A 111218-nucleotide genomic window follows, 5' to 3' on the forward strand; every position below is an offset into this window, starting at 1 on the left:
GGTGACCAGCTCATCCACATGTACAGCGCCGCGAGCGCCTGGACGGGCAAGATGACCACCGGCCTCCCGGGCGACGCCACAGGCGTCACCGTCAAGCCCGGCACGGCGACCCATGCCCTCGTGACGTACGCCACCGTCTCGGGCACGGACATCCAGAAGTACGTCGGCCTGCTCGACCTGACCACCAACGCGATCACGGAGTCGTACGCGGTCCCCCCGGCCTCCGACACCGGCAAGAGCAACTTCGCCGTCTCCGCCACGCACCTCGCGTGGGCCGAGTACGAAGCGGACGGCGCCGTCACACTCATGGCCGTCGACCGTGCCACCAAGAACGTCCAGGAGTTCAAGGTCGGCACGGCCTGGCGCAAGGACATCGAGGTCGGCCTGGTCGGCGACTGGGTCACGTACGGCACCCGCAGCGGCCTCTCGGCCGACATCGAGCCCGAGCCGCTGGCCGCCCTGACCGCGCGCAGCCTGAAGGACGGGACCACCACCGTCAAGCTCCTCGACCACACCCTCACCGCCGCCGTCGCGCCCGACGGCGCCCAGACGGTGCGTGGCGGCACGGTCGAGCAGGGGGAGGGCGTCTACCGGATCGCGCCGGGCGCCGACGGCACCCCGGCCGCCACGCTCGTCGCGAGCAGCGGCGAGTCCACCAAGGTCGCCCTGCTCGGCAGCAAGGTCCCCGGCACGATCGACCTCGACGCCAACGGCGGCAGGACGCCGGTGGAGTTCACCCTCTCCCGGTACAACGTGACGGGCACGGTGACCCTCCGGCACACGGCGACCGGCAAGGCGTACGTCACGGGCTTCGTCCAGCCCGAGAACGGCGTCGTGCGCTTCGACTGGACGGCCGACGTCAAGAACGAGGTCTACGGCGTCGAGAGCGCCCTCCCCGGCGCGTACACCTGGGAGATCAGCGCCCAGCCGATGAACGGCATCGGGCCGGCGCTGAAGGAGACGGGGGCGTTCACGGCCACCCGCAAGGCCGCCCCGCACGACTTCGACGACAACGGCTCCCCGGACGTGCTCGTGCGCGACAGCGCGGGCAAGCTGTGGCGTACCGACACCCACTACGACGCCACCAACAAGCAGCTGCGCCCGGCGGAGCAGACGCTCGTCGGCTCCGGCTGGAACATGTTCAACCAGATCGAGGCCGCGGGGAACATCGCCGGCAGCCCGGCCGGTGACCTGGTCGCCCGCGACACCACCGGTGTCCTCTACCACTACCTCGGCAAGGGCGACGGCACCTTCGCGAGCCGCGTGAAGATCGGCCCCGGCTGGCAGATCTACAACAAGATCGCCGCCGGCTCCGACCTCAACGGCGACGGCCGCCCCGACCTCCTCGCCACCGACACCAGCGGCGCCCTCTACCTCTACAAGGGCACCGGCAGCGCCACGGCGCCGTACTCCGCCCGCGTGAAGGTCGGCACCGGCTGGGGCATCTTCAACCAGCTCACCGCCGTCGGCAACATCGCCGGCACCGCCGCGGGCGATCTGATCGCCCGCGACACCTCCGGTGTCCTCTGGCTCTACCAGGGCCGGGGCGACGGCACCTTCGCGCCCCGTACGCGGATCGGCTCCGGCTGGAACGCGTACACCCACCTCGTCGGCATCGGCGACGCGAACCGCGACGGCCGCAACGACCTGTTCGCGTACGGCCCCAACGGCACGTACCTGTACAAGGGCACCGGAAGCGCGACCGCTCCCTTCGGCGCGAAGGAGTACGCCGACGTGCCGTACGACATGCCGCTGACGCACACCTCGGTCGTGTGACGAGAGCAAATCCGCACCACTGACGAACAGTTGTACAACCCTCCCCCGCGATCATGAGTCTGACCGGGCGTGGCGCACAGTGCGCCCGGTCTCTCTGGGGGAGGACCTCTCTTGTTCCACGTACGAGTCGCCGCTCGTCATCGCCTCGCCGCCGCCGTGACCACGGTCCTGGCGGTCACCGCGGGTACGGCCCTGACCACGGCCGCCCACGCGAACGCAGCACCCACGGCACCCGCCGGCGTCGTCCGGGCGGCCTCGGCCGCGCCCGCCGACGCGCAGGACGCCGCCATCTCCATCCCCGCGACCACCCGGATCGTCGGCGCCGGCCAGAGCGGTTTCCTGGCCGCCGAGGCCACCGACACGGGGACCAACTTCCGCTGGACGAGCACCGCGACCGGCACGACCACGGAGCTGCCCAGGCGCTACAGCGGGTACTACGTCGGCGGTACCGACACCATCGCGACCAACGAAGACGCCAAGACCAGCTACCTGCTTCATGACATGGCGTCGCCGGGCAGCGCGCCGAAGGTCATCGAGCAGCCGGACACCCGCCTGCGGTGGCGCGGGCTCGTCGGCCGTCAGCTCGTGTTCTCGTCCTGGGACTCGAACACCGAACTGGGCGGGCTCCGCCTCGTCGGCGAGGGCATCGGCGAGGGCTCCGACCGGAAGGTGACGGGTCTCCCGGCGAACTTCCAGTACCAGAACATGGAGACGGTCTCGGCCACCACCATGTTCGTCCGCTACACCGTGGACGATGCCGACGCCACCCGCTTCTACCTCGCCGTCGTGGACGTCGACACCGCCTCCGTCGTGGAGAAGCGCGAGGTCGGCCCGGCCACCCACGTCGTCGACTCGGCGGTCTCCGCGGGCCGTCTGGCCTGGGTGGAGGGCGTCTCGACGGCGAAGAACGAGCTGAAGTACGCCGACCGCGGTGGGGAGGGCAGCCCGGCCGTGAAGGCAGTCGACCTGGGCAACGGCCTCCGCGCCCACGTCAGCATCCTGGGCGACTGGCTGGCCTACACCCCGCTGCCGTACGCACAGAACGAGCAGTTCCCGTCCGACCGCTTCGGGTTCACCGCGCTCAACGTCGTCGACAAGCGGACGGTGAAGCTGCTCGACCACGCCACGTCCGCCGTCCCCACCCCCGACGGCGCGCTCCTGGTGCGCGGCGGAACCCTGGCCCAGGGCGAGGGGATCTACCGGGTCGCCCTCGGGGCGGACGGCACGCCCACGGCCACGCTCGTCGCGAGCACCGGCATGCCCACGGCGCTCAAGCTGGTCAAGACGGACGTTCCCGCGGTCGTCGACCTGGACGCGAACGACGGCACGGCGAAGCTGAGCTGGACCCTCTCCCGCCACAACGCCAATGGCACCGTGACGATCCGTCACAACCGTACGGGGAAGACCGCGCAGCGCACGTTCACCGGCGCGCCCACCAGCGGCACCCGGGTCGTCGACCTCGCCTGGAACGGGCTCCTCTCCAGCCCCGGGGACACCTCGTCCTTCGCGCCGGCCGGCGACTACACCTGGGAGTTCGACGCCACGCCGCAGAACGGCCTCGGCCCGGACCTCAAGGAGTCCGGCACCTTCAAGGTCACCCGCACGACGGGCCTGCACGACTACACGGACAACAGCAGCCCCGACCTCCTCTCCCGCGACGCCTCGGGCGTCCTGTGGCGCGACGACTCGGTCAAGGTGCCGTCCGCGCAGTATCCGTACTCGACGGGCCGGGTGAAGGTCGGCAGCGGCTGGCAGATCTACGACCAGCTGGAGGCCGTCGGCAACATCGCCGGCACCACCACCGGCGACCTCGTGGCCCGCGACACGGCCGGCGTCCTCTGGCTCTACCAGGGCAGGGGCGACGGCGGCTTCGCCGCCCGTACGAAGATCGGCGCCGGCTGGAACACGTACAACAAGATCACCGGCGGCAGCGACCTCGACGGTGACGGCAGGTCCGACCTGCTCGCCACCGACACGACGGGCGCCCTGTGGTTCTACAAGGGCACGGGCAACGCGGCCTCGCCGTTCGGCGCGCGGGTGAAGGTCGGCAGCGGCTGGGGCATCTTCAACCAGCTCACCGCCGTCGGCAACATCGCCGGCACCACCGCCGGTGACCTCGTCGCCCGCGACACGGCCGGTGTCCTGTGGCTGTACGAGGGCCGGGGCAACGGCACCTTCGCCCCGCGTACGAAGATCGGCGCGGGCTGGGGTTCCTTCACCCACCTCGTCGGCATCGGCGACGCGGACCGCGACGGCCGCAACGACCTCTACGCGGTCGGCGGCTCGGTCTCCAAGTTCTACGCGGGCACCGGCAACACGACGTCCCCGTTCAAGCCCGCCGTGACCGGCGGTCTGCTCTGGGACTCGGCGCCGGTCAACCAGGTGTTCTAGCCGCCCGAGCGGGGCCCGCACGGCACGGTCGCCCAGACCGTCTTGCCGACGCAGCGGTCCTTCACGCCCCAGGCACTGGCGAGGGCGGATACGAGCAGCAGCCCGTATCCGCCCTCGTCGGGCATGGCCACCGGCCGTGGTGCGCGTTCGCCCCGCGCGTCCGAGACCTCGATCCGTACGTGGTCGTCCTCCCGCTCCATCCGCACCTCGAAGTCCCTGCCGGACACGCGCCCGTGGGTCGCGGCGTTGTTGGCGAGCTCGGCGACGACAAGCTCCGCGGCGGAGGGATCGGGTACGCCCCAGTCCCGTAACTGCTGCACGGCGAAGAGACGGGCGAGCCGGGCGCCGCGGCGGGTCGCCGACAGGCGCAGGACGAATTCACTGGTGGGAGTGGCGTTTTCGGACTTCATGGGGCCGAGCCTCGCGCCCCGGACCTACCCTGACCAGCAGCGACGGTACGACGCTGAGTGACGGTACGGGTACGCCAAGAAGGCGGTACGGATGTCGGGGAACCAGGAGGAACGGCCGGAGCGGCCGTCCGAGATCGACGGTACGGCGCACCTGTTCCGTGCGCTCGGGAAGATCATCAAGGTGCTGCGGAGAAACGCCGGCCTGAGCCAGGCGGAGCTGGCGGCGGCCACGCACTGCAGCGAGGACCTGGTCTCGTCGGTGGAGCGCGGAGTACGGACGCCCCAGCCGGACTTCCTGCTGCGGGCGGACCCCGTCCTGACGGCCGGCGGGGTACTGCTGGCGGCGGTGGACGACGTCCGCGAGGCGCTGGCGCGGGCGCGGACGCGGCATCCGGACTGGTTCCGGCGATTCGCCGACGCGGAGGCGCAGGCGGTTGCCATGCACTACTACGAGGTGCAGGCAGTCCCAGGCCTCCTGCAGACCGAGGCATACGCGAGGGCGGTGTTCCGCCACCGCCGCCCGGTGTGGGACGAGGAGACGATCGAGAAGTGGGTGGCGGACCGCCTGGCCCGCCAGGCGATCTTCGACAAGTGGCCACCGACGACGATCAGCTTCGTCCTGGAGGAAGCGATCCTGCTCCGACCGACGGGCAGCACGGAGGTCCTGCGCGAGCAACTGCGCCGGCTCCTTGACATCGGCAGGCGGCGGACTGTTCACCTCCAGGTGATGCCACTCCAGAGGGAAGAGCACCCCTCACTCGACGGCTCGTTCACCCTGCTGACTCCCAAGGGGCGACGCGAGGTCGCCTACACCGAGATCTACGGGCACGCCCGACTGATCACCGATCCGGAAGAGGTGCGCCAGTACGCCGAGCGCTATGGGATCATCCGGGCGCAGGCACTCACGCCCCACGAGTCCCTCGCGCACATCGAGAAGAGGCTGGGAGAGCTATGAGCAGCACGGAACTTGCTTGGTTCAAGAGCAGCTATAGCAGCGGCGAAGGCGGCAACTGTATTGAAGTCGCCTACGACTGGCGCCAGCCCGCCCACAACGGCGCCGAAGGCGCCCCCGCCGCAATCCACGTGCGCGACTCCAAGGTCCCGCACGGGCCCCAGCTCGCCGTCGCTCCGACGGCCTGGGCGTCGTTCGTCACGTACGCGGGGATGTGAGCGTCAGAACGCGAAGACGGTGCCCGTCTTCGCGTTCAGCTCGCACGCGTTCCCGAACTCCCTCTTCCAGCCCACCGGGACGTTGTCGTACGTGCCCTGCGCCTCCGCCACCACCGGTTCGTAGATCATCGGGCACACCATGTCGGACTGGCCCTCCAGCCTGTCGAAGTCGCCGCCCGCCTCGTCCAGTGCGACGCACGCGGACTCGGCACGCGGGTGGTTGCCGCCGGTGGGGCCGCAGCCGAGGTAGACCTCCTTCACGTCCCCGGTCGCGCCGGAGGTGATCGTGAGGAAGATCCGGGTGGGCGGGGTCGGCGCGGCGTCCGCCGCGCTCGCGAGGCCGAGGCCCGCGACGGTGGCCGTGGCCACGGCGAGGGGAAGGGTGCTCTTCATGCCACGGGCAACGAGGCGCGCCCGACCCCGGTCACTAAGCTCCACCCACATGACCGGGAAGTTCATCCTCTTCGACGTCGACGGCACGCTCATGGACGCCGTCGCCAACCAGCGGCGCGTCTGGCACACCTGGGCCGCCCGTCACGGGCTCGACGGGGAGGAGGTGTACGCGGTCGCGCTCCGCACCCGGCCCGTCGAGACCTTCGCCGCCGTCGCGCCAGGCCTCGACCCCGAGGCGTGCCTGGCGCTGCTGCACGAGCTGGAGGACGCGGACGTGCGGACCGGTACGTACTCCGCCTTCGCGGGCGCGGCCGAGCTTCTCGCCGCCCTCCCTCCCGGCTCCTGGGCGCTCGTCACCTCCAACTACGAGCACCGGGTCCGGGGCCGCTTCGAGCGGACCGGCCTTCCGCTCCCCCGCCTCGTGGTGGACGCCGCTTCCGTCGCCGAGGGCAAGCCGTCCCCGGCGCCCTACCTGCTGGCGGCCGAGAGGCTGGGCGCCTCGCCCGCCGACTGTCTGGTGATCGAGGACGCGCCCTCCGGTGTCCGCTCTGGCCTCGACGCCGGCATGACGGTCTGGACGGTCAACGCCCCCGGGCCGACCGCCGGTGCGCACCGCCACTTCGCCACCCTGGCCGAGGCGGCTCCCGAGATCCTGGCCGTCTCCCTCCACGCGACGGTCTCTTGATCGTCTTCGGGGGCGCACCCTAGGCTCTCGTGCCCATGGAACGGGGAGAGCGGGGCCAGGCGCGGCGGGGACGGTTCCGCAGGGCCGTCGGACATCGTGCGACCGGAGCCGTGGCGGCGGGCCTGGCGGTGCCGGCCGTTCTGGTCTCGGTCTTCGTCGTCCTGCCGGGTGTGGTGGTCGACCACGATCTGGCCGGGGCGAGCGTCGCCGCGCAGGACCGGCTGAAGGCGGTGAACGATGTCCGTACGACGCTGCTCCAGGTGATCGGCGGCCTCGTCCTGCTCTTCGGGGCCTACGCCACGTGGCGCCAGCTGCGGGTGAGCCAGGACGGTCTGCGTGCCACCCAGGAGGGGTACGTGACCGACCGGTTCAGCCGGGCGGTGGACCAGCTCGGCAGCGACAAGCCGGATGTCCGTATCGGCGGACTGCACGCCCTGTGGCGGATCGCGGAGCAGTCCCCCCGCGACCGGGAGGCCGTCATCTCGATCCAGGCCGCCTATCTCCGTACCCGCCTGCCCTGGCCGCCCTCCGCACCGGAGTCGCCGGCGCCGGACGTGCACATCAACGACATGGCCCCGCTGGAGACCCGCACGGCCGACGCGCAGGTGGCGCTGACGGCGCTCGGGGTCCTGTGCCAGAACCGGGAGCAGTCCTGGGTCAATCTCAGCAACACCGATCTGCGCCGGGCGGACTGCGACGGGCTGTGGTTTCCCGAGGTCAACCTCGACCGCGCCGTCATGGAGGCGGCGAGTCTCTACCGCGTCAACCTGACCCAGGCGTCCCTGGTCTCGGTCAACCTGAGGCACGCCGATCTCACGACCGGGATCCTCCGGCGTGCTCGCTGCGTCCTGGCCGACATGCGGGGCGCGAAGCTGGTCGAGACCGATCTGGGGGACGCCGACTTCACGGAGACCGATCTGCGCGAGGCGAACCTGCGGAAGGCCGATGCCCGCGGCGCGGTCTTCTCCCGGGCCGACCTCCGGCTGGCGGATCTGCGCGGCGCCGACCTGAGCTCCGCCGACCTCGCGGAGGCCCGGCTGACCGGCGCCCTCGCCAGCGAGCGGACCCGCTGGCCGGCCGGCTTCGACCACGCGGCCGCCGGAGTCGTCGACGTCGAGGATCCCGGCCCCGAGCCCTCGCCCCTGCTCCAGCCGCCGGGGGTGACGTGGCAGGCCCCGCCGCTGCGGTCCATGGCGTGACCGGATCCGCCAACTGCGCCATGTGTCACGCGACTTGACGGAGCGTAGGGTTCCTTGGATAGCTCGGCTATCCTGCTGGCCATGCAGGGGGAGCTGGAAGACAACTCGTTCATGACCGGTAGCGGAGCCACACCGTTGGAGTCGGGGGATCCCCGGCGGATCGGCGCGTTCAGGCTGCTCGGGGTCCTGGGGTCCGGCGGCATGGGGCGGGTCTATCTCGGCGCCGTGCCGGGGAGGTTCGCGGCGGTCAAGCGGGTGCTTCCCGTCCTGGCCGAGGACCCGGACTTCCTGAACCACTTCGGGCACGAGTTGGACAACCTGGCCCGGCTGCCGGGCGGGGCGAGCGTGAAGCTGCTGGCGAGCGACCGTACGGCCGGGCCGCCGTGGTTCGCGACCGAGTACATCCCCGGGATCACCCTCGCCGAGGCGCTCAGGCTCCACGGCGGGCCACTGCCCGTCCCCGCCCTGTGGCGGCTGCTCCGGGAGGCGGCGGCCGGGCTGAAGGCCGTGCACGCCGCCGACATGGTGCACCGCGACCTCAAGCCGTCCAACATCATGCTGACGCCGGACGGTCTGTCGCTCATCGACTTCGGCGTGGCGCGCGCGGCCGACCAGAGCCGGCTGACCCGCACCGGCATGGTCATCGGCACGCCCGCGTACATGGCACCCGAACAGGCCGTCGCCGAGCGCGAGCTGACGGGCGCGGCGGACGTCTTCGGGCTCGGGAGCCTGCTGCTGTACGCGGCGACCGGCCGTCCGCCGTTCGGAGACGGGTCCGGGCCCGGCCTGCTCTACCGCGTCGTCCATGGGGAGCCCGACTTCGGGCGGCTCGTGGAGAGCGCCCCCGCCCTGGCCCATCTCGTACGGGCCTGCCTCGCCAAGGACCCCACGGCCCGGCCGACCGCCGCGCAGGTGGTCGAGCTCGCGGACGGGTACGTGGAGGACGCCCCATGGCCGGCGGCCGTCATGGCGCAGGTCGAGGCGCGGGCCGCGTTCGCCGCGGCGGCGCCGACGGCCGAGCAGCTCGCGGACCCGGAGGAGGAGGAGGAGCCCGCGGAGAACGGGCAGGCCGTGGACATCGGGACGGTGGCGCTCGTCCCGCGGGGGTCCGAGGAGCCCGTGACGGCGGGACCCGACCCGGCCGCCGCCACCGGCCCCCATGCCACGGGCAGGCCACGGGAGCGGCGGAATCGGTTCTTCATGCTCGCCGTACCCGTCGTCGTGACCACCGGCACCACCCTCACCTTCGCTCTCGGTCCGTACGAGATCGGCCGCCAGGGCGCGGGGACCGACTCCTCGGCGGCACGCCCCTCCGCCGTCTCGTCGCAGCCCGCGCCCGGCGGTCCCGCGCCGGCGACCGCGGCCCCGTCCACCTCCGCCCCGCCCTCTTCCGCCTCCCCCTCGTCCACGTCGGGATCGCCCTCGGGCCCACCGTCCGGCCCCGGTGCGGCCGGCGGTGCGGCGGCCGGGGGCGGCGGCGCCGTGCCCGGCGGCGGGGGCTCGGCGTCCGGGGGCGGTTCGGGGGGTGCGGGCGGTTCGGGTGGTTCCAGCTCCTCGGGAGGCGGCGGGGGCTCCGCCCCCTCGACGCCGAGAACCACACGGCCGGCGCCCCCGCCCTCGGGCGGCGGCAGCGGGCCCTCGGGGACGTACTCCCTGGAGAACGCCTCCAACGGCCAGTGCGTGGGTGAGTACAACCCGGGGTACGGCATCTTCGCCAACACCTACGAGTGCGGTTCCGTGCCCAACAACAGCGGCACCATGTCGTACTCCTGGACCTATTCGGCGGGCGCGAACGGCACGTTCCGGCTGGTCAACAAGAAGACCGGGCGCTGCCTCCAGGCGGGCGGGAACCCCGGCGGCGTCGGTGTCGGCGACTGCAACGGCTCCAGCAGGCAGGCGTGGAGGTTCCACGCCACGACGTCCTCCGGCCGCACGATCATGAACGTGAGCAACGAGGAGTGCATGACGGTCGGGCCGCCGTTCCTGACCACGTACGCCTGCGACTCGGGCAGCCGCGCTCAGCTCTGGCGGAACATCTCAGCCCTGTAGACCTCTTCGGGCAACAAGGGCAGGCAGCCGTACAACCAAAACCCGCAGTCGGGTGTCTGATCACGGATGGCGCGTCCCGCGCCCCGGCTTTCCCCTGCCGAAGGAACAGATTTGCGTCACGCACACCGCTCCCGCCGGCGGCTCGCCGCAGCGGTCACCGCCGTCCTGGCAGTGACCGCCGGCGCCCTCGTCTCCACCCCGGCCGTCGCCACCCCCATCGCCGTACGGGCGGACGCGACCGTGGTGGGCACCGAGGCCGGGCGGCAGGACGTCATCGCGTACCCGCGCGGCGCCGAGACCTACGCGGCCGGTTCGACGGGATTCCTGTCCAGCGAGCGCAACCCGGAGGGCTCCCCCACCACCTACACCTACCGCTGGACCCGCCTCGCGGACGGTGTCACGACCGTGCTTCCGGGGTCGTACTACCTGGGCAGCGCGTCCGACGTCATCGTGATGGTGCGGGGGCGGGGCGCCTACACGGTGTACGACATGGCCACGGGCGCCGGCCCGGTGGAGATCGACACCAGTGGCCTGGGCACCACCCAGAGCCTGAAGAGGGTCTCGGGTTCCACCCTGGCCATGACCGTCGCCAACACGAACGGTGGCACCGACCTCCGCCTCGTCAGCAAGCCCAACGGGACGTTGCTCGATCTCAAGGTGGCGGGTCTGCCCGGGAACGCGAGGATCACCCGCGTCGACAGCAGCATGCCCGGCACGCTCGTCGTCCTGCACTCCGGCACGGTGGACGGGGTGTACAAGAACCGTATCGCTCTGGTGGACCTGGCCACCCACAAGGTCGTCGAGGACCGCGAGACCCTCCGTGTGGAAGAACTGTCGGACGCCTTCGTGTCGTCGACGCACACGGCCTGGATCGAGAAGCCCACCGACGGCACCGCAACCCTGGCCGTGGCTCCGCGAGGCACCGGGGAGACCGAGCGTTTCCCGCTGGGCGTCGCGCGGTACCCCAGCGTGGGGCTGGTGGGCGACTGGGTGACGTACGCGGTACAGCACGGCGATGGGGCCACCACTCCAGACCCTCTCCATCCACTGACGGCGCGTTCCTTGAAGACCGGTGCCACGGTCAGGCTCCTGGAACACATGTCGTCCGCCGCTCTCACGCCCGACGGCAGCATGCTGGTGCGGGGTGGCACGCTGGAGCACGGCGAAGGCCTCTACCGGATCTCCGTCGGCGCCGACGGCAATCCCGTCACGACACTCGTGGCGACCACGGGCGAACCCACGCTGACCACGCTGCTGGGCCAGGACATGCCCAGCGTGGTCGACTTCGACCGGAACGGCGGCACCGAGCCTCTGACGTTCTCGTTCAGTAAGGGCAATGTGCGGGTCTCCGTCGAGCTGACGCATACCGCGTCCGGCAAGAAGTCGTCGGCAGGCGGGCTCACTCCCCCCGGGGACGGCGGACCCGCCACCTTCCAGTGGGACGGCAGGTTCACGGACTCCCCCGCGTACAACGGCGACTACAGCTGGACGATGAAGGCGACGCCCGCGAACGGCATCGGGCCCGCGATGGAGTCGTCCGGCACGCTCACCGTCGTCCGCAAGGCCGTCGCCCGCGACTTCTCGAACAACGGCAACTCCGATCTCCTCGTCCGTGACGGCGCGGGCAAGCTCGTCCGTTACGACAGCGGCCAGGTCGTTCTCGGCTCCATGCTCGGGCCGCTGGAGGTCTCGCCGATCGGCGGCGGCTGGAACATCTACGACCAGATCATCCCCACCGGCAACCTGAGCGGCGCGCCCCACGCCGACCTGGTGGCCCGGGACAGGAGCGGCGGGCTCTGGCTGTACGAGGGCACCGGCGCCACCCCGGGTGCGCCGCTCTCCCCGCGGAAGTTCGTCGGCGGAGGCTGGCAGATCTACGACAAGGTCGTCAGCGGTAGTGAACTGACCGGCGACGGGAAGGCCGATCTGCTGGCCACCGACAGGGCGGGGGTGCTGTGGCTCTACGCGGGCACGGGGAACACGAGCGCGCCCTTCTCGCCGCGCAAGAAGATCGGCGGTGGCTGGGGCGTCTACAACCACCTCATCGCGGCCGGCAATCTCGGCGGAGCCTCAGGCGGCGACCTGCTGGCCCGCGACAGGGAGGGCGTCCTCTGGCTCTACCTCGGCAAAGGCGACGGCTCCTTCGCGAGCCGTACCAAGGTCGGTGGCGGCTGGAACGCGTACTCCCAGCTCGTCGGGATCGGTGACGTCGACAGGGACGGTCGCGCGGACCTGCTGACGCACACTCCCAGCAAGGACTACTGGAAGAGCCTGCGGTTCTACGCGGGCACCGGTGACTGGCGTGCGCCCTTCACGTCCCGCACCTCGGTCTACGACCCGGGCCTCGGTCAGGCTCCGCTCTCCCTGTACTGACGGAACACCGGCACCCGCAGCTCACCCTCCGCCCGGAACGTGACCTCCAGATCCATCCCGATCCGGAGGTCCGCCTCCGTCACGCCCACGATCTCGGTCATCATCCGGGGGCCCTCCGCCAGGTCGACCACGGCCGCCACGTAGGGCACGCGCTCGCCGAAGGGCGGGAGGTCGTTGCGGTGGACGACGGACCAGGTGTAGAGCGTGGCCCGGCCGCTCGCCCGCTCCCACGTCACGTCCTCGCTCCAGCAGTGCGGGCAGAACTCGCGGGGGTAGTGGTGCGCCCGGCCGCACGCGGCACAGCGCCTGAGCAGCAGACGGCCCTCCCCCGCCGCCTGCCAGTACGGGCGGGTGAAGGCGTCGACGTCGGGGTCGGCGGCCGTCATCAGAAGAGTCCGATCGCGTGGTCGAGGGACCAGGTCTGCCAGGACATGGCGAAGAGGGCGACGAGCGAGACGAGCGCCATCATGGCGTTCTGTCCCTGCTCGGCCCAGTCGTGGATCATCAGGCCGAGGTAGAGCAGGTTGAGGAGCAGGCCGCCGGCCAGGGCGATCGGGGTGAGGAAGCCGAGGGTCAGGCCGAGGCCCAGGGCCAGTTCGGCGTAGACGACGACGTACGCCATCAGCTTGGGGCGGGGGGCGACGACCGACTCGAAGCCCCTCTTCACGAAGGGCCACCGGTGCTTTCCGGCGACATCGGCCGCCCAGGCTATGCCCGTGCCGCGCTCGAACCAGCCCTTCTTGTCCTTGTGACGCCAGCTCTCCAGCCACCAGAGGCCGAGGCCGATGCGGAGGACGGCGAGCCATTCGGCGCCGGTGAGCCAGACGGTCTGCATCGGTCGGTACCTGCCCCTCCTCGATCCTGATCTGACGGTACGTCAGTTCAGCGGATCGGCCGCCGTCTGCGCAAGACCCCCGCACGCCCCCGCAGATCCCACCCACGCGTGACCGTTTCGCAACCGATTCCCCTCTTGACCGAGACCCAACAAGTGAGCGCGCCGTTACGCTGAGCACTCATGGCCAACACCCCCCATTCCAGACCAGCTCCACCCGAACGGCCCGATCACCCGGTCTACGTCATCGGAGGCGGGCCCGGCGGACTCGCCGTCGCCGCCGCGCTGCGCGCGAAGGGCGTCCGGGCCGTCGTCCTGGAGAAGTCCGACGCCGTGGGCGCCTCGTGGCGCTCCCACTACGACCGGCTGCGGCTGCACACCACCCGGCGCCTCTCCGCGCTCCCCGGCCTGCCGATGCCCCGCTCCTTCGGGCGGTGGGTCGCCCGCGCGGACGTGGTGCGGTACCTGGAGAAGTACGCCGAGGTCCACGAGCTGGAGATCGTGACCGGCGTCGAGGTCACGCGGGTCGAGCGGGCCGGCGAGGACTGGCTGCTGCACGCGACGGGCGGGCGCCGGCTGACCGGGCGCGCCGTCGTCGTCGCCACCGGGTTCAACCACACCCCGCGCATACCTCGGTGGCCGGGCCTGGACGCGTACGGCGGGGAACTCGCGCACGCGAGCGCGTACCGCAACCCCGCGCCGTACGCGGGGCGGGACGTCCTCGTCGTGGGCGCCGGGAACACGGGCGCCGAGATCGCCGCCGACCTCGTCGACGGCGGGGCGGCGCGGGTGCGGCTCGCGGTGCGCACGGTGCCGCACATCGTGCGCCGCTCGACGGCCGGGTGGCCGGCCCAGCGCACGGGCATCCTGGTACGGCGACTGCCGGTCCGCCTGGTCGACAGGGCCGGCGGGCTGGTGGCCCGCCTCTCCGTGCCGGACCTCTCGGAGCACGGCCTGCCGCGGCCGGACACGGGGCTGTACTCCCGGGTGCGGGAGGGGGCGGTCCCGGTGCAGGACGTCGGTCTGATCGACGCCGTGCGGCAGGGGAAGGTGGAGATCGTGGGCGCGGTCGCGTCCTTCGACGGCGACAAGGTCGTGCTGGCCGACGGGTCGGCGATCACCCCGGACGCCGTGATCGCGGCGACGGGCTACCACCGGGGCCTGGAGCCCCTCCTCGGTCACCTGGGCGTCCTGGACGACCGCGGCCGGCCGGTGGCGCGGGGGCGGCGCACGCCGCACGAGGCGCCGGGGCTCTACTTCACGGGGTTCACGAACCCGATCAGCGGGATGTTCCGCGAGATGGCGATCGACGCCGAGAAGATCGCGCGGGCGATCGCGCGACAGCCCCGCCGATGACCCGAGGGGCACTCGCGCGACGGCCCCGCCGGTGATCCGCGTCGCGGGCGATCGTCCCGCCGGGCGGAACGATCGCCCTGACGGGGCACGCGTCGTTCTGGATCGGTCCGGTCACGACCATTCCTGACTTGCCGTCAGATCTGTAATCTGACTGTGCGTCAGGTTCATCGTCATAGGCGGAAGGGTGGAGCGGAACGATGCTCGGATCGACTCACGGCACCTTCACCACCGATCTCCGCGCCCGCGTGGTCGCCTGCGGCGAGCACTCCGGGGCGCCCGGGAACGCCGTGCACGGCTTCACCGCCGTCGAGGGCGACCTGGACGTCAGCGGGCGGCCGCTGCACGCTCCCGTGCCGGACCTGGACCGGTTCTTCCGGCCCGGGTCCGTCGCCGTCGTCGGGGCCTCCGACGCCGAGGGGCGGCCCAACACCGGGATCACGCGCCAGCTGATCGCCTGGGCCGAGCGGGTCGGCGCCCGGCTCGTGCCCGTGCACCCGACCCGTACGACCGTCTTCGGCATCGACTGCGTGCCCTCCGTCGGCGCGCTCGCCGAGCCCGTCGACCTCGCCGTCCTGCTCGTGGCCGACCCGCTCCCCGTGATCGAGGAACTCAGCCAGGCCAAGGTGCGGTTCGCCGTCGCGTTCGCCTCCGGGTTCGCCGAGACCGGCGGCGAGGGCGCCGCCGCGCAGGAACGTCTCGCCGACGCCGTGCGCCGCTCCGGGATGCGCCTCCTCGGCCCGAACACCAACCTCAACGCCTTCGAGCGCTTCCGCGACGACCTCGACGGGCCCGCGATCGCGCTCATCACCCAGTCCGGCCACCAGGGACGGCCCGTCCACACCCTCCAGGAGCTGGGGGTACGGCTCTCCCACTGGGCGCCGACGGGCAACGAGGCCGACCTGGAGACCGCCGACTTCATCTCGTACTTCGCGACCCGCCCCGAGGTGGGGGCCATCGCCTGTTACGTCGAAGGCCTCAAGGACGGCCGCTCGTTCCTCCTCGCCGCCGACCGCGCCGCCCGCCAGGGGGTGCCCGTCGTCGCGGTCAAGGTCGGGCGGACGGAGACCGGCGCGCGGATGGCCGCCTCGCACACGGGCAAGCTGACGGGCGCGGACCAGGTCGTGGACGCGGCGATGCGGCAGTTCGGGGTGATCCGGGTCGACGGTCTGGACGAACTCCAGGACACCGCCGCCCTGCTGGCGCGGGCGCGCAAGCCGGTCGCGGACGGGGTGGTCGTGTACTCGATCTCCGGCGGGACCGGCGCGCACTTCTCCGACCTCGCCACCGCCGCCGGGCTGAGGCTGCCGCCCCTGCCCCAGGCCAAGCAGGACGAGCTCCACCAGTGGATACCGCCGTACCTGAACGTCGCCAACCCCGTCGACAACGGCGGGCACCCGGTGGGCGACTGGCGCGGACGGAAGATCATCGACGCGATCCTCGCCGACCCGTCGGTCGGCGTCCTCATCTGCCCCATCACCGGCCCCTTCCCGCCCATGAGCGACAAGCTCGCGCAGGACCTGGTGGAGGCGGCCGAGGCCACCGACAAGCTGGTGTGCGTGGTGTGGGGTTCGCCGGTCGGGACGGAGGCGGCCTACCGCGAGACCTTGCTCGGCTCGTCGCGCGTCGCCACCTTCCGGACGTTCTCCAACTGCATCGGCGCCGTGAAGGCCTATCTCGACCACCACCGCTTCAGCACCGCCTACCGCTCCCCCTTCGACGAGGCACCGCGCACGCCCTCCCCCTCCTTCCGCAAGGCCCAGGCGCTGATGCGGCCGGGCCGGCAGCTCAGCGAGCACGCGGCGAAGCAGCTGCTGCGGGCGTACGGGATCAGGGTGCCGCGCGAGCAGCTGGTGACGAGCGCGGCGGCGGCGGTCCGGGCGGCGGCGCTCGTCGGCTATCCGGTGGTGATGAAGGCGTCGGGCGCGCAGCTCGCCCACAAGACGGAGCTGGGGCTCGTGAAGGTCGGGCTGACGTCGGCGAGCCAGGTGCGGGACGCGTACCGGGAGCTCACCGACATCGCCCGCTACGAGGGCGTCGACCTCGACGGGATCCTGGTCTGCCAGATGGTGGGGCGCGGGGTGGAGATGGTGGTGGGCGTGACCCGCGACCCGCTCTTCGGGCCGACGGTCACGGTGGGGCTGGGGGGCGTCCTCGTCGAGGTCCTGAACGACGCGGCGGTGCGCGTGCCGCCGTTCGGCGAGGACCAGGCCCGGGACATGCTCGGCGAACTGCGGGGGCAGGCCCTGCTGAAGGGCGTACGGGGGGCTCCGCCGGCGGACGTGGACGCGCTGGTGGAGGTCGTGCTGCGGGTGCAGCGGATGGCCCTGGAGCTGGACGGCGATCTCGCCGAACTCGACATCAACCCGCTGATGGTGCTGCCACGGGGGCAGGGCGCGGTGGCGCTCGACGCGCTCGCGGTCTGCCGACAGGAGCCCTGAGCCGTGACGGATGACCTGCTGCACGCGGTCGAGAACGGCGTCTCGTGGATCACGCTCGACCGGCCCGAGGCGATGAACGCGGTCACCTGGGACCAGCGCGAGCGGATCATCGCGCTGCTCGGGGAGGCGTCCGCCGACCCGGACGTACGGGCGGTGGTGGTGACGGCCACCGGGCGGGGCTTCTGCGCGGGCGCGGACCTGCGGGGCGGGCCGCCGGCGGGCGAACGTGTACCGGGTGACGTGGCGCGGACGATCCGGCAGGGCGCGCAGCGCTTCATCGGGGCCGTCCTGGACTGCGAGAAGCCGGTGATCGCGGCGGTGAACGGGACGGCGGCCGGGATCGGGGCGCATCTGGCGTTCGCGTGCGATCTGGTGCTTGCGGCCGAGTCGGCGAAGTTCATCGAGGTGTTCGTGCGCCGGGGCCTGGTGCCGGACGGCGGCGGGGCGTATCTGCTCCCGCGGCTGATCGGGCCGCAGCGGGCGAAGGAGCTGATGTTCTTCGGCGACGCGGTCTCGGCACGGGAGGCGCGGGAGCTGGGCCTGGTGAACCGGGTCGTCCCGGCGGAGGAGCTGGAGAAGACCGCGCGGGAGTGGGCTGAGCGCCTGGCCCAGGGCCCGACACGGGCGCTGGCGCTCACCAAGCAGCTGGTGAACGCCTCGCTCGACGTGGACCGCGCCACGGCCTTCGCGGCGGAGGCGGCGGCGCAGGAGATCAACATGACGACCCGGGACGCGAACGAGGGCGTGCGGAGCTTCGTGGAACGCCGGACGCCTCGGTACGAGGGGCGCTGAAGCGGGCACAGGGGTTCTCATCTGACGATCCGTCAGCTTCAATGGGTGATGTGATGGGACACGCTGGGATGGCGGCCACCGCCGTCCGATACCTCAGGTCGGCCGGATCACCGACGGCCGTCGAACCGCATCCACGACCGCTGCTGCGGGCGGTACGGGAGGACGAGCGGCTGCCCGTCGACCCGGCCGAGTTCCGGCGCGTGCTGGGGCACTTCGCGAGCGGGGTCACCGTCATGACGGCCCTCGATCCGGACGGCCCGGCCGGCTTCGCCTGCCAGTCCTTCGCCTCGCTCTCCCTGGACCCGCCCCTGGTGGCCTTCATGGTCGCCCGTACGTCGACGACCTGGCCCCGGCTCGCCCGGGCCGGCGTCTTCTGCGTCAACGTCCTGGGCGCGGACCAGCGGGACCTCTGCCTGGGGTTCGCCAGGAGCGGCGCGGACAAGTTCGCGGGAGTGGCCTACGACGCCGCCCCGGCGACCGGCTCCCCCCGCCTGACCGGCGCCCCGGCCTGGATCGACTGCACGATCGCCCAGGTCCACACGGGCGGCGACCACCTGATCGTGGTCGGCCGGGTGGAGGCCCTGGGCACCCCGGCCGAGGACGACGGCGAACCGCTGCTCTTCCACCGGGGCCGGTTCGGCCGCTTCGGCGGCTAGGAACCGCAGGCCGAGGGGCGTCAGGCCGCTGTCGCCAGGGGGCTTGCGGAGGGGCTGCGGCGGCGGATGACCAGGGCCATCAGGGCCGCCGCCGCGCACAGGGCGCCCGAGGCGTACCAGACCACGTCGTACGAGCCGAAGGCGTCCCGCGCCACTCCGCCCGCGAAGGCGACGACAGCCGCGCCCACCTGGTGGGAGGCGAGCACCCAGCCGAAGACGATCGCGCTGTCCTCTCCGTAGTGCTCGCGGCACAGGGCGATCGTCGGCGGGACCGTGGCCACCCAGTCCAGGCCGTAGAAGACGATGAAGAAGAGCATCGGCGGGTGGACGGAGGGCGCGAGGAGCATCGGGAGGAAGAGCAGGGACACCCCGCGCAGGGCGTAGTAGACCGCCAGCAGGCGCCGCGCCTCGAAGCGGTCCGTGAACCAGCCCGAGGCGATCGTGCCGACGACGTCGAAGACGCCGATCACGGCGAGGAGCGAGGCCGCCGCGGTGATCGGCATGCCGTGGTCGTGGGCGGCGGGCACGAAGTGGGTCTTGACCAGACCGTTCGTCGAAGCGCCGCAGATCGCGAAGGTGCCGGCCAGGAGCCAGAAGGGGCCGGTTCGGGCCGCCTTGAGGAGGACGGTCACGGCCCGGCGGGCCGCGCCGGTGACCGGGGCGGGCTTCGGGACGAACTCGCCGCCGTACGGGGCGAGGCCCACGTCCGCCGGGTGGTCGCGCAGCAGCAGCCAGACGAACGGGACGACCGCGAGCGCCGAGAGCGCGACGGTGACCGCGGCCGGCCGCCAGCCCTCGTTCTCGACCAGCCAGGACAGCAGCGGCAGGAAGACCAGTTGGCCCGAGGCGCCGGCCGCCGTGAGGATGCCGGTGACGAGCCCGCGCCGGGCCGTGAACCAGCGGTTCGTCACCGTCGCCGCGAACGCCAGCGCCATCGAGCCGCTGCCGAGGCCGACGAGGATGCCCCAGTACAGGACGAGCTGCCAGGAGGCGGTCATCCACACGGTCAGCAGCGAGCCGAGCGCGATGACGCTCAGCGCGACGGCGACGACCCGGCGGATGCCGAAGCGGTCCATCAGCGCGGCGGCGAACGGCGCCGTCAGGCCGTAGAGCGCGAGGTTCACGGATACCGCGAAGCCGATCGTCCCGCGTGACCAGTCGAACTCTCCGTGCAGCGGTTCGATCAGCAGACCCGGCAGTGAGGCGAAGGCCGCGGCGCCGATGATCGTGACGAAGGTGACGACCGCGACGAACCAGGCGCGGTGGACACGGGGCTTACGGGCGGAGACGGGCGACGCGGGGGTCTCGGTTGTCTGGGTCACGTCACTCAGCTTCATGGCCGGGAGTCGCCCGCACCATTGGCCCGAATGACAGCTTTCGCAAGGATCGGGACATGGGTTCACGGCCGTACCGCCCCGGTCGAGGCGGAGCCCGTACCGCCCGCGGGACGGGCGCCCCCCACCGGTCCGGGAATGCCCTCCCGGACCGCGGACTTGTACGGGGTGCGCCGAGCAGTGGCGCTCCGCCTGCCTGCCGGCCTCGGCGAGTGGTCTGGATCACAAAGGATTCTCTCGTGCCTCACCGTATCGCCGTCCTCGCCCTGCCCGGCCTCCTCCCCTTCGAGCTGGGCATCGCCCACCGGATCTTCGGCCGTGCCAAGGACGCCGAGGGCAGGCCGCTGTACACGATCGTCACCTGCGCCCCGGCCGCGGGACCGGTCCGGACGGACGCGGATTTCGCGATCCACGTGGAACACGGACCGGAGGCGCTCGCCACGGCGGACACGGTCGTCGTCCCCGCCTCGTACGAACTCGGACCCGTCTACGACGAGGGCCGGCTGACCGACGAGCTGGCGGCGGCGCTCGGGCACATCCGGCCCGGGACGCGGCTCGTGTCCATCTGCACGGGCGGGTACGTGCTGGCCGCCGCCGGCTACCTCGACGGGCGGCCGGCCACCACGCACTGGGCCTCCGCCGCGCACTTCCAGCGGCTCTTCCCGAAGGTGCGGGTCGACGCGGACGTGCTCTTCGTCGACGACGGGGACGTGCTGACCTCGGCGGGCGTCGCCGCCGGGATCGATCTGTGCCTGCACATCGTGCGCCGGGACCACGGGAGCGCCGTCGCCAACGACGTGGCCCGCAGGACCGTCGTACCGCCGCACCGGCACGGCGGGCAGGCCCAGTACATCGAGCGGCCGCTCCCGGAGGCGGGGACGGCGACCACGACGTCGGCGCGGGCCTGGGCGCTCGCCCATCTGCACGAGCCGATCCAGCTGCGGGACCTGGCGGCACGGGAGTCCATGAGCGTACGGACGTTCACGCGCCGCTTCCGGGAGGAGGTCGGCATCAGCCCCGGCCAGTGGCTGACCCAGCAGCGGGTGGAACGCGCCCGCCACCTCCTGGAGTCCACGGACCTGGCGGTCGACCAGGTGGCCCGGGACGCGGGCTTCGGCACGCCCCAGTCCCTGCGCTCGCACCTCCAGGCGGCGATCGGCGTGACCCCGACGACGTACCGCCGCACCTTCCGGACGGGGGCCGCTTCGGGCGGGTGAGCGCGCGGTCAGTCGGTCCGGGCGCGGTCGCGGCTCTCCGCGCCCGCCCCGGTGACCGGCGACGCGCCCGCCGGATCCGCCGGGGAGCGCGGCGCGGCGGCGCGCACACGGCGCCACTCGCCCGCCGCGCCGACCGCCGTGAGCAGCAGGGTCAGGGCGACGCCCCACAGGATCGCCGACGAAGGCGGCACCACCTGCAGCAGCCCGCCGGCCAGGGAGCCGCTCGCCGCGTAACCGGCGCCCACGGCCGCGTACATCACCGAGTACCCGGCGGCCAGGGCGTTCGGCGGCAGGATCTGGCGGAGCGCCAGGTTGCGGCTGAGCATGGCGGGAGCCTGGAGCAGCCCGGCGAGGACGAGGGCCAGGGCCATCGCGCCCGCCCACGGCAGGACGGCGACCAGCACGACGCCCGCCGAGACGCCGAGGATGAGGACCAGGCTCTGCACCGGCAGCGGGCCCGGCCAGCCGCCGCGGAGCCCGTACACGAACGCGCCGACCGCCGAGCCGATCGAGAGCCCGGCGAGCAGCGGACCGGCCCAGCCGATCGCGACACCGCGCTGTTCGAGGAGGGCGGGGAGGATCAGCTCGGCGAGGGCCAGCAGGGTCAGGCTCGCCGCGCCCGTCACGTACACCGGCCAGGCCCGGACGAGAACGCGGCGCATCGGCTCGCCGGGCCCGTCGGAGTCGCCCGCCGTCTTCCAGCCGACGGGGAGCAACCACAGGCCGGCGACGGACGCCCCCATCAGGCCGCCCGCGAGCAGCAGGGGGACGCCGGGGCCGGCACCGAGGGCCAGGCCGGTCGCGAGGGCCGGGGCGGCGGCCCAGATGGCGAAGGTCAGGACGGACTCCATGGAGAGCGCCTGGGTGACCGCCTTCTCCGGGACCATGCCGGTCAGGAGCGCCCGCATCCCGCCGGGCGCGGCGCCGGGACCGGCGCCCGCGAGGAAGGCGAGGGCGCCGAGGAGTGCGGGGTGACCCGTCCCGGCGGGCCCGAGGCCGAGACCGGCGAAGGCGAGGGCGCCCACCGCGAGCCCGGCGGCGAGGTGCGGCCGGGCCCGCTCGGCGTTCATGCGGATGCCGAGGACGGGCGCGGCGACGATCTCGCCGAGGACGTACGCGGCGGCGAGTACGGCTCCGAGGGTGTACCCGCCGGGCCGCTCACGCACCAGGAACACCAGGGCCAGCGGCGCCATGGCCACGGGCATCCGGGCCGCGACGGCGACGGCCGACCAGGCGAGGACGGGGCGGGTGACGAGGTCGCGGTAGGCCATGGCCATGACCGTAACGGCGGGACGGCGATGACCGACAGCGTGCGGACGCGTCCGACCGGCGACGGGCGCCCGTCAGTTCCTGTTCAGCGTCCGCGTCACCCCCGCGACGACGGCCGTGGTCAGCACCCAGCCCGAGGCGATGAGCAGGTAGGCCAGCCACTGGCTGGCGTCGTGCGTCCAGTACCAGGCGGTGCGCTGGCCGAGCCCGCCGATGGGAATGAGCAGGTCGAGGGTGTAGACGAAGGGCTGGAAGGGGGCGCCTTCGCCCGGCTTCACCGGCACGGGAGAGTGCGTCCTGAAGACCAGCGTGCCGAGCAGGGTCAGTGCCATGAGCCACACGCCCGCCAGCCAGGGGCGGTAGCCGTAGCCGACGGTGACGTCCAGCAGGTGGCCCCAGAGGCGTCCGGCGGGGTTCAGCGTGCGGCGGCGGTGGCGCTGCTTCGCCAGGAGAACGCGCCGCGCGTCGCTGTCGTGGCCTATCTGCCGGTACATGCCCGCCAGTTGCTCGTACGGCTGTGGCACGTAGCCGGGATTCCGGCGGAGCCATGCCAGGCGGCGTACGACATCGTCGCTCGCTCGCGTCGTGTCGCCGCCCCCGGCGGATCCGTCCTCCCCCGTCTCCACGTCCTCCGTGGACGTCGTAGGCGTCCCGTATCGGATGGAGCCGTAGGTGAACCCCTCCAGCAGTACTTCCTCCTGCCATGCCCGCTCGCCGTCCTGACACCAATGGGCGTGTGCGGAGCGGAGATCCACCGTCCCCGAGGGGGGCGAGGCGGTCCTGAAGTCGAAGTCCCCCACGTGCATCGCCGTGCCCACCAGAGCGGTACGGCCGCCGTCCAGATGCGCGCCCTCGAAGGTAAGGAGGTCCTCGATGCGGGCGCCGCGCAGCCGTACGGTCCCCCGCGCGGCGAACCCCCGGGAGCACTCCACGGTCGAGGCGACCACATGGCCCGCGGCAAGGGCGACTCCGCCGGGGTTCTCCAGCCGGGCACCCCCCAGGAACAGCCCCCCGGGCAGCTGTGCGCCCGGTATCCGCAGCCCGCCCCGCGTGGTCAGTCGCCGGGCGAAGACGCCCGCCTCCATGACGAGTCCCCCCGCAGACACCGCCCACTGTCCGTCGCCCGAGATCCTCACGTCGTCCAGGTCCAGCACCCCTGCCACCCGGGCGTTGATGAGCACGAGGGCGCCTTCGAGGACCGACCGCGACAGGTCGAGGACGCCGTCGACGCGAGCGAGCCTGGCGTCGATCCCGGGAACCCGGCTGTTCACGATCTCGACCGTCCGGGTCGTGGCCCCCCGCAGACTCACCTCCTCCTCCAGCCTGCAGCCCTCGATCGAGAGCGTGTGACGGATCTCCGAACCGGTCAGGTCGAGACGACCGGTGATCCGCGCGCCGGCGATCCTTAGGGCGGCGACGGCGCCGGAACTCTCGGATTGCGCGCCGAGCAGCAGCGTCGCCAAGACGCCGGCACGGACGGTGCGTTCCGGACCCCATCGGTCACCCGTGGCGGCTTCGTCCTCCTCGGGCACACCCGTACGCAGGTCCACGCGACGCCCCTCGGGAAACGCCTCCCACAACGCACGTTCCGGTGGGGTCAATTCGTCGTATGAATGCACGCATGCAGGGTAAGGGGCGGCTCCTATCCGAAGGTCAGGACGCCCCGCGCGACCCTGCCCTGTTCGGCGTCCTCCGCCGCCTTGGCGAACTCCTCCACCGGGTAGGTGGCGGTGACGAGTTCGTCGAGCAGGAGACGGCCCTCGCGGTACAGCTCCGCGTAGAGGGCGATGTCCTTCTGCGGGCGCGAGGAGCCGTAGCGGCAGCCGAGGATCGACTTGTCGAGGAACATCGCGGCGGGCGGGAAGCTCGCCTCCGCGGTGGGGGCGGTCATGCCGAGGAGGACGGCCTGGCCGTGGCGGTCGAGGAGGTCGATCGCCGTACGGACGAGTCCGGTGTGGCCGACGCACTCGAAGACGTGGTCGGCGCCGGTGGGCAGGATGTCGCGGACGGTCTCCGCCGAGTCGAGGAAGTGCGTGGCTCCGAAGCGGCGGGCGACCTCCTCCTTGGCCGGGTTGGTGTCGACGGCGACGATCGTCAGCGCACCGGCGATCCGGGCGCCCTGGATGACGTTGAGCCCGATGCCGCCCGTCCCGATCACGACGACCGTCTCGCCGCGGTCGACCTTGGCGCGGTTGAGTACGGCGCCGACACCGGTGAGGACGCCGCATCCCATGAGGGCTGCGGAGGTGAGGGGGATGTCCTCGGGGATCTTCACGGCCTGGACGGCCTTGACGACGGTGCGCTCGGCGAAGGAGGAGTTGGAGGCGAACTGGAAGAGGGGCCGGCCCGTGGTGGCGCGGGAGAAGGGCTGCTTGGGCATGCCGATGGCCTTGCGGCACATGGTGGGGCGGCCGCGGTCGCAGTCGGCGCAGGCGCCGCAGTTGGCGAGCGTGGAGAGCGCGACGTGGTCGCCCTCGGCGACGTGGGTGACGCCGGGGCCGACGGCCTCGACGACGCCGGCGCCTTCGTGGCCGAGGACGACGGGGGCGGGGAAGGGGATGGTGCCGTCGAGGACGGCGAGATCGCTGTGGCAGAGCCCGGCGGCGCGGACGCCGACGAGGACTTCGCCGGGGCCGGGATCGCGTACCACCAGGTCGTCGACGACCTGGACGTGCTTGCCGTCGTAGACGACGCCTCTCATGTGCGTGCTCCTTCTCGTCGGCGGTGCGGTGGGGAGGGGGTGGGCGTGGGGAGGGGCCTGGAGGGTGACCGGCCTCGTGGTGCGGAGGGGCGGCTCGGTGCGGAAGCGACGCCCGCCGGGGCGGCAGCGTCCCGTGTGCCCACCCGGGCCTACTGGTTGGGGCGGGTGCCCTCTGCTGCCGCCTTGGCCATTTCCTCCAGGCGGGTCAGGAGCGGCATCGGGTCCACGCCCACCGTTCCCGGCAGGAAGTCCGCGATGCGTTCCGGGGTCCACGGGCCGCCCTCCGCGTACCCCGCCCGCAGTTCCCTCGGCTGGGCCCAGACCGCGATCTTGGGGCCCGCGATCGTGTATACCTGGCCGGTGATCTTTTCCTCCCGGGCCCGCTCCGAGAGCAGGTAGACGACCAGCGCCGCCACGTCCTCCGGCTCCCCGATCTCCTTCAGCTCCATCGGCACGTTCGCCGACATCCGCGTCCGCGCCACCGGCGCCACCGCGTTCGCCGTGACCCCGTACTTGTGCAGGCCCAGCGCGGCCGACCGGACCAGCGAGATGATCCCGCCCTTGGCCGCCGAGTAGTTCGCCTGCGCCACCGACCCCTGGTGGTTCCCGCTCGTGAAGCCGATCAGAGTCCCGGTGCCCTGCTTGCGCATCACCGCCGACGCCGCCCGGAACACCGTGAACGTCCCCTTCAGGTGCGTCGCGACGACCGGGTCCCACTCCTCCTCGGCCATGTTGAAGAGCATCCGCTCGCGCAGGATGCCCGCCACGCACACGACCCCGTCGATCCGCCCGTACTCGGCGAGCGCGACGTCGACGATCCGCTGTCCGCCCGCCATCGTCGAGATGTCGTCGGCGACGGCGACGGCCGAACCGCCCGCCGCCTCGATCTCCTTCACCACCGACAGCGCGACCTCCGACGTCGGCTCCCCGCCCTCGATGGAGACCCCGTAGTCGTTGACGACGACCTTCGCCCCCTCCGCGGCGCACGCGAGAGCCACCGCGCGCCCGATTCCGCGCCCCGCGCCCGTCACCGCCACGACCTTGCCTGCCAAGAAGTTCCCCACGCCCGGCCCCTTCCCGCGTTTTCTGACGGTCCGTTAGATTCGTTCGTCGACAGGATTCTACGGTCCGTCAGATACAGGAAAACAAGACCCTGGAGGCCCCGATGTCAGTCACCTCGCAGCTCCCCGCCGAGTTCCACGACATCGCCAAGCGCGTCAACAACTGGGGACGCTGGGGCCGGGACGACGAGATCGGCACCCTCAACCTGATCACCGACGACGTCGTACGGGACGCCGTCGCCACCGTCCGCTCCGGCCACCGCGTCCCGCTCGCCCTCGACCTCACCCAGGACGGCGTGCAGACCGGCATGATCCCGGGCCGGGTCAATCCGCTCCACGTCATGGTCCAGATCAACCAGGAGCTCTTCGGTCCCGGCACGGTCGCCACCAGCGACGACGCCGTGACCCTCGGCCTCCAGGCGGCCACCCACTGGGACGCCCTCACCCACGTCTCGCACTCCGGCAAGATCTACAACGGCCGGCCCGCCTCCACCATCACCCCGCACGGCCGCTCCGAGTTCAGCGGCATCCACACCGCCCGCCACGTCGTCAGCCGTGGCGTCCTGCTCGACGTGGCCGCCGCCAAGGGTGTCGACCGGCTGCCGGGCGACCACGCCGTCACCCCCGAAGACCTCGACGAGGCCGCCGAATTCGGCCGCGTCACCGTCCGGGCCGGCGACATCGTCCTCGTACGGACGGGGCAGATACGGCAGTACCTCGCCGGGGACAAGCACGCCTACGCGTTCCCCTCCCCCGGCCTCTCCCTCCGTACGCCCGAGTGGTTCCACGCCCGCGACGTCGCCGCCGTCGCCAACGACACACTCACCTTCGAGATCTTCCCGCCCGAGATCGAGAACCTCTGGCTGCCCGTACACGCCCTCGATCTCGTCGAGATGGGCATGCTCCAGGGGCAGAACTGGAATCTGGAAAGCCTGTCCACAGCCTGTGCACAGAGCGAGCGGTACGCGTTCCTGCTCTCCGCGATGCCGGAGCCCTTCGTGGGCGGCACGGGCACACCGGTGGCCCCGGTGGCGATCCTCTGAACCGAAGAAGTCAGACGCGGGTGGCGGCGCACTCGCGCGCGCCCCGAGCACGGCACGGACGCCGCCACCCAAGACACGACCCGCACTCGTCGAGGGCGGCAGGGCGCCCTCGTCGTCCCCTCACGTCGAATCGCTCACCCTAGAGTGAACAAAACGACACGAACCGTCAACAGTGCACTGAGGCGGTCGGGGTGGCGACGGAGGTCTGCGAGGCCTTCGTCACCCCTCGGTCCACCTCGCACCAGATGCTCTTGCCGACGCCCTCGCGCTGCCATCCCCAGCGGTCGGCCAGGCCGTCCACCAGCTCCAGGCCGCGCCCGTTGGTGTCCTCGCCCTGCGCGTGGCGCGGCATCGGCGGCCGGTCGCTGGAGTCGGCGACCTCCACCCGTACCGTCCCCGCCTCCGGGCAGCCGGCGCCGAACAGCATCCGCAGCACGGCCGGACAGCCCGTGTGGACCACCGCGTTGGTCACGAGTTCGGAGATGAGCAGCACCAGCGTCTCGGCCAGCGGCTCGTCATCCTCTATGCCCGACCCGGCGAGCCTCGAACGCGCCCAGCGCCGGGCGCGTCCCACCTCCGCCGGGTCCGGCCCGACCTCCAACTGAACCTGAAGCACCTGCACCGTTCACACCATCCGAACCGGCGGACACATCGCCTCGCGCCTCACAGCCATCGACGCCCTTACGGAACGTGATTCCCTTGTGAGACAGCATGGTTGACGTACAGTCACCGCAACAAGCGCTTCGGGCATATTCCAGCGCGAAGGAGTACGCATGGTCCATACTGTGCGACGCACGCTGCGGAGAGTCGAACAGGAGGGCGCCCAGCGCCTCCACGGGGTACGAGCGGCGGGCATCGCCCGGTCCGGGGCCGCCGTTTCGGCGACACCGGGACGATCCGGGCTCACAACCACTCGCATCCCACGGAGAGTACCGGAGCGGGACCCCGACTCCGGGCCGTGACGGCCCGCCCGAAGGACACAACCCGATATCGACGCTCTGTGAGCGCCCACCCACACCGCGCCTACAGGGCAAGCGCCTCCACCTCCTCCGCCCGTGCCCGAGTGAGGCCGCGTTCGGCCCGCACCCAGGCCCGTTTGAGATGCAGATGCACGTCCGCCTCCCAGGTGAAGCCCATGCCGCCGTGCACCTGGAGGCAGTCCCGCGCGCAGTCGACGGCGGCCTCGTCGGCGAGCAGCTTGGCGCCGGCGATCTCGACGGGATCGCCGGTGACGGCAGCGGCGTAGACGGCGGCCCGGGCGACCTCCGTGCGCACGAGCATCCGCGCGCAGAGGTGCTTGACGGCCTGGAACGCCCCGATGGCCTGCCCGAACTGCACGCGCGTCCGTGCGTGGGAGACGGCCGTCTCGGTGGTCCGAGCGGCACTCCCGACCTGCTCGGCAGCGGTGAGGAGCGCGACCTCGGACCAGGGCACGGGGCGGCGCGCCCGCGGACGGGTTCCGCCCACGGCCCCCGGCCCCACAGGTCCCGGCACGCGGTGCAAGGGCGTCAAGGGGTCGACCGACCGCACGGCCGCCGCCCCCGTCACGTCACCGAGCACCACGTCCGCCTCGTCCAGCCACTCCACCAGCCCCTCGTCGACCGCGGTCACCACCACCTCCCCCTCCGCGGCCCCGTCCACCGTCCCCGCCGCCAGGTGCGTCGCCGTCAACGGCCCCGGCAGCAGCACCCGTCCCGCCTCCTCGAAGGCGAGCACCGCCTCGGCGAGCCCGAGTCCGACGCCTCCCTCCGCCTCCGGCAGCCGGAGCGCGAAGAACCCGGCAGCGCCCAGCTCACGCCAGAGCGCCCGGTCGAGCGTGCCGCCCGAGTCCACCGCCGCCCGCATCGCCTCCCGGTCGAAGCGGCCGGCGAGCAGCTCCCGTACCCCTGCCTTCAGCGCCTTCTGGTCGTCCGTCAGCCGGAAGTCCACGAGACCACCACCACCCCTCACCGCCCCTTCGGCAGGCCGAGTATCCGCTCGGCGACGATGTTCGCCTGGATCTGCGACGTACCGGCCGCGATCGTGTACGACAGCGAGGAGAGCCGGTCCAGGTTCCACTCGCGCCCGAGGTCGAGCGCGTCGGGCCCGAGGACGGCGGCCGCCGCGTCGTACAGCTCCTGCCGCGCGTGCGAGTACCGCAGTTTGAAGACCGATCCGCCGACCCCCGGCACTCCGCCCGTCGCCTCCGCCTCGCTGACGTTCCACTGGGTCAGCCGCCACAGCGCCCGGAACTCGGCGCTCAGCCGCCCGAGCCGCCGCCGCACGCCCGGGTCGTCCCAGGTCCCGTTCTTCCGCGCCGCCCCCGCGAGTTCGCCCAGTACGCGACGGCACGCGACGACCTCGCCGACGAACGCCGTACCGCGCTCGAAGGAGAGGGTCACCATGGTCACGCGCCAGCCGTCGTTCTCCTCCCCGACCCGGTTGGCGACCGGCACCCGCACCTCGTCGAGGAACATCTCCGCGAACTCCGCCGACCCGGCGAGCGTCCGCAGCGGCCGTACGGTGATCCCGGGCGCGTCCATGGGCATCGCGAGCCAGCTGATGCCCCGGTGCTTCGAGGGCGCGTCCGGGTCCGTCCGTACGAGCAGCTCGCACCAGTCGGCGACCTCGGCGTGCGAGGTCCATATCTTGGAGCCGGAGACCACGTACGCGTCCCCGTCCCGCACCGCCCGCGTCCGCAGCCCGGCCAGGTCGGATCCGGCGTCGGGCTCGCTGAACCCCTGGCACCAGACCTCGTCGCCGCGCAGCACGGGCGGCAGCCAGCGCTCCCGCTGTCCGGGCGTCCCCTCGGCGGCGATCGTCGGTCCCGCGTGCAGGAGTCCGACGAAGTTCGCGCCGACGTACGGGGCTCCGGCGCGCTCGGTCTCCTCCAGGAAGATCAGCCGCTGGGTCGGGGAGGCGTCCCAGTGCACGTCCGCGTACCCGGCGTCGTACAGGCGCCGCTGCCAGCCGCAGTCGTACGCCCGCCGTCCCGGCCAGTCCAGCGGATCGGGCTTCGGCGGCAGCGTCGGCAGGACCCGCGCGAGCCACTCCCGCAGCCGCGCCCGGAACTCCTCCTGGGCCGCGCCGTCCGCGAGGTCCATCAGACGATGCCCAGGTCCAGCATGCGGATGGCGTTCCCGCGCATCAGCTTGTAGACCGTCTCGTCGTCGAGTCCCTTGACGTGGTCGAGGGCGACTTCCCTGGTGTGCGGGAACGTGGAGTCGACGTGCGGGTAGTCGGTCTCGAAGGTGGCGTTGTCGCGGCCGACGACGTCGAGCGAGGCGATGCCGTGCTTGTCGCGGAAGAAGCAGCAGAACATCTGCCGGTAGTAGTACGTGGACGGGGGTTCCGGGATCAGGTCCCTGACCCCGCCCCAGGCGCGGTGCTCCTCCCAGACGTCGTCGGCGCGTTCGAGGGCGTACGGGATCCAGCCCATCTGTCCTTCGCTGTAGGCGAGCTTGAGCCGGGGGAACTTCACCAGCACCCCGCTGAAGAGGAAGTCCATCATCGAGGCCATGGCGTTGTTGAAGCTCAGGGAGGCCTGGACGGCGGGCGGGGCGTCGGGGGAGGCGGCGGGCATCTGGCTGCTGGAGCCGATGTGCATGTTGACGACGGTCCCGGTCTCCTGGCAGACGGCGAAGAACGGGTCCCAGTGGCCGGAGTGGATCGACGGGAGTCCCAGATAGGTCGGGATCTCCGAGAAGGTGACCGCCTTGACGCCGCGCGCCGCGTTCCGCCGGATCTCGGCGACGGCCAGGTCGATGTCCCAGAGCGGGATGATGCAGAGCGGGATGAGCCGGCCGCCGCTGTCGCCGCACCACTCCTCGACCATCCAGTCGTTGTAGGCGCGGACGCAGGCGAGGGCGACCTCCTTGTCCTTGGCCTCGGCGAAGGTCTGGCCGCAGAAGCGCGGGAAGGTCGGGAAGCAGAGGCTGGCCTCGACGTGGTTGAGGTCCATGTCCTTGAGCCGCTCGACGGGGTCCCAGCAGCCACGGCGCATCTCCTCGCGGGTGATGCCCTCCAGGGTCATCTCGTCGCGGTCGAAGCCGACGGCGGCGATGTTGCGCTTGTACGGGAACTTGAGGTCCTCGTAGATCCACCAGTCGGTCGGCGGCCCGTCCGGGTCCATCGTGATCTGGTACTTGCCGCCGACGTAGGCGAGCTCACCGATCCCGGCGGTCAGCGGCTGCGGCCCACGGTCGCGGTACCTGGCCGGCAGCCAGGTCTTGAAGAGGTGGGCCGGTTCGATCACATGGTCGTCGACGCTGATGATCCGTGGAAGTTCCGTCATGAGACCCTCTCCCGTTCCCGCATTTTCTGATGACCCGTCAGATACCGATCGGTCTCAGGCTAGCCCCCGCCCCCTGGACCGACAAGCAGCGTGCCTCTACGCTCTCCAGGCAATCTGACTGCCCGTCAGTTACGGACGGAGAGGGGAACGTCGTGACCGACACCGCACACACCCTGGGCACCTCCCGCACCCTCTGGGAGCTCGTCGAGCGGCGCGCCGCGCTCACGCCCGACCGGCCCGTCCTCCTCCAGGAGGACCGCGTCCTGACCTTCGGCGAGCTGCGCGAACGCGCCGAGCGGTGCGCCGCCGGGCTGTACGGGAGGGGAGTGCGGCCGGGCACCGTCGTGGCCTGGCAGCTGCCCACCCGGATCGAGACCGCGGTCCTGTCCTTCGCGCTCGCCCGCATCGGCGCCGTACAGTCCCCGGTCATCCCCTTCTACCGCGACCGCGAGGTCGGCTTCGCCCTGCGCGAGTCGAAGGCCGAGTTCTTCGCCGTCCCGGGCGTCTGGCGCGGCTTCGACCACACGGAGATGGCCCGCCGGCTCGGCGCGCGCGGGGTCTTCGAGGCGTACGGCTCCCTGCCCGACGGAGACCCGGCCGTCCTGCCGCCCCCGCCTGCCGACGGGACCGTCGTGCGCTGGATCTACTGGACCTCCGGCACCACCTCCGACCCCAAGGGCGTCCTGCACACCGACCGCTCACTCATCGCGGGCGGCTCCTGCCTCGCCCACGCGCTCCACCTGACCGCGGACGACGTCGGCTCGATGGCCTTCCCGTACGCGCACATCGCCGGGCCCGACTACACGGTGATGCTCCTCCTGTACGGATTCCCGGCGGTGATGTTCGAACAGTTCGCGCTGCCCGGGGCGCTGGCGGAGTACCGCAGGCACGGGGTGACCGTGGCGGGCGGCTCCACCGCCTTCTACTCGATGTTCCTCGCCGAGCAGCGGAAGCAGCCCGGGCGGAAGCTGATACCGAGCCTGCGGCTGCTCGCGGGCGGCGGGGCGCCCAAGCCGCCGGAGATCTACCACGCCGTCGTACGGGAGATGGGCTGCCAGCTCACCCACGGGTACGGCATGACCGAGGTCCCGATGATCACGATGGGCTCGCCGGACGACACCGTCGAGAACCTGGCGACCACCGAGGGCCGGCCGCCCGCGGGCATGGAGATCCGGATCGCCGACGGCGGGGAGGTACGGCTGCGCGGCGAGGCCGTCTGCCAGGGCTATCTGGACCCGGCGCAGAGCGCCGCCGCCTTCGACGAGGACGGCTTCCTGATCACCGGCGACGTGGGGCATGTGACCGCGAGCGGGCATCTCGTCCTGACCGGGCGGATCAAGGACATCATCATCCGCAAGGGCGAGAACATCTCCGCCAAGGAGATCGAGGACCTCCTCCACCTGCATCCGGAGGTCGGCGACGCGGCCGTCGTCGGCCTTCCGGACCCCGAGCGCGGCGAACGCGTCTGCGCGGTGGTGGAGCAGCCGCCGGGCGCGGGTCCGCTGACCCTGGCGGGGATCACCGCGTTCCTGCGCGAGCAGGGTCTCTCCGTCCACAAGCTCCCGGAGCAGCTGGAGGTGGTGGAGGCCCTGCCCCGCAACGACGCCCTGCGGAAGGTGCTGAAGTACAAGCTCCGCGAACGGTACGGGCCGGCGGGCGCGGCTACTCCGTCATGAAGTAGCGCGCGAACGCCGTCACCGCCTGCTCCTCGTCGACCGCGCCCGAGGCGACGGTCGGCAGCGTGCGGGCGCCCAGCGCGGCGCCGACGGGGGTGATGCCGAGGGCCAGCAGGGCGCGTTCCACGTCGGCGGGGGTCGTGGCGATGGCGAGGACGGCGTGCAGGAAGGGCCGGGCGATCTCGGCGAAGCGGTCGGGGTGGTCGTGCAGGCGCTTCACCGCGCCGCCGGCGAACTCCTCGCGGCTGACCTTCTGGTCGCCGTCGATGTCGGCGATCCCCGCCATGCCCTGCCAGAAGGCCTCGGCGCCGTCGGCGAGCGCCTGCCCCCGGTCGGAGCGGAAGGAGACGTCGAACTCCGCCAGGACGCGTTTGGCCGCCGTACTGAAGTCCTCGCGCGAGATGGTCCCGTCGCCGTCCTGGTCGAACGCGGCGAAACGGGAGGCGATCCGGCGCTGGTAGACCGCTCCGGGTCCCTGCTCGGGTTCCATGGGCTGCATTCCGGGAGGGTACGACGAGACGGGCCGCCGTGCCGAGGGGGTGGCGGCCGGGACGCGTGCGCCGTGCGGGCATCCCCCCGCCGTGCAGCCCTAGGCGGAGAGCGGCTGGGCCTCGTCGTCGACGGCGGCTTCCGCGTCGCCGTACACGTCGAAGAGGCGGCGCACGCCCAGCGCGGCGAGGACCCGGTTGACGTGCGAGGCGTCCTCCGAGCCCCGCGCGGGCAGCACGACGCGCAGCCGGCCCCGGCAGGAGCGCATCAGCCGGCGCGAGGCGATGAGCACGCCCACCCCGCTGGAGTCGCAGAAGAGCACGCCCGAGAGGTCGAGGACCACGTCGTGGCGTCCGCCCGCGACGGCGTCGTGGACGCGCCTCCTGACCAGGGGCGAACTCAGCAGATCCAGCTCCCCGCGGATCCGCAGGACGGTCCAGGGGCCCTGCTCGTCTTCGTCGACGTCGAGGTTCACGCGATCGCGCCCTTCAAGCGGAAGCAGTCGTTCAAGCGGAGGCAGTCGTTCCCGTGCCCTCCCGCTGCCCCGCCACGACGGGCCGAAACCCCTCGTCGCGCGGATGACGCTTTCCTTACCATCCGGGCCCTCCCGGAGGGCGTAGTTGTCCCAAAGCGGAGTGCGCCGTCGGACAGGCCACTACTTTGGACGGAGAACTCGGGTCGGGAGGGCCACGGAAGAGCACCGGAGGGCGACGCATGGCGAAGGACACACCACCGCGCTGGGACCGCAGGATGCAGCAGCGGCTGGCGCGCGGTGAGGCCGCCGCGCTCGGCGAGCTCTACGACCGGTTCGCCTCGCTGGTGCACAGCCTCGCCCACCGGGTCCTGGACGACGACAGGGCCGCCGACCAGGTCACCCGCGAGGTCTTCGGCTACATCTGGGAGAACCCCGATGCCTACGACCCCAAGCAGGGCAACATGCGCTCGTGGGTCGCCAAGCTGACCCAGCGGCAGGCCGTCCACCGGCTGCGGCAGACCGAGGCGACGGCGTACGCGGAGACCGGCGAGGGGTCGGCGGAGGAGCTGGAGCAGAAGGTCCGCCAGGCCTCGGTCGCCGCCCGCGCCGACTACATCGTGACGTCGATGCCCGCGCCGCTGCGGGCCGCCCTGGAGCTGGCGTACTTCCAGCGGCGCGACTACCGCCAGACCGCCGCGGACCTCGGCGTGACCGAGGACGAGGCGCGGCGCCGGCTGCGGCTCGGGCTGCAGCTGCTGTCCACGGCGAACACCCGCCCGCTGGAGGGGTCCTCGCCGCCCGGTTACGGACGTTCTCTGTGAACGGGCCCGACGACACGCCCGACGGGGTGGCGCGCGCTCCCCGGATACCGGGACCGCGCGCCGCGGCGGACGACCACGCGGACCTGACCGTGGACGTCACCGTGTCCACGCCCGAGCCGGCCGAGGAACCCGCTCAGTCGCCCGCGCCCGCAGAGCTTCCCCCGGCGCCGGCCCCGACACCGCCGGCACCGCCGCCGCACAGCGTGCTCAAGTCCCTCCTCGGGGCGTGGGCGCTGTCGGCGTGCTCGCCGGAGGAGACGCAGGCGGTCGAGGACCATCTGACCGTGTGCGCCCCGTGTGCGGACGAGGCGCTGCGGCTGAGGGACGCGGTCGGGCTGCTCCACTCCGAGCGCGACCTGGACCTCGACCCGCTGCTGCGCTCCCGGGTCCTGGAGAACTGTCTGGGGCGCCGTCCCGCCCGTATCCCCGTGCCCGCATGGGCGGCTCCGTACGACGCGGAGACCGCCCGGCTCGACGCGCTGCTGCGGGACATCGGCGAGTCGGAATGGCACGCGCCGGTACGGCTGAAGTGGTTCGAGGGCGAGCGAGGCGTGAGCCGCCGGACGACCGTGGCCGGGGTGATCGGCCATCTCCTGACGGTGGACGGCCTGGTCGCCACCTCCCTCGGCCTGGACGACCCGCTGGGCCCGAAGGCGACGGAGGTGTCGCCGCAGGAGCGTACGGAGGCGTACTGGCGGGGCTCGGACCACCCGCCGACGCGCGGGGTCCGCGAGCCGTGGCGCGAGCAGAGCCACACGCTGATCCGCACGGTGTCGTTCGCGGGGCGGGGCGTGGCCGACCTGACGGTGACGTACGGCGACTTCGCGCTGCCGATGCGGGACTCGCTCCTCGAGCGGGCCTTCGAGTGCTGGGTGCACGCGGACGACATCGCGAACGCGGTGGCGTATCCGTACGAGCCGCCGAGCGGCGCCCATCTGCACGGCATGATCGACCTGGCGGCCCGGCTGCTCCCGGCGGCCCTGGCCGGCCGGCGCCGCGCGGGCCTGGCCTCCCCGCCGCGGGAGCTGGTCGCGGCGGGCGCCCCCGGCCGCTCGCTCCACCTGGAGGTCGAGGGCTCGGGCGGCGGCCACTGGTACATCGCCCTGGACTCCCCGGCGGCCGTCGGCTCCCCGGACCACGCGGTGGCCCAGGTGGCGATGGACGGCGTCGAGTTCTGCCAGCTCGTGGCGGGCCATGTCCCGCCCGAGGAGGCGGCGGCCGGCCAGGACGGCGACCGCGAGGCGATCCGCGACGTCCTCTTCGCGGCGGCCGGCCTGAGCCGCCTCTAGCCGGGCCCCGCTCCTGCGCCGGGGCCCCGCTCGTGCGCCGGCGCTCCGCTCCGGCGCCGTTCCGCGTCCTACGCGAAGACGACCGTGCGGCGGCCGTTCAGGAGGATCCGGCGTTCCGCGTGCCACTTCACCGCGCGGGCCAGCGCCTGGCACTCCACGTCGCGGCCGACCGCCACCAGCTGGTCCGGGGTGACCTCGTGGCCCACCCGCTCGACCTCCTGCTCGATGATCGGGCCCTCGTCGAGGTCGGCCGTCACGTAGTGGGCCGTCGCGCCGATCAGCTTCACACCGCGCGCGTGCGCCTGGTGGTAGGGCTTCGCGCCCTTGAAGCTCGGGAGGAAGGAGTGGTGGATGTTGATGATCCGGCCCGACAGCTGCTTGCACAGGTCGTCGGAGAGGACCTGCATGTAGCGGGCGAGCACGACCAGTTCGACGCTCTCGGCGCGCACGAGCTCCAGGAGTTCGGCCTCCGCCTCCGGCTTGTTCTCCTTCGTGACCGGAATGTGCCGGAACGGGATGCCGTACGAGCTGACGAGCTCGGAGAAGTCCGTGTGGTTGGAGACCACTGCGACGATCTCGACCGGCAGCGCCCCGATCCGCGAGCGGAAGAGCAGATCGTTCAGGCAGTGGCCGAACTTCGACACCATCAGCACGACACGCATGCGCTCGTCGGCGCGGTTGATGTGCCAGTCCATCGCGAACGAGTCGCCCACCGCCGCGAAGCTCGCCCGGAGCTTCTCCACGGTCACCGGCTCCTCCGCGGAGAAGTGGACACGCATGAAGAACAGGCCCGTGTCCCGGTCCTTGAACTGCTGACTGTCCTCGATGTTGCAGCCCGTGATGAACAGATAGCTCGACACGGCGTGCACGATGCCCTGTTTGTCCGGGCAGGAAAGCGTGAGGACGTACTGGTCGGTCATCCCCGTAGGGTGCCACACCGCGCGACGGCGGCCCGGCCGGCGTCCGTCAGGCGGACCGCGTGATGATACGGAGGACGTCCAGGGAACGCGGGGGCGTGTCGGGGTCCTCACCGTCCGCGGACGCCATCCGTATGTGTGCCTCGCGGGCGGCCCGTACGGCCTCCGGCCACCCGTGGTGCTCCATGTACGCCGAGAACGGCGCGTCGGGCCCCACCTGGTGCATGATCCGCAGCACCCGCAGCACGGCGACGTCCACCAGGGCGGCCTCGCCCGAGTCGCGGAAGATCGTCCCGACGTACTTCTCGGCGGACCAGTTGTCGAGCCAGGTGTCCTCCACGAGGCGGTAGACGGCGTCGGTGACGTCGCCGTACCCGTCGTGGCCGGCCAGCCAGGTCGTCTCGTGGAACCCGGGGTCGGAGAGCATGTGCAGCGCCGAGCGCACGTTGATGCGCCAGCGCCACCACGGCATGTCGTTGAGCGGCATGTCGCCCATGGTGGAGGAGCGACGGCCGCGACGGGAAGAGTTCACCGAACCCGAGACTGGACTGGACACCGTTCGATCGTACGTTCCCTTCCAAGATCGGCGGACCGGCCCCCTCCCGAGCGGCCCCCGGCCCCGGCAATTCACCTTCACGTCACTTGCTGTTGAACCATGCACACTTCTGCGTTACCCGTGAGGCGGAAGTGTGCATGGTCATGACCGGTAGGCGACTGACCTCACTCCTCGCGTATGTCACGACGGCGGCGGCCGGGGCGTCGCTGCTCACCGGCTGTGGCGTGCTCCCTGGGACCACGGGGGGATCCAGGGAGCCCGTCACGGTGATGACCTGGGCCCCCGACGGCACCCGTGCCACCAACCAGCCCGGCATGCCCGCCATGGCCCAGGCCTTCGCCCGCTGGGTCAACGCCTCGGGCGGCATCGACGGCCACGAGCTGAAGATCCTCACCTGCAACGAGAAGAACACCTCCTCGGGCGCCGCCGACTGCGCGCGCCGTGCCGTCCGTGAGGACGTCGTCGCCGTCGTCGGTTCGTACAGCCAGAACGGGCGCGCCTTCATGGCCCCGCTGGAGGCGGCCGAGATCCCGTACATCGGCGGCTACGGCATCTCCGAGGACGAGTTCACCAGCCCGCTCTCCTACCCCGTGAACGGCGGCCTCGCCTCGCTCATGGCCGGCCACGGCCGGCAGCTCGCCGAGTCCTGCCGCAAGGTCTCCCTCGTACGGCCCGACACCCTCGCCGGGGACAAGCTGCCCGACCTGCTCAACTCGGGCCTGCGCAAGGGCAGTCACGACGGTGCGGTCGACATCCCGGCCGTCGAGGACGCCGCGGAGTACACCACGCAGGCCGAACGCGCCCGCGCCAAGGCCGGCAGCAAGGACGGCTGCGTCGCCGCCGTCCTCGGCGAGCGCACCCAGACGTTCTTCGACTCCTTCCGCCGCCTCCCCGGGGACGAGGACGGCGAGCGCGCCCCGGACGACGGCAAGGGCAAGGACGACATCCGGATCTCCTCCGTGCTCGGCAGCGTCAGCCAGCCCGTCGTCGACCGCACAGGCGGCGCGCACAGCCCCTTCGAGGGCGCGTACGTCACGGGCTGGTACCCGGAGGCGAACGACGCGCGCTGGGCGCCGATGCGCAAGGTGATCAAGGAGCACGCGTTCGCCGACAACCGGGTCGACCCGACCGACGCGGGCGTCCAGACGACGTGGATCGCGTACACCGTCCTGAAGAAGGTCATCGAGTCGCTCGACAGCGAGACGATCACGGCGGGCGCCGTCGCGCACGCCCTGGACCGGGGCGTCCAGATCGACACCGGTGGCCTCACGCCCGAACTGCGCTGGCGCTACGAGGACATGCTCGGCGCACCCCGCTTCCCCCGGATCGTCAACCACGAGGTGACGTTCCAGGTGGTCCGCAGGGGGCAGCTCGTGGCGCAGAAGCCCGGCTTCGTCGACGTGGGCGAGACCGTCCTCAGCGCCCCGTAGCGCAGGAATCCGGCGACCCGGGGCCGCCTCGCGGCCCCGGGCCTCCTACAGCTGGGTCGGGGCCCGCTTCGACAGCCCGTACTTGTCTGCGGTCGGGTTCCAGAGCGAGGCCGCCTCGCGCTTGGCGATCGTGGCGTCGGAGCTCTTCTTGCCCGCCTCGACCGTGTGCGCCGTGCCGCGGGCCTTGCCGCCCTTGCAGAACTTCTTGTTGCCCTTCACCTGGTCCGCCCAGGCGGCGTAGTGGTCGTCGGCGGACGCCGAGGCCTGCCACGCCTTGGTGAGGGCGGCGGTCAGGGCCGCGTTGTCCGGCAGCTTGTCGACGGTCAGGCCCTGCAGCCGGGTCACCAGGCCGCGGCGCTGCCCGGCGGCGTCCCGCAGGTCGGTGGCGGCCTGGTCGAGGTTCTTGCACTGCTTGATGCTCTCGACCGAACGGATCACCGCGTCACGGCTGTTGTTGCTGTCGGCGAGCAGCTTGTCGAGCTCCTTCGCCTGCGGCTCGGCCGGGTCGGCGGCGGCCTTGCCGGTCGGCTCGGCCGAAGGAGCGCCGGAGCTGGCGGCCACGTTCTGGGCGGGCCCCTTGTCCTTGTCCTCGTCCCCGCCGCTGAGCAGCGCGCCGGCACCGAGGCCGACGACCGCGCAGCCGACGACGACGGCGGCGATCAGCGCGACGGGCGACCTGCGGCGCGGCTCGGGCTCGTCGTCGTACTCGTCGTCGTACGCCCCCTCGAAGGGCGCCGGCGCGGTGGGCTGCTGGAACTGCTGCTGCTGCGGCTGCTGGCCGTACGAGGGCTGCTGGAACTGCGGCGGGAACTGCTGCCCGCGGGCCTGCGGCGACTGCTGCTGCGGCATGTGCTGCGTCGCGTCGCTGCGGAAGAGGTTGTCGAACTCGGCGGGCGGCTGCCGCTCTCCGTGCGTCTGCGCCGGAACGGGAGCGATGTACTGGGTCGCGTCCGAGGCGCCCGCGGGCTGCTGCTGCCGTCCCAGGGGGCCGGTGCCGAGGAACTGGGTGTCCGAGCCGCCGCCCTGCGCCACGACGGGCGGGATGTGCTGCGTCGCCTGCATGTCGCCCGCGGACGCGCCCGGGCCGGAGAGGCCCGGACCGGCGTGGCCGGGCATCGGCTGTGCGGCGCCGGGGTGCGTGGGGGCCGCGGGAGGGTAGCCGTAGCCGCCCTCGGGGCCGGGCTGCGCGGGCGCGGCCTGGTGCGGGTATCCGTAGCCACCGGGCGGCGGGGTGTGGGGCTGCATCGGCTGCCCGCCCGGTATCGGCCCCTGGGCCGCCGGCATGACGCCGGGCATCGGCCCCGGCCCGCCGGCGGGCGGCGCGCCCTGCGGCGGGATCGGCGCGAGGTACTGCGTGGCCTGCATGTCCGCGGCCCCGCCGGGTCCGGCCTCGGGCGGAAGCGGCTGGGCCGGCGGCATCGGCTGCGAGGACGGCTGGGGCTGCTGTCCCTGCGGTCCACCGCCGGGGCCCCAGGCGCCGCCCCACGGCTGGCCGCCGGCCGGGCCTGCCGCCCGGCCGGTCTCCACGCCGCCCTCCGCGGGCAGCACGACACCTTCGTGCGTGGGCCGTACCGCCGGATACTGCGGTTCCGGACCCTGTCCGCTCTGCGTCACCGGGACTCCTACTGATGGACCTACGGAATCGTCGGCTCACGCTACCGGGTGCGTCCGGCGCCGCGCACACGTGTGTGAGCCCGGTAACAGACACACAACGGCACCACCCTCAACTGCCGTACCGGCGTGCCCCTATCGCCCCACCGCGCGCACTGTGACGGTGACGCCCGTCACAGCAGGTCACGCCGCATGGAGCTCCAGCCGCGCGCCGAACTCCCGCACCACCGGCTCCCCCGCGAACGGCTCCAGTCGCTCCTTGAGGTCGTCCAGATACTCCGCACCGCGCGAGGACCGCAGCGTCGCGAGAAGTTCGAGGGCGCGCGTCCCGGTGTGGCAGGCCTGCTCCACCTCGCGCCGCTGCACCTGCGCCGAGGCGAGCAGCACCAGACCGATCGCCCGCCGCCTGGCCCGCGTCCCGGGATGGCCGGCGAGTGACTCCTCCGCCGCCCGCGCCGCCGCCTCCGCCTGCCCCAGATCCCGGTGGCAGTGGGCCAGTTCGTCGGCGAGGTACGCCTGGTCGAAGTGCGCGATCCACGACGGGTCGTCACCCGATTCCGGATCCGCCCGCTCCATGGCCCGTACGGCACGGCCCGCGACCGCCTCGAAGGCGTGGGCGTCCCCGAGCAGCGCGTGGCCCCGGGCCTCCGCCGCGTAGAACATCGCCTCGGCCCGCGGTGTCACCCGCCCCCGCGCGCCCTCCTGCGCCGCCCGCGCCAGCTGAGCGATCTCCCGCGGGTTCCCGAGCTGGGCGGCCAGATGACTCATCGAGGCGGCCAGCACATAGCCGCCGTAGCCCCGGTCGCCCGCGGCCTGCGCGAGCCGCAGCGCCTGGATGTAGTACCGCTGCGCGAGCCCCGCCTGCCCGGTGTCCACGGCCATGTACCCGGCCAGCTCCGTGAGCCGCGCCACCGCCGCGAACAGCTGCCGCCCGACCGCCTCCCGGTACGAGCCCGAGAGCAGCCCCGCCACCACGCTGTTCAGGTAGTGCACGACCACCGGCCGCACGTGACCGCTGCCGAACCGGCGGTCCAGGTCGACCAGCGCGGCCGTCATCGCCCGGACCGCCTCCACGTCCGAAACCCCCACGCGCGCCCCGGCCGACCGGGCCACGTGCGCGTCCGCGCCCGTGATCAGCCAGTCCCTGCTCGGCTCCACGAGCGCGGAGGCCGCCACCGTGGAGCCGGAGAGGAAGTCCCGGCGCCCCACGTCGCTGCGCCACAGCTCGCAGACCTGCTCGATCGCGCCCAGTACGGTCGGTGAGAACTGCAGCCCGACGCCCGCGGCCAGGTTCCTGCCGTTCGCCATCCCGATCTCGTCGATCGTGACCGTACGGCCCAGCTTGCGCCCCAGCGCCTCCGCGATGATCCCCGGCGCCCGCCCGCGCGGCTGCTGCCCGCGCAGCCAGCGCGCCACCGACGTCTTGTCGTACCGCAGGTCGAGCCCGCGCTCGGACCCGACCATGTTCACCCTGCGGGCGAGGCCGGCGTTGGAGCATCCGGCCTCCTGAATGAGCGCCTGCAGCCGTTCGTTCGGCTGACGGGCGACGAGTGGCCTGGCTGACATGACTACCCCCTGAGGCCGGTGTGATCGAAGAGAACTGATCACTGCCCGGCGGATATCCGGTCAATGCCGATGTGAACACGCGAAACCGGACGCATCGGCCACGGGCAGCCGGCCGACACCCCCCATCACTGGCTACCCCACCACCGCTCGCCGGCCCCACGCGCGCCCCCGTCCGTGCACCCATGCGCCCCGCCGTGCAGGATCGATGCTCCACAGCGCGCCGCACGCCGCCCGTAACCCCAGGTGACGGCGGGAGTTGAGTTCACCGTGGATGAGACCATCGGAGTCACGGAAGCCGCACAGATCCCCAAGCAGCGAGGCGAGCAGCTGCTGGACAGCGCCGTGCGGTATGCGGAAGAGCGGCACTGGGACGTGTTCCCGGGAACCTGGCTGGAGGCGGTCGAGGGCCGGGAGCGCTGCTCCTGCGGCGCCGAGGCGTGCGCCTCCCCCGGCGCGCACGCCGCCAGGCCCGACTGGTCGACACAGGCGACCGGCAGCGCGGTCGGGGCGCGGCGCATGTGGTCGAAGCAGCCCAAGGCGTCGATCCTGCTGCCGACCGGCCGCACCTTCGACGCGATCGAGGTGCCGGAGTCGGCGGGCTTCCTGGCGCTGGCGCGGATGGAGCGGATGGAGCTCACCCTCGGCCCGGTGACGTGTACTCCGGAGCGCCGGATGTTCTTCTTCGTCCTGCCGGGTGCGGCGGCCAAGGTCCCCGATCTCGTACGGAAGCTGGGCTGGGCGCCGGCGTCGATCGACCTGACCACGCGCGGCGAGGGGTACTACGTGGCGGCCCCGCCCACCCGGGTCGGCGGGCACGGCGCGGTGCAGTGGGCCCGGCGGCCCACCCCTGCGAACCGCTGGCTGCCGGACGCCGAGGAGCTGATCAGCGCGCTCGCGTACGCCTGCGGGCGGGAAGCGGCGGCCGAGAGGGCTCGCAGGCCCTAGGGAGTGTCCGGAAAGTATCGCCGTCCGCCCGCAGGGCGGGGCTCGCGGCGTCATGGGGGTCCCCCCTGCTCGAGCGCAGCCGAGAGCTCGGGGGAGCGTGCGATCGCAAGGCGGCCGGAAGCCCTCATAGCGGAGCTACTTGGGCTTGTGGCCAACGCCGCGAGCGTGCGTGCCGGGCGTCGCGAGCCAGGCGAGACTTTCCGGACACGACCGAGGGGTGCCCTCTAGGGTGTGCCCGTACGGAGTACGGGGACGACCGGAGGGTTGACAGACCATGCCTGACCAGGCATTTGACGGTGTATACGAAGAAGGCGGCGACGCACGGGCGGACGTCGCGACGGCGGGTGGCGCATCCGGGGCGGACGGTGATGCGGTGCCCGCCGTCCGTGTCGAGGGTCTCTGGAAGCGCTTCGGGCAGCAGATCGCCGTCGACGGCATCGATCTCGTCCTGCCCGCGGGCAAGTTCATCGGTCTCGTCGGTCCCAACGGCGCGGGCAAGACCACCACTCTCTCCATGATCACCGGACTTCTCCGGCCCGACGCGGGGCGGGTGCTCGTCGCCGGGCACGACGTCTGGCGCGATCCCGAGTCGGTGGCCCAGGTCAAGGCCAGGATCGGGATCCTCCCCGAGGGGCTGCGGCTCTTCGAGCGGCTCTCCGGCCGCGAACTCCTCGCGTACAGCGGGCGGCTGCGGGGGCTGCCCGGTGCGGAGGTCGACAAGCGGGCCGCCCAGCTCCTCGACGTGCTCGACCTGGCGGGGGCGCAGAACAAGCTGGTGGTGGACTACTCCACCGGTATGCGCAAGAAGATCGGGCTCGCGGCGGCGCTGCTGCACAACCCGGAAGTCCTCTTCCTCGACGAGCCGTTCGAGGGCGTCGACCCGGTGTCCGCGCAGACGATCCGGGGTGTCCTCGAGCGGTACACCGGCTCGGGCGCGACCGTCGTCTTCTCCAGCCATGTGATGGAGCTGGTGGAGTCCCTCTGCGACTGGGTCGCCGTGATGGCCGCCGGCCGGATCCGCGCCCAGGGCCCGCTCGCGGCCGTACGGGGCGACGCGCCGTCGCTGCAGGCCGCGTTCCTGGAGCTGGTCGGCGCCCACGGGCGGGACGCGGCCGGGGACTCCCTGGACTGGCTGGGCGGCGGTGCCGCCCGATGACCACGGTCTCCGCACCCGAGTCCCTGACCTCCGTCTTCGTCCGGCTCAAGGTGTCGCTGCTGCGCAACGGGCTGCGGCAGTCGGCGGGCCGGACCGCCGCGTACGTCGTCTCGATCGTGATCACGGCCGCCTTCGCGGCGGCGATGGTCCTCGCGTTCGTGCTGATGCGCGGCAGCGCGGACGCGGACTCGATCGTGATCCTGCTGACCGGGGTCCTCGCCCTGTCGTGGGCCGTGATGCCGCTCTTCGTACCGGGCGGCGACGAGACGCTCGACCCGTCCCGGCTCGTGATGCTGCCGCTGCACCCCCGGCCGCTGGTGCGGTCGCTGCTCGTGGCCTCGCTGGTGGGCACCGGCCCGGCGTTCACCCTGCTGATAGGGGTGGGCGCGGCTCTCGCGCTCGCGCGGGGAGCGGCGGGGGTCGTGGTCGCGGTTCTCGCCGTGCCGCTCGTGGTCCTGGTGTGCGTGGCGCTCTCGCGGGCCGTCGCCGCCGCCAACGTACGGCTGCTGACCTCGCGCAAGGGCCGTGACCTCGCGGTACTGAGCGGGTTGCTGATCGCGGTCGGCATCCAGGTGGTCAACTTCGGCGCGCAGCGGCTCAGTCGCGCCGGCGGTCTCTCGTCGCTCGAACCGGCCGCCGCCGTGGTGGGCTGGCTGCCGCCGGCCTCGGCGATCGCGGCGGTGGACTCGGCGAGCGAGGGCGACCACGCGGTCGCCGCCGCCCAGTTGCTGCTGACGGTGGCCGTCCTCGTGGCGCTGCTGTACTGGTGGCAGCGGAGCCTGGTGAAGCTGATGACGACACCGGACGGCTCGACGATCGGCGCGTCGTCGGAGTCGTCCGGCCGGGACCGGTCGGGTACGGGACTCCTCGCGCGGCTGCTGCCCGGCGGGCGTACGGGAACGGTGATGGAGCGGACCCTGCGCTACATCGCGCGCGACCCGAAGACGAAGGCGGCCTGGATCACCTCGCTCGCGATCGGCGCGATCGTGCCGCTCTTCAACGCCTTCCAGGGCACGGGCTCGATCTACTTCGCGTGCTTCGCCTCGGGCATGCTCGGCATCCAGATGTACAACCAGTTCGGGCAGGACACCTCGGCGTTCTGGATGGTCGCCCAGACGATCTCGACGACGAAGGACGCGTACGCCGAACTGCGGGCGCGGGCGCTCGCGCTGCTCCTGATCACCCTGCCGTACACGGTCCTGGTGACGGCGGCGACGGCGGCGGTGCTCGGCGACTGGTCCTCCCTCCCGGAGGCGCTGGGCCTGGCGTTCGCCCTGCTCGGCGCGATGCTGGCGACGGGCGCGGTGACGTCGGCGAACTTCCCGTACTCGATCCCGCAGGACAGCGCGTACAAGAACGTCGCGCCCGGGCAGGGCAGTCTGGCGTGGATCTCGATCTTCGGCGGAATGATCGGGGGCGCGCTGCTGTGCGCCCCGGTGATCGGGGCGGCGGTCTACCTCCACCTCGCGGACGAGGAGTCCCTGCTCTGGATCCTGCTGCCGGCCGGAGCCGTGTACGGCGCGCTGATCGCCTGGGGCGGCCTGAAGATGGCGGCCCCCCGGACGGCGAACCGGCTGCCGGAGATCCTCGCGGCGGTCAGCAAGGGATGACGGAGGCGTGCGGGCGGCGGGTCCGGTGACCGGCCGCCCGCACCGGCCTCCGGGCGGAGGGAACGTACCGCGGGCACCGGCCGGTGGTACCTCGGAGGACGCGCTTCCGGTCGAACAGGGCCTCCGACGACTGCTCCAATTTCGAACAAATTTCGCATCACCGCAGGTCAGTTGGTCGTTCGAGATTGCACGACCACCTCGTGGAGCGCTCTCGACCAGGCCGCGCACCCGCCCCCAACAGCCCGAACGTTCGGTCGTGACCGGAAAGCGGCGAAGGATGTGCGATCACCCTCCGCAGCAACAAGACTCCGAGGCGCAATCACGAAGCACTCGTCTCGAAAGGACACCCCCGTGCGTTACGTCCTCCGCAACACCGCCCTCACCACGGCTCTCGCCACCGGCCTCGCCCTCGTCGGCGTCGCCGCGACGTCCGGCAGCGCCCAGGCCGAGCCGTCCGGGCTGTACCCGCCGTCGGCGCTCGTCCTCACGATCGGCAAGGGCGAGGCCGCGGCGACGGCGACCATCGACAGGGCGGTCACGCTGAACTGTGCCCCGACCGCGTCCGGCACCCACCCCGCCCCCAAGTCGGCCTGCGCCGACCTGAAGACGATCAACGGCGACTTCGCCCAGCTGGGCACCGCGTGGAGCAGCTCCGCCCCCTGTACGCGCATCTGGGAGCCGGTCACGGTCACCGGCGAAGGCGTCTGGGAGGGCAAGCGGGTCAGCTGGTCGGCCACGTACGGCAACACGTGCGAGATGCGCAGCGGGCTGGCGAAGACCGCGGTCTTCGCGTTCTGACCCCGTAGGGCACACGACGCGTAGGGCACACCACGCGTAGGGCACACATCGGCGGCCGTCGGAAGGGCATCCCGACGGCCGCTGCCGCGTGTCCCGGCCGGACCAGGGAGCGGCCGTCCGGTGCGTGCGATCGCAAGGCGTCGCGAGCCCGGCACGATCCGAAAGACAGGCCCCTAGACCGGGGACGGCCCGGGGGGTGTGGTGCGGTGGCGGGTCAGGACACGGGTCGTACTGCCGTCGGCCTCCGTGACGTCCCGGACGTGCGAGAAGCCGAGCCTGGCCAGCAGCGCCAGTGACGCCGTGTTCGGTGCGGCCACGGTGGCGTGGACCTCGGTCAGTCCGAGGGTGCCGAAGCCGTACGCGACGATCGCCTCGGCCACCTCGCCCCCGAGGCCGCAGCCCCAGGCCTCGGGGGCCAGGGCGTAGATGATCTCGAAGCCGTCGACCTGGTCGGTCCGCTTGATCTCGGCGTGGCCGACCAGCCGCCCGTCCCGGCGCACGGCCCAGACGTCGAACAGCTCCTCGGCGTAGACCTTGCCGAAGATCCGCCCGAACAGGGCCCTGTCGGCCGCCTCGGACGTGGTCCCGTCGCCCATCCAGCGGGACACACGCACGTCCTGGAACAGGGCGACGAAGCCGTCCTCGTCCTCGGGGACGTACGGCTCCAGGTGCAGACGCTCGGTGCGCAGGGTCGGGGTCACGACCGGCGACGCTACGCACGCACGAGCGAGGCCCGCAAACGAATTCTGGAGCGGTGCGCGTGCCGGGGATCCGCCGTCCGCCGCTCGTGCCGGGGGCGGCTTCCGGCAGGAGCGGCAGGAGGGCGTCGTCACCTCAGCCGACGGCGGTCCCCTCCAGTTCGACCATCTGGCCGGGGATCGCCAGCCGGGTCACCCCGAGCATCGTGGTCGTCGGCGCGACCCCGGCGGCGCCGAGTCGCGTGGCCAGCACGCCGTAGTGCTGGAAGAGCAGGTCGACGTCGGTCGTGTAGACGTTGAGCCGGACGAGGTTCGCGACGGACATGCCGGCCTCGCCGAGCACGGCCTCCAGGTTGGCGACGCTCAGCGCGAGCTGCGCCGCCATGTCGCCCTCGTGCCGGGGCCTGCCGTCCTCGCCCATCGCGGTCTGCCCGGAGATGTAGAGGGTCCGGGTGTGCCCGGAGACGACCTCGCCCTGGTTGAAGCCCATCTCCACCGACCAGGTCACCGGGTTGACCGCCGTTCGTTCCATCGCCACGTCAGCTCCATTCGTCTCAGCGGGAGTTGCTGATTCGCGTACGCCGCATCGGCCCGGCGGCCGGGTGGCCACCGGTCTCGGCGTCTCGTCAGGGAGCCTCGCAACAAATCACGACACCCTTCGTCACGTATTCCGGCGCTCGATTAGAGTCCTCGCATGCGCGCCGACCGGCTGGTCTCGCTGGTGCTCCTGCTGCGCGGGCGCGGTCGGCTGACCGCCGAGACACTGGCCCGCGAGCTTGAGGTGTCCACCCGTACCGTGCTGCGCGACATCGAGGCGCTGTCCGCGGCCGGTGTCCCGGTCTACTCCGAGCGCGGCCGGCACGGCGGTTTCGCGCTGCTGCCCGGCTTCCGGACCGAGCTCACCGGGCTGAACCACGACGAGGCCCTCGCGTTGCTGACCGCCGCGTCGGGGCGCGGCGAGCGGGTGTTCGGGCTCGGCCCGGCGCTCGCCTCGGCCAGACGGAAGGTGGTCGACGCACTGCCCGAGAGCCACCGGGCGACCGCGAGCGATGCGGCCCGGCGGATTCTCGTGGAGCCGGAGACCGACCTGCTCTCACGACGGCAGGCCGCCGACGAGATGCCGGGCGCCACGATGGCCGAGGTGCGGCGTGCGGTACTCGCCGGTCACAAGCTGCGCATCCACTACGCGGCCACGGGCGGGTCACCGCAGTGGCGCACCGTGGACCCGATCGGCCTGGTGACCGTACGCGACCGGGGCTACCTGCTGGCCACGAGAGGGGGCGCGGACCGCACCTACCGGCTGTCGCGGGTACTGGCCGCCGAGGCACTCCCCGAGCCGGCGGAGCGTCCCGTCGGGATCGACCTCGACCGGATCTGGCGGGAGCGCGCCGCGCGGTTCCTCTCCGACGGCCACCTCACCGTGCTGGTGCGGGTGAACCCGGCGCGCCGGGAGGAGCTGCTGGACGCCGCGCTGGCCGTCCGCGCGGAGGAACCCGACGCGGACGGTCTGCTCCGGCTGGAGGTGACGTACCAGGACGCGCGGCACGCCGAATGGGCGCTGTGGCAGCTGGGCACGGACGCGGAAGCCCTGGCCCCACCCTCACTGCGCACCGCCCTCCACACCCGAGCCACCACCCTGGCCACCCGCTACGAACCCCGCCCCGCCCCGTAGCCTCGTCCCCCGTTGCGCTTCCGCCGGCCGTGCCGGGCCTGCCCTCGGGCCGGGGCTGAGGCAACGATTCTGCGCCGGGTGTCATCAAACAGGGCAACTATCCGTGCCAGGCGATCCCTTCAGGCGGAAGACCACCGTGGACAAGCCCTCCGTGCCCCCTGCTCCCTCCCTCTCCTCCGCACCCCCGGAGCGGAGAGGCCGGACCGGCTACCGGGCCACCGTCCACGCGGTCTCCCCCGCTGCCCACCGCGACACCTTCGACGCGCACGAGGCGTGCTTCCTCGGCGTCAGCCTGGACAACAGCAGCTTCAGCCCCGGCAGGTTCGACGCCATGCTCACGTGGATCTCGCGGCGCTACAGCCGCTGCACCGTGCTGATCGGCGACAGCATCCACCGCCTAACCCTGGCCTCGACCCGTGGCATGGATCCCGACCGGGCCCTCGCGCACGCCCTCGACCTGGGCCGGCAGTTCGTCCACGACCGGAAGCCGGCCCTGGACGCCCACCGGGCCCGGACCGAGTTCACCTTCGTCACGTGCGGAGAGGTCCAGGAGACCCTGGAGTACGCCGAGTTCCACCACGAGCTGCGCACCCTGTTCGCCAAGGACGACGTCTTCCGCTCCTCCGTGGAGGCCTTCGGCCGCGCCTACCACGCCAAGCACTCCGCCACGGTCGACGACGCGGAACTCCGGCGACGCGTCGACACCTCCAGCGCCTATTTCCTGGAGGAGTTCGCCGTCTTCTGCTGCCTCACCCGCCGCGACCTGCCGGTCATGGTCTACCCCGGGCAGTTCAGCACCCTCACCGAGATCGCTGCCGGGGACCACCCCCAGGCCCCCGACGAGCTCCGCGACCTGACCCTGGTCTCCCTCCGCGTCCAGGGCCGGTAGCGCAGCCCCGTACGCCCCCGCGAAAACCGGTGGAACGGCGGCACCGTGCACCCGTACCGTGCTGCCGAGCCACGTCGTCGAGCCAAGGGCAGGCCGTTGTACACCGTGTGAGACCCCCCGAGCGCTGAACCGTCGCGCGTCGCGCCCTGCGCGCCGCGCCCCTTCTTGCTGCGGATTTCTCACTGAAACCGGTGTACTCCTGTGCTCAACAGCTGGGTGGTCATGCCCACCTGCCTTCCTGTCGTCCTCCGCCGTTGCCACACCTGCGGATCCGAACGCTTCGCGGCGAACGGCAAGTTCCGCGTCAACGCCAACCACAAGCTCCTCGACGCCTGGCTCCTCGTGCTCTGCACCTCCTGCGGGGACACGGCGAAGCTCACGGTCCTGGAGCGGGCGAACGTCCGCTCCGTCCGGCCTGAGCTGCTCGACCGGATGCACGACAACGACCCCTGCCTGGCAGCCGAGTTGCTCCAGAACCCGGACCTGCGGCGCCGCAACCGTGTCGCCCTCGACTGGGACGGCGCATGGCGCCTCGACACCGGCGGATCGGATCACCTGGGCGGCGAGACCGTCGACGTCTCGGTCCGCTTCGCCGCGCGGATTCCCGTACGGCCGGTCCGGCTGATCGCCGAAGGCTTCGGCCTGTCACGGGCCGAGGTCGAGAGGCTGATCGCGGAGGGCAGGCTCGTCTCGGCGGACCGGCTGCGCGGCCGGCTCTCGGGCGACTTCGCCTTCATGCTCAAGCGCTGAGTCCTCCGAGGGACCAGGGTCTGTCGCCAAGGGCCCGCCACCCGGGGCCTGTCCGGCGCCGACCGCCGCCGGACAGGCCCACGTCCCGCCCGCCGCCCTAGTCCTGCCAGTAGAAGAGCGCCGTGTCGACCGTGACGGCGCTCCGCCCGCCGAAGTAGTAGACGCAGAGGTCCGTGACCCGGATCGTGCCCGTCTCCCAGTCGATCCAGCGGAAGCCCGCCGATTCCAGCGCCCGCCGGGCGGCCTCGGAGAAGTCCTCCTCGGCGGTCGCGAACGGGCCGAGGGTGCTGATCAGCAGCCGGTCCCCGCCGGCCTCGATCACGTGGTACGTCCCTTCCCCCTGCTGGTTGTCCTCACCGCAGGAGACCGGCGGCTTCGGCGCCAGGCCGGCCGCCGTGAGGGCGGCCGTCGCCCGGCGGAGCTGGTCGTCCACGTCGGGGCGCGCGTGCGGCTCGGCGCAGACGGCCTCGAACCGCCACCGCGGGTCGCTCAGGCGCTCACAGCCGGGACCGTACTCGTGGACGATCGCACCGCGGAGCTCCTCGTCCAGGCCCTCGACCTCGACCCGGGGACGCCCCAGGCGTTCGTAGAGCGCACGGGCCTCGGCCCTGTCCTCAGTGAGGCGGTACAGCGCGTACGCCGCCCACACCGCCGCCTCGGTCGTCGGCGCCTCGTCGAGGTAGGCGCGCAGACGGTCCGCGTCGGTCGCGAGCGCATGCGCGACGTACGCCACCCGCCGGTCCGGGTCCGCGAGCGCGTAGGTCACGTCCTCGTCGGCGCGGTACCGCATCCAGACGTGGAACTCCCGGTCCTCGGGGCGATCCTCCCCGAGCTGGGCCAGGATCGCGTCCGCTCCGTACCGGTCCACGAGCCCGTCCAGACCGGCATCGCCCGCGTCGCGCTCGCGCTGCCGCGGCGAGGCGGCGAGCGTCGCCAGCTCGGGCGCGGCCGAGCGGTCCCCGAGCAGGCCGCGCGCCTTCAGGAAGGCCGCTCCCATGTCGTACGCGGTGTCGGACGCGCGGTCCTCGTGCCGCAGCCACGGCAGCAGTTCCGTCCGGTCGGCGAGCAGGTCGAGGAGGGCCCTGCGCACCTCGGGGGTGTCCTGGGGGTCCTGGACACGCGCGATCAGCTCCGGGACGTACCGCTCCGGGACCCGGCCGGTCAGCGCGATCACGCATGGCCTGCGGCGCCACCACGGGTGCCCGGGGTCCGCCACGTACCGGGCGAGTTCCTCCGCGCCGGCCTCCCGCAGGGCTTCGGGGTCGCCGAATCCGGCCTTCGGTATCAGCGCCTCGATGCTTCGCATCCGGGGATGCTACTGCCCCGGCAACGCGCTGAGCAGGCCGATTTCACCGGCGCGCACGGTCTGCCCGATGGGGACACCATGGACGTATGACGCTGCCCGGCGAGCGTGGCCTCGCCGTCGTCGAGGCGCCGTCCGTGCTCGGGTTGCGGCCGTCCGGGGTCCAGGAGCTGCCGGACGCCGTGCTCGGCGGGGTGGCGCGGGTCGCGCGGGTCGAACCGCCCGCGTACGACCCGGTGCGGGACGCCGGGACCGGGGTGCTCAACCCCGGTGGGATCGCGCGGTACTCGGTGCGGCTGGCGGACACCGTCGGCGAGGTGCTCGGCTCCGGGCGCTTCCCCGTCGTCCTGGGCGGCGACTGCAGCATCCTGCTCGGGAACCTGCTCGCTCTGCGGCGCCGGGGGCGGTACGGGCTGCTGTTCCTCGACGGGCACACCGACTTCTACCAGCCGGCCGCCGAGCCCACCGGCGAGGTCGCCTCGATGGAACTCGCCCTGGCCACCGGGCGCGGCCCCCGGCCGCTCACCGACCTGGAGGGGCGGGGGCCACTGGTGCGGGACGAGGACGTCGTCGCGTTCGCGTTCCGGGACGCCGACGAGTCCGCCGCGGCGGGGAGCCGGCCGCTCCCGCCCCGGCTGTACGCCCTCGACCTCGACGACGTGCGCGCGGCCGGCGCGGGCGAGGCCGCGCGCGGCGCCGTCGCCCGGCTCGCCGAGAGGGACGGGTACTGGGTCCACCTCGACGTCGACGTCCTGGACGACGCGGTCATGCCCGCCGTCGACTACCGGCAGCCCGGCGGGCTGAGCTGGGCCGAACTGGAGGACGTGCTGAGGACGGCCCTGGCCCACGAGCGTGCCGTCGGGTTCGACGTCACGATCTTCAACCCGAGGCTCGACCCCGACGGGACGATCGCCGCCCGCCTGACCGACTGCCTGCGGCGTGCCCTGCGGACCAGGGGCCTGCCGGACCAGGGGCCTGCCGGACCGGAGCCCTGCCGGTGAGGTGCCCTGCCGGTGAGGTGCCCCAGGACCTCGGCCCCTAGGGGGTGCTGCTCCCGAGGATGTCGGCGAACACGATCACGGCCGCGCTCTTGCCGTACTTGTCCTCCTTCTCCGACGCGTAGTCGCCCTTCCTGACGAGCACCTGCTTGATGTTGATCCTGGTTCCGACGGGGAAGGTCATCTCCTGCTCGGAGGCGTTGTTCTTGCCGAGCGACCTGCCCTGGTGCCCGTCCGGCAGGCCGAACTCCCAGACGACCTCCTTGCCCGCAACGTACGTGTGGGTCAGCGGATCGCCGAAGGTCGTCGACAGGATCGCCGGCCATTCGATCGTCTGATTGAGCGTCACATAGCCGCCGTCCGGGTGGTTCTCGTCCTGCTTCAGGATCCCCTCGAACGAGTCGTAGATGTACTTGCTGTCGCCGCGCACCACTTGGCCGTCGGCGTTGGCCGGCGGTGTGTCGAAGTCGCTCCACACGCCGTTGATGCGGGCGAAGATGTCGTACGTGTTCCGGAGGTGCTGGGCGTCCCATCCCTCGACCGTGTCGTCGGTCGCGTAGTTCCGGGCGACGGCCAGGCGCTTCCACGCGTCGAGGACCTGCGTCTCCTTCGCCTGGAAGGAGAACTCGGGGGACGCGATCTCGGAGGGGCTGTAGCCGACCTCGCCGAGTGCGGCGAGCAGCGGGTTGATCCGGCGGTAGTCCGCGCTGAGGTAGTTCTCGCCGAGGTTGAGGTCCTGCTGCTTCTGCTTGGCGGCGAGCACCGCCGGATCGAGCTCCTTGGCGCGGGATTCGAGGTACGCCCTGCGGGACTCCTCCCGGCCCTCGGCCGTTCCCCAGTCCTTGGCGACCGGGGACACGCGGACCTTCTTGCCGCCGTCCTCGGGGGCGACGAGATAGGAGCCGAAGCTGAAGCCGGCGATCGAGTAGCCCATCGGACTGTCCGCGTCGTCCTCGTGCTTGACGACGGCCGTCCCCTTCGCGAGTCCCTGCGCCAGGACGCGCTGGACGGCGGGCGCGGACTCGGCGGAGTGCGCGTGGTCGTGGGCGTCGTGGGCTTCGTGGGCGTCGGGGGCGTCGTGGGTCGGTTCCGGGGCGGACATCGCGCGGACGGCGTTGGCCTCGGCCTCCCGCTCGAACCTGTCCGAGGGGTCACTGACCTTGAGACCGTCGCCCGTCTCGGTGCCCGCGACGGGGCCTTTGCGCTGCTGGATCACATGGGTCAGTTCATGGGCGAGCGTGTGCTTGTCCCCGCCGCCCCGGCCGACGACCACGTGGTTCCCGGAGGTGTAGGCCCGGGCACCGACGTCGGCGGCGGAGCGCTGGGCCGCGTGGTCGGAGTGGATGCGTACGTCGGAGAAGTCCGCGCCGAGCCGGGCCTCCATCTCGCCGCGCAGCGTGGGTTCGAGCGGCTGCCCCCTCGAACCGATCACCTGGTGCACGGAGGAGCGCTGCACCATCCGCGTCACCGCCGCGTTGCCCACGGTGCGTTGCAGCGCGGCGAGCGAGTCCGGGGCGGGTGCGGAGGCGCCCGGCGCCGTCGATGCGCTCTCTGCCTGCGGCCGGCTGCGGGCGCCCCGGGACGCGGGGGCGGGCCGCCCCGGCTCGTCGCGTTCGCGTTCGCGTTTCATCCTGGCTCCTGTTGCTGGGCGGCTTGCCTCCACTCCTAGCACCGGGGAGAGACCGCGTGAGAGGGCTGTGGAGGCAAGACCGAGGGCAGACGTCGCCGCCCCCGCGTCCCGACGGCGGCTCCCGTCCGGGTGCGGTCCGGGTGCCGGTCAGGTGCCGGTACGGGTAGCGGTCCGGGTCCGAACGAGTGGACTCACCGGGGGCCGAGGGCGCGGAAGGGGCGTGCGCGGCCGTCGCGGGGGTCACGTTGGCGTTCCTGATCCTGAACCGGAAGAGGCGCCCCCGACATGCGACGTACCCCCTCCCGCAGACTCTTCGCCGCAGCGCTCCTCGTGGCGTCCGTGCTGGCCCCGACGGCCACCGTTCCCGCCACCGCCGTGCCCGCGCCCGTGCCCGCGTCCGTGCCCGCCGGCACCGGACACCACGGCGGCGAGGAGTGCCGGGACGGCGGCCTCGGACCCGAGCTGACCGCCCGTCTGGACAAGGCCGTCGAGGACGTCCGCGTGCAGGCCGGCATTCCCGGCATCGTCGTTGGGGTGTGGATGCCGGGCAAGGGCTGCTACGTCCATGCCACCGGTGTCGCCGACAAGGTCACCGGCAGGCCGATGACCACGTACGGCCCCGTACGGATCGGCAGCGAGACCAAGACCTTCACGGTCACCGCGCTCCTGAAGCTCGTCGACGACGGCAGGATCGGTCTCGACGACCCGATCTCCCGCTACGTCGACGGCGTACCCAACGGTGACAACATCACCCTGCGTCACCTGGCCGAGATGCGCAGCGGTCTCTTCCCGTACACCTCCGACCCGGGCTTCATCCAGGATCTGGAGAGCCACCCGACCCGCCAGTTCACCCCGCACGAGGTGCTCGCGTACGGCTACCGGCACGACAACACCTTCGCGCCGGGTGCCCAGTTCGAGTACTGCAACAGCAACCTCGTCCTCCTCGGCCTCGTGATCGAGAAGGTCACCGGCCGGCGCCTCGCCGACGTCGTCGACAGCCGGGTGCTGCGCCCGGCGGGCCTGCGGGAGACGCTGTTCCCGCACGCGGCGGAGTTCCCGGAACCGCACCCGCGCGGGTACACCGACCAGACACCGGACGGCTCGGTCGCCGACTCCACGGACTGGAACCCCAGTTGGGCCTGGGCGGCGGGTGCGATGATCTCGGATCTGCACGACCTGCGCCGCTGGGCGAAGGTCGTCGCCACCGGGGAGCTGCTCAGCCCGGAGACCCAGGCCGAGCGGCTCAGGACTCTGCCGACAGGTTTCCCCGGAACGAGCTACGGCCTCGGGATCTTCGAGACCAACGGCTGGATCGGGCACAACGGCTCGATCCCCGGCTACGAGACCGTGACCGTCTACCTGCCCGCGCAGAAGGCGACCATGGTGCTGATGCTCAACACCGACATCCAGTCGGCGGGCGAGGAGCCGAGCACGCTGGTCGCCCGGGCGGTCACCGGGGTCGTGACGCCGAACAACGTCTACGACCGTCCGGTCCGCCCGCCGCTGAGCGACCCGACCCTGTAGTCGCCCGACCGTACGGCGAGTGCTAGGGCGTCAGGACGCCGTTGAGGAACGGTTCGATCGCCGTCCGCCAGGCGTCCGGGTGGTCGTAGTGGAGGAGATGGCCGGCGTCCGGAATCTCGGCGTACGCCCCGCGCGGGAGGACGCGGACCATCTCCTGGGCCTCGGCGCGGCCCAGTTCGCCGTCCAGGCCGCGGACGATCAGCGTCGGACAGCGGACCTGGGCGAGCGAGTCCCAGTGGGCGTCGTGGACCCAGGTCTCCCGGGAGGTCAGCATCTGGGCGGGGTCGAAGACCGGGTACCAGCCGTCGGGGCGCTCGGTCATCACCTCGGCGAAGAACTCGCCGCGCGCGGGGTTCGGCCGCTCGACCCAGGGGTCCTCCTCGCCGAACCACCGCCGCACGCCGTCGAGCGAGGGGAACGGCACCGGCCAGCGGCGGAACCAGTCCTGCCACTCCCGCTGCGAGGCGGCCCCGAGGGCCGAGGCCCGCATGTCGCAGACGACCAGGGCCTGGACGAGGTCGGGGTGTTCGGCGGCGAGCTGCCAGGCGGTGAGCGCGCCCATGGAGTGACCGACGAGGGTGACGGGGCCGAGGCCGAGCTGCTCGACGGCGGCGGCCGCGTCGGAGACGTACGCCTCGCGGGTGAAGGGGCCCGCGGGGGGCTTGTCGCTGAGGCCGTGGCCGCGCTGGTCGAGGGCGACGACGCGATGCCGCCCGGCCAGCCAGCGGGCCGTGGGCGCCCAGTGGGAGGCGCGGCCCATCAGGCCGTGGAGGAGTAAGACCCCGGACCCGGTCGTACGTGACTGCTCTTCCGTGAACTCCCAGGCCGCCAGGCGTACGCCGCCGGCCCCGGTGACGTCGAGACGTCGCACCATGTTCCCTGGCACCCCCTCTTTCCCATCGAGCGTGTCGAGCACCGCCAGACTATCGAACCCATATTCGAAAATGGGGTTCTGCCACGCAACACCCCTCGTTCGAGTGACCGTGCTCAAGGATTGACGAGCGCCGCCGAGGGGAGATCTTCAGCGGGAGGCGGACCGCTCGGGGAAAACGGTCCGAGGGGAATGACCCTGGGAGCTCGGGGCTCCGGGTCAGCACAGGGGAGGACAGGCCCCGGCGCCCATGGGCGCCGGGGCCCTCTGTCTTCCGGCACACCACCCCGGACGACTCCATCGCACCCACCCCTCCCCGGCCGTACGGCTGCCCCCAGCGTGGCACGCCGAGGGCCACGGGCGTGGCGATTCCGCCGTAAAACGGGCCGCGAAGGCACCACCGGGCCCGTGACCAGGGCCGGAGCGGGAATCCGGGCCCGCAGGGGCCCCGGAGACGCGGAGTCCCCGCGGGCTCACGGGATCTCCCGTCGAACCCGCGGGGACTCCGCGTCTCGAACCCGCGGGGACTCCGCGTCCGCCGCTTCCGCCGGAACGGAACCCTGCCGGCCGCTTCCGCCGGAACGGGCACTTCCGGCGGGACCGTCCTAGCGCTTCGCCACGAAGACGTGGGCCGCCACGTCCGGCTCCAGCTCGGCCGCCTCGCCGCTGCTGCCGACCAGGACGCCGCCCGCCGACTCCGTCACGCTCACGACCGAGCCGGGCTGCACGCCCGCGCGGCGCAGCGTGTACATCAGCTGGGCGTCCGTCTGGATCGGCTCCCCGATCCGGCGCACGATCACCGTCTTGCCGTCCGCGCCCGGGTCCAGGTCGGCGAGGGAGACCATCGAGTCGTCCAGGAAGGACTCCGCCTCGGCCTTCTCGCCCAGCTCCTCGAGGCCCGGGATCGGGTTGCCGTACGGCGACTCCGTCGGGTGCCGCAGGAGCTCCAGGACGCGCCGCTCCACGGCCTCGCTCATCACGTGCTCCCAGCGACAGGCCTCCGCGTGGACCTGCTCCCACTCCAGACCGATCACATCGACGAGCAGACACTCGGCGAGCCGGTGCTTGCGCATCACTCGCGTCGCCAGGCGCCGGCCCTCGTCCGTCAGCTCCAGGTGCCGATCGCTCGCGACGGCCACCAGACCGTCCCGCTCCATGCGGGCCACCGTCTGGCTGACCGTCGGGCCGCTCTGGTCGAGCCGCTCCGCGATCCGGGCGCGCATGGGGACCACACCTTCCTCCTCCAGTTCGAGGATGGTGCGGAGATACATCTCCGTTGTGTCGATCAGTCCGGACATACGTGCCCCTCGATGAGTCGTGCGCTGGCCCTGCACCAATTCTTACGCATCCCACCGACAACCGTGCCCCGCCGGTGAAACGAAGAGGAAAGGCAGTATTGACAGAGCAATGGTCCAGACCGCACCGTGATCCGCGACACGACGACAAGGAGCTTCGGGTATGGGCGACAGCGCGCGCGAGTCCAAGCTGGCAGGACAGTTCTTCGACGCGGCGATCGGTCTGCTGCAGCAGGTCCGCGACCAGGACGCCGAGGAGATCGCCGCGGCCGGGACCGCGATCGCCGAAGCCGTCGCCGCCGGCGGCCGGCTCTTCGCCTTCGGCGCCGGACACTCCTCGCTGGCCGCCCAGGACGTCGTCTACCGCGCGGGCGGTCTCGCCCTGATGAACCTGCTGGCCGTCCCCGGGGTCGTCGGCGTCGACGTCATGCCCGCGACGCTGGGCTCCGCCCTGGAACGTGTGGACGGTCTCGCCGGGGCGGTGCTCGACTCCTCGCCCGCCAGGGCCGGCGACGCACTGATCATCATCTCGCTCTCCGGACGCAACGCCCTGCCCGTGGAGATGGCGATGAACGCACGCGCCCTGGGGCTCACCGTGATCGGTGTGACCTCGGTGGCGTACGCGACGGAGACGAAGTCCCGGCACGTCTCGGGGACGTACCTGAAGGACCACTGCGACATCGTCCTCGACTCGCGGATCGCGATCGGCGACGCCGAGCTGACGCACGACGCCATCGAGGCGCCCTTCGCCCCTGCCTCGACCGTCGTCACGAGCGCCCTGATGCAGGCCACCATGGCCGCGGCGGCCGAGGAGATGGTCCGCCTGGGCATCGAGCCGCCGCTGCTGCGGTCGGGGAACGTCGACGGCGGGCACGAGTGGAACGGCCGCGTGATGACCGAGTACGCCGACCGGATCTTCTTCCGTCACTGATCGGGCCGGGAGCCCCGGTCACCCGGGCTGACCGGGCCGTCCCGGACCGGAGCTCGCGGCGCCGCCCGCGCCGGCCGTCCCCGCCAGGTCCAGCGCCGCCGCGACCCGTACCGCCACCGCCTCCGCGTAGACCGCGTCCGGGCGCTCGAAGGCCGTACGGGACGCGCCGCGCAGGAACGTCACCGCACCCACCGTCCTGCCCCGGCTGCGCAGCGGCAGGCAGAGCGCGTGGACCGCGTCCCGGGGCCAGTGGCGTGTCGTCGCCCAGTCCTCGGCCGCCTGCGGGCCCGCCGTGGCGGGCGCCGACGCCCGCACCGGGCCCGTACGGGAGAGGGCCTGGAGCACCGGATGGCCCGACGGGTAACGCAGCGGGATGCCGCCGCCCGCCACGGGGACGACCGGGCCCGGCTCGCCCGCCGGCGTCGCCGCCACCCGTACGAGCCTGCGCTCCCCCGCCGCCACGTCCACGAGCGCGTGGTCGGCGAACCCGGCGAGGGCGAAGTCGAGCAGGACCGTCGCCGCCTCCCTCGGGTCCTCGCACTCGGCCGCCACGGCACCCGCCCGGTGCAGCTGGCGGTACCGGAAGCGCAGCCGGTCCGCCTCCTGCTCGGCGACCCGCTCCTCGGTGACGTCCTGGAACAGCCACCCGACGCCCAGCGGGACCGGCTCCTCGGCGAGCGGCGACGCCAGCCGCACGAACCCGCTGCGCCAGCACCGCCGCCGCTCGCCCTCCGGCGTGCGGAGCGTCACCCACACCTCGGCCGCCCCCTTCGGCGCGCCTTCCGCGAGCACGTGCTCCAGCGCGGACTCCAGCTCCTCCACGCCCTGGACGATCAGCTCCCCCAGCGGCCGCCCGAGCAGGGTCGTACGGCCCGCGCCCATGGCACGGGCCGCGTGGTCGTTGACGACGGTGGGGCGCAGGTCCACGTCGACGAGGACGACACCCCAGGACGCGTCCTCGAACAGCGCCTCGCTGAGCGCGATCGAGCGCTCCAGATCGATCTGCGCGTGGACCTCGCCGAACGCGCAGTACACCCCGGCGGGCTTGCCGTCCGCGCCGCGCACGCCGGCGGACTGCGTGCGCACGAGGACGCGCCCGCCGTCCTTCCGGACCAGAGCGAACTCGTGGACGAGCCGTCCCGGCGCCTCCATCGCGGCCATCAAGCGCGCCAGCGCCTCGACCGCGTCGGCGGGCCGTGCCGCCCACCCCTCGAAGCCCCGCCGGCCGACGGCCTCGTCGGCCGACCAGCCGAGGATCCGCTCGGCCTCCTTGTTCCAGTGCGTGACGGTGCCGTCGGCGTCGAGGGCGCAGAGCGCCGCGTCCATTCCGTCGAGGAGCGCGGCGAGCAGATCGGCCCCCGGCCCCTCCGCGTCACGCCGCTCCGCGGTCCCACTCCTGGCAGCACTCATCCCGGAACCCCCTGCAGGACGGTGTACGCACGTGCATCCGCACGCCTCAGATCATTCAACTTGAACGTGACGCAGGACACACCCGGTTCCATGAAATCGTTGCGTCCCGGAAACGAACGCGGGGCGCGCGGGAGGCGCGGGGGGCGCGCGAGGGACGCGCGAGGGGCGCACGGGCCCCGAGGAGAATCAGCGAATAAATAGCTTGAGCCTTCGCGGAAGGGTTCCTAGGCTGTGGAGCACACGCGAAAGGAGGTGATCCGAAAACATGATTTCTTTTCGGACTCGTGAGGTGACTGCGGGCTAACGGCCTGCCGTCGCACTCTGTGCACCTCGGCAGGACAGCTGCCGAAACCCAAGCAGTCACCCGACCCGTGGGCCGCCGGTAAGTCCGGCCGGCTCTCGTCCGAACTCGAGCGGACGGGACCAAGGCCCACGGGTCGTCTGCGTTTTCCGGGCCGATGTGTACCACCAGTCGCCCTGTCGCGGATCCCCGCCGCAGATCCCCGCTCCCCGCCGCAGATCCCCATACCGCGACCGGCGACAGCGGCGCTCACGTCCCCGACGGCCGCGGCTGCTCCGGCGGGACCGAGCTCTCGGCGACCGCCATCCACTGGTCCAGATCGGCCTGGGTGAACTCTGCCCACGGTGGGATTCCGGGGAGCCGGCGGAGGAGGTCGTAGGCCTCGGGGATCTGGGCTCCGCGGATGACCGGGCAGTGGCAGCCGGCGATGACCTCGGCGTTCAGGTGTTGGAAGTCGGAGACGACCGCCCCGAACTTCTGGGCGTCCAGCAGGGCGACCCAGGGGGAGACCAGGCTTCCGCCGAAGAACTGGCCCTCGCGGAATTCGTCCGGCGACAGCGCCGCCGTTTCGGGCATAGGGCTCGGCACGTTCGTGGCGAAGGTGTCCACTGCCCACAGGACGTTGGCCTTCGGGTCGAAGAGGGCGCGGGTGGTGGGGTTGTCGTACAGGGGCGGTCGTTTGGCGACCAGGGTGCGATCCCCCGCGTCGATCGTGTCGCCGTCGGTCATGAAGCGGCACCGGTTGATGGGGGTCTCCCACTCCTCGGCCATGCGGCCGATGGAGAACCATGTCGTCAGCAGGGTCGCGTTCGGGCATTCCGCGAGGACCGCCAGGAGATTGCCGGCGTGGTCCCGGTCGTCGTGGGTGAGAAAGATCCACCGTACGTCGAGGGGGTCCACGACGGACCAGGCCGCTTCCAGCCACTGGGAACGCACTGCGGGCGCCCCGGTGTCCACGAGGACCGGTTCCGCTCCCCGGATCACCATGGAGTTCATCGGGAAGTGACCGACCGGCGGGGCCTCGAGGGCCCAGGGGATGACGAACGTCTCCTCGGCGATCCTGTACGGCTGCAGAAGGTCGAAACTCTCGGGGGTCGTCATCGCTGCTCTCCCTAGGACGGAGTCGCCGCAACCCATGCATCCAGTGCAGCCCCGCGCAGGGCCGTCGTCAAACCCGGAACACCCCCCTAGGCCATCGACAGCCTCCCCGTGCGCTGTGAGCGGGCCTCGCCCGCGCGGAGGATGAGCGCGGCCGCCGCCAGGAGCAGGGTGGCCAGGGCGGTGAGGCCGAGGAGTGTCGGGGCGAGCTCCGTCAGCGTGCGGTGTTCAAGGAGGGCTCCGCGGACGGCGATCAGGCTGCCGGTGAGCGGGAAGGCCGCGCCGACGACCTGGATCGCCGCGGGCAGGGCGAAGTGCGGCAGGCGGACGGCCGAGACGAACCAGAGCGGCTCGTCGAGGATCGTGTACAGGAACGCCGAGTCGCGCGAGAAGACCAGCAGGCTGTTGAGGAACGCGCCCCAGGCGACCGCCGGGACCAGCAGGGCGAGGAAGACCACCCCGTACATCCACCAGGCCGAGACCGACAGCGCGCCGAAGCCGGTGAGGGCGGCGACGGTGAAGCAGGTGAGCAGCCAGGCGTTCTGGAGGAGGGCTCCCGCCCCGTTGGCGATCATGAGCGTGAGACGGCCGGCCGGGGAGAGGAAGAGGAGCTCCAGGGTGCCGGTGGAGCGCTCGAAGGAGAAGTGCCAGGCGCTCTGGACGAGGGAGAAGAAGAAGGCGTAGGCGAGGGTGCCGGTGGCCAGGAAGGCGAGGAGGCGGTCCGGGTCGGCGGCGAGCGGCCAGTTCGCGGCGGCCGGCGAGGCCGTGGCGACGGGGCGCAGCGTGTAGTAGGTGGTGGCCAGTTGGAGGACCGGCCAGACGAGCATCGAGAAGGCGACCAGCGGCTGGCCGAAGAGGCGGCGGTGCTGCTTCAGCGCCTCCGCCGCGAAGACTCTCAGCGCGTGGTTCATACGAGGGCCTCCTCGCCGGTCTCCGCGAGGGCGAGGATCGCGTCCTCCAGGCTCGCCTCCGCGATCTCCAGGCCGCCGATCGAGCCGCCGGCCCCGACGACGGCAGCGGCGAGGGGGCCCGCCATGTCGTCCGGGTGGCGCAGGGTGATCAGCTCGGCGCCGTCGGGCAGGGGTTCGCGGGCCGCTCCGAAGCGTTCCGCGACCGCGGCGGTCGCCGGGCTCGGGTCGGTGACCGTGAGGCGGACCGTCCGGTGGCTGCCGGTGGCCGCCTTGAGCTCCGCCGGGCTGCCCTCCGCGAGGTGGCGGCCCGCCGAGATCACGTACACATGGCTGCAGAGCTCCTCGACCTCGGCGAGGTAGTGGGAGGTGAGGAGGACGCCCGTACCCTCCTCGGCGAGGCGGGCGACGACGCGGCGCAGGTCGCGGGCGATCGGGGCGTCGAGGCCGAGGGTGGGCTCGTCGAGCAGGAGGTAGGCGGGCCGGTTGATCAGCCCGCGGGCGATGGCGAGGCGCTGGGTCATGCCGCGCGAGTACCGCTCGACCATGGTGTCCGCCGCGTCCGTCAGGCCGACCAGTGCCAGCAACTCGTCGATCCGGGTGCGCAGTTCGCGCTTCGGGACGTCGTAGAGCTGGCCGAAGTACCAGAGGTTCTCCCGTCCGGTCATCCGGGTGTAGACCATGCGCTCGCCGCCTGCGATGAGGTTGATGCGGCGGCGGACGGCGCGGGCGTGGGCGACGGTGTCGAGGCCGTCGACCGTGACCTGCCCGGAGGTGGGGCGCAGCAGGGTGGCGAGGACCTTGATGGTCGTGGTCTTGCCGGCGCCGTTGAGGCCGAGGAGGCCGGTGATCCGGCCGGGCGGGATGTCGAGGTCGAGGCCGTCGACCGCCCGCTTGAGCGTGCGCGGGCCGAAGAATCCCTTGTCGCGTACGGGGAAGTCCTTGCGCAGCGCGCGCACCTGAATGCCCGTCATGTCAGTAGCTCCTCTCTACGGCCCGGGCCTCGGCCCGCGGCAGGTACGTCAGGCCGAGCAGCAGGTACACGGCGCTCACCGCGACGCCCGCCGCCAGCCTCGGCAGGAGGCCGGGCAGCGACTGACCTCCGGTGGTCGCCGCGTGCAGGACGTCCGTCGCCGCGGTCGTCGGAAGCAGTTCGGCGAACCACTGGACGGGCTCGGGCAGGTAGGCGCGGGGGAAGGTGAAGCCGCCGACCAGGCCGAGGACGATGAAGACGGTGTTCTGCGAGATGTGCGCCTCACCGGCGGCGATCATCAGGCCGCCGAGCCCGACCGAGAGTGCGAAGACCGCGCCGGCGAGCGCGAGGACGCCGAGGAGCAGGCCTGCGGCGGAGGCCACGGGGACGGAGAGGCCGAGCAGGGCCACGAAGACGCCGAGGGCGAGGAACTCGACCAGGCTGCTGAGCACGGCGAAGGCGGTGAAGCCGGCGAGGTACGGGAAGCGGCCGGCCGGGGCGACGAGGAGGGCGCCGAGCGTCCCCTCCCGCTGCTCGGTGATCAGCGCTTTCGCGGACCAGAGGATGAGGCGGACGGTGAACTGGAAGGCGGTGGCGCCGACGACGATGTAGGCGAGGTAGGCGGTGGTGCCGCTGCCCGCGGCGAAGTCGTCGGCGACGGCCCCGCCGCCGACGACGTGGTAGCCGAGGTACGCCAGCGAGATGGCGAGCGCGGCGGGCAGGACCGTGCCGACGGCGTAGGTCCATGGGTAGGCGCGGCGGGTCATCTGCCAGGTGCGCCAGGCGGTTGCCCAGGCTATGGGCATACGGGTGATCCCCTCCCCCTGTGGATCTCTGCGACCGTTCTCTCTCGGTCGACAGGTGAGTCCCCTTTCGAAACTTACAATGAGTTTCTATCGGGAACTCACTCGATGGCGCAAGATGGAGCGGTTGCCCGACCGAGGAGGAGCGCATGGTCCGAGCCGTGCCCGAGCGCGACGCCGCCTGCGCGATCGCCCACGCCGCCGCCGTCGTCGGCGACTGGTGGAGCCTGCTGCTCGTACGGGAGACCGCGCGCGGCCGGCACCGCTTCGACGAACTCCAGGGCGAGCTCGGCATCTCCCGCAAGGTCCTCACCGAGCGCCTCGGTCACCTCGTCGACAGCGGCGTGCTCGACAAGGTGCCCTACCAGGAGGGGCCGGTGCGGTACGAGTACCGGCTCAGCCCGGCCGGGCGCGCCCTGCTCCCCGTCCTGGTCGCGATGCAGGACTGGTCCGACCGCTGGCTCCTCGGCGACGGCACCCTCACCGCCTCGGCCGACGAGGGCAGCGCCGAGGCCGTCCGCGTCCACGAGCTGCCCGGCACCCGGCTGCCGCGCCTGACCCTGCCCGCCCACACCGGCGCCGAGCGGGACCCGGTGGACCCGGACGCCACCGCCACGGTGCTCTTCTGCTACCCCGCCACCGGACGGCCGAGCCCGCTGCCCGAGGGCTGGGACGGCATCCCCGGCGCGGTCGGCTGCACCCTGGAGAACCGGCTGTTCAGGGACGCGTACGGGGACTTCACGGCGGCCGGGATCGCCGTCCACGGGGTCTCGACCCAGCGCCCCGACGAGCAGCGGGCCTTCGCCGCAGCCGAGGACATCCCCTTCCCGCTGCTCTCCGACATGGACGCCCGGCTCTCGGCGGCGCTCCGGCTGCCGACCTTCCGCACCGCCGGGCAGGCGCTGCGGCTCAGGCGCGCGGTCCTGGTCGTCGACCGGGAGCGGACCGTACGGCACGCGCGCTTCCCGGTCACGGACATCCCGCACGCCGTCGAGGAAGCGCTCGCGGAGGCGACGAAGCTGTCAGGGTGAGAGGCGCTCCACGCGCCAGTGGGTCTCCCCCGCCACGACGCCCTCGCTCTCGCCCTCGCCCTCGCCCTCGCGAGCGTCCGCGGCGTCGCCCACGCGTACGTACCGCAGCCGGTCGTGCAGCCGGTTCTCGTGCCCCTGCCAGAACTCCACCGCCTCCGGCACGACCCGGATGCCGCCCCACTCCGGCGGCACCGGCACCTGCACGTCCGCGGGGTAGCGCGCCGCCAGCTCCTCGTACCGGGCGAGCAGCTCCTCGCGCGACTCGATCACCGAGGACTGGTGGCTGGCCCAGGCGCCCAGCTGGGAGCCGTGCGGGCGGGTCCGGAAGTACGCGACGGTCTCGTCCCTGCCCGTACGGACCGCACGGCCCGTGACGATGACCTGGCGCGCCAGCGGATGCCAGGGGAAGAGCAGCGAGACGTGCGGATTGGCCGCGAGCTCGCCGCCCTTGCGGGAGCCGTAGTTCGTGTAGAAGACGAAGCCGGCCTCGTCGTAGTGCTTCAGGAGCACCGTGCGGGAGGAGGGGCGGCCGTCCGGCGTCGCCGTCGAGACGACCATGGCGTTCGGCTCGTGGATCGCCGGGTTCGTGGCGGCGGTCTTGAACCAGCGCGTGAACTGTTCGACCGGTTCGGGGGCGAGGTCGGCCACAGTCAGCTCCGTGGTGCGGTACTGCTCGCGCATGTCGGCGGGATCGAAGGCGTCGGTCACAGGAATCATCCTGCCGCAGAGGCGGAGCCTGCCCGGCATCACGTGCCGCTAATCATTCCTCGCCGGATCGGCACACTGTGCCGGATGTCACGCTTCCCCGCATCATCGGAACCGTACAGACTCTTGGGCTGGACGACTGTCCATACCGACCAAGAGGCCTCAGCGGGCCGACAGGTCCCCCTCAGACCTCCCGGTCCTTCCGACCGAAAGGTCCGCCAACCCGCCGGATGATTGATCATCGATTGAGGAGCCGCCTGATGTCCGACTTCGTACCCGGGCTCGAGGGAGTCGTCGCGTTCGAGACGGAGATCGCCGAACCGGACAAGGAGGGCGGCGCCCTGCGGTACCGCGGCGTCGACATCGAGGATCTGGTCGGTCACGTCTCGTTCGGCAACGTCTGGGGCCTGCTGGTGGACGGGGCGTTCGACCCCGGTCTGCCGCCGGCCGAGCCCTTCCCGATCCCCGTGCACTCCGGTGACATCCGTGTCGACGTGCAGTCCGCGCTCGCCATGCTCGCCCCGGTCTGGGGTCTCAAGCCGCTGCTCGACATCGACGCCGAGCAGGCCCGCGAGGACCTCGCCCGCGCCGCCGTCATGGCCCTGTCCTACGTCGCCCAGTCGGCGCGCGGCCAGGGGCTGCCGATGGTGCCGCAGAGCGAGATCGACAAGGCGCAGTCGGTCGTCGAGCGGTTCATGATCCGCTGGCGTGGCGAGCCGGACCCGCGGCACGTCAAGGCCGTCGACGCGTACTGGACCTCGGCCGCCGAGCACGGCATGAACGCCTCCACGTTCACCGCCCGCGTCATCGCCTCGACCGGCGCGGACGTGGCCGCGGCGCTGTCCGGCGCCGTGGGCGCGATGTCCGGCCCGCTGCACGGCGGCGCCCCGTCCCGGGTCCTCGGCATGATCGAGGAGATCGAGCGGACCGGTGACGCCACCGCGTACGTGAAGAAGGCCCTGGACAAGGGCGAGCGTCTGATGGGCTTCGGCCACCGCGTCTACCGCGCCGAGGACCCGCGCGCCCGCGTCCTGCGCCGTACGGCCAAGGAGCTGGCCGCGCCGCGGTTCGAGGTCGCGGAGGCGCTGGAGAAGGCGGCGCTGGAGGAGCTGCACAACCGCCGCCCGGACCGTGTCCTGGCGACGAACGTGGAGTTCTGGGCGGCGATCATGCTGGACTTCGCCGAGGTCCCGGCGCACATGTTCACGTCGATGTTCACCTGCGCGCGGACGGCCGGCTGGTCGGCGCACATCCTGGAGCAGAAGCGCACCGGCCGCCTGGTCCGGCCCTCGGCGCGGTACATCGGCCCGGGCCAGCGCAACCCGCAGGAGATCGACGGCTACGCCGACATGGCGGCGTACGCGGGCTGACCCCGCGGCAGCGCAGGAACACTCCCGGGGCCGGCCCGCACAGCCCGCCCCGGCCCGAGCCCGGGACCGCCACGCGGCCCCGGGCTCAGCCGTGCGGCGGGCCGGGGGCCCGGCCGTGCGAGGGCCTGGGGGCCGGGTTGCGCGACAGGCGAGCGCACGGTCCGGCGACGGGCGAGGCCTCCCGCGACGGGCTAGGGCACGGTTGCGCGACGGGCGGGGCCCGATTGTCCGACGGGCGAGCGCCCGGTCCCGCTACGGGCGAAGGCCAGGTTGCGCGGCGGGCGAGGGCGCCCGGTTGCTTGACGGGCCAATGGGCCCGGTCTCGCGGCGGACCGGCGAGCGGGCGGTGCCGCGACAGGCCCGGTCCTGGGGGTCAGGCTGTCGTGAGGCGGCGGTCTTCCGCGAGGAGGAGGTCCGCGTGGTGGCGGGCCGCGGCCAGCGGGTGGGCGCGGAGCTTGCCCTTCAGTTCGTTGCGGCCGTACTCGGCGAACAGCGGGTTCGCCGGGTCGGTCGTGATCCCGGGCGCCGTCGAGGCGTGCGGGAAGGGCAGCGGCGCGATCCGGGCGTCGAGCCTCGGGTTGTAGAAGAACGGGACGGAGAAGCGCTCCGTCGCCCCGCGCGGGGACACCACCCGGTGGTTGGTGGCGCGCAGATAGCCGTCGGTCGCCACTTCGAGCAGCTCACCCAGGTTGACGACGAACGCGCCGGGCAGCGGCGGGACGTCGTGGAAGAGGCCGTCCTCCCGCTCGACCTGGAGCCCCCCGACGTGGTCCTGCAGGAGCAGCGTCAGGAAGCCGTAGTCCTTGTGGGCGCCCACACCCTGGTCGGCGCCGTCCCCGGCGCTTCCCGGGTAGCGCACCAGCTTGAGGTGCGGGTGGGCCCGGTCCCCGAAGATGTCGTCGTAGAAGCCCGTCGGCGCGCCGATCGAGGCCAGCAGCTCGTGCAGCAGCCGCTGGGCGACCGCGCTGAGCCGCTCGACCCAGTTGAGCGCGGCGAGGCGCAGCTCGGGGAGGGCGGCGGGCCACTGGTTCGGGCCCTGGAGCCACCAGTACGGGGCCTCGCCGGGGCCCGGCACGCGCGCGGGACGCTCGGCGCCGATGTCGAGCTGGTCGCGCCAGTCGCGGGAACCGCCGGTGCGCTCGTCGCCGATCCGGGTGTAGCCGCGGAAGTGCGGCGAGTTGGTGGTGTCGAGGGCGAGCCGGTCGGCCTCCGGGAGGGCGAAGAACGCCTTCATCGCGGAGGTGAGGGCCGCCGTCTCGGCCTCCGTGATGCCGTGCCCGACGAGCTGGAAGAAGCCGACGTCGTGGGCGGCGGAGTGCAGCTGGGCGTGGAGGAGGCGTCGGTCCTGCGGGCCGCGGTCGGCGGCGGAGAGGTCGACGATCGGGAGCTGGGAGCTGTACGGCTGGGTGTGCGACGAGTGCGTCATGGTGTGCGTCCGCGGGGTGTACGGGTGCCCGGGCGCACCGCCGGGGATGGGGCGGGGGCGCGGGTGCCTGAAGAGAAGAAAGGGGCTCGGAGGTCAGGCGGAGCGCCGACAGCCCATGCTCGTGACGCGGACGAAGTCCACGTGGCGGCGGCGTACGAGCGGAAGCATGGAACCAGCGTACTGCGGGGCGGCCGGGACGTATGTGGCGTGGGTCACGGCCGCCTGTGGGGTCCGTCACGGTGCCCGCCGCGCTCCGCCCGTGACCCGTCGGTCCCGCCCGGCTCGCCGCCCGCGGACCGGCGGGTGACCATGGTGGACGGGACCGGTCCGGGGGCCGGACGCGGTGGGAGGCACCCGTGGCAGACACCCGCACGACCGACGTACTGATCGTGGGCGCCGGGCCCGTGGGGCTGAGCGCCGCCGCGGAGCTGCGCCGCCGCGGCGTGGAGTGCCGGCTCGTCGACCGGCTGCGGGCCCGCCTCCCGTACGCGAAGGCGGTCGGTGTCCAGCCGCGCACGCTGGAGATCTGGGACCGGATGGGACTGGCCCGCGCCGTCCTTGAACGCGCCGTCCCGCTCCGCGGCCAGCTCGTCTACGTCAACGGCCGGGAACAGGCCCGGTTCGAGCTCGCCCTGCCGCAGGACGTCCCGTACCGGTTCGCCGCGCTGCCGCAGTACGAGACGGAGCGGCTCCTGGAGGAGTACGTCGCGGGTCTGGGCACGGCCGTCGAGCGCGGTACCGAACTGCTGTCGTTCGCCCAGGACGCGGACGGGGTGACCGCCCGGCTGCGCACCGCCTCCGGCACCGGGGAGGAGCTGCGCGCACGCTTCCTGATCGGCTGCGACGGCGCGCACAGCACCGTCCGCAAGGGGCTCGGCCTCAGCTACGAGGGCGGGGCCTTCCCCGAGGAGTACATGCTCGGGGACGTCGAGACCGACTGGGACCTTCCGTACGGGTACGGCCTGCGGTCCCTGCACCGCGCCGAGGACGGCTCGACCGACGACGTGCTGGTCTGCATCCCGCTGCCGGGGACGCGCCGATACCGGATGTCGATGACGGTGCCGCCCGAGCTGTCCGCGGACGGCGCGGGCAAGGCGCGGGGCGACGGCGTCGCGCACGGCCTGGAGGGCGGCCGGGTCCCCGAGCTGGCCCACATCCAGGCCGTCGTCGACCGCCTGGCCCCCGCCCCGACCCGCCTCTCCGCGCTGCGCTGGTCCTCCGTCTTCCGCATCAGCCACCGGATCGTCGACCGGTACGGCGAGGGCCGGGTCTTCGTCGCGGGCGACGCCGCCCACATCCACCCGCCCACCGGCGCCCAGGGCATGAACACCGGCATCCAGGACGCCTGCAACCTGGCCTGGAAGATCGCGCTCGTCGTACGCGGTGAGGCCGGGCCCGCCCTGCTCGCCAGCTACGACGCCGAGCGCCGCCCGGTCGGCGAGGAGGTCGTGGGCCGGACCGTACGGCACGCGAACCAGGGCATCGAGAACGACTCCGAGGACCCGGCCACCCTGATGCTCCGGGAGGCCCAGCTGCTCGTCTCCTACCGGGGCGGTCCGCTCGCCGGCAGCCCCTACGGGCCGGACGACGCGCCCCAGCCCGGCGACCGGGCCCCCGACTGCGGCGGTCTGACGCTCCCCCTCGCCACCTACCCGCTGCGGCTCCTCGACGTCCTGCGCGGCCGCACCGGCCACGTCCTGCTGCTCTACGCGGACCAGGCCGCCGATCTGGCCAGGGCCGCCGAGGCGGGCGCCGTGGTCGCCGCGGTCGTCGGCGGGCGGGAGCCTTCGGAGACCGGCCTCGCGTCGGAAGGCGGTCTGGCCTCGGAGGACGGCCTGGCCCCGGCCGACGGCGTCGCGCCCGGCGGCGTCGGCCCGGCGCCGGAGGGCGGGCTCGCGACCGTCGCCGTGCTCGCCCGCGACGCCGACGCCGACGCGGACGGGGCGGGCTCGGGGTACCGGGACGCGGCCGGGGAGTTCGCGCGGCTGTACCGGCCCGACGGCCCGACCGGTTTCCTCGTACGCCCGGACGGTCAGCTCGGCGCCCGTTTCCCGCTCGCCGGCACGGCGGCGGCGCTGACCGGCTACCTCGCGGCCCTGTCGGGACCGGCCTGAGCTCAGCCCAGCGCCTCGTCCAGGAGCTTCGACCACTGGGCCACCACCCGGTCCCGGCGGGCCCGGTCGTCCGTCAGGAGGGTCGCGAGGCCGAGGCCGCGGGCCATGTCCAGGAAGCCCTGGACCGTCTCCCGCACACCGGGGACCGATTCGTCCGCGGCGAGGAGGGTCACCGCCATGCGGTGGGACTCGCGGCCGACGCGCGCCTCCAGCTCCGTCACGCGCGCGTGCAGCTGCGGTTCGTGGGCCGCCGCCACCCAGAGGTGGAGGGCGGCGCGGAAGAGCGGCCCGGTGAAGAGGTCGACCAGCGCCGACACGGCCTCGCGGCGGTTGCGGGCCGGGAGGGTGCGCAGCGCCTCCGACCGCTCCTCGGCGACGTACTCGACGGCCGCCGTGAAGAGGTCCTCCCGGGTCGGGAAGTGGTGCTGGGCCGCGCCCCGCGAGACGCCAGCCCGCTCGGCGACCACCGCGACGGTGGAGCCCGCCCAGCCGTGTTCGGCCAGGCAGGACACCGCCGCCTCCAGGAGCCGCTGCCGGGTGGCGCGGCTCCTGTCCTGCTTCGGGCCGGTCACAACCGCCATTCGGGGTCCCGTCGTTCGAGGAAGGCCGTCATCCCTTCGCGTGCCTCGGCGGAGGCGAAGAGCGTGGCCGACCTCTGGACCAGGTCCTCCGCTTCGCGTTCGAAGGTTTCCAGGACTTTAGCCGTGACCAGGCGCTTCGATTCGGCCAGCCCCTGCGGGGAGCCCTTGCGCAGCCCGTCGAGGATCGCGTCCAGGGCGTCCTCGCCGGCGGTCACCAGGCCCATCGCGCGGGCCTCCGCCGTCCCGAAGCGCTCCCCGGTGACGTAGTACCGCGCCGCCGCGCGCGGCTCCAGCTTCGGCAGCAGCGTCAGCGAGATGACCGCGGGCGCGACCCCGATCCGTACCTCCGTGAGCGCGAAGTCCGACGCGTCCGAGGCCACCACGATGTCGCACGCCCCGAGCAGCCCCAGGCCGCCCGCCCGGACGTGGCCGCGCACCACGCCCACCACCGGCTTGGGCAGCTCGACGATCTGCCGCAGCAGGTCCACGAAGGCGTACGGGCTCGGCGGGGCCTTCAGGTCGGCGCCCGCGCTGAACGTCGAGCCGGTGTGGGTGAGAACCACCGCCCGTACGGCCGGATCCTGTCCGCACTCGGTGAGCGTCCCCGCCAGCTCGGCGACCAGGGCCGCCGAGAGCGCGTTGCGGTTCTCCGGGGAGTCCAGCGTCAGTGTGGCGATGCCACGGTCCAGCTTCATGCGTCGTCCCTCAGCTCGGTCACTCGCGGTCCCTCAACTCACGACGCAGGATCTTCCCCGACGCGGCGCGCGGCACTCCGTCGATGAACTCCACGCGCCTGATCTTCTTGTACGGGGCGACCTTTCCGGCCACGTACGCCATGACGTCCTCGGCGCCCAGCTCCGGCGCGGTCGGCTGCCGGACGACGTACGCCTTGGGGATCTCCGTGCCCTCCTCGTCGGTCACGCCGATCACGGCCGCGTCGGCGATGCCCTCGTGGGTGAGCAGCAGGGCCTCGAGTTCGGCCGGGGCGACCTGGAAGCCCTTGTACTTGATGAGTTCCTTGACCCGGTCCACGACGAACAGCCAGCCGTCCTCGTCGACGCGGCCGATGTCCCCGGTGTGGACCCAGCCGTCGGCGTCGATCATCGCGGCGGTGGCGTCGGGGCGTCCCAGGTACCCCTTCATGACCTGCGGGCCCCGGATGGCGACCTCGCCCTCGGCCCCCGGCGCGGCGTCCTTCGACGGGTCGTCGAGGGACAGGATGCGCATCTCGGTGGAGGGCAGCAGCCTGCCGACGGCGCCGGGCGGAGGGCCGACGGCGTCGAGGGGCACGACGTGCGTGCCGGGCGACAGCTCGGTCATCCCGTACGCCTGGCGGACGGGCGGCAGCCCCAGCCGGGCCGAGCAGGCCTCGGCGAGGGAGGCGTCGAGCGGTGCGGCGGCGCTGACGATGTACTCCAGTGAGGAGAGGTCGTGGTCGGCGACGGCCGGGTGCTTGGCGAGCGCGAGGACGATCGGCGGGGCCACGTACAGGCCGTTGATGCGGTGCTTCTCGATCGCCGAGAGGAACTGGTCGAGGTCGAAGCGGGGCAGGACGACGACGGTCGCGCCCTGCCGCAGGGGCGCGTTCATCAGGGCCGTGAGGCCGTAGATGTGGAAGAACGGGAGGACCGCGAGGATGCGGTCGCCGGGGCCCATGGGGACGAGGGGGTCGAGCTGGGCGAGGTTGGTGGCGATCGAGGTGTGGGTGAGCATCACGCCCTTGGGGACTCCGGTGGTGCCGGAGGAGTACGGCAGGGCGGCGACGTCCTCGTCGGGGTCGAAGGCGATGTCCGGTTCGGGGGCGGTGGTGGCGGCCATGGACTGGAGGGACCGGATCCCCTCGCCCTCGGGCGCCTGGTCGCAGACGAAGATCTCCTCGACGCCGCCGGCGAGTTCGGCGGCCCGGCGGGCCGGGGCGAGCAGCGGGGAGACGGTGACGATCCAGCGCGCGGAGGAGTCCTGGAGCTGCTTGGCGAACTCCTCCGGCGTGGCGAGCGGGTGGACGGTGGTGACGGAGGCGCCGGCGCGGGTGGCCGCGTAGAAGGCGACGGGGAACAGGACGGTGTTGGGGCTGTGCAGGGCGACGACGTCCCCCTTGCGGACCCCGGCCTCGGCGAGCCCGGCGGCGACGCGCCGGTGGAGGGCGTCGACCTGGGCGTGGGTGAGGGTCGTCCCGCCCACCCCGTCGATCAGGGCCGGCGCGTCCCCGAACTCGGCGGACCGGCCGAGGACGGCCTCGTGGATGGGGAGGGATACGACCGGGACGTCCGCGTACTCGCTGTGAAACACCATGCGTGCCCCCTGGGAGAGGTGGAAGGTGCGGAGATGGCGTGCCGGGTCAGGATGGACCGGGTCAGTACGACTTGGGGAGACCCAGGGACTGGTGGGACACGTAGTTGAGGATCATCTCCCGGCTGACCGGTGCGATCCGGGCGACGCGGGAGGCGGCGATCAGGCGGGCGAGGCCGAACTCGCGGGTGAGGCCGTTGCCGCCGAGGGTGTGGACGGCCTGGTCGACGGCCTTCACGCAGGCCTCTCCGGCGGCGTACTTGGCCATGTTGGCGGCCTCGCCGGCGCCGACGTCGTCGCCCGCGTCGTACAGGGCGGCGGCCTTCTGCATCATCAGCCGGGCCAGCTCCAGCTCGATGTGGGCCTGGGCGAGGGGGTGGGCGATGGCCTGGTGGGCGCCGATGGGGGCCTTCCAGACCGTGCGCTCCTTGGCGTACTTCACGGCCTGGGCGAGGGCGTAGCGGCCCATGCCGATCGCGAACGCCGCCGTCATGATGCGCTCGGGGTTGAGCCCGGCGAAGAGCTGGAGCAGGCCCGCGTCCTCGTCGCCCACCAGCGCGTCGGCGGGGAGGTGGACGTCGTCGAGGATCAGCTCGAACTGCTTCTCGTTCGCGTCGAGTTCCATGTCGATCTGACGCCGCTGGAAGCCGGGGGCGTCCCGGTCGACGACGAAGAGGCAGGGCTTGAGGCTGCCCGTCCGGGCGTCCGAGGTCCTGCCGACGATCAGGGTCGCGTCGGCGATGTCGACGCCCGACACGAAGACCTTGCGGCCGTTGAGGACCCAGCCGTCCTCGGTCTTCGTGGCCGTGGTCGTGATCCGGTGGGAGTTGGAGCCGGCGTCGGGCTCGGTGATGCCGAAGGCCATGGTGCGCGAGCCGTCGGCCAGGCCCGGCAGCCAGGTCGCCTTCTGTTCCTCGGTGCCGAAGCGGGCGATGACGGTGCCGCAGATGGCGGGCGAGACGATCATCATCAGGAGCGGGGCGCCGGCGGCCCCCGCCTCCTCCAGGACGATCGACAGCTCGGCCATGCCGCCGCCCCCGCCGCCGTACTCCTCGGGCAGATTCACCCCCAGGTAGCCGAGCTTGCCCGCCTCCGCCCAGAGCGCGGCCCGGTCGAAGCCGGGACCGTGGCGGTGTCCGAGCGCCGAGACGGCGGCCCGGAGCGCGGTGAGCTCTTCGCTCTCGATCATGGTGCTCATACGGTCTGGTCCTCCTGTGCTTCGGTCTGTACGGACTGCTGTACGACGGCGAGCAGGGCACCGACCTCGACCTGGCGGCCGGGGGCGGCGTGGAGCGCGGTGAGCGTGCCGGAGGCGGGAGCGACGACGCGGTGCTCCATCTTCATGGCCTCCAGCCAGAGGAGCGGCTGTCCGGCGGTGACGTGCGCGCCGGGCGCGAGGCCGTCGGCGACGCGGACGACGGTGCCGGGCATGGGGGCGAGCAGGGAGCCGGGTTCGCGCTGCTCGGTGGGGTCGGGGAAGCGGGGTACGGCGGTGAGCCGGTGCGGGCCGACATGCACGGTGTCGCCGTGCCGGGCGACCTCGAAGTCCCGGACGACGCCGTCGACTTCGAGCCGTACGCGATCGGCGGTGACGTGCACGGTCCGGACGCCCTCGGGGGCGGTGACGGTGTATCCCCCGCGGGTGGGCCGGTAGCGGACCTCGTGCTCGCCGTACGTGGCGATCTGGTCCTGCGAGCACAGGTTCCGCCAACCCCCTCCGAAACGGCCTCCGTTGGCGGCGGCCTGCGCGAGTGCGGCGGCGACGGCCGCGTACGCCTCGCCGGGCGGGGCCTGTGTGAGCGTGTCGAGGTTCCGTTCGTAGAACCCGGTGTCGAGGCGGGCGGGGTCGCCGAACTCCGGATGCCGCAGGCTCGCGACCAGCAGGTCGCGGTTGGTCACGGGCCCGTGGATCCGGGCCCGCTCCAGCACGTGGGCGAGTTTGCGGACGGCCTCGGGGCGGGTGGCCGCGTGGACGACGACCTTGGCGAGCATGGCGTCGTAGTGCACGCCGATGGTGTCCCCGGAGACGTAGCCGGTGTCGACGCGGGGCCCCGCACGGAACTCCAGCGCGTGCAGCGTGCCCGTCTGCGGCGTCCAGCCCGACGCCGGGTCCTCCGCGTAGAGGCGGGCCTCGATCGCGTGACCCGACGCGGCGGGCGGCTCCGGGGCCAGCGCCCCTCCCTCCGCGACGGTGATCTGGAGGGCCACCAGGTCCACGCCGTGGACCTCCTCCGTCACCGGGTGCTCCACCTGGAGGCGCGTGTTCATCTCCAGGAAGTGCGCCTTGGGGGTCCCCCCTGCTCGAGCGGAGCCGAGAGTTTGGGGGACATCGGCGACCAGGAACTCGACCGTGCCCGCGCCGACGTAGCCGACCGCCTTCGCCGCCGACACCGAACGGTCGTACAGCTCGGCGAGCAGCGACGGCGGCAGACCCGGCGCCGGGGCCTCCTCGATCACCTTCTGGTGGCGGCGCTGGAGCGAGCAGTCGCGGGTGCCGAGCGCCCACACCGTGCCGTGCGTGTCGGCGAGGATCTGGACCTCCACGTGGCGGCCGTTCTCCAGGTACGGCTCGACGAACACCTCGCCGTCCCCGAAGGCGCTCGCCGCCTCCGCCGAGGCGGCCGCCAGCTCCCCCTCGAGGGCGGCCAGTTCGCGGACGACCCGCATGCCACGGCCGCCGCCGCCCGCCGCCGCCTTCACGAGGACCGGCAGGTCCGCCTCGGTGACGTCCACCAGGGGCTCGACCCCGAGGAGCTCCTTCGCCCGGGTCTTCGAGGCCATCGCCTCGATCGCCTCCGGCGGAGGGCCGATCCAGACCAGGCCGGCGTCGAGCACGGCCCGCGCGAACTCCGCGTTCTCCGACAGGAAGCCGTACCCGGGGTGCACCGCGTCCGCGCCCGCCGCGAGCGCCGCCTTCACCACCAGGTCCCCGCGCAGGTACGTCTCGGCGGGCGTCGCCCCCGGCAGCCGTACGGCCGCGTCGGCCTCCCGTACGTGCAGGGCGGAGGCGTCCGCGTCCGAGTACACGGCGACCGTCCCGACGCCCAGCTCCCGGCAGGTGCGGAACACCCGGCAGGCGATCTCGCCCCGGTTGGCGACCAGCAGCCTGGAGATCATCACTCGCCTCACATTCGGAAGACGCCGAAGCCGCCGCGCGCGCCCTCGACCGGTGCCGTGTGGATCGCGGACAGGCACAGCCCGAGGACCGTGCGGGTGTCGCGGGGGTCGATGACGCCGTCGTCGTACAGCCGCCCCGACAGGAACATCGGCAGCGACTCCGACTCGATCTGCGCCTCGACCATCGCGCGCAGCCCCGCGTCGGCCTCGTCGTCGTATGGCTGCCCCTTCGCGGCGGCGCTCGCGCGCGCGACGATGGAGAGCACGCCCGCCAGCTGCTGGGGGCCCATGACGGCCGACTTGGCGCTCGGCCAGGCGAAGAGGAAGCGCGGGTCGTAGGCCCGGCCGCACATGCCGTAGTGCCCGGCGCCGTACGACGCGCCCATCAGCACGCTCAGATGCGGCACGCGCGAGTTCGACACCGCGTTGATCATCATCGCGCCGTGCTTGATGATGCCGCCCTGTTCGTACTCCCTGCCGACCATGTAGCCGGTGGTGTTGTGCAGGAAGACCAGCGGGATGTCGCGCTGGTTCGCGAGCTGGATGAACTGCGCCGCCTTCTGGGACTCCGCGCTGAACAGCACGCCCTGGGCGTTCGCCAGGACGCCCACCGGATAGCCGTGCAGCTCCGCCCAGCCCGTCACCAGGCTCGGCCCGTACAGCGGCTTGAACTCGTCGAAGTCGGAGCCGTCGACGATCCGGGCGATCACCTCGCGCGGGTCGAAGGGGGTCTTCAGGTCCCCGGGCACGATCCCGAGCAGCTCCTCCTCGTCGTACTTCGGAGGCTCCGCGAGGGCCGGATCGGCGTGCGCCTTGCGGTGGTTGAGGCGCGCGACGATGCGCCGGGCCTGGCGCAGGGCGTCGACCTCGTCGACGGCGTAGTGGTCCGCGAGTCCGGAGGTGCGGGCGTGCATCTCGGCGCCGCCGAGCGACTCGTCGTCGCTCTCCTCGCCCGTGGCCATCTTCACCAGCGGCGGACCGCCGAGGAAGACCTTCGACCGCTCCTTGATCATCACGGTGTGGTCGGACATCCCGGGGACGTACGCCCCGCCGGCCGTGGAGTTGCCGAAGACCACGGCGATCGTCGGGATGCCGGCGGCGGAGAGCCGGGTCAGGTCGCGGAAGAGCGCGCCCCCGGGGATGAAGATCTCCTTCTGGGACGGCAGATCGGCGCCGCCGGACTCGACGAGCGAGATGACCGGGAGCCGGTTGGCGTAGGCGATCTCGTTGGCGCGCAGGGCCTTCTTCAGCGTCCACGGGTTGGAGGCACCGCCGCGCACGGTCGGGTCGTTGGCGGTGATCAGGCACTCGACGCCCTCGACGACACCGATGCCGGTGACGATCGACGCGCCGACGGGGTAGTCGCTGCCCCAGGCGGCGAGCGGGGACAGCTCCAGGAACGGGGTGTCGGGATCGACGAGCAGCTCGATCCGCTCGCGGGCCAGCAGCTTGCCGCGCCCCCGGTGACGGGCGACGTACTTCTCGCCGCCGCCGGCGAGGGCCTTGGCGTGCTCGGTGCCGAGGGCGGCCAGCTTGTCGAGCATGGCGGCGCGGTGGGCCGCGTAGTCGGGTCCGCCCGTGTCGAGGGCGGAGGCGAGGACGGTCACAGCAGTTCCTCCGGGACGGTCACAGGAGTTCCTCCGGTACGTCGAGTTCGCGGGCGCGCAGCCACTCGCCGAGGGCCTTCGCCTGCGGGTCGAAGCGGGCCTGGGAGGCGACGCCCTCGCCGAGGATCCCGGTGACGACGAAGTTCACGGCGCGCAGGTTCGGCAGGACGTGCCGTACGACGTCCAGGCCGGCGGTCTCCGGCAGGAGGTGGCGCAGTCGGTCGGCGGTCAGTGTGTGGACGAGCCAGCGCCACGCGGCGTCCGTGCGGACCCAGACGCCGATGTTCGCGTCGCCGCCCTTGTCGCCGCTGCGGGCCCCGGCGACGCGGCCGAGGGGCGCCCGCCGCGTCGGCCCCGGTGCGGGCGGCTCCGGCAGGGGTGGTTCGTCGACCGGCTCCAGCTCCCGCGTCCGGGCGGGTACGGGGAGGTGGATCCGGCTCCCGTCGGGCAGGACGGCCGTGTGCGGGACGTCGGCGGCGGGGACGTACGCGGCCTCGAAGACGCCGTAGGGCGCGCCCTTGCCAGGTGGGGCGGTGACGTGGAAGCCGGGGTAGCTCGCGAGGGCGAGTTCGATCGCGGCGCCGCTGAGGGCGCGCCCGACGGGTTCGGGCGCGGGGTCGCGGACGACGAGCCGGAGGAGCGCGCTCGCGGTCTCCTCGGTGTCGGCGTCCGCCCGGTCCGTCCGCGCCAGCTCCCAACGGACCTCGGCGGGGCGGGACTTGGAGTGCTGGAAGGCGTCCTCGACCTGTTCCCTGACGAGCCGGGCCTTGGCGTCGACGTCGAGTCCGGTGAGGACGAAGACGACCTCGTTGCGGTGGCCGCCGATCCGGGTGAGCCCGGCCTTGAGGGTGGGCGGCGGGGCCTCCCCCCGTACGCCGTCGATCCGCACCCGGTCCGGCCCGTCCTGGGTGAGCCGTACGGTGTCGAGCCGGGCGGTCACGTCGGGTCCGGCGTAGCGGGCACCGGACGTCTCGTACAGGAGCTGTGCGGTGACGGTGCCGAGGTCGACGACGCCGCCGGTGCCGGGGTGCTTGGTGATGACGGCGCTGCCGTCGGCGTGGAGTTCGGCGATCGGGAAGCCGGGGCGGCGCATCGCGTGCCGGTCGTGGTCGGCGAAGAAGGCGTAGTTGCCGCCGGTGGCCTGGGTGCCGCACTCCAGGACGTGTCCTGCGACGACCGCGCCGGCCAGCTTGTCGTACTCCTGCGCGTCCCAGCCGAAGCGCCACTGCGCGGGGCCGGTGACGAGGGCGGCGTCGGTGACGCGGCCGGTGACGACGACGTCGGCGCCGGCGGCCAGGCAGGCGGCGATCCCGGCGCCGCCGAGGTAGGCGTTGGCGGTCAGGACACCGTCCCGGGGCGGCAGCCGGTCGCCCTCGACGTAGGCGACACGGGTGGGCAGCCCGAGCCGGGCGGCGAGCCCGTCGAGGGCCTCGGCGAGACCGGCGGGGTTGAGGCCGCCCGCGTTGGTGACGATCCGGACGCCGCGCTCGTGGGCGAGGCCGAGGCCCTCCTCCATCTGGCGCAGGAAGGTCCTGGCGTACCCGGCGTTCGGGTCCTTCAGGAGGTCGCGGCCGAGGATGAGCATGGTCAGTTCGGCCAGGTAGTCGCCGGTGAGGACGTCGAGGGAGCCCGGTTCACCGCCGGTGAGCATCTCGCGGACCGCGTCGAACCGGTCGCCGTAGAAGCCGGAGGCGTTGCCGATGCGGAGGAGGTCCACCTACGCCCCCTGCGGCGCGCGGCCGGTGCCGGCCGGGCCCGCGAAGGCCTGGGCGATGGTGAGCCAGTGCGCGGCGTCGGCGCCCTGGGCGCCGAGCGCGGCGTCGTCGAGGTGGACGCGCTGGGTGACGAGGAGGCAGAAGTCGAGGGCGGGGCCGGTGATCCGCTGCGCGGCGTCTTCGGGCCCGTACACCCACTCCTGGCCGTCGGGGGCGGTCAGTTCGACCCGGAACGGCTCGGCGGGCGGGGTGATCCCCCGTACGAGATAGGCGTAGTCGCGGGCGCGGATGCCGATCCAGGCGACGTGGCGCAGCCGGGCGGTCGGCTCGCGGACGGCACCGAGGGCGTCGGCGATGTCCTGACCGTGCGCCCAGGTCTCCATGAGCCGGGCGGTGCCCATGGAGGGGGCGCTCATGGGCGGCCCGTACCAGGGGAACCGGGCGCCGGGCGGGGCGGTGCGCAGGGCCATCTGCAACCGCTCGCGCCCGACGCGCCAGCGCCCGAGGAGTTCGGCGGGCGGCAGCGCGGCCCCCGCCTCCGCTCCGTCGTCGACGAACGTCCCGGGCGCGGCGAGCGCCTTCTCGGCCTCGGCACCGAACCCCTCGGGGTCGGTGACGGCGAGCAGGGCGGCCCGGTCGGTCCAGGCGAGGTGCGCGATCTGATGGGCGACGGTCCAGCCGGCGGCGGGAGTGGGCGCGGCCCATCTGTCGTCGCTCAGCTCCCGTACGAGCCGGTCGACCTCCTCGCTCTCACTGCGCAGATCGTCGAGCACGACGACAGGGTCGGACACGGTGCGCTCCCCTCGGGACACGGGCGTGTGCCGAGGAGCATGGCAGCGGCGCGAGAAACAATCAAGCGTGCTTGCTTTACTTTTTTCGGCCGACTGCCGACGCGTCAGGGTTCCCGGCGGCGGATCCCGGCCAGGAGGCCGTCCAGCGCGCTCACCGTGAGGTCGAGCGACTCGGGCGTACCGCTCCGGGCGAGCCAGAGGGCGGCCTCGTTCATCGCGCCCGACAGCAGGCGCGCCAAGGGCTCGACCGGCTGATCGGCGATGACCCCGGCGTCGACCAGGGCGGTCAGGGCCTCGGCCAGGTGCCGGGCGGAGGACTCCTCGTCCAGGGCCCGCCACTCCTCCCACCCCAGCACCGTCGGCGCGTCGACCAGAACGATCCGCCGTACGGCGGGGTCGGAACCGGCGGCCAGAAAGGCCCGGCAGCCGGCGCGGAGCTGCTCCCAGGGGTCGTCCCGCTCCTCCGCGGCGGCCGCGACCCGCTCGCCCAGCTCCCGCTGGACCTCGGCGACCACGGCACGGAAGAGCCCGGCCTTGCTCTCGAAGTGGTGGTAGGCGGCGCCCTTGGTGACCCCGACGGCCTGGGCCACTTCGGCGAGGACCACGCCGTGGTAGCCGTCCTCGGCGAACCGCCGCCGCCCTTCGGCCAGCAGTGCCCGCCGGGTCGCCGCCCGCTGCTCCGCCCGGCTGCCCGCCGCCCGCACGTCCGCCATCACTCCGTACCGCCCTTCCCGTTTCGCATACCCCGGGTATGCTAACCGTACGATTCACATACTCCGGGTATGTGAAATGGACGCACGCGCAGAGGAGTCACGCCATGAGGACCGGGCTCGACAGCTTCTATCCCGTGATCTGCACCCGCGACGTCGCCGCCGCACGCGACTTCTACACCCGCCATCTCGGCTTCACGACGACCTTCGAGGCCGACTGGTACGTGAGCCTGCGCCGCCCCGACGCACCGCACTACGAGCTCGCACTGCTCGACCACGGCCACCCGACCCTCCCCGAGGGGTACCGCACGCCCACCCAGGGCGGCCTGCTGCTCAACTTCGAGGTGCGGGACGTCGACGCGGAGCACCGCCGGCTGGTCGGCGAGGCGGGCCTGCCCGAACTCCTCCCGCTGCGCACGGAGGAGTTCGGGCAGCGGCACTTCATCGTCGGTGCCCCGGACGGGGTGCTCATCGACGTGATCACCCCGACCCCGCCGACCGAGGAGTACGCGGGCCAGTACACGCCCTAGAAGCCCAGGGGTCCCAGGGCCCAGGGCTCTGGAGCCCCGGCGCAGCTAGGGTCTTTCGTTTGGATCAGGCCGGATCAGTGAGCGGGGTCTGGTGCCGTGGATCGCAAGGCGGAGGAGGGAGGCATGGCGGAGCCATGCCGACCGACGACAACGCGGCGAGGCGCGGCACCAGGGCACGCGAGCCCGGCAAGATCCAAACGAGAGGCCCTAGGCCTGGGGCGGCAGGGCGGCGGCGCGCTTCATCTGGGTGCGGACGGCGCCCATGCTCGCCGCGATGACCAGGGCGATCGCGAGCGCGTCGGTCAGGGAGAGCGCCTGGCTCAGGACGAGGAAGCCGGCGCCCGCCGCGATGGCCGGTTCCAGGCTCATCAGGATCGCGAAGGTGGGGGCGGGGAGGCGGCGCAGGGCGAGGAGTTCGAGGGTGTAGGGGAGGACGGAGGACATCAGCGCGACGGCGAGGCCGAGGCCGATCGTGGAGGGGACGAGGAGCTTGTCGCCCGCCTCGACGAGGCCGAACGGCAGGCTCAGGACCGCGCCGAACGCCATCGCCAGCGCCAGCCCGTCCGCCTGCGGGAAGCGCCGGCCGGTCCGGGCGCTGAAGACGATGTACGCCGCCCACATCGCGCCCGCCGCGAGCGCGAAGGCCGCGCCGACCGGATCCAGCCGGTCGAAGCCGCCGCCGCTGAGCAGGACGACGCCGCCGAGCGCGAGCCCGGCCCAGAGCAGGTTCATCAGCCGGCGCGAGGCGATCACGGAGAGGACGAGCGGGCCGAGGACCTCCAGGGTCACGGCGGCGCCGAGCGGGATACGGTCCGCGGCCTGGTAGAAGAGGATGTTCATGCCCGCCATGGCGGTGCCGAAGGCGACGACGGTGCCCCAGTCGGCGCGGCCGTAGCCGCGGACCTTGGGGCGGCAGACGATCAGCAGGACGAGGGCGGCGAGGACGAGCCGCAGCGTGACGACGCCGAGGGCGCCCGCGCGGGGCATGAGCATGACGGCGACGGCCGACCCGAACTGCACGGAGAGCCCGCCGGCGACGACGAGCGCGACGGGCCCGAGCCGGGTGGCACGCCCGGCGGCGGTGGCAGCGCCGGCGCCACGGCCGGCGGCGGACGGGGTGGCGGCCACGGCGCCCGGCGCGGGCCCCTGCGCGGGGCCCGAAGCCGCCGCCGGTGCCGAGCCTGCGGCGATGTCCTTGACCGGGCTGTCCACCGGCTCACTCCCTGCCTAGTTCATCAGATTAGACCTTCAAGTCCAGAATAATAGACTCGTCAAGGGGGTTCCGCCTCTCACGCTACGAGCGCCCGCGCGGCACGTGAAATGCCGATTGGGCTGCGGTTATGCTCCGGATGCATGAGCATCGAGCTGCGTCATCTCCGCTGCTTCCTCGCCATCGCGGAGGAGGGCAACGTGACCAGGGCAGCCGCCCGGCTCCACCTCACCCAGCCCGCGGTCTCCCGCACGCTCGCCGCGCTGGAGAAACACCTCGGCGTCCGGCTCGTCGACCGCTCCACGCACCACCTGGCGCTCACCGCCGAGGGGCGCGCCTTCCACGACCGCGCGGCGGCGGCGGTCGCGGCGTTCGACACGGCCCTCGACCCGGAGCGGCTGCGCCACCGGCCGCTGCGGCTCGGCCACGCGTGGTCGGCCTTCGGCCCGTTCACCACGCCGCTGCTACGGCGCTGGCAGCGCGAGCACCCCGAGACCCCGCTGGAGCTGCTCCGCATCGACGACCGCACGGCGGGCCTGGTCCGCGGCGAGGTGGACGCGGCGCTGCTCAGGGGGCCGGTGGACGCGCCGGGCCTGGCGACGGAGGAGCTGGCGACCGAGCACCGGGTGGCCGCGGTGGCGACGGACAGCGCGCTGGCCTCCCGTACGACCCTGACACTCGCGGACCTGGCGGACGAGACGGTCGTCCTCAACACGGTCTCCGGCACGACGACCCCCGCCCTGTGGCCAGCGGCGCACCGCCCGGCCGCCACCCTGACGGTCGGCAACACCGACGACTGGCTCACGGCGATCGCGGCCGGCCGCGGGGTCGGCGTCTCCTCGGCGTCGACGGCGGCGATGCACCCCCACCCCGGCGTCACCTACCGTCCCCTCGCGGATGCCCCACCGGTGCACGTCCTCCTGGCCTGGCGCGACGCCTCCCCCCACCCGTCGACCCACCTCCTGGTCGCCCTGGCCCGCACCATCGCCCAGGGCGCCTGAGCACGAGCGTGAGCGCCGTGGGTCAAAGAACGGCGTCGGGGCCCGCGGGGAACGGGTGGCCGTGGCCCGGGACCACGACGTCGGAGGTCGCGAGGACGCGGCGGCGCGAGGTGCGGAGTCCGTCCCGGTCGGGAGCCACCGGGTCCTCCGCCGGGCCGTCCGGGCGCCACCAGAGGTCGCCGACGAAGGCGACGACGCCCTCGGCCGTGCCGGCGAGCAGCGTGATGTCCTCCGGGCTGTGGCCGGGGGTGCGGATCAGGCGCAGCGACGGGGTGAGTTCGTGGCCCTCGGCGTCCCGGTCGGTCCACTGGTCGTTCAGGTACTCGGCCTTGTGGTCGTGGACGCGCGCCCGGCCGAACAGGCCCACGTTCATGGTGTTGTCGGGGTGGTGGTGGCTGAGCACGACGTCGGTGATGTCGTCCGGGCCCAGGCCCAGTTCGGCCAGCGGGCCGAGGATGCGGTCGCGGCTCGCGACCATGCCCGGGTCGACGATCACATGGCGGTCGCCGTCGGTCACGTACGAGACGGTGGCGGCGACGCCGGGGCCCGTGGACGTGGTGTACCCGGTGGTCAGGACGGTGTAGGTGGCGGTGCTGGCACGCGGCTTGTCTGTCATGACCGCAAGCTTCGCCGGGCGGGAGGCCGTCGACGAGTGGCCGTGCTGCCACCCATCGCAGGTTTTGTGCCAGGCGCGTGCCAGACTCCCCGCATGCCGCCCTTCCTCAGCATCGCCGCCTACGCCCCGCCGCGCGTCGGCATGCTCGCCGTCGGGCTCGTCTCCGAGGTCTTCGGCGCACCCCCCGAGGGCCTGCCCCGCTTCGACTTCGCGCTCTGCTCCGACCGGCCCGGGACGGTCACGACCGACCTCGGCGTGCCGCTGGCCGTCACCCACGGGCTCGACCGCCTCGCATCCGCCGATCTCGTACTCGCCCTCCCCTGGGCCGACTTCCGCACCCCGCCGCCCGCCCCCGTGCTCGACGCGCTCAGGGCCGCCCACGCCCGCGGCGCACTCGTCGGGGCGCACTGCGTCGGGGCGTTCGCGCTCGCCGCCGCCGGGCTGCTCGACGGGCTGCGGGCCACCACCCACTGGCGGTTCGCCGACCTGCTCGCGCGCCGCCACCCGTCCGTGACCGTCGAGCGGGACGCCCTGTACGTCGACGAGGGCCGGATCCTCACCGGCGCGGGCGCCGCGGCCGGCTTCGACCTCTGCCTCCATCTGCTGCGCCGCGAGTACGGATCCGCCGCCGCGAACGCCGTCGCCCGCGACCTCGTCCTCCCGCCCCACCGCGACGGCGGCCAGGCGCAGTACGTCGCCGCCCCCGTCCCCGAGGACTGCGAGGACGAGCGGCTGGCCGGCGTCCTCGCCTGGGCGCGCGAACACCTCCACGAGCCGCTGCCCGTGGCCGAACTGGCCCGCCGCGCCCTGATGAGCCGCCGCTCCTTCGCCCGCCGCTTCGCCGCCGCGACCGGGACGACACCTCATGCCTGGCTCCTCGGCCTGCGGCTCGGCAGGGCGGAGGAGCTCCTGGAGACGACGGACCTCCCGGTCGAGGAGATCGCCCGGCTGGTCGGGTACGGCAGCGCGGCGGTCCTGCGGGAACAGTTCGTCCGTCGCCGAGGCGTACCGCCGCGCACCTACCGCCGCGCGTTCACCAGGACGAACGCGGCGGGCCGCGCAGACACGTCCGGCCTTCGCACGGAGACGGTCTGACCCCGGACACCCTCACACCCGTGGCGCGGACTCCCGCCACTCGCGGCCGATGTCGCGCATCAGCGGCGGGTACACGAGCAGGTGCCGGAAGGGGGAGATCGCGGCCATGTAGGCCTTGCCGAAGAGGCCGTTGGGCTTCACCAGGACGGCCATCTGGCCGCGGTGGCCGCCCGCGCCGTCGGGAACCCAGCTCAGGTGCATCACTCCGTGCATGGTCCGGTTGGCCATCTCCGCCGCCCACTCGTCCTCCCTCAGGTAGACGGAGGTGAAGGGCAGCCGCGTGAACTCCGGTCCGGCCGGGCCGTCGCGCAGGTCCTGCGGCAGCCGGTCGCGCAGGGTCGGCACCCGGGAGCCGAGCCCCTTGTCCCTGTCGTCCCAGCCGAGCACCTTGCCGAGCTTCCAGCGGATCGCGAAGAGCAGGCGGGCGACCGGGGAGGAGTTGTCACCCGTGTCGCCACCGGCGAAGTTGTCCACCAGGCGCGGGAATTCGTCGGGCCCGCCGGGCGTGGGCAGCGCCCAGACGTCGTAGAGACGGAAGTCAGGCGCTATCTCGTGGATCCGCCAGGGGCGGGACGTGTGCGCGGACTTGGGAAGTTCCATGGCGTTCCTCCTGCGGTTCGTTCCGTACAGAGGGGTGCGTCGTGCGGGGGTCGAGCCCGAGGGCGCCCGCGACCGCGGCGACGACGAGTGACACGTCGTCGGGCACGCGGCCGGCGAGGGCGATCGAGGTTCCTTCGAGCGCGCCGATGTAGGCGAGCGCGACGTCACCGGCGGGCGGTCCGCCGGGGATCGTCCCCGCCGCGCGTCCGGCTTCGACGAAGGCCGTGCAGAGGTCGCGGAGCTCGCGATAGCCCGCCTCCACCCGCTGTCCGATCGGGTGGTCCTGCCCGGAGAACTCCAGACGCAGCGCGACGACCACGCGGGCGATGTCGCGCCGGCAGAAGACGGTGTGGGCGCGGGCGAGGGTGAGGAGCGCGGCGAGCGGGTCCGGCTCGCGCTCGACGTGCTGTCCGACCTCCTGGTCCCAGGCCTGGAAGACCCATTCGGACACGGCGAGGGCGAGGTCCTGCTTGTCCTTGAACTGGTGGTAGAGCGCGCCACGCGTGTAGCCGGCGTCCCTCGCCACCTGTTCCAGGACGAGATTGCTGTACCCGTGCCGGGACAGTCCCCGGGCCGCCGACTCCAGCAGCGCGCCGCGCGTCCGCTCCCGCCGCTCGGCCTGGGTCGAACGCCGCGGCCGCGGAGAGTCCGGCTGCTCACGTACATTCATGTATGTATGTTACTGCTCCCGGACCGCCTCCGCCAGGACCTCCGCCATGTGCCGGGCCGTGCGGCCCGCCAGGGACTCGAGCTGGGTGCGGCAGGAGAAGCCGTCGGCCAGGATCAGCGCGTTGTCGTCCGCCGCGCGGACCGCCGGGAGGAGCTGGTCCTCGGCGCAGGCCACCGAGACCTCGTAATGGCCCGGCTCGAAGCCGAAGTTGCCCGCGAGACCGCAGCAGCCGCCGCTCAGCTCACCCACCAGGCCCATCCGTTCGCGCAGTCGGCGGTCCGGCCCGTCACCCAGGACCGCGTGCTGGTGGCAGTGGGTCTGGCCGGCGACCGGGTGGTCCAGGCGGGGCGGCTCCCACGCGGGGGCGAACTCCTCCAGGGCCTGCGCGAAGGTCCGTACGGAGGAGGCCAGTTCCCGCGCGCGCGGGTCGTCCGGGAGGAGCTCCGGGAGGTCCGTCCGCAGGGTCGCCGCACAGGACGGTTCGAGGACGACCACGGGGTGGCCGAGCCCGGGCTCCATCACGTCGAGCGTCCTGGCCATCGTCGCCCGCGCCCGGTCCAGCTGCCCCGTCGACACGTACGTCAGCCCGCAGCACACCCGCCCCGGCGGCAGCCCCACCCGCACCCCGGCCGCCTCCAGGACCCGTACGGCCGACTTGCCGACCCGGGGCGCCAGATGGTTGGTGAACGTGTCCGGCCAGAGCCACACGTCCGATGCCGTCTCCAGGCGCGTACCGAACCAGGAGACGAACGTCCGCGACGCCACCTTCGGCAGCTCCCGTTCCGGGGCGACGCCCGCGAACCGCGAGGGGAACATCCGCGCCAGGTTCAGGGCCGGGCCGAACATCCGCAGCCACTCCGGCAGCCGCCCCATCGTGACGTGCGACCACGGCCGCCGCCGGTCCGCGTAGTGCCGGTCCAGGAACTGCGCCTTGTACGCGGCCATGTCCACGCCCACCGGACAGTCGCTCCGGCACCCCTTGCACGACAGACAGAGGTCGAGCGCCTCCTTGACCTCCTCCGAGCGCCAGCCGTCCGTGATCACCTCGCCGAGCGCCATCTCGTGCAGCAGCCGCGCCCGGCCCCGCGTCGAGTGCCGCTCCTCCCCCGTCGCCCGGTACGAGGGGCACATCACCTCCGGCCCCGACGTCGGTCCCTCCACCCGGCACTTCGCCACGCCCACGCAGCGCGCCACCTCCCGGCCCACCACCGGCAGGGCCTTGAAGCGCAGGCCCTCGTCCAGCGGCAGCGGCCGCACCAGCATCCCCGGGTTCAGCCCGCCGTCCGGGTCCCACACGTCCTTGACCGCGCCGAACAGCGCGACCAGCTCGGAGCCGTACATCCGCGGCAGCAGCTCCGCCCGCGCCTGGCCGTCCCCGTGCTCCCCCGAGAGCGAGCCGCCGTGCGCGACCACCAGGTCGGCCACCGCCTCGGAGAACGCCCGGAAGCGGCCGACCCCCGCGCCCGAGTACAGGTCGAAGTCGATACGGACGTGGATGCAGCCGTCGCCGAAGTGCCCGTACGGCGTCCCCCGCAGGCCGTGCTCGGCCAGCAGGGCGCGGAACTCCCGCAGGTACGCCCCCAGCCGGGCCGGCGGCACCGCGCAGTCCTCCCACCCCGGCCACGCCTCCCCGCCCCCGGGCATCCGGGTCGCCGTACCCGCAGCGTCCTCCCGGATCCGCCACAGCGCCCGCTGGTCCGCCGCGTCGACCACCACCGAGGCGTCCAGCGCGTCCGCCGCCCGCACCAGCTCGCGCGCCGCCGCCTCCCCGTCCGTCTCCACGAACAGCCAGGCCCCGCCGCGCGGCAGCCCGGAGGTGCCCCGCACCAGATCGGCCGCCATCCCCTCCACGGTCAGCGGGCCGTACGGCAGGAGCCCGGCCGCCGCGTCGGCCGCCGCGCTCTCGTCCGCGTACCCGAGGACCACCAGGACCGGCGAGGCGGGCAGCGGAACGAGCCGTACGGTCGCCTCCGTCACCACTCCGAGCGTCCCCTCGCTCCCGCTGAGCAGCCGGGCCACGTCGCCGCCCCGCTCCGGCAGCAGCGCGTCGAGCGCGTAGCCGGAGATCCTGCGCGGGAGACCCTCCGGATATCCGGTCCGCACCAGCGCCAGATTCCGGTCGATCAGCTCCCGCAGCCCCGCCGGGGCCCCCTGCCACCCCCGCCCGGGGAGCAGCGCCTCGCCCCCGTACGTACGGACGTCGAGGGCGAGCACGTTGTCGGCGGTCGTGCCCCAGGCCACCGAGTGCGCGCCGCAGGCGTTGTTGCCGATCATCCCGCCGAGGGTGCAGCGGCTGTGCGTGGAGGGATCGGGGCCGAAAGTCAGCCCGTACGGGCGAACCGCGTCCCGCAGCCGGTCGAGGACCACGCCCGGCTGGACCACGGCGGTCCGCGCCTCGTGGTCGACGGAGACGACCGAGCGCATATGACGGGTGAGGTCGAGCACGATGCCCGTCCCCGTCGCCTGCCCCGCGATCGACGTGCCGCCGCCCCGGGGGACGACCGGCACCCCGCGCGCGCGGCAGACGGACAGCACCGCCGCCACGTCGTCGGCGTCCCGGGGCGCGACCACACCCACCGGCACCCGGCGGTAGTTGGACGCGTCCATGGTCATCAGCGCCCGCGCCGTGGTGCCGAAGTCGACCTCTCCTGCCACGGCCGCGCGCAGCGCCGCCTCCAGCTCGGACCGCTCGTGGTGTTTTCGCACGAGGTCAGGATGTCTCACCTGTCGTCTCATCCGGCGGACATCGTCGGCCGTGTGCGGTCCGACCCGATACGCTCCGCCTCGTGGCTGAGATCCGGATTCCCGCTGACATCAAGCCCGCCGACGGCCGTTTCGGCGCGGGCCCCTCCAAGGTGCGTACGGAGGCGCTGGACGCCCTGGCCGCCACCGGCACCTCCCTCCTCGGCACGTCCCACCGCCAGGCTCCGGTCAAGAACCTGGTCGGCGAGGTACGTGCCGGAGTGCGTGACCTCTTCTCGCTGCCCGAGGGCTACGAGGTGATCCTGGGCAATGGCGGCTCGACCGCCTTCTGGGACATCGCGACCCACGGGCTGATCGAGTCGAAGTCGCAGCACCTCACCTTCGGCGAGTTCTCCTCCAAGTTCGCGAAGGCCGCGAAGCTGGCCCCCTGGCTGGCCGAGCCGACCGTGATCTCCTCCGACCCGGGCACCCACCCGGAGCCGCAGGCCGAGGCGGGCGTCGACGTGTACGCGTACACGCACAACGAGACCTCCACCGGTGTCGCGGCCCCGGTGAAGCGGGTCGCGGGCGCCGACGAGGGCGCGCTCGTCCTGGTCGACGCGACCTCGGGCGCGGGCGGCCTCCCGGTCGACATCACCGAGTCGGACGTCTACTACTTCGCGCCGCAGAAGTCCTTCGCCGCCGACGGCGGCCTGTGGCTCGCGGCCTTCTCGCCGGCCGCCCTGGAGCGCGCCGCGCGCATCCACGCGTCCGGCCGGCACATCCCGGAGTTCTTCTCGCTCCCGACGGCGATCGACAACTCGCTGAAGAACCAGACGTACAACACCCCGGCGCTGTCGACCGTCTTCCTGCTCAACGAGCAGCTGAAGTGGATCAACGGTCAGGGCGGTCTGGACTGGGCCGTGGCCCGGACGAAGGAGTCCTCGCAGGCGCTGTACGGCTGGGCCGAGGAGTCCAAGTACGCGACGCCGTTCGTCACGGACGCGGCCAAGCGCTCGCAGGTCATCGGCACCATCGACTTCGCCGAGGACGTCGACGCGGCGGCGGTGGCGAAGGTGCTGCGCGCCAACGGCATCGTGGACACCGAGCCGTACCGCAAGCTGGGCCGCAACCAGCTGCGGATCGCGATGTTCCCGGCGGTCGACCCTGCGGACGTGCGGGCCCTGACGGCCTGCATCGACCACGTGATCGAGAAGCTCTGACCCCTGGCCGTACGGAAGGGCCCGGCATCGGACATCGGCCGATGCCGGGCCCTTCGCCGTACCCGCGGGCGACCGTCCGGGCGGGTCAGCCCATCTGCGCCTTGATGTGGTCGACGACCTCGTTGAACTCGACGGTCGGCGAGAACTCCACGACCTCGACGTCCTCCAGGGCCTCGGGCACATGGCCCGGTCCCCAGTAGTACGCCTGACCGGCCTCGAAGATCTCCTCTTCCGAAGCGGTCCGCATCCTGATCCGGCCCTTGAGCAGGTATCCCCAGTGGGGGCACTGGCACATGTCGTCCTTCAGGCCCTTGAACGCCGGAGCCATGTCCATGCCCTTCGGGAGGCTGACGAAGCCGAGCGTCATGCCGCCGCCGACGTCCTTCAGCCGGACCTCCACGCCGTCGCCCTCCAGGGCGACGGGGGTGTTCTCGCGAGTGAATGCCGTCATGGTTCCTCCACGCGTTTTCCGGTCCCCTTCCAGTGTCGGCCCGGCGGCCCCCACGGTCGAGACGGGGAGTCAGCGGCTGAGGCGCTGGAAGCGGCGCACCGCGAGCGGGAGGAAGACCGCCGTGATCGCGAGGGGCCAGACGAAGGCCATGAGCACGGCGTTCTGCTCCACCCAGCTGCCGCCGCCCGCCCCTGGGTTGCCGAACAGCTCGCGGGTCGCGGTGACGGTCGAGGAGATCGGGTTCCACGCGGCGGCGGGCGCCAGCCAGGAGGGCATCAGGCCGGGGGCGACGTACACGCTGGAGACCATCGTCAGCGGGAAGATCACGGCGTACAGGGCGCCCGCGGCCTCGGCGTTCGGCAGGACGAGACCGGCCCACACCCCGACCCAGATCAGCGCGAAGCGCAGGAGCAGCAGCAGGCCGAAGGCGAGCACCGTCGCGGCGGGGCCGCCGTCGGAGGTCCAGCCGATGGCGAGGGCGGTCACGGCGAGGATCGTGAGCTCGGCGCAGGCGACGAGGAGGTCGGCGACGCCCCGGCCGGTGGTGACGGCGGACGGCGCCATCGGCATGGAGCGGAAGCGGTCGACGACCCCCTTGCGGACGTCCGTGACGACGGTGGTGGCCGTGTTCATGAAGCCGAAGGCCATGGTCGTCGCGAACATGCCGGGCATCAGGAACTCGCGGTAGTCGCCGCCGCCGGGGACGCGCATCGCGCTGCCGAAGACGAACCCGTAGAGCAGGACGGAGACGATGGGGAAGCCGAGCACCCAGAGGATCGCGAGGGGCTGGCGGCGGTAGTTCAGCAGGGTGCGGCGGACCACGTTCCAGCAGTCCACGACGGCCCAGTAGGCGCGCCCGTGGCGGGTGCCGGGGGTGAGGTCGAGGGTGGCCTCGACGGTGGAGACCGGGTCGGTGGTCGTCATGCTGCTGCTCCGTCCGTACGGGCGCCGTGGCCGGTCAGGCTGAGGAAGACGTCGTCGAGGCTGGGGCGGCGCAGTCCGATGTCGTCCACCGCGATGTGTTCGTCCTGAAGGGTCCTGGCCACCTCGGTCAGGGCCGTGACCCGGTCGGAGACCGGGGCGTGGACCCGCCGTTCGTGGGCGTCCACGACCGGTTCGCCGTCGGCCAGGCGGGCGACGACCGCGCGGGCGGCGGCGAGGTCGGCGGGTTCCGCCGTGACGACCTCGATCCGGTCGCCGCCCACGCGGTTCTTGAGCCCGTCGGGGGTGTCGTCGGCGATGGCCCGGCCCCGGTCCATGACCGTGATCCTGGACGCGAGCCGGTCGGCCTCGTCGAGGTACTGGGTGGTGAGCAGGACCGTCGTGCCGCCCTCGACCAGGGTGCGGACCGCGTTCCAGACCTCGCCGCGGCCGCGCGGGTCGAGCCCGGTGGTCGGTTCGTCGAGGAAGAGGACGCGCGGGGCGAGGATCATCGAGGCGGCCAGGTCGAGGCGGCGGCGCATGCCCCCGCTGTACTTCCCCGCGCCCTTGTCGGCGGCCTCGGCGAGGTCGAAACGGTCCAGCAGTTCGACGGCGCGGTCGCGGGCGCGGCGGGCGCCGAGGTGGAAGAGGCGGCCGAAGAGCTCCAGGTTCTGCCGGCCGGTGAGGCCCTCGTCGACGGCGGCGTACTGGCCCGCGAGGCCGATCCGGGCGCGGACGGCGCGCGGGTCGCGGCCCACGTCGAGCCCGGCGACCTCGGCCCGGCCCTCGTCGTGCCTCAGGAGGGTGGCGAGGACGCGCACGGCGGTGGTCTTGCCGGCGCCGTTGGGACCGAGGAGTCCGTGGACGGTGCCGGGGCGGACGGTGAGGTCGAGGCCGTCGAGGGCGTACGTGCTCCCGCGCCTGCCGCCGTACCGCTTGCGCAGGCCCTCGGCGAGGACCGCGTGTTCGTGCATGGGAATCCTCCGTTCGGCGAAACTGAGTACACCGTACCCGATTCAGAGTACGATGTACTCAGTTTTAAGGTGAGCCCATGAAGGACGCGACGACGAGCAGCCTGGAACTCCTGTGGGGCACGGGCGGACGCCCCAGCCGAGGCCCCAAGCCGGGCCTCACCCTCGACCGGATCGTCACGGCCGCGGTCGGGGTCGCCGACGCGGAGGGCCTGGACGCGGTGTCGATGCGGCGCGTCGCGGCCGATCTCGGGGTCGGGACGATGTCGCTGTACCGGTACGTCCCCGGGAAGACCGAGCTGCTCGACCTGATGCTCGACCGCGTCCAGGGCGAGTCCCTCCAGGGGGACCCGGAACCGCCCACCCACTGGCGGGACACCGTCGAGAAGCTGGCCCGCGCCCACCTCGCCCTCTTCCGCGCCCACCCCTGGCTGCTCCGGGTCAACCAGGCCCGCTCGGTCGTGGGCCCCAGCGCGCTGCGCGGCCTCGAACTCTGCCTGACCGGGCTGAAGGGCCCGCACGGGATGGGGCTGAGCGACCCCGAAACGATCGGGGTGATCATCACCGTGCAGAGCTATGTGGCCGGCGTCGCCCGCACGGAGATCGACACCGTGGAGGCGGTGAAGGACACCGGCGTGAGCGACGAGGACTTCTGGGCCGACCAGAGCCCGTACCTGGAACGGGCGATGGCCACCGGCGACTACCCCCGCATGGCGGCCCTCGCCGAGGACACCTTCTCCAGGGAGTTCGACCACTTCACCTTCGGGCTCGAACGCCTCCTCGACGGCTTCGAAGCGCTCGTCAGCCGCGCCGCAGGAGGCGCTTCGCCCCGATGACCAGCGCGGTCGCGGCACCGAGCACGATCACGCCCACGGTGAAGTTGCCGCGCTCCTCCGCGGTCGCCGACGAGTCCGCGCCGCCCTGGCCCGGGTCCTTCGGCGATCCACCGGGAGCCTCGGCCGAGGGCCGCCGGTCCGGATCGTCACGGTCCACCCGGACGACCCTGCTGTTCGCGCCCTCCGAGCCGAACATCAGCGCCGAGCCGTCCCTCGTGTACGTCACCGACTCCGCCTGCCCCTGGAAGGGCGCGCCCGCGGCGGTGCCCTCGTCACCGAGGCGGCCGTCCTTCCACACGTACTCCCTCGCGCTGAAGTAGCCGCGCAGCAGGAGCCGTTCGCCGTCCGGCGAGAAGGCGCCGTCGGTCACCCACGGCACGTCGTCGACGCGCCGGAAGACGTTCGTGCCCGCCGTCGAGAGCCGCTCCGGGCCCGCGTACAGCCCGCCGGTGTTCTCGTTCTTGCTGGCGATGTAGACCCGGCCCGTCTTCGGATGCACCATCAGGGCCTCGGCGTTGCGCGGCCCGTCGGCGTACTTCACGTCGTACTGCTTCGCCGTCACGGTCTGGTTCCCGAGCTGCTTCGGCTCGGGGAAGCGGTAGATCCAGACGTGGTCCCAGGTGCCGTCCCTGTTGTCGCCGATGTCGCCGACGTAGATGTCGCCGTCCGGGCCGACGGAGATCGCCTCCATGTCCCGGGGCGTGCCCACGCCCTTCATGGTGAGCGTCGCGACCGTCTCGCCGGTACGGGAGTCGATGCCGTAGATCAGCGGCGCGTCCTGGTCGTTGTGCGTCCAGTAGACCCCGGGGTGGAGACGGCTCGCGGCCAGACCACTGGACTCGGTGATCCGGGGGTCCTTGATAGTGAAGTCCTGGTCCGCCTCGGCGGCCGCGGCGGGGACGGCAGCCACGGTCAGGACCAGCGCGGCGGCGCCGACAACACCCAGGAGTGATCGCATGTCCTCCAGCGTGCCATGCCACGGATCAGGAGGCCGCCGGGGCGGGGGCGGCGGCCGCCGGCGGTCGCGGTGGCGGCGACGCCGGGTGGCCGGGATCACGTCGCAGGGGGCGGGCGGCCTCCGGGATGATGTGACCATGCGTTTCATGTTCGTCGGCGACAGCTGCACCATCGGACAGGCCGGCGACCACACCTGGCGCTACCGGATGTGGCAGCACCTCGAGGCGACGCTGCCCGGCGGGTACGAGATCGTCGGTCCGCGCACCGAGCTGTACGACTCCGTCGCCGAGGCGCCCGTCTCGCACGCCTACGCCGACCCCGCCTTCCCCGGATCCGCCCGCCGCCATCTGGCCGGCTGGGGCGAGGGGTGGCTGCACATGGCGCCGCTGATCGGCGAGACGGTGACCGCCACCGGGGCCGACGTCCTGCTGGTCTCCCTCGGCCTGATAGACCTCGGCTTCTACACCAACAGCGCGCAGACCGTGGAGAACACGCGCGCCTTCGTCGCCGCCGCCCGCGCGGCGAACCCGCGCGTCAGGGCCGTCGTCATGCCGGTCATCCCGAACGTCCGGGCCACGTACGACCCGCCCTTCGCCGCCGAGTGCGAGCGTTTCAACGAGCTGCTCGCCAAGGCGGTCGCCGACCTGGACACGGCCGCCTCGCCACTGCTGCTCGCGACGGCACCGGAGTCGTACGACCTGCCCACGGACACGTACGACGGCACGCACCCGGGTCCGTCCGGCGAGCACAAGCTGGCGGCCGCGTTCGCCTCGGCGATGCACCAGGCCTGGGGCCTCGGCGCCGCGTACGCGGGCCCGTACGGCGGCCGCTGACAGACCGTCGCGCGCGCTGACAGCGCCCCCGAGGGGCTGTCAGGCGCCTGCCCGCCGGGTGTCAGGCGGGATCGGCATCGTCTTCCTCGTCAGGAACGACGACACCGGATCACAGGAGACACACCCCGATGAACGCCAACCTCGCCGCGGTCATGCAGCTGCTCATCGCTCTCGCCTTCGTCAGCATCCCGATCGTCCGCCACCGCTTCGGCCCGGCCGCCACGACGGCCGCCGAGGCCGAGCTCTCCCGCCAGGGCATCCGGCCCGCGGTCCTCGCCGAGAACGACCTCAAGTTCGACGCGAGCGGGCACGAGACCTGGGCCCCCGTCTCGGTCGCCGCGATCATGACCGCCGTCGCCGCCCTCAACTTCGCTGGGCACGGCTGGGGCGGGACGCTGACCTGGATCTTCCAGGTGCTCGTCGTCCTCGGCAACGCCCTGATCCTCTACAGCAACCTCACCGCCGTCTCGGCCGTCAGCACCGCGTTCCGGCGCAAGGGCGACCCCGAGCTGGCCCGCGTCGACGTCCCCGCCTTCCTGAAGGCGGCCGAGAACGCCTTCCCCGGCTGGGTGCGGATCCAGCAGAACATCCGCCACGCCATCGTCTTCGGCGGCTCCGCCCTGGCGATCGTCGCGGTCTTCCTGTGAACCCTCGCCCCTCGCCCCTCACGCCGAGCGGGTCAGCCGGTTCGCCAGGGTCGACAGGGTGTACGCCCCGATGCCGAGGACGACCTCCAGGGCGTTCTGGCGGGTGTACCCGAACCCGAGAAAACGCTCCAGCTCCTCGTCGCTCACGGCTCCCGAAGCGGCGAGGAGCTGGTGTGTGAACTGCCGTACGGCCTCCAGGCGTTCGGGGTTCTCCGCCGGGCCGAGGCCGGCGAGTTTCGCCTCGTGGATCCCGATGCACAGATGGCACTGGTTACGGACGGCGACGGTCAGGACGACGGTCTCTCGGGAGTGCGGGTCGAGCGTCGTGGTCTCGAACATCGCGCTCAGCCGGAGAAAGCCGTCCAGCGCGTGCGGCGACTCGGCCATCCGGGCCACGGCCTGCGGGACGTGGCCCCAGGCGGCGGCGACGCGCTCCATCGGGCCGCGCGAGGCGGCGGGGGCGGTCTCTACGGTGTGATCGGTGAACAAGGCGGCTCCAGGGTAGACGCGAGCAGAGAGTAGAATCGACAACATGGTTGACCAGTTCGACGAGAGAAACGTAAACCAGGTTGTCGATACCGGCAAGGGGGAATCCGATTCCGTCGCCGGGTACGAGCTGCCCCTGCTCCTCTTCGCCGGTTTCCGCACCCTCATCGACCGGCTCCACGCCGAACTCGCCCACCAGGGCCACCCCGACCTCCGCCCCGCCCACGGCTTCGCCCTGCAGGCCATCGCGGCGGGCGGCCCGCGCGGCACGACCGCCAGCGACATCGGCCGCCACCTCGGCGTCTCCAAGCAGGCCGCGGGCAAGACCGTCGACCGGCTCCTCGGCCTCGGCTACGCCGAGCGCGCCGACGACCCCGCCGACGCCCGCCGCAAGCTCGTCCGCCTCACACCCCACGGCCTCGACGCCCTCGCCCGCTCGGCCGCGGTCTTCGACCGGCTCCACGCGGAATGGTCCGCGACCCTCGGCGCCGAGCGCGTACGGGACATGGAGAGCGCGCTGCGCCTGGTCGTCCCCGCGGAGACCACCTTCCGCCTCGACGCCGGCAGCTGGCTCGGCGGCTGACCCGGCGGCCGACCCGGCCGGCTCCAACGAGCGTGCGCAGGAACCCCCTTGCCTGGAGCGCGCTCCAAGGCGTTGGCTTGGGGACCATGAAGTACACGCAGCTCGGACGCACCGGACTCAAGGTCAGCCGACTCGTCCTCGGCACGATGAACTTCGGCCCGCAGACCGACGAGGCCGGAAGCCACGCGATCATGGACGCCGCGCTGGACGCGGGCATCAACTATTTCGACACCGCCAACGTCTACGGCTGGGGTGAGAACAAGGGCCGCACCGAGGAGATCATCGGCAGCTGGTTCGCCCGGGGCGGCGGCCGCCGCGAGAAGACCGTCCTCGCCACCAAGGTCTACGGCTCCATGTCCCGCGAGGGCGAGACCTGGCCCAACGAGGACAAGCTCTCCGCCCTGAACATCCGCCGCGCCGTCGACGCCTCCCTCACCCGGCTCGGCACCGACCACATCGACATCTACCAGTTCCACCACGTCGACCGGCTGACCCCCTTCGACGAGATCTGGCAGGCGATCGACGTCCTGATCCAGCAGGGCAAGATCCTCTACGCCGGCTCCTCCAACTTCCCCGGCTACAAGATCGCCCAGGCCAACGAGACCGCCGCGCGTCGCGGCGCCGTCGGCCTCGTCAGCGAGCAGTGCCTCTACAACCTCTTCGAGCGGCGCGCCGAGATGGAGGTCATCCCGGCGGCGCAGGAGTACGGACTCGGGGTCATCCCCTGGTCCCCGCTGCACGGCGGGCTGCTGGGCGGCGTCATCAAGAAGCAGGTCGAGGGCGGACGGCGCGCGAGCGGGCGGGCGGCCGACAGCCTCGCCGACACGGCCGTACGCGCCCGGATCCAGGCGTACGAGGACCTGCTCGACAAGCACGGCGTCGAACCCGGCGAGGCGGCGCTGGCCTGGCTGCTCACCCGCCCCGGAGTCACGGGCCCCATCGTCGGCCCGCGCACGGCGGAGCAGCTGGAGAGCGCCCTGCGGGCGGTCGAGCTGGAGCTCTCGGACGACCTGCTGGCCGGACTCGACGAGGTCTTCCCCGGTCCGGGACCGTCGCCGGAGGCCTTCGCCTGGTGAACGGGCGGCCGGAGCGCGCCCCGTCCGGGACACCCCGGACGGGGCGCGCTCCGTCCGCGGGGTGGGCAGGGGGCGGTACGCACCCTCGGCCTGCGGCCCGCCCTCGCGCGATACTCGCGGACATGACACTCGACATGATCAAGACGCCCGACACCCCGGCCTGCGCCACCGCCCTGGAGGTGGCCACCGCCTACTGCTCGCCGGCGCTCCTGAACCACTCGGTCCGGGCCCATGTGTGGGCCGCCGCGTACGGCACGGCGCAGGGCATCGACTTCGATCCCGAGCTGCTCTACGTCTCGGCGCTGCTCCACGACATCGGGCTGACGCCGGAGTTCGACAGCCACACGGTGGGCTTCGACCATGCCGGCGGCCATGTGGCATGGGTGTTCGCCGCGGGCGCGGGGTGGCCGGCGGCCAGGCGGCAGCGACTGGCGGACGTGATCGTCGCGCACATGGCGAACGACGTCGACGGCCACGCGGATCCGGAGGGCTTCCTGCTGGAGCGCTCGACCAGCCTGGACATCTCCGGCCGGTACACCGACGACTTCTCCGCCGCGTTCAAGGCGGAGGTGCTGGCGCGCCACCCGCGCCTCGGGATCGCGGAGGAGTTCCTCGGCTGCTTCCGCGACCAGGCGGAGCGGAAGCCGACGAGTTCCGCGGCGGCGGCGATGCGCGGCGGCATCGGGGAGCGGGTGCTCACGAACGCGCTCGACGCCTAGCCGCTGACCGCCGGCTGCCGGCCGACAGCCACTGGCCGGCAGTCACCGGCCGGCAGCTACTGGCCGAGCACCGACGACAGCGCGACGATCGCGAACATCAGCACGAGCACACCGGCCATGATCCGGTTTCGGGTCTTCGGGTCCACCCCATGAGGTTAACCCGCGCCGCCCAGCGGCCATGCGGCGACCGTCTCGTACCGGGGCTGCTCCCCGCGCACCCCGCCGGCCGGCAGGTTGCTGCGGACGAGCGCCAGCTCCGGGACCTCCCAGCGGGTGCCCTCGAAGGGGGCGAGCGCGTCGACGAACGGACGCAGGTCGAGGTCGGCGGCGCGGGAGCGGGCGACCGTGAGATGGGCCTGGTAACGGCGGTGCTCGTCCATCGGGACGCCCGCACGGCGGGCGGCGGCGTCGGCGCGCTCGGCGAGCAGGCGCATCTCGTCGAGGTCGCCGGCCGCCCCCGTCCACAGCACCGCCCGGCCGAAACGACCGCCGCCGTGCAGCCGCAGGCCGAACGGCGGCGTGCGGTGGGCTGCCCGGGCGAGCCGCGCGTGGAGGTCGGGCAGCAGCTCGTCGTCGACCTCGCCCATGAACGCGAGCGTGAAGTGCCAGCCGGGCCGCGAGGTCCACCTCAGCCGCTCGGCGCCGGGCAGGTGGGCCAGGCGGTCGACCACGCCGTCGAGTTCCGTCAGCTGCTCCCGGGGAGGCAGCACGGCAGCGAAAAGCCTCATGCGAAGAGTCTCGCAGCGGTGGGGCGCTCCGGGGGCCGGCACCTGTCGGGTCCGGTCCCCGGAGCGGGCACGGCTACGCCGCTGTCGCGAGCGCCTCGCGTTCCACGAAGCGCACCCGCGGGTGCCCGTGGTGCCAGCCCACGGACATCCTCAGGCCGCCGACCCGGGCCAGGACCAGGCCGATCGCGCCGGCCGCCACGAGCGAGACCAGGCCGCCCGTCGCGAAGCCCACGCGCGGTCCGTACGTGTCCGTGATCCAGCCCAGCAGCGGCGCGCCGATCGGCGTACCGCCGGCGAAGACCATCATGTAGAGGCTCATGACCCGGCCCCGCATCGCCGGGTCCGTCGCGAGCTGGACCGCCGAGTTGGCGGTGATGTTGACGGTCAGGCCGAACATGCCGATCGGGACGAGCAGCAGCGCGAAGAGCCAGAACGACGGCGAGAGCGCCGCCGCGATCTCCAGGACGCCGAAGACGACGGCCGCGCCCACCAGTTTCCGCAGCCGCGTGGAGCCGCGCCGGGCGGCGAAGAGCGCGCCCGCGAGCGAGCCGGCCGCCATGAGCGTGTTCAGGAAGCCGTACGTCCCCGCGCCGACGTGGAAGATCTCCTCGGAGAAGGCCGTGAGCCAGATCGGGAAGTTGAAGCCGAAGGTGCCGACGAAGCCCACGAGGACGATCGGCCAGATCAGCTCCGGGCGCCCGGCGACGTACCGCAGCCCCTCGCGGAGCTGGCCCTTGCCGCGCGGCGCGCGCTCCACGGGGTGGAACTCGCTCGGGCGCATCAGCAGCAGTCCGGTGAGCGGGGCGAGGAAGAACAGGCCGTTGAGCAGGAACGACCAGCCGCTGCCGATGGTCGCGATCAGCAGGCCGGCGACGGCGGGGCCGATGAGCCGGGCGGACTGGAAGTTCGCGGAGTTCAGCGAGACGGCGTTGCGCAGCTGCTTCGGGCCGACCATCTCGGAGACGAAGGACTGCCGGGTCGGGTTGTCGACGACGGTGACCATGCCGAGCAGGAAGGCGACCAGGTAGACGTGCCAGACCTGGACGTGGCCGGAGAGCGTCAGGACGGCGAGCGCGAGTCCGCAGAGGCCGAGGGCGGCCTGACTGATCATGAGGATGCGCCGCTTCGGGTAGCGGTCGGCGATGACGCCGCCGTACAGACCGAAGAGCAGCATCGGGAGGAACTGGAGCGCTGTCGTGATGCCGACGGCGGCGGCGGAGCCGGTGAGGCTCAGGACCAGCCAGTCCTGGGTGATGCGGGCCATCCAGGTGCCGGTGTTGGAGACGATGGCACCGGTGAAGAACAGCCGGTAGTTGCGGATGCGGAGTGAGGAGAAGGTTTCCCCCCGCCCGCGGGTGTGGGTGTCGGGTTTGTGGACGGGTGCGGAGTCTGCTCCGGGTCCCGTACTCAAAGTGCGTCGCCTCCTCGGCGTCGGGCTGGGGGGCCGGAGGCCGTCCCCCCGAGGGTCAGAGGTGTGCGAGCTTCTCCAGGACGGGGGCGGCCGCGCGCAGCTTGGCCCATTCGTCCTCGTCCAGGCCCTCGGCGAGGGCGGCCAGCCAGGCGTTCCGCTTGCGGCGGGACTCTTCGAGCATGGTCTCGGCCTGCTCGGTCTGGCTGACGACCTTCTGCCTGCGGTCGTCGGGGTGAGGCTCCAGCCGGACCAGTCCCTTGGCTTCGAGCAGCGCCACGATGCGGGTCATCGACGGCGGCTGGACGTGCTCCTTGCGGGCCAGCTCACCGGGGGTGGCCGAGCCGCAGAGCGCCAGAGTGCCGAGGACCGACATCTCGGTCGGGCTCAGCGACTCGTCGACGCGCTGGTGCTTGAGTCGTCGGCCGAGGCGCATGACGGCGGAGCGGAGCGCGTTCACGGCGGCGACGTCGTCGGCGGTGCCGTGGGACAGGTCAGGCATGTTCGTTAGCATAACTCATTAGCGGAGCTAAATACCACTCGGAATGCCCGTGCTCGAATCAGTCACCCGAACGAGTGAGAAGGATCCGAAAAGTGACACACCGGGCCCATCCGTGCCGCGACCCTGACTGGCATGGGATCGACCGTGCTCAGCCTGCGCATCGACGGTGAGCTGTTCGACCGTCTCAAGGGACACGCCGCCAAACGCGGAATGAGCGTCCAGGACTACGTGGTCCGGACGCTCATCCGCGATGACTTCGACGAACGGTTCAATTCGGCCGTCGACGAGACAGAGAAGTTCTACGGGCTGACGAAGCCCGATCAGGTCAGTCCGCTCACGTGAGGCCGAGGGCCGGCATCGCGTAGTAGAAGACGAAGACCGCCGACACGACGTACATGGCCACCGGGACCTCGCGGCCCCGGCCTGCGGCGAGCCGCAGCACGCTGAAGGCGATGAAGCCGATGCCGATGCCGTTGGTGATCGAGTACGTGAACGGCATCATCACCATCGCCAGGAACGCCGGAACCGCGATGGTGAAGTCGCTCCAGTCGATCTCCTTGACCGAACCGGCCAGGATCAGGAAGCCGACCGCGAGCAGCGCGGGCGTCGCCGCCTGGGACGGGACCATCGTGGCGAGCGGCGTGAGGAACAGCGCCACCGAGAACAGCGCGCCGGTGACCACCGAGGCGAGTCCGGTACGGGCTCCCTCGCCGACGCCCGCCGTGGACTCCACGAAGCAGGTGGTGGCGGAGGACGAGGTGGCACCGCCGGAGGCGACGGCCAGGCCGTCCACCAGCAGGACCTTGTTGATGCCGGGGAAGTTGCCGTCCTTGTCCATCAGCTTGGCCTCGTCGCCGACGCCGAGGATGGTGCCCATCGCGTCGAAGAAGCAGGACAGCAGCACGGTGAAGACGAAGAGGACGCCGGTCAGCATCCCGACCTTCTCGAACCCGCCGAAGAGGCTCACCTCGCCGACCAGCCCGAAGTCGGGCGAGGCCACCGGGTTGCCGGGCCAGGTCGGGGTGGTCAGGCCCCAGGACGGGACGGTGGCGACCACGTTGATCACCATCGCCACGATCGTCATGACGACGATGGAGATGAGGATGGCGCCCGGCACCTTGCGGATGATCAGCGCGAGGGTGAGCAGCGTGCCGAGGACGAAGACCAGGACCGGCCAGCCGGTGAGGTGACCGTCACCGCCGAGCTGCAGCGGGACGGTGGTGTGCGCGGCGTCGGGGATACGGGAGACGAAGCCCGAGTCGACGAGGCCGATGAGCATGATGAAGAGGCCGATGCCGATCGCGATGCCCTTGCGCAGACCGACCGGGACCGCGTTCATCACGCGCTCGCGCAGACCGGTGGCGACGAGCAGCATCACGACGAGGCCCGCGAGGACGACCATGCCCATCGCGTCCGGCCAGGACATCCGCGGCGCGAGCTGGAGGGCGACGACCGTGTTGACGCCGAGGCCGGCCGCGAGGGCGATCGGCACGTTGCCGATGACGCCCATGAGGAGCGTCGAGAAGGCCGCGGTGAGCACCGTCGCGGTGACGAGCTGGCCGCCGTCGAGCTGGTGCCCGTACATGTCCTTGGCGCTGCCGAGGATGATCGGGTTCAGCACGATGATGTAGGCCATCGCGAAGAAGGTGGCGAAACCGCCGCGGACCTCGCGGGCGACCGTGGAGCCGCGCTCGGAGATCTTGAAGAAGCGGTCGACGCCGGAGACGGGAGTGCCGTTCTCCGGGGCAGGGGGCATGGCCTTGGCGGTGGCCGTGGTGGTCATGGGGGTTCCTCGCGGGTGGCTTATTCGGCGGTTCATACGAAGGAAACCCGCCTCAGGCAAACCGTTTCAGTATGAACACATGAACGAAGGAGCGTCCATCTCCGCGCGTAGACCCCTTTCGCCGCCGCCTAGACTGACCGCATGGCGAAGTGGACCCCCAAGCACGAGGCACCCGAGCCCCTGGAGGGGCCCGTCGTCGCCACCATCACCGGCGGCACGATCCTCTGGTTCGTCCTCTTCCTCGTCCAGGTCCCCTTCTACGGCTGGTTCGACGACCGGGACATGACCTGGTGGGTGTGGACGTGCCTGGCCGGGGCCGGCCTCGGGCTGATCGGCATCTGGTACGTACGCAAGCGGGACGCGGCCATCAAGAGGGACGCGGCGCGGAAGGCCGCCGAGGGCGCCGCCCCCACCCCGTAGGACCGCCGGACACCGCGCCGGGCCGCCGGACGGCCCGTAGTACCCCGGGACGATTTCGCTCCTCCCGCGGTCGGATGTTCACGCTTCTCGGCGGGTGAACGATCCGTTCCGGCCGTACCGTCGGAAACATGACTCAGCGGGCGAAGATCGACTCGGACGGCGGCGGAAGCGCAGCGGACGAGCCCCCCGTCGTCCACAGCGTCGCCGGCCTGACCTCCGCCGAGGTCGCCGAACGCGTCGCCCGCGGCGAGGTCAACGACGTCCCCGTCCGCAGCTCGCGCTCCACCGTCGACATCGTCCGCGGCAACGTCTTCACCCGCTTCAACGCGATCATCGGCGTGCTCTGGGTGATCATGCTCTTCGTCGCGCCGATCCAGGACAGCCTCTTCGGCTTCGTGATCATCGCCAACACCGGCATCGGCATCATCCAGGAGCTCCGCGCCAAGAAGACCCTCGACGGGCTCGCCGTCATCGGCGAGGCGAAACCCACCGTCCGCCGCGACGGGGCCGCCGCCGAGGTCTCCACCTCCGAGATCGTCCTCGGGGACCTGATCGAACTCGGCCCCGGCGACAAGGTCGTCGTCGACGGCGAGGTGGCGGAGGCCGAGAGCCTGGAGGTCGACGAGTCCCTGCTCACCGGCGAGGCCGACCCGGTCGTGAAGAAGCCCGGCGACCGGATGATGTCGGGCTCCTTCGTGGTCGCCGGCGGCGGCGCGTTCACCGCCACCAAGGTCGGACGCGAGGCGTACGCCGCCCAGCTCGCCGAAGAGGCCTCCCGCTTCACGCTCGTCCACTCCGAGCTGCGCTCCGGCATCTCCACGATCCTCAAGTACGTGACGTGGATGATGGTCCCGACCGCGATCGGCCTCATCATCAGCCAGCTCGTCGTCAAGGACACCAACTTCAAGGACTCCATCGCCCGGACCGTCGGCGGCATCGTCCCGATGATCCCCGAGGGCCTCGTCCTCCTCACCTCCGTCGCCTTCGCGATCGGGGTGATCCGCCTCGGCCGCAAACAGTGCCTCGTGCAGGAGCTGCCGGCCATCGAGGGGCTCGCCCGCGTCGACGTCGTCTGCCTCGACAAGACGGGCACGCTGACCGAGGGCGGTATGGACGTCACCGCGCTGCGGCCCCTGAACGGCACCGACGAGACGTACGTACGGAAGGTCCTCGGCGCCCTCGGGGAGTCCGACCCGCGCCCCAACGCCTCGCTCCAGGCCATCATCGACGCCTACCCCGACTCCGAGGAGTGGCGCTGCACCGAGTCGCTGCCCTTCTCCTCCGCCCGCAAGTACAGCGGCGCGGCCTTCAGCGAGGGCGACGGGGACGCCTCCTCCTGGCTGCTCGGCGCGCCCGACGTGCTCCTGAAGGCCGACGACCCCACCCTCGCCGAGATCGACCACCTCAACGAGCAGGGGCTGCGCGTCCTGCTCCTCGCCCGCACCACGCGTGAGCTCGACTCCCCCGACGTCGCCCACGACGCGCGCCCCACCGCACTCGTCGTCCTCGAACAGCGGCTGCGCCCCGACGCCGCCGACACGCTCGCCTACTTCGCCGACCAGAACGTCGCCGCCAAGGTGATCTCCGGCGACAACGCGGTGTCGGTCGGCGCGGTGGCGGGCAAGCTCGGCCTGCCCGGCGCCGAGAACACCGTCGACGCCCGTCTGCTGCCGGCCGAGCCGTCCGCGATGGCCGACGAACTCGACCGCAACGCGGTCTTCGGCCGGGTCTCCCCGCAGCAGAAGCGGGACATGGTCGGCGCGCTCCAGTCCCACGGCCACACCGTCGCCATGACGGGCGACGGCGTGAACGACGTCCTCGCGCTCAAGGACGCCGACATCGGCGTCTCCATGGGCTCCGGCTCGGAGGCGACCCGCGCGGTCGCCCAGATCGTCCTCCTGAACAACTCCTTCGCGACCCTGCCGTCGGTGGTGGCCGAGGGCCGCCGGGTCATCGGCAACATCACCCGGGTCGCGACGCTCTTCCTGACGAAGACGGTCTACTCCGTCCTCCTGGCGATCCTGGTGGTCTGCTCCCAGGTCGAGTACCCCTTCCTGCCCCGGCACCTGACCCTGCTGTCCACCCTCACCATCGGTGTCCCCGCGTTCTTCCTCGCGCTCGCCCCCAACAAGGAGCGCGCGAAGCCGAACTTCGTGAAACGCGTGATGCGGTACGCGATCCCGGGCGGGATCGTCGCGGCGGCGGCCACCTTCACGACGTACCTCGTGGCCCGCTCGTACTACAGCGGCCCGGGCTCCCTGGACGCCGAGACGAGCGCCGCGACCCTGACGCTCTTCCTGGTCTCCATGTGGGTCCTGGCGATCGTCGCCCGCCCCTACACCTGGTGGCGCATCGCCCTGGTCGCGGCCATGGGAGGCGCCTTCCTCCTGGTCCTGGTCGTGCCCTGGCTCCAGGAGTTCTTCGCCCTGAAGCTGGTCGGCGTGACGATGCCCTGGACGGCGGTGGCGATCGCGGCGGCGGGCGCGGGGCTGCTGGAGCTGGCCTGGCGCTGGGTGGACCGGCGGTTCCCGGCCTGATCATGAGGCTTACTCTGTGCCCACAGCGATCGCTGTGACATCAGAGACGTGGGGGGATCCGCGTAGACATGCACGTGACGAAGAGCCGCAGGCTCCTGCGGAGAACGGTCATGGGCGCCTTGGCGGGCGTCCTCGCCGCCACCGGTACGACGCTCCTGCCGGGACAGGTCTCGGCAGCCGACCAGGCGGCGAACGGGGGCGGCCCCGTACGTGCCACGAAGGGCACGGCCAAGGACACGGGGGTGAAGCTGTCCACCGGTGAGCGGCTGGAACGCATCCCCGGCACGAAGGGCTTCCGGGTCGCGGCCGCCGAAGGCCGGCCCGCCACCGGAACGTACGCCTTCGCCCAGGCCGACGGCGAGCTGACGGTCCAGCCGATCGGCAGGAAGCAGCCCCTGCGGGCCACGACCGTGCGGACGGACGAGTCCGGTCCGGAGATGACGCCCTACGGTGCGACGGCGAACCAGCGGGTGAACTTCTCCGTCGGCGGAGACCGTGGCAGAGGCGCCCTCATCAACCTGTGGAACACCTCCACGTGGACGCGCCACGCCGTCGAGAGCGAGCAGTACGCGGCCAGGGGGACGGCGACCGTCCCGCCGGGCACGTACTTCGCCACCATCCAGTACGACTACTACGCGGAGACGCGGCCCGCGTATCTCCTCACGAAGACGTTCACCGTGGGCAGCACCACGGCCAACGTGGTCTTCGACGAGACGGCCGCCAAGCCGATGGGCATCGTCGCCGACGACACGGGCGCGCGCCGGGCGGGCGCCGCCGTGTGGCTGACGACGCCCAACGGGGACGCGGTCGGCCAGGTCGGCGGCGGCGCCGACAAGATCTTCGTCACCCCGTTCACCATGAGCGGCGTCACCGTCCACCTCCACGACGTGCTGGCGAAGTACGGCTCGAGTCAGCTCAAGCCCAGTCCGTACCGCTATGACCTGGTCCACCAGTTCAAGAGCACGGTGCCGGCGAACCCGGTCGTGACGGTGAAGACCGCCGGTCTCGCGAAGACCGTGACGACCTTCCACGCACAGGCCGGCCGTCAGACGGGACGGCTGGACACCTGGCGCAAGCCGGCCGACACCGAGCCGTTCGTCGCACCACAGGCCGCCTCCAATGTGACCGCGCCCGGCACCCTCACGGAGTACGTGACTCCGAACGTGACGTTCGGCCGCTCGTTCTCCGACGGCGACAACCTCGTCACTCTCGACGACCGCACGCTGCCGGCCGGCACCTCCGCCGGCGAGACGATCGGCCGGGGCCCGCTCCAGCCCGGAGCCGGGGGCGGTTCCGACCGGCGCAGTACACAGATCGGCCTGTACGAGCCCTCCTCCTACAGCGACGCAGACGGCAACCGGGGTGCCGACTACGGCGCGCTGCAGAAGTACCGGCTGACGTCCCGGGGAGTGACTCTGGTCGACAGCGCCTACGAAGAGGGCTTCAAGGTGTACGGAGCCAACGTTCCGCAGGCCGCCGCCCCGTACGAGTTCACCCACACCACCATCCGGCGCGGCCCGCACGCCCGGCTGTCGACCAGGCTCGTCCGTGAGTGGACGTTCACCTCCAGCGGCTACTCGTCCGTGCCCCGGCAGGACAACTTCCTGCCCCTGCTCGACGTGGCCTTCGACGTGCCCGGGCTCGACAGCCGCAACACGGCCCCGGCCGGTACGGTCCGGGTCGCCACCACGGTCACCTCCCGGTGGGAGACGGCGACGGCGTCCCTGACGGGGCTCGAGTACTCCGTCGACGACGGTGCGACCTGGCGTCCGGCCTCCGCCGAGGGCGACATCACCGTCGGCGCGGACGACCGCTTCCTCTCCCTGCGCGCCACCGGCACCGACGACTCCGGTGCCACGGTCCGGACGACCCTGATCCGCGCCTTCGGCGGCCCCGGCTCGGTCAGGCTGCCCGACGAGTCGTCGGGTGACGTCAAGATCAGCGGTGTGACGGTCAACGGCAACAACCCGATCGTCGTCGACGGGGCGTACGGGCAGTACCCGGTCTTCGCCAAGGCCGCGTTCACCGCCTCCTCGCCCGCCGGAATCGCCCGGGGCGGAATGACGCTGTACAAGGGGTCGTACGAGCGGCCCGACGCCGTCATGCGCCTGTGGACGGTGTGCAGCCCGGCAGACGGGACGACCGCCTCCTGCACGGGAGACGTGGCCGCCGCCCCGCGTGAGCTCGCCGACAACGCGCTCGCCGGTGAGTGGAAGGTGGCCGTGTGGGCCGAGTCCCAGGACGGCACGAGCTATGCCGAGAGGCACACCGCCCGCACGGTGCGGGTCGTACGCACGACACGGCTGACCACCGACGCCACGCCGGAGCCGGTCACCAAGGGCGCCACGCTCACCGTCACCGGCCGGTTCACGGCCTCCGACTGGCTGACCGGCGGTCAGCTCGGCTTCCCCGGTCAGCGGGTGGAACTGGAGTTCCGCAAGGCCGGCACCACCGGCTACGCGCTGGTCGGCTCCGCCGTGACGGATTCCACCGGCAAGGCGGCGGTCACCATCAGGGCGACCTACGACGGCGAGTACCGCTGGAACGCGGGCCCGAGCCTGATCCTCACGACGACCAGGCCGACCCTGACGCCGGACGCGATCGACGTGCGCTGACGCGCTTCTGCCCGGATGCCCCGGCCGCGGGAGATCCCGCGGCCGGGGCATCCGGCTGTTCGGCCCCGCCCTCGCCCCGTCCGGCGGGCCTTCCTAGGCCGGGTCCTTGGCCGTCGCCCTCCACAGGTGGTGGCAGGAGACCAGGGTCGCCGCGAGCAGCAGGCTGTTGCGGACGACCATCAGGGTGTTGCCCAGGGTCGTGCCCAGCATGACCTCCTGGTAGTACGTGGGGAAGACCAGCGCCGTCACCGCGCTCGCGGCGAGCAGCAGCCAGGCCACCGGGCGCTGCGTGGTGTGCCGGGAGGTGAGGCAGACCGCCGCAAGGCCCAGGAGCCAGACCATGTACTGCGGGCTGATCACCCGGCTGGTGACCGTGAACAGCAGGATCGCGGCGAGCGCCGCGTCGAACGGTGTCGCCTCGGTCCACCGCGAGGCCCGGCCCCGCCAGAGCATCAGCCAGCCGAAGGCGGCGGCCGTCGCCATCAGCGAGAGCTGGGTCACGGTCGCCACGTGCGCGCCGACGAACTCGATGGCGCCGTAGCGGACCTCGATCCCGATCGGCATCCCCGAGGCCCGCATCAGGGACAGCGCCGTGCCGCCCATCGACTCGATCTGCACGCCACGGGCGCCCTGTTGCAGCAGGAAGTCGAAGCTGTGCCGGAAGGCGAGTGCCAGGAAGGCCAGCAGCGCCCCGGCGGTCACGGCCGCGGACCGCCACGCGTTCCGGCTGGTCCGGCCGCGCTCGGTGCCCACCAGGGTGAGCAGCGGCCACACCTTGACCAGCGCGCCGAGCGCGGCGAACGCCCCGCCCGCACGCGGGTGGCGGCGGCCGGCGAGCAGCGCGAGGACGG

General features: G+C 72.5%; 101 protein-coding genes (2 of these 101 running past the window's edge). 45 read left to right on the forward strand and 56 right to left on the reverse strand.

Going from position 1 to position 111218, the window contains the following annotated elements; all coding sequences use genetic code 11:
* Together ACFVGW_RS15215 and ACFVGW_RS15220 are read left to right on the forward strand one after the other, a co-directional pair.
* A protein-coding gene (locus ACFVGW_RS15215) for an FG-GAP repeat domain-containing protein (protein WP_385852281.1) crosses the window boundary here: on the forward strand, nt 1-1776 show its 3' portion. 468 nt of this gene lie to the left of the window's left edge; 1776 of the gene's 2244 nt are visible here — the last part of the coding sequence; its start codon lies beyond the left edge, outside the window; its stop codon occupies nt 1774-1776.
* Nucleotides 1777-1887: 111 nt separating this feature from the next.
* Entirely contained in the window at nt 1888-4167 is a 2280-nt protein-coding gene (locus ACFVGW_RS15220; RefSeq protein ID WP_385852282.1) for an FG-GAP repeat domain-containing protein, read from the forward strand.
* Here the strand turns inward: ACFVGW_RS15220 and ACFVGW_RS15225 are convergent.
* The gene (locus tag ACFVGW_RS15225) at nt 4164-4577 is read right to left on the reverse strand and encodes an ATP-binding protein (protein WP_385852283.1); all 414 of its coding nucleotides are present in this window, start codon (nt 4575-4577) and stop codon (nt 4164-4166) included. The two genes, ACFVGW_RS15220 and ACFVGW_RS15225, sit on opposite strands and share 4 nt — an antisense overlap.
* 91 nt (nt 4578-4668) lie before the next feature.
* Between ACFVGW_RS15225 and ACFVGW_RS15230 the strand changes: the two genes are divergently transcribed.
* Together ACFVGW_RS15230 and ACFVGW_RS15235 are read left to right on the forward strand one after the other, a co-directional pair.
* A complete protein-coding gene (locus ACFVGW_RS15230) occupies nt 4669-5532 on the forward strand; it encodes a helix-turn-helix domain-containing protein (RefSeq protein ID WP_385852284.1) in 864 nt (287 codons plus the stop codon).
* On the forward strand, nt 5529-5747 hold the full coding sequence (locus ACFVGW_RS15235; protein ID WP_385852285.1) for a DUF397 domain-containing protein: 219 nt from the start codon (nt 5529-5531) through the stop codon (nt 5745-5747). Before ACFVGW_RS15230 ends, ACFVGW_RS15235 begins: the two co-directional genes overlap by 4 nt.
* 3 nt (nt 5748-5750) lie before the next feature.
* Here the strand turns inward: ACFVGW_RS15235 and ACFVGW_RS15240 are convergent, their stop codons facing one another.
* Complete coding sequence (locus ACFVGW_RS15240) at nt 5751-6140, reverse strand: SSI family serine proteinase inhibitor (protein ID WP_383310817.1); 390 nt, start codon at nt 6138-6140, stop codon at nt 5751-5753.
* Nucleotides 6141-6189: 49 nt separating this feature from the next.
* Here ACFVGW_RS15240 and ACFVGW_RS15245 point away from each other — a divergent pair, with 49 nt between their 5' ends.
* The 4 genes from ACFVGW_RS15245 (at nt 6190) to ACFVGW_RS15260 (ending at nt 12446) form a co-directional block, all read left to right on the forward strand.
* Nucleotides 6190-6825, forward strand: coding sequence for an HAD family hydrolase (locus ACFVGW_RS15245; protein ID WP_385852286.1), 636 nt, complete (start codon nt 6190-6192; stop codon nt 6823-6825).
* A 35-nt stretch (nt 6826-6860) separates the two neighbouring features.
* On the forward strand, nt 6861-8024 hold the full coding sequence (locus tag ACFVGW_RS15250) for a pentapeptide repeat-containing protein (protein ID WP_385852482.1): 1164 nt from the start codon (nt 6861-6863) through the stop codon (nt 8022-8024).
* A gap of 81 nt (nt 8025-8105) precedes the next feature.
* Nucleotides 8106-10073: a protein kinase gene (locus tag ACFVGW_RS15255; RefSeq protein WP_385852287.1), complete on the forward strand. Its 1968-nt coding sequence runs from the start codon at nt 8106-8108 to the stop codon at nt 10071-10073.
* Between the two features lie 111 nt (nt 10074-10184).
* Nucleotides 10185-12446 carry an FG-GAP repeat domain-containing protein gene (locus tag ACFVGW_RS15260; protein ID WP_385852288.1) on the forward strand — a complete coding sequence of 754 codons (2262 nt, stop codon included), beginning with the start codon at nt 10185-10187 and terminating at the stop codon, nt 12444-12446.
* Here the strand turns inward: ACFVGW_RS15260 and ACFVGW_RS15265 are convergent.
* Both ACFVGW_RS15265 and ACFVGW_RS15270 read right to left on the reverse strand, forming a co-directional pair.
* Entirely contained in the window at nt 12422-12832 is a 411-nt protein-coding gene (locus ACFVGW_RS15265) for a Zn-ribbon domain-containing OB-fold protein (RefSeq protein ID WP_385852289.1), read from the reverse strand. The genes ACFVGW_RS15260 and ACFVGW_RS15265 overlap by 25 nt on opposite strands.
* A complete protein-coding gene (locus ACFVGW_RS15270; RefSeq protein WP_385852290.1) occupies nt 12832-13281 on the reverse strand; it encodes a DoxX family membrane protein in 450 nt (149 codons plus the stop codon). The genes ACFVGW_RS15265 and ACFVGW_RS15270 overlap by 1 nt, the downstream gene beginning before the upstream one ends.
* Nucleotides 13282-13461: 180 nt before the next feature.
* On the opposite strand from ACFVGW_RS15270, the gene ACFVGW_RS15275 reads away from it, so the two are divergent.
* The 4 genes from ACFVGW_RS15275 (at nt 13462) to ACFVGW_RS15290 (ending at nt 18520) form a co-directional block, all read left to right on the forward strand.
* Nucleotides 13462-14634 (forward strand): flavin-containing monooxygenase, encoded by a 1173-nt coding sequence (locus ACFVGW_RS15275; RefSeq protein WP_383228511.1) that lies wholly within the window; start codon nt 13462-13464, stop codon nt 14632-14634.
* A 197-nt stretch (nt 14635-14831) separates the two neighbouring features.
* Complete coding sequence (locus ACFVGW_RS15280) at nt 14832-17072, forward strand: acetate--CoA ligase family protein (protein WP_385852291.1); 2241 nt, start codon at nt 14832-14834, stop codon at nt 17070-17072.
* Nucleotides 17073-17144: 72 nt separating this feature from the next.
* Nucleotides 17145-17864, forward strand: coding sequence for an enoyl-CoA hydratase/isomerase family protein (locus ACFVGW_RS15285; RefSeq protein WP_385852483.1), 720 nt, complete (start codon nt 17145-17147; stop codon nt 17862-17864).
* A gap of 68 nt (nt 17865-17932) precedes the next feature.
* On the forward strand, nt 17933-18520 hold the full coding sequence (locus tag ACFVGW_RS15290; RefSeq protein WP_385852484.1) for a flavin reductase family protein: 588 nt from the start codon (nt 17933-17935) through the stop codon (nt 18518-18520).
* Nucleotides 18521-18540: 20 nt separating this feature from the next.
* Here ACFVGW_RS15290 and ACFVGW_RS15295 read toward each other — a convergent pair whose 3' ends face one another.
* Nucleotides 18541-19857: an MFS transporter gene (locus tag ACFVGW_RS15295; RefSeq protein WP_383228513.1), complete on the reverse strand. Its 1317-nt coding sequence runs from the start codon at nt 19855-19857 to the stop codon at nt 18541-18543.
* Nucleotides 19858-20093: 236 nt separating this feature from the next.
* On the opposite strand from ACFVGW_RS15295, the gene ACFVGW_RS15300 reads away from it, so the two are divergent.
* Nucleotides 20094-21071 (forward strand): GlxA family transcriptional regulator, encoded by a 978-nt coding sequence (locus tag ACFVGW_RS15300; RefSeq protein WP_385852292.1) that lies wholly within the window; start codon nt 20094-20096, stop codon nt 21069-21071.
* Nucleotides 21072-21079: 8 nt separating this feature from the next.
* Here the strand turns inward: ACFVGW_RS15300 and ACFVGW_RS15305 are convergent, their stop codons facing one another.
* The 4 genes from ACFVGW_RS15305 to ACFVGW_RS15320 form a co-directional block, all read right to left on the reverse strand.
* Entirely contained in the window at nt 21080-22342 is a 1263-nt protein-coding gene (locus tag ACFVGW_RS15305) for an MFS transporter (protein ID WP_385852293.1), read from the reverse strand.
* A 72-nt stretch (nt 22343-22414) separates the two neighbouring features.
* Nucleotides 22415-23959 (reverse strand): oxidoreductase, encoded by a 1545-nt coding sequence (locus ACFVGW_RS15310; RefSeq protein ID WP_385852294.1) that lies wholly within the window; start codon nt 23957-23959, stop codon nt 22415-22417.
* A 23-nt stretch (nt 23960-23982) separates the two neighbouring features.
* On the reverse strand, nt 23983-25041 hold the full coding sequence (locus ACFVGW_RS15315) for a Zn-dependent alcohol dehydrogenase (protein ID WP_385852295.1): 1059 nt from the start codon (nt 25039-25041) through the stop codon (nt 23983-23985).
* A 149-nt stretch (nt 25042-25190) separates the two neighbouring features.
* A complete protein-coding gene (locus ACFVGW_RS15320) occupies nt 25191-26105 on the reverse strand; it encodes an SDR family NAD(P)-dependent oxidoreductase (protein ID WP_385852296.1) in 915 nt (304 codons plus the stop codon).
* Nucleotides 26106-26206: 101 nt separating this feature from the next.
* On the opposite strand from ACFVGW_RS15320, the gene ACFVGW_RS15325 reads away from it, so the two are divergent.
* Nucleotides 26207-27145, forward strand: coding sequence for a cyclase family protein (locus tag ACFVGW_RS15325; RefSeq protein WP_385852297.1), 939 nt, complete (start codon nt 26207-26209; stop codon nt 27143-27145).
* Between the two features lie 166 nt (nt 27146-27311).
* Here ACFVGW_RS15325 and ACFVGW_RS15330 read toward each other — a convergent pair whose 3' ends face one another.
* The 4 genes from ACFVGW_RS15330 to ACFVGW_RS15345 form a co-directional block, all read right to left on the reverse strand.
* On the reverse strand, nt 27312-27767 hold the full coding sequence (locus tag ACFVGW_RS15330) for an ATP-binding protein (protein ID WP_385852298.1): 456 nt from the start codon (nt 27765-27767) through the stop codon (nt 27312-27314).
* Between the two features lie 401 nt (nt 27768-28168).
* The gene (locus ACFVGW_RS15335) at nt 28169-29074 is read right to left on the reverse strand and encodes an acyl-CoA dehydrogenase family protein (RefSeq protein ID WP_385852299.1); all 906 of its coding nucleotides are present in this window, start codon (nt 29072-29074) and stop codon (nt 28169-28171) included.
* 17 nt (nt 29075-29091) lie between these two features.
* Entirely contained in the window at nt 29092-30228 is a 1137-nt protein-coding gene (locus ACFVGW_RS15340; protein ID WP_383228522.1) for an acyl-CoA dehydrogenase family protein, read from the reverse strand.
* Nucleotides 30228-31418: an amidohydrolase family protein gene (locus ACFVGW_RS15345; RefSeq protein WP_383228523.1), complete on the reverse strand. Its 1191-nt coding sequence runs from the start codon at nt 31416-31418 to the stop codon at nt 30228-30230. Before ACFVGW_RS15345 ends, ACFVGW_RS15340 begins: the two co-directional genes overlap by 1 nt.
* A 152-nt stretch (nt 31419-31570) precedes the next feature.
* Here ACFVGW_RS15345 and ACFVGW_RS15350 point away from each other — a divergent pair, with 152 nt between their 5' ends.
* Nucleotides 31571-33094, forward strand: a complete 1524-nt coding sequence (locus ACFVGW_RS15350) for a class I adenylate-forming enzyme family protein (RefSeq protein ID WP_385852300.1) — start codon at nt 31571-31573, stop codon at nt 33092-33094.
* Here ACFVGW_RS15350 and ACFVGW_RS15355 read toward each other — a convergent pair.
* Both ACFVGW_RS15355 and ACFVGW_RS15360 read right to left on the reverse strand, forming a co-directional pair.
* Complete coding sequence (locus tag ACFVGW_RS15355) at nt 33081-33593, reverse strand: EF-hand domain-containing protein (RefSeq protein WP_385852301.1); 513 nt, start codon at nt 33591-33593, stop codon at nt 33081-33083. The two genes, ACFVGW_RS15350 and ACFVGW_RS15355, sit on opposite strands and share 14 nt — an antisense overlap.
* A gap of 90 nt (nt 33594-33683) precedes the next feature.
* On the reverse strand, nt 33684-34058 hold the full coding sequence (locus tag ACFVGW_RS15360; RefSeq protein ID WP_352188791.1) for an STAS domain-containing protein: 375 nt from the start codon (nt 34056-34058) through the stop codon (nt 33684-33686).
* Between the two features lie 239 nt (nt 34059-34297).
* Here ACFVGW_RS15360 and ACFVGW_RS15365 point away from each other — a divergent pair, with 239 nt between their 5' ends.
* Together ACFVGW_RS15365 and ACFVGW_RS15370 are read left to right on the forward strand one after the other, a co-directional pair.
* Complete coding sequence (locus ACFVGW_RS15365; protein ID WP_352188790.1) at nt 34298-34879, forward strand: sigma-70 family RNA polymerase sigma factor; 582 nt, start codon at nt 34298-34300, stop codon at nt 34877-34879.
* Nucleotides 34876-36168: a maleylpyruvate isomerase N-terminal domain-containing protein gene (locus ACFVGW_RS15370; RefSeq protein ID WP_385852302.1), complete on the forward strand. Its 1293-nt coding sequence runs from the start codon at nt 34876-34878 to the stop codon at nt 36166-36168. Before ACFVGW_RS15365 ends, ACFVGW_RS15370 begins: the two co-directional genes overlap by 4 nt.
* A gap of 68 nt (nt 36169-36236) precedes the next feature.
* On the opposite strand, the gene purU is transcribed toward ACFVGW_RS15370, so the two are convergent.
* Nucleotides 36237-37088, reverse strand: a complete 852-nt coding sequence (purU, locus tag ACFVGW_RS15375; protein WP_385852303.1) for a formyltetrahydrofolate deformylase — start codon at nt 37086-37088, stop codon at nt 36237-36239.
* 46 nt (nt 37089-37134) lie between these two features.
* The gene (locus tag ACFVGW_RS15380) at nt 37135-37581 is read right to left on the reverse strand and encodes a hypothetical protein (RefSeq protein WP_383229686.1); all 447 of its coding nucleotides are present in this window, start codon (nt 37579-37581) and stop codon (nt 37135-37137) included.
* Nucleotides 37582-37784: 203 nt separating this feature from the next.
* Here ACFVGW_RS15380 and ACFVGW_RS15385 point away from each other — a divergent pair, with 203 nt between their 5' ends.
* The gene (locus tag ACFVGW_RS15385; RefSeq protein ID WP_352188787.1) at nt 37785-39071 is read left to right on the forward strand and encodes an ABC transporter substrate-binding protein; all 1287 of its coding nucleotides are present in this window, start codon (nt 37785-37787) and stop codon (nt 39069-39071) included.
* 45 nt (nt 39072-39116) lie between these two features.
* Here the strand turns inward: ACFVGW_RS15385 and ACFVGW_RS15390 are convergent, their stop codons facing one another.
* The gene (locus ACFVGW_RS15390; RefSeq protein WP_385852304.1) at nt 39117-40685 is read right to left on the reverse strand and encodes a hypothetical protein; all 1569 of its coding nucleotides are present in this window, start codon (nt 40683-40685) and stop codon (nt 39117-39119) included.
* 180 nt (nt 40686-40865) lie between these two features.
* Nucleotides 40866-42248 (reverse strand): transcriptional regulator, encoded by a 1383-nt coding sequence (locus tag ACFVGW_RS15395; protein WP_383229678.1) that lies wholly within the window; start codon nt 42246-42248, stop codon nt 40866-40868.
* A 267-nt stretch (nt 42249-42515) separates the two neighbouring features.
* On the opposite strand from ACFVGW_RS15395, the gene ACFVGW_RS15400 reads away from it, so the two are divergent.
* The 4 genes from ACFVGW_RS15400 to ACFVGW_RS15415 all read left to right on the forward strand — a co-directional run bounded on the left by ACFVGW_RS15400 (nt 42516) and on the right by ACFVGW_RS15415 (nt 46757).
* On the forward strand, nt 42516-43193 hold the full coding sequence (locus ACFVGW_RS15400; RefSeq protein WP_352188784.1) for a bifunctional DNA primase/polymerase: 678 nt from the start codon (nt 42516-42518) through the stop codon (nt 43191-43193).
* Nucleotides 43194-43467: 274 nt separating this feature from the next.
* The gene (locus ACFVGW_RS15405) at nt 43468-44349 is read left to right on the forward strand and encodes an ABC transporter ATP-binding protein (RefSeq protein ID WP_383229680.1); all 882 of its coding nucleotides are present in this window, start codon (nt 43468-43470) and stop codon (nt 44347-44349) included.
* Nucleotides 44346-45959: a transporter gene (locus ACFVGW_RS15410; RefSeq protein WP_385852305.1), complete on the forward strand. Its 1614-nt coding sequence runs from the start codon at nt 44346-44348 to the stop codon at nt 45957-45959. The genes ACFVGW_RS15405 and ACFVGW_RS15410 overlap by 4 nt, the downstream gene beginning before the upstream one ends.
* A 351-nt stretch (nt 45960-46310) precedes the next feature.
* Nucleotides 46311-46757, forward strand: coding sequence for an SSI family serine proteinase inhibitor (locus ACFVGW_RS15415; protein WP_352188781.1), 447 nt, complete (start codon nt 46311-46313; stop codon nt 46755-46757).
* A 173-nt stretch (nt 46758-46930) separates the two neighbouring features.
* On the opposite strand, the gene ACFVGW_RS15420 is transcribed toward ACFVGW_RS15415, so the two are convergent.
* Together ACFVGW_RS15420 and ACFVGW_RS15425 are read right to left on the reverse strand one after the other, a co-directional pair.
* Complete coding sequence (locus tag ACFVGW_RS15420; protein ID WP_385852306.1) at nt 46931-47458, reverse strand: GNAT family N-acetyltransferase; 528 nt, start codon at nt 47456-47458, stop codon at nt 46931-46933.
* Nucleotides 47459-47591: 133 nt separating this feature from the next.
* Entirely contained in the window at nt 47592-47987 is a 396-nt protein-coding gene (locus ACFVGW_RS15425) for a RidA family protein (protein ID WP_383228379.1), read from the reverse strand.
* Nucleotides 47988-48149: 162 nt separating this feature from the next.
* On the opposite strand from ACFVGW_RS15425, the gene ACFVGW_RS15430 reads away from it, so the two are divergent.
* The 3 genes from ACFVGW_RS15430 (at nt 48150) to ACFVGW_RS15440 (ending at nt 50766) form a co-directional block, all read left to right on the forward strand.
* Nucleotides 48150-49127 (forward strand): helix-turn-helix transcriptional regulator, encoded by a 978-nt coding sequence (locus tag ACFVGW_RS15430; protein ID WP_385852307.1) that lies wholly within the window; start codon nt 48150-48152, stop codon nt 49125-49127.
* Nucleotides 49128-49263: 136 nt separating this feature from the next.
* Nucleotides 49264-50016, forward strand: coding sequence for a tRNA-dependent cyclodipeptide synthase (locus ACFVGW_RS15435; protein ID WP_385852308.1), 753 nt, complete (start codon nt 49264-49266; stop codon nt 50014-50016).
* Nucleotides 50017-50217: 201 nt separating this feature from the next.
* Nucleotides 50218-50766 carry a DUF1062 domain-containing protein gene (locus ACFVGW_RS15440; RefSeq protein ID WP_385852309.1) on the forward strand — a complete coding sequence of 183 codons (549 nt, stop codon included), beginning with the start codon at nt 50218-50220 and terminating at the stop codon, nt 50764-50766.
* 97 nt (nt 50767-50863) lie between these two features.
* Here ACFVGW_RS15440 and ACFVGW_RS15445 read toward each other — a convergent pair whose 3' ends face one another.
* A complete protein-coding gene (locus ACFVGW_RS15445) occupies nt 50864-52072 on the reverse strand; it encodes a hypothetical protein (protein ID WP_385852310.1) in 1209 nt (402 codons plus the stop codon).
* An 86-nt stretch (nt 52073-52158) separates the two neighbouring features.
* On the opposite strand from ACFVGW_RS15445, the gene ACFVGW_RS15450 reads away from it, so the two are divergent.
* Nucleotides 52159-53070: an arginase family protein gene (locus ACFVGW_RS15450; protein ID WP_385852311.1), complete on the forward strand. Its 912-nt coding sequence runs from the start codon at nt 52159-52161 to the stop codon at nt 53068-53070.
* 37 nt (nt 53071-53107) lie between these two features.
* Here the strand turns inward: ACFVGW_RS15450 and ACFVGW_RS15455 are convergent, their stop codons facing one another.
* Nucleotides 53108-54697 (reverse strand): DUF4157 domain-containing protein, encoded by a 1590-nt coding sequence (locus ACFVGW_RS15455; protein ID WP_385852312.1) that lies wholly within the window; start codon nt 54695-54697, stop codon nt 53108-53110.
* 285 nt (nt 54698-54982) lie between these two features.
* Between ACFVGW_RS15455 and ACFVGW_RS15460 the strand changes: the two genes are divergently transcribed.
* Nucleotides 54983-56221, forward strand: coding sequence for a serine hydrolase domain-containing protein (locus ACFVGW_RS15460; protein ID WP_385852313.1), 1239 nt, complete (start codon nt 54983-54985; stop codon nt 56219-56221).
* 22 nt (nt 56222-56243) lie between these two features.
* Here the strand turns inward: ACFVGW_RS15460 and ACFVGW_RS15465 are convergent, their stop codons facing one another.
* Nucleotides 56244-57095, reverse strand: a complete 852-nt coding sequence (locus ACFVGW_RS15465; RefSeq protein WP_383228360.1) for an alpha/beta fold hydrolase — start codon at nt 57093-57095, stop codon at nt 56244-56246.
* A 602-nt stretch (nt 57096-57697) separates the two neighbouring features.
* Entirely contained in the window at nt 57698-58390 is a 693-nt protein-coding gene (locus ACFVGW_RS15470; RefSeq protein WP_352190820.1) for a metal-dependent transcriptional regulator, read from the reverse strand.
* 160 nt (nt 58391-58550) lie between these two features.
* On the opposite strand from ACFVGW_RS15470, the gene ACFVGW_RS15475 reads away from it, so the two are divergent.
* Entirely contained in the window at nt 58551-59318 is a 768-nt protein-coding gene (locus ACFVGW_RS15475; RefSeq protein WP_385852314.1) for an SIS domain-containing protein, read from the forward strand.
* 18 nt (nt 59319-59336) lie between these two features.
* On the opposite strand, the gene ACFVGW_RS15480 is transcribed toward ACFVGW_RS15475, so the two are convergent.
* The 5 genes from ACFVGW_RS15480 to ACFVGW_RS15500 all read right to left on the reverse strand — a co-directional run bounded on the left by ACFVGW_RS15480 (nt 59337) and on the right by ACFVGW_RS15500 (nt 64814).
* On the reverse strand, nt 59337-60728 hold the full coding sequence (locus ACFVGW_RS15480; protein ID WP_385852315.1) for a PAS domain-containing protein: 1392 nt from the start codon (nt 60726-60728) through the stop codon (nt 59337-59339).
* 550 nt (nt 60729-61278) lie between these two features.
* Nucleotides 61279-62130 carry an MBL fold metallo-hydrolase gene (locus tag ACFVGW_RS15485; protein ID WP_385852316.1) on the reverse strand — a complete coding sequence of 284 codons (852 nt, stop codon included), beginning with the start codon at nt 62128-62130 and terminating at the stop codon, nt 61279-61281.
* Nucleotides 62131-62216: 86 nt separating this feature from the next.
* Nucleotides 62217-63038: an ABC transporter permease gene (locus ACFVGW_RS15490; RefSeq protein ID WP_385852317.1), complete on the reverse strand. Its 822-nt coding sequence runs from the start codon at nt 63036-63038 to the stop codon at nt 62217-62219.
* Nucleotides 63035-64009 (reverse strand): ABC transporter ATP-binding protein, encoded by a 975-nt coding sequence (locus tag ACFVGW_RS15495; protein WP_385852318.1) that lies wholly within the window; start codon nt 64007-64009, stop codon nt 63035-63037. Before ACFVGW_RS15495 ends, ACFVGW_RS15490 begins: the two co-directional genes overlap by 4 nt.
* A gap of 1 nt (nt 64010) precedes the next feature.
* Nucleotides 64011-64814, reverse strand: coding sequence for an ABC transporter permease (locus ACFVGW_RS15500; RefSeq protein ID WP_385852319.1), 804 nt, complete (start codon nt 64812-64814; stop codon nt 64011-64013).
* A 146-nt stretch (nt 64815-64960) separates the two neighbouring features.
* Between ACFVGW_RS15500 and ACFVGW_RS15505 the strand changes: the two genes are divergently transcribed.
* Nucleotides 64961-65842 (forward strand): winged helix-turn-helix transcriptional regulator, encoded by an 882-nt coding sequence (locus tag ACFVGW_RS15505; RefSeq protein WP_383228350.1) that lies wholly within the window; start codon nt 64961-64963, stop codon nt 65840-65842.
* Here the strand turns inward: ACFVGW_RS15505 and pdxH are convergent.
* Nucleotides 65834-66523, reverse strand: coding sequence for a pyridoxamine 5'-phosphate oxidase (gene pdxH, locus ACFVGW_RS15510; RefSeq protein ID WP_385852485.1), 690 nt, complete (start codon nt 66521-66523; stop codon nt 65834-65836). The genes ACFVGW_RS15505 and pdxH overlap by 9 nt on opposite strands.
* 284 nt (nt 66524-66807) lie before the next feature.
* On the opposite strand from pdxH, the gene ACFVGW_RS15515 reads away from it, so the two are divergent.
* Nucleotides 66808-67917 (forward strand): citrate synthase 2, encoded by a 1110-nt coding sequence (locus ACFVGW_RS15515; protein ID WP_385852320.1) that lies wholly within the window; start codon nt 66808-66810, stop codon nt 67915-67917.
* Between the two features lie 373 nt (nt 67918-68290).
* Here ACFVGW_RS15515 and ACFVGW_RS15520 read toward each other — a convergent pair whose 3' ends face one another.
* Nucleotides 68291-69343 carry an isopenicillin N synthase family dioxygenase gene (locus ACFVGW_RS15520; protein WP_383228349.1) on the reverse strand — a complete coding sequence of 351 codons (1053 nt, stop codon included), beginning with the start codon at nt 69341-69343 and terminating at the stop codon, nt 68291-68293.
* Between the two features lie 356 nt (nt 69344-69699).
* Between ACFVGW_RS15520 and ACFVGW_RS15525 the strand changes: the two genes are divergently transcribed.
* Nucleotides 69700-71457 carry an FAD-dependent monooxygenase gene (locus tag ACFVGW_RS15525; protein WP_385852321.1) on the forward strand — a complete coding sequence of 586 codons (1758 nt, stop codon included), beginning with the start codon at nt 69700-69702 and terminating at the stop codon, nt 71455-71457.
* A gap of 2 nt (nt 71458-71459) precedes the next feature.
* Here the strand turns inward: ACFVGW_RS15525 and ACFVGW_RS15530 are convergent, their stop codons facing one another.
* The 9 genes from ACFVGW_RS15530 to ACFVGW_RS15570 form a co-directional block, all read right to left on the reverse strand.
* Entirely contained in the window at nt 71460-72038 is a 579-nt protein-coding gene (locus ACFVGW_RS15530) for a TetR/AcrR family transcriptional regulator (protein WP_385852322.1), read from the reverse strand.
* Nucleotides 72026-72733, reverse strand: a complete 708-nt coding sequence (locus ACFVGW_RS15535) for an enoyl-CoA hydratase family protein (protein ID WP_385852323.1) — start codon at nt 72731-72733, stop codon at nt 72026-72028. The genes ACFVGW_RS15530 and ACFVGW_RS15535 overlap by 13 nt, the downstream gene beginning before the upstream one ends.
* 19 nt (nt 72734-72752) lie before the next feature.
* The gene (locus ACFVGW_RS15540) at nt 72753-74330 is read right to left on the reverse strand and encodes a 4-coumarate--CoA ligase family protein (protein ID WP_385852324.1); all 1578 of its coding nucleotides are present in this window, start codon (nt 74328-74330) and stop codon (nt 72753-72755) included.
* A 61-nt stretch (nt 74331-74391) separates the two neighbouring features.
* Entirely contained in the window at nt 74392-75525 is a 1134-nt protein-coding gene (locus ACFVGW_RS15545) for an acyl-CoA dehydrogenase family protein (RefSeq protein ID WP_383228343.1), read from the reverse strand.
* Nucleotides 75522-77444, reverse strand: a complete 1923-nt coding sequence (locus ACFVGW_RS15550; RefSeq protein WP_385852325.1) for a biotin carboxylase N-terminal domain-containing protein — start codon at nt 77442-77444, stop codon at nt 75522-75524. Before ACFVGW_RS15550 ends, ACFVGW_RS15545 begins: the two co-directional genes overlap by 4 nt.
* Before the next feature lie 8 nt (nt 77445-77452).
* Nucleotides 77453-79051, reverse strand: coding sequence for an acyl-CoA carboxylase subunit beta (locus tag ACFVGW_RS15555; RefSeq protein ID WP_383294863.1), 1599 nt, complete (start codon nt 79049-79051; stop codon nt 77453-77455).
* Between the two features lie 19 nt (nt 79052-79070).
* Nucleotides 79071-80768: an acyclic terpene utilization AtuA family protein gene (locus ACFVGW_RS15560; RefSeq protein ID WP_385852326.1), complete on the reverse strand. Its 1698-nt coding sequence runs from the start codon at nt 80766-80768 to the stop codon at nt 79071-79073.
* Nucleotides 80769-81557, reverse strand: coding sequence for a TIGR03084 family metal-binding protein (locus ACFVGW_RS15565; protein WP_385852327.1), 789 nt, complete (start codon nt 81555-81557; stop codon nt 80769-80771).
* Nucleotides 81558-81661: 104 nt separating this feature from the next.
* Nucleotides 81662-82270 (reverse strand): TetR/AcrR family transcriptional regulator, encoded by a 609-nt coding sequence (locus ACFVGW_RS15570; protein ID WP_385852328.1) that lies wholly within the window; start codon nt 82268-82270, stop codon nt 81662-81664.
* 104 nt (nt 82271-82374) lie between these two features.
* Here ACFVGW_RS15570 and ACFVGW_RS15575 point away from each other — a divergent pair, with 104 nt between their 5' ends.
* Nucleotides 82375-82797: a VOC family protein gene (locus ACFVGW_RS15575; RefSeq protein WP_385852329.1), complete on the forward strand. Its 423-nt coding sequence runs from the start codon at nt 82375-82377 to the stop codon at nt 82795-82797.
* Between the two features lie 207 nt (nt 82798-83004).
* Here ACFVGW_RS15575 and ACFVGW_RS15580 read toward each other — a convergent pair whose 3' ends face one another.
* The gene (locus tag ACFVGW_RS15580) at nt 83005-83925 is read right to left on the reverse strand and encodes a DMT family transporter (protein ID WP_385852486.1); all 921 of its coding nucleotides are present in this window, start codon (nt 83923-83925) and stop codon (nt 83005-83007) included.
* 225 nt (nt 83926-84150) lie between these two features.
* Between ACFVGW_RS15580 and ACFVGW_RS15585 the strand changes: the two genes are divergently transcribed.
* Nucleotides 84151-85008 (forward strand): LysR family transcriptional regulator, encoded by an 858-nt coding sequence (locus ACFVGW_RS15585; RefSeq protein WP_385852330.1) that lies wholly within the window; start codon nt 84151-84153, stop codon nt 85006-85008.
* Between the two features lie 22 nt (nt 85009-85030).
* On the opposite strand, the gene ACFVGW_RS15590 is transcribed toward ACFVGW_RS15585, so the two are convergent.
* A complete protein-coding gene (locus ACFVGW_RS15590) occupies nt 85031-85624 on the reverse strand; it encodes an MBL fold metallo-hydrolase (protein WP_383228332.1) in 594 nt (197 codons plus the stop codon).
* Nucleotides 85625-85717: 93 nt separating this feature from the next.
* Between ACFVGW_RS15590 and ACFVGW_RS15595 the strand changes: the two genes are divergently transcribed.
* Nucleotides 85718-86719 carry a GlxA family transcriptional regulator gene (locus ACFVGW_RS15595; protein WP_385852331.1) on the forward strand — a complete coding sequence of 334 codons (1002 nt, stop codon included), beginning with the start codon at nt 85718-85720 and terminating at the stop codon, nt 86717-86719.
* Nucleotides 86720-86731: 12 nt separating this feature from the next.
* Here ACFVGW_RS15595 and ACFVGW_RS15600 read toward each other — a convergent pair whose 3' ends face one another.
* The 3 genes from ACFVGW_RS15600 to ACFVGW_RS15610 are packed head-to-tail and all read right to left on the reverse strand — an operon-like array spanning nt 86732 to nt 90725.
* The gene (locus ACFVGW_RS15600; RefSeq protein WP_385852332.1) at nt 86732-87319 is read right to left on the reverse strand and encodes a DUF2867 domain-containing protein; all 588 of its coding nucleotides are present in this window, start codon (nt 87317-87319) and stop codon (nt 86732-86734) included.
* Nucleotides 87258-87989 (reverse strand): TetR/AcrR family transcriptional regulator, encoded by a 732-nt coding sequence (locus tag ACFVGW_RS15605; RefSeq protein ID WP_385852333.1) that lies wholly within the window; start codon nt 87987-87989, stop codon nt 87258-87260. Before ACFVGW_RS15605 ends, ACFVGW_RS15600 begins: the two co-directional genes overlap by 62 nt.
* Before the next feature lie 9 nt (nt 87990-87998).
* Nucleotides 87999-90725, reverse strand: a complete 2727-nt coding sequence (locus tag ACFVGW_RS15610; protein WP_385852334.1) for an FAD-binding and (Fe-S)-binding domain-containing protein — start codon at nt 90723-90725, stop codon at nt 87999-88001.
* A gap of 50 nt (nt 90726-90775) precedes the next feature.
* Between ACFVGW_RS15610 and serC the strand changes: the two genes are divergently transcribed.
* The gene (gene serC, locus ACFVGW_RS15615) at nt 90776-91894 is read left to right on the forward strand and encodes a phosphoserine transaminase (RefSeq protein ID WP_385852335.1); all 1119 of its coding nucleotides are present in this window, start codon (nt 90776-90778) and stop codon (nt 91892-91894) included.
* Between the two features lie 85 nt (nt 91895-91979).
* Here serC and ACFVGW_RS15620 read toward each other — a convergent pair whose 3' ends face one another.
* From ACFVGW_RS15620 to ACFVGW_RS15630, 3 genes are all read right to left on the reverse strand, one after another.
* A complete protein-coding gene (locus ACFVGW_RS15620) occupies nt 91980-92345 on the reverse strand; it encodes a hypothetical protein (protein WP_385852336.1) in 366 nt (121 codons plus the stop codon).
* 69 nt (nt 92346-92414) lie between these two features.
* A complete protein-coding gene (locus tag ACFVGW_RS15625) occupies nt 92415-93269 on the reverse strand; it encodes an ABC transporter permease (protein WP_385852337.1) in 855 nt (284 codons plus the stop codon).
* A complete protein-coding gene (locus ACFVGW_RS15630; protein ID WP_385852338.1) occupies nt 93266-94240 on the reverse strand; it encodes an ATP-binding cassette domain-containing protein in 975 nt (324 codons plus the stop codon). The genes ACFVGW_RS15625 and ACFVGW_RS15630 overlap by 4 nt, the downstream gene beginning before the upstream one ends.
* 77 nt (nt 94241-94317) lie before the next feature.
* Here ACFVGW_RS15630 and ACFVGW_RS15635 point away from each other — a divergent pair, with 77 nt between their 5' ends.
* Nucleotides 94318-95073 (forward strand): TetR/AcrR family transcriptional regulator, encoded by a 756-nt coding sequence (locus ACFVGW_RS15635; protein WP_385852339.1) that lies wholly within the window; start codon nt 94318-94320, stop codon nt 95071-95073.
* Here the strand turns inward: ACFVGW_RS15635 and ACFVGW_RS15640 are convergent.
* On the reverse strand, nt 95039-96031 hold the full coding sequence (locus ACFVGW_RS15640) for a WD40 repeat domain-containing protein (protein ID WP_385852340.1): 993 nt from the start codon (nt 96029-96031) through the stop codon (nt 95039-95041). The two genes, ACFVGW_RS15635 and ACFVGW_RS15640, sit on opposite strands and share 35 nt — an antisense overlap.
* Before the next feature lie 136 nt (nt 96032-96167).
* Here ACFVGW_RS15640 and ACFVGW_RS15645 point away from each other — a divergent pair, with 136 nt between their 5' ends.
* Complete coding sequence (locus ACFVGW_RS15645; protein WP_385852341.1) at nt 96168-96863, forward strand: GDSL-type esterase/lipase family protein; 696 nt, start codon at nt 96168-96170, stop codon at nt 96861-96863.
* 128 nt (nt 96864-96991) lie between these two features.
* Nucleotides 96992-97510: a hypothetical protein gene (locus tag ACFVGW_RS15650; protein WP_385852342.1), complete on the forward strand. Its 519-nt coding sequence runs from the start codon at nt 96992-96994 to the stop codon at nt 97508-97510.
* A gap of 18 nt (nt 97511-97528) precedes the next feature.
* On the opposite strand, the gene ACFVGW_RS15655 is transcribed toward ACFVGW_RS15650, so the two are convergent.
* On the reverse strand, nt 97529-97999 hold the full coding sequence (locus tag ACFVGW_RS15655) for a carboxymuconolactone decarboxylase family protein (RefSeq protein WP_385852343.1): 471 nt from the start codon (nt 97997-97999) through the stop codon (nt 97529-97531).
* Nucleotides 98000-98042: 43 nt separating this feature from the next.
* Here ACFVGW_RS15655 and ACFVGW_RS15660 point away from each other — a divergent pair, with 43 nt between their 5' ends.
* From ACFVGW_RS15660 to ACFVGW_RS15670, 3 genes are all read left to right on the forward strand, one after another.
* On the forward strand, nt 98043-98579 hold the full coding sequence (locus ACFVGW_RS15660; RefSeq protein ID WP_385852344.1) for a MarR family winged helix-turn-helix transcriptional regulator: 537 nt from the start codon (nt 98043-98045) through the stop codon (nt 98577-98579).
* Between the two features lie 86 nt (nt 98580-98665).
* Entirely contained in the window at nt 98666-99655 is a 990-nt protein-coding gene (locus ACFVGW_RS15665; RefSeq protein ID WP_383228308.1) for an aldo/keto reductase, read from the forward strand.
* Nucleotides 99656-99777: 122 nt separating this feature from the next.
* Entirely contained in the window at nt 99778-100374 is a 597-nt protein-coding gene (locus ACFVGW_RS15670; protein ID WP_385852345.1) for an HD domain-containing protein, read from the forward strand.
* A gap of 155 nt (nt 100375-100529) precedes the next feature.
* Here the strand turns inward: ACFVGW_RS15670 and thpR are convergent, their stop codons facing one another.
* The 3 genes from thpR to ACFVGW_RS15685 all read right to left on the reverse strand — a co-directional run bounded on the left by thpR (nt 100530) and on the right by ACFVGW_RS15685 (nt 103012).
* Entirely contained in the window at nt 100530-101102 is a 573-nt protein-coding gene (thpR, locus tag ACFVGW_RS15675) for an RNA 2',3'-cyclic phosphodiesterase (RefSeq protein ID WP_383310763.1), read from the reverse strand.
* Between the two features lie 73 nt (nt 101103-101175).
* A complete protein-coding gene (locus tag ACFVGW_RS15680) occupies nt 101176-102513 on the reverse strand; it encodes an MFS transporter (RefSeq protein WP_385852346.1) in 1338 nt (445 codons plus the stop codon).
* Nucleotides 102514-102568: 55 nt separating this feature from the next.
* A complete protein-coding gene (locus ACFVGW_RS15685; protein ID WP_385852347.1) occupies nt 102569-103012 on the reverse strand; it encodes a MarR family winged helix-turn-helix transcriptional regulator in 444 nt (147 codons plus the stop codon).
* A 132-nt stretch (nt 103013-103144) separates the two neighbouring features.
* Between ACFVGW_RS15685 and ACFVGW_RS15690 the strand changes: the two genes are divergently transcribed.
* Nucleotides 103145-103354 carry a ribbon-helix-helix protein, CopG family gene (locus ACFVGW_RS15690; RefSeq protein WP_352190863.1) on the forward strand — a complete coding sequence of 70 codons (210 nt, stop codon included), beginning with the start codon at nt 103145-103147 and terminating at the stop codon, nt 103352-103354.
* Here the strand turns inward: ACFVGW_RS15690 and ACFVGW_RS15695 are convergent.
* Complete coding sequence (locus ACFVGW_RS15695; RefSeq protein ID WP_383570430.1) at nt 103347-104768, reverse strand: NCS2 family permease; 1422 nt, start codon at nt 104766-104768, stop codon at nt 103347-103349. The two genes, ACFVGW_RS15690 and ACFVGW_RS15695, sit on opposite strands and share 8 nt — an antisense overlap.
* 168 nt (nt 104769-104936) lie before the next feature.
* Between ACFVGW_RS15695 and ACFVGW_RS15700 the strand changes: the two genes are divergently transcribed.
* The 3 genes from ACFVGW_RS15700 (at nt 104937) to ACFVGW_RS15710 (ending at nt 110367) form a co-directional block, all read left to right on the forward strand.
* Nucleotides 104937-105215, forward strand: a complete 279-nt coding sequence (locus ACFVGW_RS15700) for a DUF2530 domain-containing protein (protein WP_383228301.1) — start codon at nt 104937-104939, stop codon at nt 105213-105215.
* Between the two features lie 128 nt (nt 105216-105343).
* Nucleotides 105344-107752, forward strand: a complete 2409-nt coding sequence (locus ACFVGW_RS15705) for an HAD-IC family P-type ATPase (RefSeq protein ID WP_385852348.1) — start codon at nt 105344-105346, stop codon at nt 107750-107752.
* Nucleotides 107753-107820: 68 nt separating this feature from the next.
* Nucleotides 107821-110367 carry a hypothetical protein gene (locus ACFVGW_RS15710; protein ID WP_385852349.1) on the forward strand — a complete coding sequence of 849 codons (2547 nt, stop codon included), beginning with the start codon at nt 107821-107823 and terminating at the stop codon, nt 110365-110367.
* 93 nt (nt 110368-110460) lie between these two features.
* Here ACFVGW_RS15710 and ACFVGW_RS15715 read toward each other — a convergent pair whose 3' ends face one another.
* A protein-coding gene (locus tag ACFVGW_RS15715) for a glycosyltransferase 87 family protein (protein WP_385852350.1) crosses the window boundary here: on the reverse strand, nt 110461-111218 show its 3' portion. It continues 646 nt past the right edge of the window; the window shows 758 of its 1404 coding nt (coding positions 647-1404); its start codon lies off the right edge, out of view — the gene reads right to left on this strand; the stop codon is at nt 110461-110463.

Origin of the sequence: Streptomyces sp. NPDC127129, from assembly GCF_042671585.1 — a bacterium.
In the GTDB taxonomy this organism is placed as follows: Bacteria; Actinomycetota; Actinomycetes; order Streptomycetales; family Streptomycetaceae; genus Streptomyces.

Bases quoted from the DNA above. Each gene is read 5' to 3' on its own strand.
- ACFVGW_RS15225 (WP_385852283.1), bottom strand. From the start codon at position 4,577: ATGAAGTCCGAAAACGCCACTCCCACCAGTGAATTCGTCCTGCGCCTG.
- ACFVGW_RS15230 (WP_385852284.1), top strand. From the start codon at position 4,669: ATGTCGGGGAACCAGGAGGAACGGCCGGAGCGGCCGTCCGAGATCGAC.
- ACFVGW_RS15235 (WP_385852285.1), top strand. From the start codon at position 5,529: ATGAGCAGCACGGAACTTGCTTGGTTCAAGAGCAGCTATAGCAGCGGC.
- ACFVGW_RS15240 (WP_383310817.1), bottom strand. From the start codon at position 6,140: ATGAAGAGCACCCTTCCCCTCGCCGTGGCCACGGCCACCGTCGCGGGC.
- ACFVGW_RS15245 (WP_385852286.1), top strand. From the start codon at position 6,190: ATGACCGGGAAGTTCATCCTCTTCGACGTCGACGGCACGCTCATGGAC.
- ACFVGW_RS15250 (WP_385852482.1), top strand. From the start codon at position 6,861: ATGGAACGGGGAGAGCGGGGCCAGGCGCGGCGGGGACGGTTCCGCAGG.
- ACFVGW_RS15255 (WP_385852287.1), top strand. From the start codon at position 8,106: ATGCAGGGGGAGCTGGAAGACAACTCGTTCATGACCGGTAGCGGAGCC.
- ACFVGW_RS15265 (WP_385852289.1), bottom strand. From the start codon at position 12,832: ATGACGGCCGCCGACCCCGACGTCGACGCCTTCACCCGCCCGTACTGG.
- ACFVGW_RS15270 (WP_385852290.1), bottom strand. From the start codon at position 13,281: ATGCAGACCGTCTGGCTCACCGGCGCCGAATGGCTCGCCGTCCTCCGC.
- ACFVGW_RS15275 (WP_383228511.1), top strand. From the start codon at position 13,462: ATGGCCAACACCCCCCATTCCAGACCAGCTCCACCCGAACGGCCCGAT.
- ACFVGW_RS15280 (WP_385852291.1), top strand. From the start codon at position 14,832: ATGCTCGGATCGACTCACGGCACCTTCACCACCGATCTCCGCGCCCGC.
- ACFVGW_RS15285 (WP_385852483.1), top strand. From the start codon at position 17,145: ATGAACGCGGTCACCTGGGACCAGCGCGAGCGGATCATCGCGCTGCTC.
- ACFVGW_RS15290 (WP_385852484.1), top strand. From the start codon at position 17,933: ATGGCGGCCACCGCCGTCCGATACCTCAGGTCGGCCGGATCACCGACG.
- ACFVGW_RS15295 (WP_383228513.1), bottom strand. From the start codon at position 19,857: ATGAAGCTGAGTGACGTGACCCAGACAACCGAGACCCCCGCGTCGCCC.
- ACFVGW_RS15305 (WP_385852293.1), bottom strand. From the start codon at position 22,342: ATGGCCTACCGCGACCTCGTCACCCGCCCCGTCCTCGCCTGGTCGGCC.
- ACFVGW_RS15315 (WP_385852295.1), bottom strand. From the start codon at position 25,041: ATGAGAGGCGTCGTCTACGACGGCAAGCACGTCCAGGTCGTCGACGAC.
- ACFVGW_RS15325 (WP_385852297.1), top strand. From the start codon at position 26,207: ATGTCAGTCACCTCGCAGCTCCCCGCCGAGTTCCACGACATCGCCAAG.
- ACFVGW_RS15340 (WP_383228522.1), bottom strand. From the start codon at position 30,228: ATGGACCTCGCGGACGGCGCGGCCCAGGAGGAGTTCCGGGCGCGGCTG.
- ACFVGW_RS15345 (WP_383228523.1), bottom strand. From the start codon at position 31,418: ATGACGGAACTTCCACGGATCATCAGCGTCGACGACCATGTGATCGAA.
- ACFVGW_RS15355 (WP_385852301.1), bottom strand. From the start codon at position 33,593: ATGCAGCCCATGGAACCCGAGCAGGGACCCGGAGCGGTCTACCAGCGC.
- ACFVGW_RS15365 (WP_352188790.1), top strand. From the start codon at position 34,298: ATGGCGAAGGACACACCACCGCGCTGGGACCGCAGGATGCAGCAGCGG.
- purU (WP_385852303.1), bottom strand. From the start codon at position 37,088: ATGACCGACCAGTACGTCCTCACGCTTTCCTGCCCGGACAAACAGGGC.
- ACFVGW_RS15380 (WP_383229686.1), bottom strand. From the start codon at position 37,581: ATGGGCGACATGCCGCTCAACGACATGCCGTGGTGGCGCTGGCGCATC.
- ACFVGW_RS15385 (WP_352188787.1), top strand. From the start codon at position 37,785: ATGACCGGTAGGCGACTGACCTCACTCCTCGCGTATGTCACGACGGCG.
- ACFVGW_RS15395 (WP_383229678.1), bottom strand. From the start codon at position 42,248: ATGTCAGCCAGGCCACTCGTCGCCCGTCAGCCGAACGAACGGCTGCAG.
- ACFVGW_RS15405 (WP_383229680.1), top strand. From the start codon at position 43,468: ATGCCTGACCAGGCATTTGACGGTGTATACGAAGAAGGCGGCGACGCA.
- ACFVGW_RS15410 (WP_385852305.1), top strand. From the start codon at position 44,346: ATGACCACGGTCTCCGCACCCGAGTCCCTGACCTCCGTCTTCGTCCGG.
- ACFVGW_RS15425 (WP_383228379.1), bottom strand. From the start codon at position 47,987: ATGGAACGAACGGCGGTCAACCCGGTGACCTGGTCGGTGGAGATGGGC.
- ACFVGW_RS15430 (WP_385852307.1), top strand. From the start codon at position 48,150: ATGCGCGCCGACCGGCTGGTCTCGCTGGTGCTCCTGCTGCGCGGGCGC.
- ACFVGW_RS15445 (WP_385852310.1), bottom strand. From the start codon at position 52,072: ATGCGAAGCATCGAGGCGCTGATACCGAAGGCCGGATTCGGCGACCCC.
- ACFVGW_RS15450 (WP_385852311.1), top strand. From the start codon at position 52,159: ATGACGCTGCCCGGCGAGCGTGGCCTCGCCGTCGTCGAGGCGCCGTCC.
- ACFVGW_RS15455 (WP_385852312.1), bottom strand. From the start codon at position 54,697: ATGAAACGCGAACGCGAACGCGACGAGCCGGGGCGGCCCGCCCCCGCG.
- ACFVGW_RS15460 (WP_385852313.1), top strand. From the start codon at position 54,983: ATGCGACGTACCCCCTCCCGCAGACTCTTCGCCGCAGCGCTCCTCGTG.
- ACFVGW_RS15465 (WP_383228360.1), bottom strand. From the start codon at position 57,095: ATGGTGCGACGTCTCGACGTCACCGGGGCCGGCGGCGTACGCCTGGCG.
- ACFVGW_RS15470 (WP_352190820.1), bottom strand. From the start codon at position 58,390: ATGTCCGGACTGATCGACACAACGGAGATGTATCTCCGCACCATCCTC.
- ACFVGW_RS15475 (WP_385852314.1), top strand. From the start codon at position 58,551: ATGGGCGACAGCGCGCGCGAGTCCAAGCTGGCAGGACAGTTCTTCGAC.
- ACFVGW_RS15480 (WP_385852315.1), bottom strand. From the start codon at position 60,728: ATGAGTGCTGCCAGGAGTGGGACCGCGGAGCGGCGTGACGCGGAGGGG.
- ACFVGW_RS15485 (WP_385852316.1), bottom strand. From the start codon at position 62,130: ATGACGACCCCCGAGAGTTTCGACCTTCTGCAGCCGTACAGGATCGCC.
- ACFVGW_RS15490 (WP_385852317.1), bottom strand. From the start codon at position 63,038: ATGAACCACGCGCTGAGAGTCTTCGCGGCGGAGGCGCTGAAGCAGCAC.
- ACFVGW_RS15495 (WP_385852318.1), bottom strand. From the start codon at position 64,009: ATGACGGGCATTCAGGTGCGCGCGCTGCGCAAGGACTTCCCCGTACGC.
- ACFVGW_RS15500 (WP_385852319.1), bottom strand. From the start codon at position 64,814: ATGCCCATAGCCTGGGCAACCGCCTGGCGCACCTGGCAGATGACCCGC.
- ACFVGW_RS15505 (WP_383228350.1), top strand. From the start codon at position 64,961: ATGGTCCGAGCCGTGCCCGAGCGCGACGCCGCCTGCGCGATCGCCCAC.
- pdxH (WP_385852485.1), bottom strand. From the start codon at position 66,523: ATGCGCGAGCAGTACCGCACCACGGAGCTGACTGTGGCCGACCTCGCC.
- ACFVGW_RS15515 (WP_385852320.1), top strand. From the start codon at position 66,808: ATGTCCGACTTCGTACCCGGGCTCGAGGGAGTCGTCGCGTTCGAGACG.
- ACFVGW_RS15520 (WP_383228349.1), bottom strand. From the start codon at position 69,343: ATGACGCACTCGTCGCACACCCAGCCGTACAGCTCCCAGCTCCCGATC.
- ACFVGW_RS15530 (WP_385852322.1), bottom strand. From the start codon at position 72,038: ATGGCGGTTGTGACCGGCCCGAAGCAGGACAGGAGCCGCGCCACCCGG.
- ACFVGW_RS15535 (WP_385852323.1), bottom strand. From the start codon at position 72,733: ATGAAGCTGGACCGTGGCATCGCCACACTGACGCTGGACTCCCCGGAG.
- ACFVGW_RS15540 (WP_385852324.1), bottom strand. From the start codon at position 74,330: ATGGTGTTTCACAGCGAGTACGCGGACGTCCCGGTCGTATCCCTCCCC.
- ACFVGW_RS15545 (WP_383228343.1), bottom strand. From the start codon at position 75,525: ATGAGCACCATGATCGAGAGCGAAGAGCTCACCGCGCTCCGGGCCGCC.
- ACFVGW_RS15550 (WP_385852325.1), bottom strand. From the start codon at position 77,444: ATGATCTCCAGGCTGCTGGTCGCCAACCGGGGCGAGATCGCCTGCCGG.
- ACFVGW_RS15570 (WP_385852328.1), bottom strand. From the start codon at position 82,270: ATGGCGGACGTGCGGGCGGCGGGCAGCCGGGCGGAGCAGCGGGCGGCG.
- ACFVGW_RS15575 (WP_385852329.1), top strand. From the start codon at position 82,375: ATGAGGACCGGGCTCGACAGCTTCTATCCCGTGATCTGCACCCGCGAC.
- ACFVGW_RS15585 (WP_385852330.1), top strand. From the start codon at position 84,151: ATGAGCATCGAGCTGCGTCATCTCCGCTGCTTCCTCGCCATCGCGGAG.
- ACFVGW_RS15590 (WP_383228332.1), bottom strand. From the start codon at position 85,624: ATGACAGACAAGCCGCGTGCCAGCACCGCCACCTACACCGTCCTGACC.
- ACFVGW_RS15595 (WP_385852331.1), top strand. From the start codon at position 85,718: ATGCCGCCCTTCCTCAGCATCGCCGCCTACGCCCCGCCGCGCGTCGGC.
- ACFVGW_RS15600 (WP_385852332.1), bottom strand. From the start codon at position 87,319: ATGGAACTTCCCAAGTCCGCGCACACGTCCCGCCCCTGGCGGATCCAC.
- ACFVGW_RS15605 (WP_385852333.1), bottom strand. From the start codon at position 87,989: ATGAATGTACGTGAGCAGCCGGACTCTCCGCGGCCGCGGCGTTCGACC.
- ACFVGW_RS15610 (WP_385852334.1), bottom strand. From the start codon at position 90,725: ATGAGACGACAGGTGAGACATCCTGACCTCGTGCGAAAACACCACGAG.
- ACFVGW_RS15620 (WP_385852336.1), bottom strand. From the start codon at position 92,345: ATGACGGCATTCACTCGCGAGAACACCCCCGTCGCCCTGGAGGGCGAC.
- ACFVGW_RS15625 (WP_385852337.1), bottom strand. From the start codon at position 93,269: ATGACGACCACCGACCCGGTCTCCACCGTCGAGGCCACCCTCGACCTC.
- ACFVGW_RS15630 (WP_385852338.1), bottom strand. From the start codon at position 94,240: ATGCACGAACACGCGGTCCTCGCCGAGGGCCTGCGCAAGCGGTACGGC.
- ACFVGW_RS15635 (WP_385852339.1), top strand. From the start codon at position 94,318: ATGAAGGACGCGACGACGAGCAGCCTGGAACTCCTGTGGGGCACGGGC.
- ACFVGW_RS15640 (WP_385852340.1), bottom strand. From the start codon at position 96,031: ATGCGATCACTCCTGGGTGTTGTCGGCGCCGCCGCGCTGGTCCTGACC.
- ACFVGW_RS15645 (WP_385852341.1), top strand. From the start codon at position 96,168: ATGCGTTTCATGTTCGTCGGCGACAGCTGCACCATCGGACAGGCCGGC.
- ACFVGW_RS15650 (WP_385852342.1), top strand. From the start codon at position 96,992: ATGAACGCCAACCTCGCCGCGGTCATGCAGCTGCTCATCGCTCTCGCC.
- ACFVGW_RS15660 (WP_385852344.1), top strand. From the start codon at position 98,043: ATGGTTGACCAGTTCGACGAGAGAAACGTAAACCAGGTTGTCGATACC.
- ACFVGW_RS15665 (WP_383228308.1), top strand. From the start codon at position 98,666: ATGAAGTACACGCAGCTCGGACGCACCGGACTCAAGGTCAGCCGACTC.
- ACFVGW_RS15670 (WP_385852345.1), top strand. From the start codon at position 99,778: ATGACACTCGACATGATCAAGACGCCCGACACCCCGGCCTGCGCCACC.
- thpR (WP_383310763.1), bottom strand. From the start codon at position 101,102: ATGAGGCTTTTCGCTGCCGTGCTGCCTCCCCGGGAGCAGCTGACGGAA.
- ACFVGW_RS15685 (WP_385852347.1), bottom strand. From the start codon at position 103,012: ATGCCTGACCTGTCCCACGGCACCGCCGACGACGTCGCCGCCGTGAAC.
- ACFVGW_RS15690 (WP_352190863.1), top strand. From the start codon at position 103,145: ATGGGATCGACCGTGCTCAGCCTGCGCATCGACGGTGAGCTGTTCGAC.
- ACFVGW_RS15695 (WP_383570430.1), bottom strand. From the start codon at position 104,768: ATGCCCCCTGCCCCGGAGAACGGCACTCCCGTCTCCGGCGTCGACCGC.
- ACFVGW_RS15700 (WP_383228301.1), top strand. From the start codon at position 104,937: ATGGCGAAGTGGACCCCCAAGCACGAGGCACCCGAGCCCCTGGAGGGG.
- ACFVGW_RS15705 (WP_385852348.1), top strand. From the start codon at position 105,344: ATGACTCAGCGGGCGAAGATCGACTCGGACGGCGGCGGAAGCGCAGCG.
- ACFVGW_RS15710 (WP_385852349.1), top strand. From the start codon at position 107,821: ATGCACGTGACGAAGAGCCGCAGGCTCCTGCGGAGAACGGTCATGGGC.